Below are 89,202 nucleotides of genomic sequence, written 5' to 3' on the forward strand. Positions count from 1 at the left end.
CATAATGGGGAATTTCATTTCGTTGAAATTGGGGAAATTTGAATCGTTGTTGACAGTTCGGCAAAAAATAGATTGTGGACGGCTAAAATCACTAAAAATTTGAGATTCTAAGACTACTCCTGTATACGGGTTAATCAATTGTTCAATAAAGAAAAATGGTTTTTCTTCAAAAGGATTTCTTACACGTCCAATAAGCCAGAAATCTTCTAACTGTGCTCTTTCCAATACGTATGCCTCTCTATTATCAGGCAATAATTTTGCGAATGCTTCTATTGTAATAGCTTCGATCACCGAAAAAACCTCCCCAAAAAACAGAATATATTTTATTGTATCATAATAGCAGTACTATTTTCCTAGACATACCAAGAAAACTGTTACAATGGAATTAAATAAGTAATGAAAGGAAGAGTGGGATAGTGTGAAGCAAGGAAAGGTAGCGATTATTAAAAATGGAAAGGATATTGGTAGGATAATTCCATTTAATATAGACTTACAGGAAAGTGACTTTAAAATTAGTTTTTCAAAGAACGACTACAACGTTTTTATGTATTCTTTTCTTTCAGAAACGCCTGAAAAAGTTGAATTGGAAAATATGACTGAATGGGAAATTTCATATCATAGAAGTACTGCACTTAAGCCTCCGATAATCCATCTAAAAGAGAAGAAACAAGAACCGAAATATTTAGTGCTCCCATTAAAAAGACTAATTGATCCTAATGTATATAATGAATTTCCTATCCCGTTTATGAGAATTCAAATTCCTATTAATTTTCAAGCAAAGGAATATAAGGAGAAAAAATCAAATAAACCTATTGTATTTGATATGGGCGAAGCAAATGTTGCGGAATTTTATTTGACCAATACAAGTTTTGATTATGAAGCATTCTCAATGAAGTGGCCGGCAATCAGTTTACGACTTTTAACTTCTTCTTTTGAGTATTTCGCAACAAACAACATGACTACTGATGAAAACAAATACAAATACTTCATGCCATCGGGAGACGATATACGCACAGCAGCAATGGAGGTTAATCTCAACGAATATATGAAATTTTTCATTAATATGTATTACAATCCAGAACTTGTAGATCGAGACGGGGATATTAAAGTTACATTTATTGAAAATGAGTTTGCTACTTCACTACTTGGTTTATCACCCATTGGTTATGAAAATGAACAAGGTAAAGTTGAAATGAGGCCAGGATTTGAAGAAGATTTGAATAGGAAGACTATGCCAGTTGAAGAAAGACAAAAATGGAGATATAGGTTTAAAAGGATGCAGGATAAGCTTGAGCGGGAAATGAAAAAAATAAAGAAGTCTAAGTATTGATTGCTATCTTACGATTCTATTTCAGAAGCTATGAAACTCACAAGGAAAAATGTTGAATTTTAGGCGAATACAATGTAAGGAGATAAAAAATGATTAAGCTTACTAATGAGCAGATAAAGCTTGCTGAACAACTTTTAATTACAGTGATGGAAAAGGAACCTATTGTGGAATATAAGGAATTAGGAGACAGAATTTCACCACCAATCCACCATCGTCAGGTTCCGAGGCATATTGGGGTTATTTCAGAATTATGCTTTCAGCTAGGATTGCCGTTCCTTTCTGCAAAGGTTGTAACTAAAGGAGTAAATGTGGCAGGGGAAGGGTTTTATAAACTTTACACACAGTATTTTCCCGATGCAAAGAAACTTACTTCTAAAGAAGTATTTAGTGAGGAATTGAAAAAAATTAGAGAATGTACAGAATGGTATAAGCTCGCAGATTATTTACATATTAATCTTGATTTACCAAGGCCTACTGCGAAAAGTTATGTAACACCATCCATAAGAATATTGCCAATGAGTAGTAAAGAAGAATTTCCTGGAATGAGCATAGAAGACGTGCAAGAGTATTTCTTTTTGGGTGAACTTAAAAAGCGAAATGGCATCTTTTACTTTAGAAGAGTTGGAATGAATGCTCCCGAAGGTTCTCTAGTACTCTTTCAATTTGATAATTTGATTATTGCCTCAGCTAACCTTCATAGTATTGAAAAGTTTGATACCCCGGAAAAGGAGCAATATTATGGAGCCTATCAATTCGATATAAAAACGATCGAAGTCTTTCAACCCGTTACAGTAGCCGAAATAAATAAAATTGATGGTAATATTACTCGATTTTCACAATCAAAGCAGGAAATTAATTCTTCTTTTATTTCCGAGATTGAAGAACTAATTAAGAGAAAGCAAATGGCACTTTTAGCAGATGAATTGCCTGTGCAAGAATCTCCTAAACTTAAAGAAGGAGCAAAGAAACAGGTTTTGGTTAATTCCTATGAAAGAAATTACAAAGCAAGACAACAATGTATAGACTATTATGGATGTCACTGTTCAGTTTGCGATTTTGAGTTTGCAAAGTTTTATGGGGATGAATTTGAGGGGAAAATTCATGTTCATCATCTTAAAGCTCTTTCTGAAATAAATGAAGAATATGAAGTGGATCCAATTAATGATTTACGCCCAGTTTGTCCAAATTGCCATCTAGCCTTACACTCCAAAGTTGGTGGTAAACCGTATAGCATTGAAGAACTGAAAGAAAAAATCAACCGAACAAAGTCTTTAGTGTAGATAAGAAAGTGATGGGTATTTATGGCGATCAATTATAAACAGTGTCCAAAATGCGGATCCAAAAATACAATGAAAATTTTATATGGTATGCCAACTTATGAATCTTTTCGAAAAGCAGAAGCGGGAGAAATTAAACTTGGCGGATACTGCATAATAGTTGATGGGCCAGAATACTCCTGCAAAGATTGCGAACATGAGTGGAATAAAGAGGAAGCTCTTGAAGCTGCTTATGATAAAATTAAGGGACTTAAGGCTTCATTTGGGGGCTACTTCGAAGGCTATTACAATGTTGAAATTAATTTAACTACCTACCAAGTTTTATGGAGTCGTTGGGGTGGCGGAGAAGAAGAAACGATCCAAAAAATAATTCGACCAGCCACGGCTAAGAAGTTTATAGAAGAATTAAAGTTGATTGACTTGCTGGATTGGAAGGCCAAATATATAGAACCTGGTATTCTTGATGGCACTCATTGGAGTGTTGAGATTATTAGAGATGGACGAAATATAAACAAGCACGGGGATAATAAATTTCCAGATGAATGGGATGCTTTTTGCAAACTGATCAGGAAAATTAGCGGAAAGAACTTTTCATGAATTTTAAGATTGAATAAAGACGACATGTTAAAGGGAGTTTTAAAAATGAAGGTCATTATTCCAACTAGAAAACTTACTTATACTAAAGATGAACTTAATAGTTGGATTGAAGGAAATAGAGAGTACTGCTTTGATCAATATTGCAGAAGCTTGCCAGGTTCCAAGGAATTTGGAGAATACATAGCTGGAAAATATTGTTAAACTTTAGGTTGCGAATGGATACACCATGATTATAATTTATTTGGAGGAAACAAACTAGGCAAATATCCAAAGGCTGAAGCGATATTTCGAAAGCATTTTGGTGATGAAAGATATGAAACAGGAAGAGGATATTTCCCATCATTTTATCCCTTTATCAAAGTAGAAGAACCTGATTTAATGGTTTACAAACCAGACTGTTCCGAAATTCGTTTCCTTGAATGTAAAAGGCAGGATACTAACGATAAACTTAGGAATGAGCAAGTTAAAGGACTTGCACTTCTAAAATTACTATTCGAGTGTCATGTTGAAGTTGTTGAAATTATCGAAGCAGGACAGGGGCAAATTGGTGTTGGAGAATCCTTAATATGGGAGTTTTAAATAGAGGCTGTTGATTATTGAATTCATAAAAAAGATTAGCATCAGCAGTACTTTTGAGTGCAAACACTTATAACCAACAACTCCTTGACAAACAGCTTGTTCCGAGTGATTACTAGGCTACCATTTACTAAGGAGTTGTTGTGAATATGAATGATGAACAAAGAAACCAAATTAGGATATTGAGGTACCAAGGTGTCGGCTATATGAAGATAGGAAAAACGCTGGGGTTATCTCGTGATATCATTAGAAATTATTGCAAAAGGCATGGACTTGATGGCCGTGCAACTGAGTTAGTGATTATTCAGGTCGTCCCTGTGACGGAAACGGAGGTTTTCTTATAAAAGTTATTTTAATCCATGGATTTAATAAAAATGCGAAAGATATGAAACGATTACATCAACATTTAGAATCGTTAGGATATGAGTGTTTCTCACCAAATTTGTCACTTACATATAAAGAACTTGAATTCGCATCGTTGACGTTAGAGGGTATTTTAGAAGAGGTGACTGCGTCCAATTTGAGGAAAGACGAACAAATTCACTTGGTGGGTCATAGTACAGGTGGTTTAGTGATTAGGAAACTACTTTCAGATACAAAGCATGCTAATCGAATCGGGAGATGTGTACTGATCGCAACACCTAATCAAGGTAGTAAGTTAGCTGAAATCGCAGGAAGTGTTACGTTTTATGTGGAAGTGTATAAAACGTTGAAATCACTAACGTATCACGCTGTTCGACAATTAAAGATAGAGAATGAATCGAACATCGAGATCGCTGCGATTGCGGGGACGAAAAATAATCTTTTATTGGGAAAGTTAATTGGTCGTGAAAATGATGGCAGAGTGGAAGTGGACTCCGTCTATTTGCCGAGTTTAAACGATTTTATGACCTTGCCATACGGACATAAAGAAATCCATCATCAGCTTGAAACTGCAAAATGGGTCGATGCTTTTTTACGAACAGGGAAGTTCAACGAATAAGGAAGGCAATATGATCATAAAAAAGGACTTCCAACTAAAGAGGCGAATAGGTGTGTTACATACCACACATCAGGAGGTCACCACATTGTTACTTTATTTTTGATCAAAATCAATCTACCTAAACAAAACGAACTAAATTAGGAGTTGATCAATGATGAGATATACATACTCGCTTGACGGAACGTACTGGAGTGTCCGTATTGAATACGAAACACATTGTGAAATCAAACGAAGGAATAACCACTATCCACCGAAATGGACGAAGTTTTGTCACACGATTTCGACATTAAGTGGGGAGTATGCTTAATCCGTCATTGTTTTGTAGACGGTTGTGAGTGCGTGATCCAACCGTCTAACTGCTTCTAGTATAAGGATACGTAACGAAACGAAAAGCTCGTTTTTAGTTTGTACCACCAAATGCCGTTCCGTCTATAATGTCCTCTAAACGATGCGCATCAAGCTTAAACATGTCGCCTCCATCAGATGCTTCACCGTCCCACGTTAAGACGTATACTTCTGCATCAGAAAGATACTCTTCCATGTTTCTTACAAGTAAAGCGTTGTACTCACCAAACAACTTCATTTTACAAACGGCAATCGCATCTTTCGTTTTGATCTCATCTGTGTCGAAATCATCATTTTTTAATGCGTTGATTAAACTTGTCGCCAACGCTAATTCATCTAAACACTCAATTGTTTGCTCAATATCGTCTACATTCCATTCAATTAGTTGCATCATTCTTTCTCCTTTTCATGATGTATATTTAGCATCTAGGCAGTTATCATCTTCTCTATCATTATACCTGTATTTGTTAGTTTTGGAATTCACTTATGTTTCCATTTTGGAGAGTACGTATCTTCTTGATCTTTTATACCTAGTGAATCTCCTTGTCATATGTATGGTAAAATCTTTATTCATCAAGATTTGGTTCCTCACTGTGACTTATCTTTTGTAGTACCAAATAATAGAATTAAATGGTACGATAGTAATAGTTTTTTAGATTCTTTTTAGTAGAATCGGATGAACAAATGGATGGAGAAGAGAGGGACTGATCGTGGAAAAAGTGACAAAACCCCGTTTACTCATGGTAGTTTTTACATTACTTATTGCGTTATTTTCACCCACCTTGCATACCACACAAGCAGCAAGCACGTTTAAAGATGTACCAAGTAATCATTCAGCGAAGAAAGAGATTGATTACCTTGTGAGTCAAGGGATTATTAAAGGGTACAATGATGGTACGTTTCGACCTTATAATCATGTAACCAATGCGCAAGTCGCAACGATGTTAGTAAGGGCTTTGAAGTTAAACACCAACGGAAGACCAAACCCTTCGTTTACAGATGTGTTCTCTACAAATCCTGCATTTAAAGAGATTGCGACAGCCGTTGACGTGGGCATTTTTCCAAAAGGCAAAACCTTTTACCCTAACGCATCGATTTCAAGGGAAGCGATGGCAAGAGCATTAGTGAACGCATTTAAACTTCAAGGAAGCGAAGGCATCTATTTTACCGATGTGTCGGATTCGTATTGGGCTTATCCGTACATTTCAACCTTAGCTGCGAATCAAATTACGACAGGTTATCCAGATGGATCGTTCAAACCAAAGAATGTGGTGACACGCTCGCAGTTTTCAGCTTTTGTGGCACGCTCATTAAGTGAATCGTTTAAGCCCCGTATGAATCAAAGAGTCGTAGCCGGAGGATTAAAACGTAATCCAGATAAGACGTACGTTTATAACCTTTACGACCACGGAGCAGGTTATGAAACCGTATCTTGGTACTATGAATGGACAAACGACTACGGTTGGGATAACTGGACTGCTTACTATGAAGATGATTATGATATTGAGCCTGTCTATTATAGCCAAAGAGAAGACAAAGGCGGAATGTACATTGGCTGGCAAGACTCAGAAATCTCGATGGGTATTCCATATCCGTTAACGTTAAATAAAATGTTTAATAGTGAACGATATACCTATGAAGGAGATAAAATCGACTATTACGTGGTCACCAACATGACTAAAACCATCAAAACGCCTGCTGGTACGTTCCAAAACGTCATCGAAATTAAGGATTATGATGGCTACTACATGTACTACGCACAAGGAGTCGGTCATATCTTAACCGTTGATGCCACTCGCCAACCTGCTAGAAAGACAATGGAATTGGTTGACTTGTATTAAAACGAGAAAAAACAGGCCTCCAGTTTGAAGAGCCTGTTTTTCTTCGCTTTAGGAAGCTAAATGGATAAATCGTTTATTTACTTACCTTTAAACTCTAAAATGTTTAACCCCTCGGATGCTTCTGGTGCTTCAAAAAATTGAGTCACATGAAGAAAGACTTCTTCCGTGTCAAAAGCTGCTCTTTCAGGTTGTTCGATACGCCTTTTTTGAATGTGACGCAAGCATTGCTCGTTGTCTAGATTAAGGTAAATGAGTTGATGGTTAGCATGGACCTCGGACGCCATCTCCAACAACCATTTTCTTGATTTTTTCGTGTTCGCTGGAAAATCCATCACGACATCGGTACCGACACGTAAGATGTTTTGAACATGTTTTTTCACCAACGGCTTAATCTGTGCGGAGAATGTTAAATAGTCTTCAAATGATTGAATTTGGTTCGGATAAAGAGATGAAAGCCATTCATCTTCAGACAACAGTACTGCCCGTTCATCTTTCGCCAATTGAGCGGATTGAGTTGATTTTCCTGCCCCCATCTTTCCGCAGAAAATGTACAAAGTTCCTACTGTTTTCATCCTTCTGACCTCCACAAATGATTCTAGTCATTCTTATCTTCTAAGACGAGTATGTTGTTTATCTCATTATGAATCGTATACTTATTTAAGTTTACCATTAAATCTAAGTGATTTAAAAAACTTGGGAGTGACATGTGTCGTTCCTCGTTTCATACGAAACAAAGCTCTCTGAAGGAAGGATCAAAGCGGTCTCCGTCAACTTGCTACAGCGAAAATGGAGCTTGTTGGCAGCACGTTGCTAGAAATATAGGCAGAGTGCGGTGCTTTTTTATTTGATTGAGATAGGTATTTTTTAGTATAAGTTGTCAAAATAAACAATCTATCGAAAAAGCAAGATGTGTTTCGTGGTAAAATAAGTAAGAAAATTCACTGGTGAGGTAATGAATGTGATGAATCAATCCAAACTTCCAACAAAGCAAATCACGCTCTATGCGACTGTTTGTTTTCTTTTTGGTGCGCTGTTAGGTGTACTTGCCAAATTTAGTGATACAATTCCGTCAAATGGTGTGACGGGCCTATTTTTTAGCTATATCAGTGAGATAACCACTAATCTAGGAATCTGGGTAGCGCTGGCCACGCTCCTTGCCGTTTGGAGTAGGCGTCCGCTTTATGCCTCTTTAAACGTTCTGACTTTCTTTTTAGGAATGTTGATTGCTTACTATGTGTATTCTAAAGCGTTATTTGGCTTTTTCCCAACATACTATTTTGTAAGATGGATGCTAATTGCGTTAGCTTCTCCGCTTGCGGCTTACATCGTCTGGTTCGGTAAAGGAAAAGGTTGGATTGCCGCGTTTTGTGCTGCCTTGCCAATTGGCGTATTAGTGGTGCAAGGATTTCCATTCTTTTATGTCTTTTCCATCGTGTATGCACTCGACCTCTTACTTGCAATCGTTCTACTAGTGCAATTAGCAAAACCAAAAGCACAGTATGTAAAAGTGGTTTCATTGTCTATATTGGTCTTTCTTATCGTTCGGAATTCAAATCTTTTAACATATCTCTTTGGTGGTTTGTGAGTGTATGATGGCGGATGTCTGTTATTTTCTGAAAAGTATCAAGAGAAGTGGATGATACATGAGGAATGGTCGACACTTTATAAGTAGGGGTGAGTATCAGTTGGGATGTCTTGGTTCTATTTTTCGGTTTATTGTCTTTTTTGTTTGTGCAATGATTATGTCCATAGGCGCTGTGATCATGAGCATGACCTTTGTTGATGCTTTGTCTTCTAGAGGAGATTGGTTTGATTTCTTCTTTGCCTTTACAGTTTGGTTTGTCGGAAGCTACGTCATGGGGTGGCTCATTGAGGCGAGGAATTACGATGTAGGTGGAGGAAGTGAAGTCGGGATAGAGTACTTCGTCATGCTTGTGCTTTTTCTATTAACGGTCTGTGTCTACCACGGAACGAACTGGCTCGTTCGCTTGCCGTTTCGGAGGAAGTCAAAATCACGATGAAACAGGAGATCCTCTTTTGTCTTGAAAGGGAGTCTCTTTGTAGATGTCGGTTATGATCTCTAGTTTATTTATGGTTTGTAATTTAATGGATTTTTCTTATGCAATTGCTACAATGAAGAGTAGCAATTGCATAAAGTGGATAGGCGGTTGACCATCTCCTTGTAGAAGGGAGGTGGGAATATGACGACATATGAAGCAATGATCATTGCATTGACATTATAAGTTTAATTCTTATTAACGGACTAGCTAGCATTGGTCGTTCAGAGCGTCAAAGATTCGGGTCGTCACTGTGACAACTCAATTAATAAAAAACGTTGTAAAAAACTTTCCGGTATCTTTCAATGTAAATTCGCTTTCTTTTTTAAAAGTATCTACATTGTAGATTTGTATTTTAACACCATCAGATGTAATGAATTTATGATCTTTTACATAGGATGCATCATTCTTAAGTTCTGTTTTGAATTCTTGTATTTCATTTGTTTTTAGATTATATTTCGCTACTTTATTGTCTAGTTGATCTCTTTGATTATTATCTTGAACAATATAAAGGAAATCACCTTCATGGTGGATATAAAACAAGTCCTCAAAAGGCATGATTATTTTTTCGACTTTTTTACTTGTTACATTTAGTTTTAATAGTTCATTAGATGCACTATCTGATCCATTAGATGATTTAAGAAAATAGAGATCCTCATTAATGAGTTTCATATCATTCGAATAAGAAATATCATCCACTACTATTTTGTCTTTTATCGATAAATCTTCTTTATCCATGATATAGACGTATCCAACAGTAGATTCTGGCTTATCAAAATTACTACTAAACAAATATAAATGATTTTGATCGTGAGTGATATGATCGGTTGCTCCTTCAAACTCGATATAATTTATTTCTTCATTTGTTTCAAGATCAATCTTCACTAATGCCGTACCTTCAGGACCGCTATCAGCCATATAAGCAAATCCTTCATCTACTGTAAAAGCAGTGGGGCCAACATCTCGATTATTTTTAACTTCTTTAAATTTCATTGTATGTTTATCTAATTCTAGAATATGTTCATTCGCAAAATTTCCATTAGTTGGATCCGTTACGTATACTTTATCACCAACCGTTATTGGATGTTCCATAAAAGATCCAAGTATTACACCGTTATAGTTTGTTTTGTGTTTTGAGATATAAGTTCCATTTTCATCATATAAGACAACTTCGGATGGTTTATCATCATATTCAGTATTTATAATTCCATATTTAAAAGAATCTACTTTGCCGTCTGTTGAAGCAGAACAACCTTGTATAAACATAAGCGAAGATAACAAACAGGGGATTAAGCGCATCGTTGGTTTTAATCGTTTTTTCATCATTAAATTCCTTTACTATAAATAGTAGCAGTCTTTTTAAATATTGGTGAAGTGAATCATCTAGCTTAGTATAAATGGTAACTTGTTATGAATTTGCTTTCTTGAATTGTTTTTTCATATCAACTATCGCTTTGCATGCAGATTAATTGTAAATGGAAAAATTTTAAATAACAATATTAACTTGGATTAAAATACAAATATAGTAAAATATTACCTATCTTTCAGGTTGAGATTAAAACTAGATTTGAGTCATTTTCCGCACTAAATCAAGGTTAATCGACCATATTTAAGCGCTCACTGTGCTCGTAGTTGTACCTAGATCTTTCAACTTACTTGTTTATCAAAATAGTATCGATTCGTGCTTGTATGACTCTAAAAAATACTAACTTTCTCAATACCATGTTCGTCTTTCGTTTGAGATAATGATTAGATTGAGCTAAATAAGCGGAAGTGCTTGATTCGGGTCGTCACTGTGACAACCCACTCAATCCTCGATTCACAAATCCAAATAAAAACTCCGCCATTTCCTTCGGTGTTTTCTTTCTTCCTGTTTCGAGCCAATTTTTAATAACGTACATACAGCCACTGACGAGAAAGAGATTGAGATAGTCATAGGTTTCTTTATCGAGCTTTTTATCAAGTACCCAGTTATCAAATACATACTCTTGGGTAATTTTCATCCCTGTGTGTTGAAAATGAGCGTCGTTGTTTTCGCTAAAGAGAATGAGGCAGATGTCGCTTTTTTCGGCCATAAATTCAAAGAGCTTGACCATCATTTGTAGCGCTTCTTCTTCCTCAGAGAAATTGTATTGGTTGAGTGTTTGGACCAATTCATCCATAAACTCTTCTTCAATCGCATACAGTAGTTCATACGGGCTTGTGTAGTGGGCATAGTAAGTGGAGCGGTTAATGTCTGCGCGCTCGCACAGCTCTTTCACCGTAATGTTAGCCATTGGTTTTTCTTTAATGAGTGTGAGTAGACTTTCTTTCAGTACCATTTGTGTATATTTCTTGCGACGATCCATACAGTCACTCCTCTTCCGTTCGTTTCTCGACATATCAACTGAAAGTGTAGGTTATTAAACAGTTCGTAATCAACTGTTTGTTGTATGTCCAACACCGTGTTTATTATAATGATAGAGGAGTTACGAAGAAGAAACAAGAGAGGATGAATCACGATATCACTTGCATCTCGCATTCTTAAACATAAAAAAGCAGTCGTATTGGTCTTTTTCGTTTTCACCGTGCTGTCAGCCGTCGCCTCGTCATTCGTGTCGGTCAACTACAACATGGTGGATTATTTACCAGAAGAAGCTCAATCGGTAAAAGGCATTCAGATCATGGAAGATGAGTTTTCAGGAGCGGTTCCTAACACCCGGGTCATGGTCACAGATGTCACTGTCCCAGAGGCACTAGAGTACAAAGAAAAGCTTGCGAACATTGAAGGTGTGACCGACGTTCTTTGGCTCGATGATGTGATGGACGTGAAAACACCGCTAGAGCTCGCCGACTCATCGTTAGTCGAAACGTATTATAAAGACAATATTGCGCTTTTTTCAATTGGTGTGGAAAGCGGCAAAGAAGTCGCTGCGACCGATGACATTTACAAGCTCATTGGTGAAGAAGGCGCAATTGCGGGTGAAGCTAGTAATACCGCAAGCTCACAAAAGATGGCAGGATCAGAATCGATGTACGCAGCTCTTCTATTAGTACCGATCATTATCTTCATTTTAGTCATCTCTACCACCTCATGGATCGAACCAGTATTTTTCTTAACCGCCATCGGTGTATCAGTTTTAATCAACCTTGGTACGAACATTTTTATCGGAGAAGTGTCGTTTGTGACACAGTCAGTTGCCCCGATTTTACAGCTAGCGGTTTCGCTTGATTATGCGGTGTTTCTGTTACATAGCTTTTCAGATTACCGAAAAACAACAGAAAATCCTGAGGAAGCGATGAAGTTAGCGATGAAAAAGTCGTTCCCAGCGATTACCGCAAGTGCAGCGACCACGTTCTTTGGCTTTATCGCCTTGATGTTTATGAACTTTGAGATTGGATCAGATCTTGGCTTAAATCTCGTTAAAGGAATTCTCCTAAGCTTCATTAGTGTCATGGTGTTCTTGCCAGCCCTTACCCTTTACTTCTACAAATGGATGGACAAAACAAAGCACAGAAGCTTTGTGCCTGATTTTAAAGGGATTGGAAACAAGTTTGTGAAGTTGAAAGTGCCAATTTTACTACTGATCGCGCTTATCATTGTTCCTGCGTTTTTAGCGCAAAGCAATACTTCGTTTATTTACGGTTTAGGTGAACAGCCCGAGAACACGAGAAACGGAAGAGATCTTGTAAAAGTACAAGAAGCCTTTGGGGATATGACGCCGATTGTCGTGTTAGTGCCTCGAGGAGATGTCGCGAAAGAAGAAGAAATGGTTGAAGATTTAGAGAAGCTTGACTATGTGACAGGTGTCATTGCGTATACAAACAGTGTGGGCACGGTTATTCCACCTGAGTATTTAGATAAATCCGTTCGCGATGAATTTTACTCTGAAAACTATAGTCGTATTATTATCAACACGAACCAAACCACAGAAGGAGACGTTCCGTTTTCAATTGTTGAAAAGGTAGAGAACATCGCCACAGACTACTATGGAGACAACGCTCTTAGTCTAGGAGAAAGTGTAACACTGTATGATATTAAAAATACGGTCACAAAAGATAATCTCGTTGTGAACACATTAACGATTGCGACGATTGCACTCGTATTACTCATTAGCTTCCGTTCTGTGTCGATACCGGTTATTTTACTCATTACCATTCAAGCTGCGGTATGGATTAACTTATCAATCCCATACTTTTCGAACGTATCACTCGTATTCGTCGGCTATCTCATCATTAGTACGGTACAGCTTGCGGCGACGGTTGATTATGCGATTTTATTAACGGAAGCGTACAATCATAATCGAAAAGAAATGTCTGCGAAAAAAGCGATCATTAAAACGTTAGATGAAAAGACATTTTCAATTTCCATTTCTGCGGCGATTTTATCGAGTGTCGGATTTATTTTATGGATTACGTCATCGAATCCGATTGTCCAATCGATTGGTCTATTACTCGGTCGAGGCGCATTACTCGCGTTTATTATGGTCGTTCTGCTTTTACCAGCATTGTTAATTGTGTTAGATAAAGTCATTAAAAAAACAACGTATCAATCAAACTATTACGAGGAGAAGTGAGGATGAAGAAAAAACGATACATGTCCGCAGCCGTTGTGACAATGCTTATTGCGCCAACCGTTCTCGCTCATCCTGCTGATGCAGCGACGGGGGAAGTAGCATCGAAAGAAGAAGTCGTCTATGCCACGCTTACGGCAGGTGGAGACGTTGAGCGCGTGTATGTAGTCAATACGCTGGATGTCGAGCAAGCAGGTACGGTCACCGATTACGGAAGGTACAAAACGATTAAAAATTTAACGACTGTTGAAAAAATCAACCAAGAAGGTCAATCGATTTCTGTCGAAGCACCTGAAGGAAAGTTTTATTATCAAGGCAACTTAGACAGTTCTACTGAGCTTCCTTGGGATGTGAATGTTTCTTATAAGCTAGATGGTCAAAGCGTCGAGTCATCTGAACTTGCGGGAGCTTCAGAAAAAGTGGAAATGACGATTACGACGAAGAAAAATCCCAACGTGGACCCAACGTTTTATGAAAACTACTTATTACAAGTGTCTGTTACGTTGCTAAACACGTATCAAAACATTGAATCAACAGGCGGAATGGTCGCAAACGTTGGAAAGAATAAGCAGATTACGTTCACCGTGTTACCCGGAAAAGAAGAAGCGTTAAAAGTCGAAGCAGATGTGAAAGACTTTGAATTTCAAGGTGTTGAAATTGCCGCTGTACCATCGAGTTTTCCAATTGATATGGGCGATACCGATCAGTTAACCGACGACATGGGGAAACTATCAGATGGCATTAGCGACATCAACAAGGGTGTAACAGAGCTAGAAGACGGTGTCACGCAGCTAAACAGTGGAGCTGCGAAGTTAAAAAAAGGTTCATCACAAGTGAAGACCGGCATCAACCAACTAAACGCTCCATCAAGCGAGATTGTTTCAGGATCAACGGAGATTAAAAATGCACTCCAAACATTGAACAAGGCGTTGTCTGGTAACACAAGCAACATAGACCTTGGCGAGTTAACTCAACTACCAGCTGGCTTGAATGAATTAGCGAAGGGACTTGATCAAACAAGTGCAGGTTTAACAACCCTTCAGCAAAACTACCAAAAGTCGTACACAGCACTTGATGGTGCGATTCGTGCCATTCCAGCGACACAAGTAACAGAAGAAGAAATCAACGCTTTATACGCAAGTGGTGGCGACAAACGAGTGATCGACACCTTGGTTGCTTCTTACCGGTCAGCCCAAAAAGTAAGAGGCACATACGAGTCGGTGCAAGCTGCTTTTGCGGCCGTGGACCCCACATTAACGCAAGTAAAGGGCTCACTTGGCACGATTAGCGGGCAATTAAAAGACATCTCAGCCAACATTTCCACCGCCCTAAAAAGCATGGACACAGGTGGATTAACAGAGCTCCAAAAAGGCATTGAACAACTAGCGACGAACTACAACACGTTCCATACAGGCATTGTTCAGTACACGCAAGGAGTCGGTCAGCTCGCGAATTCGTACAATCAACTGCACAACGGGATTGCCGAGCTTTCAAGTGGAACGAATGAGCTTAAAAAGGGTGTCGGAGAGTTACAAAACGGCACAGAGGAGCTCAACAACGAAACAAAAGACTTACCAGAACGTCTACAAGCGGAAATCAACGACATGATTGCACAGTTTGATAAGTCTGATTTCAAACCTGTTTCGTTTGTTTCACCACAAAACGAAAACGTTCAATCGGTTCAATTCGTCTTAAAAACAGAAAGCATTGAAAAAGAAGAACCGAAAGAAAAGAAAGTCGTAAAAGAAGAGAAAAAGGGCTTTTGGGAGCTATTTAAAGACCTTTTTAACTAAATATACGAGCCTGTCATCTTAAAAGTGGTGACAGGCTTTTTCTGTTATTTAAAGATACGATCAATCTGTTCACGGTCGTAATCCAAAATCCACTCATTACGCTGTTCATACAACGAACGTAAATCTTCCTTATTCGATGCGATGACGTCACAGCCTCTGTCATCATACAAGTGATAAATCATCTTCTTCGTCACATTCACAAAATAGATGTCAATTCCGTTTCGTGGAAAACCCTTTAAGATTCGTGACGGATGTGGAAAGTCTTCATAACTAATTGCCGTTAACAGTGGTTGGAAGCGAATGTCACGTGTTTTACAAAGCAACGAAAATCGATGTGTCACCATCACTTCATAGTCTTCATCGTCTAAGAAAACACATGGTAATAAGGTGTACTGAAGCCTTTTTCGTATGTCTTTGCTTTTCATATACTTTTGATACACCTTGGTTGGCCGCTTCTGCAAGAAACGATCGTCTTTTTCACTATGAAGGTCAGTCACGAGAAATACATCATCTTCTGCATCAAACACGTCATGAAAAATTCGGTTTGTGCGTTCTTCAATTTGTTTCAAGTTTTCTTTGTTTTCATGTTCGACCCACGGCATCGAAATTTCAAAGCGTAGACCGTATGCCCATGAATAGAAAAGAGGGGGTGCGAGTGTTAAGTTTTGAAAATGGTCGTTTAAAAAAGTAGCTACATTTCTTTTCATTATTCCTCCAAGTATCACTAATAAATTTTATATAGTAGAAAGAAAAGTCCTTCTTATGAAAGGAGATAAGGTTCATGTCCAATCCAAAGTTATTTACAGCGATTTATATCCCAGACACGCCGTTTACGAACGAAGTGTTACAGCCATCCACCTTCACGATCAAAAAGAGTTCTGTGACTTTTTGTGGCATGTGTTTAGCTACGAAAAGAAGGAATGCTTACAAGAAAAAGAAGTCGATGCTGCTTTTAACGAAGAGGTAAAAGAATCGTGTTATGTGTTTTACTAGTTTGAAGAGGATGTGTTGCTTCTAGAACAAGCTTCCGCCATCACAGTTGACGATTTAAAGCATGAAGAAGACGTGTATATCGTCGATCAAGCATTTCGTTGGACGTACGTGCGAACACATGAAACAGGGATGTGTGGTCCGTATTTTAGTAGGTAAACGAAGAAATCCATCCTGCAACAACATTCAGTTCAATCCATAAATAGGTAACATGTTCTCTTCATTCCATACATCTCTTTCACAATACCCTTTAATTGCACATAGACGTACCTACCTCGTTCCTGTTATCTTAAATGACAGGAACTTTTTTATACAAGGCTAGGAGGCCATAAAATGGATAATAATGATGTACTCATTCGATTAAGATATGCAATGGAACTAAAAAATAGTGAAATGGCAGAGATTTTTAAACTAGGAGATATGGACGTATCAGTACCAGAAGTCGTGAAAATTCTTAAAAAGATCGACATGGATGAAGACTATGATGATCAACTACCGTGTGACAATCAAATGTTAGATGCCTTTTTAAACGGCTTTATCATCTACAAACGAGGCAAACAAGAGCCTAAACCCGGACAAGCTGCTCCACCACAGCCGCCGGTGCGAAATCATGGCAACATGAACAATACGTTGTTAAAGAAAGTAAAAATTGCATTGTCACTCACAACCGATGACATGCTTGAAATCTTTGAACTTGCAGACATCTTTGTCACAAAAGGAGAACTCGGCGCGTTGCTGCGAAAAGAAGGCCATAAAAACTACAAAGAGTGCGGAGATAAATTCGCTCGCAACTTTTTAAAAGGCTTAACGATTAAATATCGAGGGTAAGTGTCGTAAAAATCAAACAGGTGATCACATGAACCACACATATTTAGGCGAAACAATTCGCTTTGAAATAACCTATAAAAATCGGAAATCGATCGGCATCTCGATTGATAGCTACGGTGATGTTCACGTATCCGCACCGAAAAAAACATCGGATGAACAAGTCATAAACGTGCTAGAATCCAATTGGGATGCGATTTTGCAAAAAGTAAATGAAGTGAAAGCACGTTTTAATGGACCGGAAGAGAAAGTTTATGAAAACGATGAGCACTTTCTTTATTTAGGTAAGAGCTATCCAATCAACATCAGACAAGATTCTCATGCTAAACAAGATTACGTGAGTTTTGATGGTGCGGTGTTGCATATAACAGCTAAGCATCTTGACAATGAAGCGCTCAAACAATCGTTAAAGCGGTTTTATTATCAACAAACAAAAGCGCTAGTTGAAGAAAGCATTGCTTCTTATCAACATCACTTTAAAACGAAACCACGTTCAATCAAGATTACCGACAGCCCAACAACGTGGGGGACATGTGATTCAAATCTTCGGTTAACGTTTAACTGGAAGCTTGCCATGGCCCCACGTGATGTTCTTGATTATGTGGTCGTTCATGAAATGTGTCACATGGTCCATCTTAATCACGACCGCTCATTTTGGCGTCTCGTCGGGAAAATCATGCCTGACTACAAAGACAAAGAGCGCTGGCTTGCGTTATCGAACTGGAAGATGACTGTATAAAAAAGCACGCAATCCCTATTGAGGAGGGATTTGCGTGCTTTTTATAGGAGTTATTTTACATCAAAACGATCGGCATTCATCACTTTTACCCAAGCAGCGATAAAATCACGAACGAATTTTTCTTTGTTGTCTTCTTGTGCGTATACTTCAACAATCGCACGTAAAATCGAATTAGAACCGAACACAAGGTCCACGCGTGTAGCGGTGCGTAAGACTTCACCTGTTTGGCGATTGCGTCCTTCATAAACATTGGAACCAACTGGTGTCCACGCAACATTCATATCAAGTAAGTTCACAAAGAAGTCGTTTGTGAGAGTGCCAACACGGTCTGTGAACACACCATGTTTCGTGTTGCCGTAATTTGCGCCTAATACGCGTAACCCTCCAACAAGCGCCGTCATTTCTGGTGCTGTTAGATTTAATAATTGTGCTTTGTCGAGTAGTAATTCTTCTGGACTGACACTGTATTGTTTCTTTTGATAGTTACGGAATCCATCCGCAACCGGCTCTAGAACAGAGAAGCTTTCCACATCTGTTTGTTCTTGTGTTGCATCTCCGCGTCCTGGCGTAAATGGAACGTTTACGTCAAAGCCTGCATCTTGTGCGGCTTTTTCAATCGCTGCACTACCACCAAGGACGATTAAGTCAGCTAGACTCACATTTTTATCAAGGTGTTTTTGGATGCTTTTGAATACCTCAATCACGCGTGTTAGTTTTTCTGGCTCATTCGCTTCCCAGTCTTTTTGAGGAGCTAAACGGATACGCGCCCCATTTGCGCCACCGCGCATGTCAGAGCCACGGAATGTGCTAGCGGAAGCCCAAGCCGTTGTGACAAGTTCGCTAATCGTTAAACCTGAATCAAGAATCAGTACTTTGATTTTTTCAATTTCTTCATTTGTTAATTCATAGTCAACTGCTGGTACAGGGTCTTGCCAAATGAGCTCTTCGGTTGGCACTTCTGGGCCAAGATAACGGTCACGAGGTCCCATGTCGCGGTGTGTAAGTTTGAACCATGCCCGCGCAAATGCATCAGCGAATTCGTCTGGATTTTCATAGAAACGACGAGAAATCTTTTCATACGCAGGGTCCATACGTAGGGCCATATCCGCTGTTGTCATCATCGTTGGAACACGAACTGATGCATCTTCTGCGTCTGGCGCAAGGTGCTCATCAGCAGGGTCAACAGGTGCCCATTGATACGCACCAGCAGGGCTTTTTGTTAACTGCCACTCATAGCCGAATAACAGTTCAAAGAACCCGTTGTCCCATTGCGTTGGATTCGCTGTCCATGCACCTTCAATTCCACTTGTAATGGAGTCGCGGCCTTTTCCGCTACCGTGTGTACTTTGCCAACCTAATCCTTGTGCTTCAATTGGAGCCGCTTCTGGTTCTGGTCCAACGTGAGATGGATCTCCGGCACCGTGTGCTTTACCAAATGTATGACCACCCGCTACAAGTGCGACGGTTTCTTCGTCGTTCATTCCCATACGTGCAAATGTTTCACGGATATCGCGTGCACTTGCAAGTGGATCTGGTTTCCCGTTTGGACCTTCAGGGTTTACGTAGATAAGCCCCATCTGAACCGCCGCAAGTGGATTTTCAAGCTCACGACCACCGCTATAGCGCTTGTCACCTAACCATTCTGTTTCTGTACCCCAGTAAATGTCTTCTTCTGGATGCCAAACGTCTTCGCGTCCACCACCAAAGCCGAATGTTTTTCCACCCATTGACTCAATCGCAACATTACCCGCTAAAATCATTAAGTCAGCCCAAGAGATCTTGTTTCCATATTTTTGTTTAATTGGCCAAAGCAGGCGACGTGCTTTATCGAGGTTGCCGTTATCAGGCCAGCTGTTTAACGGTGCAAAACGTTGTGTACCTGTCACACTACCTCCGCGCCCGTCACCTGTACGGTATGTCCCAGCGGAGTGCCACGCCATACGAATGAATAGGGGACCATAATGGCCATAATCGGCCGGCCACCAATCTTGGCTATCTGTCATTAAGTTGTGTAAGTCTTGTTTTAATGCATCGTAGTCTAGTGAATTAAATGCTTCTTTATAGTTAAAATCTTCACCCATTGGATTTGATTTTCTGTCATGCTGATGCAAGATATTCAAGTTTAACTGATTCGGCCACCAGTCACGATTTGATGTTCCTGTTGTTTGTTGACTAGTCGCACCACCGTGATGAAATGGACATTTTCCAGTACTCATGTTTTCTTTTGATTCCATCTGCATATCCTCCCTAAGTAACCATGTATTTAAAAGAATCATAAATCAGTAAATTATAATAATTACTAATTTATAATTATAATAAATTAGTATATAGAGTGTGGAATAAAAAAGCAAGTTATAACCATTACTATTTTATAATAATGATAAAGTAATGAAAAATGATTTGTCTTCGTAACATTCGTGATGAGTTTTTCTTCAAGCTTTCTACAAATTCCTTCTCTAATCATGAATATCTGTTCTTCTTATAAAGAGTGTGTAAGTTGTCTTCCTATTCATCCTATGGGTGTACCACTTCATTTATTTTCATTTTTGATAAAGAAGTTGATTTTGTTTTAGAGGGAGGGGTGGGTGAGGCCTCGTATTCTATGTAAAGAAGAGAATAAGAAGGGGAATTCAGTAAGGTTTTTTCATTAGAGAAGAGGATTATCCAAGCGATGAGTTGGCATCATGGCATTTGTTGGGTGTCTAGGTGATGAATAATAGGAGATAAAACACAAAAGCGTCTGTCCCCACTTCACGATACGAAGGGACAAACGCTTTTTATAGGAATCTATTTGAAACGTTGATCTTTGCCATTAATCCGAATTGAAATGTCTTCGTTTTGACGACTAGGAGTAGGAGGACCAATCTCAACGGCTTCTTTAATGGGGCTGAGCGTATTGGCCATTTTGTTTGTATTGATTCCATAAGATAGTTGAAACACTTCTGGAGGAGTCAGACGTAACATATTGGAACCTAGCGCTGTTTCAAATTGGTCACGTTCTCATGAATGTTCCTCCTGTTATCGAGACATGTGTAAGTAGAATCTGTCATTTTATTCTTATATGTACGAACCAGAGAGAATATGAAAGCAAGATTACAGTAGCGGTGACAGAAAGACAAATGCATAGACGATGTCTTTCTGTAGGACATCTAGTGAAATTGATCTGTATTTTTGATTGCTCTACTAAAAATGGTCAGACTAATGAGCTATACTTCTAGTAAGAAATAAACAATGAAATGATACAAAAGAGATGGGGCGGGTGTTGGTGATGAAAAAAGAACAGTGGAAAAAGGTGTTTCAGTCGATACCGGATGAGCGGTTAGCGGAGTTATGTGAAGTATGGGACGTAAAGGTTAAAGGATTTCGTACATTAAACAAGCAAACGATGAAACGAGCAAGAAAGCGTGTCGTGACACAGTTAGTCGACTTTAACACGTTACGGCCAATCGTCGCCTTTTATGAGTTGGCGAATGCTTGGGGAGAAGAAAACAAGGAAGAACGAATGGTCAATGTGGATGTGAGAAGCGCAACGGTTTCAGAGCTCATTCAAGCGTATGAGGACGGAGAAGAGTTGCACTTTTTATTAGGAGGCTTATATACGAGTGAAGATGAAAGCCACCACGCGCTAGCAGACGAGTTTATCGATGCATTGCTGACACACCAAAAGGTTCAATCGATTGAACAGTTACGTGTCACCCCTCTTGAAGAGACGGACATGATGAACCAAGAAGAGGTTGATGATCAAGAAGCTAAAAAAGCTGATAAACAAACGGAAAAGAAAATCGAAAAAATCGAAGCGAAAAACCAAAAGCTGCAGCAACAAATTAATGAGTGGGAGCAGCAATACAGCAAGCTAAAGCAAGAATTTAAAGAAGAGAAGCAACAATGGATTAAAGAACGTGCGCAGTTGCATCAAGAGATGTCATATGAAAAGAAACAATTCGAACGTGTTCAGCAAGTCAACGATGGATTTGAACAGGAAAAGCAAGTGCTCAAGGATGAAATTACCGAGTTAAAAGCAAATATTGCGCATTTACATACTCAAATTCTCAAGGCAAAAAAACAAGTAGCTGTCACTGTAGAGGATGAAAAACAGGAAGAAAGCAAAGATTTTACCATCCTGCTTATAGGTGATCCTAAAAACAAAATCATTGAAGAATCCACAAACCCTGTGTTTAAAGTGGTCGATCCGCGCAATCATGACGTCATGGAAGAACTCGATGTTTCAACATTTGATGAGTTATGGATGTTAACGTACTTAGTACCGATGCAAATGAGAAAAAAATGGACGGTACCTTATAAAGAGAAATTAAAAAGCTTTGCTAACTTTAACGAAGTAAAATCGTACATGACGAAAGGAAGAAAGTAAATGAGTATAAAAGTGTGGGAAAATGATTTTATTGGCGTGATCGATGCACCGACAGAAGAAATTTGGCCGTATCGAGATTCTATTTTTGTGAACAACCAAAATAGCTTGCAGTTTGGTATTCGTCTTCTTTCAGCACCTCCTGAAAGCTATCCTAATAGTAAACCAATTACATGCTTTACGTCTGATTTAGAACAATGGGGCTTTGAAGATGACTATCGACAGTCAGAGTACGAGCGAAAAGAGAGATTAAAAGAATGGTTGTCAGATTGTTTACTTGTCTTCAAAGTCGAAAGGCGTATTCGTTACAATCATGAAGAAGTGTTTAACGCCAAAGACGTTCGTCTGTTGCCGAAGCTTTCAAGTTTTACAGAAGATTTGAAACTGATTCCAATGCCCATTTTTAGTAAGCAGACACATGGCATAGACGTAGGTGAATTTGCGCATCGCTTGTTACAGCGAAAATTTGTTGGAAGAATCGATACGATTTCTCATGAAGCAGCTGATACGCCGCCTATGATTGTTTGGAGAGAAGAGGATGGACATACGGATGAACTCACACTATTCGGAGAATTTGAAGGACATCAATACGCACACGGTGGTTTTAGCTTTGACGTACGTGGAGAGTTAAAAGAGTGTTCGTTTAGAGATGAATGGCTAGAAGAGTGCTATTTTTGCAGTGATGTAGACGAGGTTGTGTATGTACCGTTATCCATTTATGAGCAAATGGTAGAAGCGATGGAACAGTCGTCACCGCTTTCGTTGTCTCATTCAGCTGAACCAGCACCAATGAACGAAGAAGTGTTCAAACAAGCAGAAAAACCACTTGAAGCAGTCAGAAAAAGTGAAGCAGAAGTCGCAACGACATTAGAAGTGGTCCATTCAGTGACAAAAGGTGAGGATAAAAATAACGAAGAGGAGCTTTCGTTTTTAGAGCAACTTTATACGTATACGCAAGACGCGGGCTTGTCTTATCGTCGTGAAGATGTCATTAACTTCCATACATGTATGAAGTCGTCTCCACTTGTGATTTTGTCAGGGATGAGTGGTACAGGTAAAAGTAAGCTTGTGGATTTATACAGCTACTCACTTGGAGTAAAAAGTGATCAATTCACTGTCATTCCAGTTAACCCATCATGGACGTCTGATTCTGATCTAATCGGATACGCAGATACGATGAATATGGTGTATCGTCCAGGTGACTCAGGGTTAATTAATGCATTGAAAAAAGCAGCCGATTATCCAGAAAAACTGTTTGTGATTTGCTTTGATGAAATGAACTTAGCGCGCGTGGAACATTACTTCTCTCAATTTTTATCCATCCTTGAAAGGGAACAAGGAAAGCGTATCTTACGTTTGTATAATGATGACCTTGAAAGTCGTTTATACAATTCAGCGCAGTACCCACCGACGATTTCGATTCAAGATAACGTTCTGTTTGTCGGGACGGTGAATGTGGATGAATCGACGTATCATTTTTCAGATAAAGTGCTAGACCGTGCCAATGTATTAGCGTTAGAAGTGATGCCGTTTTCGACACTGAAGCAATTGCCTGAAAAGAAAAAAACAGTCGCAGGCCGAAAAGAAGAAGTGGATGTGGAAACGTACCGACGTTTTAAACATGACACACGTACGCTTTCATTAACAGATGATGAAATCGCGCTCCTATGGGATGTGCATGAAGCGCTTCAACAAACAACTCGTCAGCTAGGCGTTGGACCGAGAATTGTCAAACAAATTGATCGTTACGTAAACAATTTGCCCATACAGGCATTTGTGACGAGAGAACGTGGATTTGACCTTCAATTTGTGCAACGTGTGTTAACGAAAATAAGAGGTTCAGAAGAACAATTAAGAAGGCTACTAGGGACGTATCGCGATGGCGAAGTGGTGAATAGTCAATTGCTAACGATTTTAGATGAATACGAGCACGTGTCGAGCTTTGAAAAAAGTAGGCAAGTCATCGAACAAAAAGTGAAAGAGCTGAAGTTTAATGGCTACACATTCTAATGTAGGGTTTGACGTAGAGTTTACACAGATTTTCCAAGATGGAACAGAGGAGTCCATCTTGGTAACCGATTTTGTGGAAGATGTTCGGCAGTGGGATGACGATGTGCATACATGTACAGTTATTAGAGAAAACATTAACATTGCCCTCACATTTCGAAGTGATGATCGAGAAGCAACGTGTACGATGGACGGGTTTGACGTGCTGCCAAAAGGGCTTGTGAACTGCGATGAGCAAAATCGCTATTACATCGAACCATGTACGATTACATTATTTCAACATCATTCGAAACTAAAATACTATCCGTATATTCCAGGGGTTTATCGTCTAGTAGTAGATGTGAACGGCAAGACGTATTACTCATTTGTAAAAGTCATCGCAAACCGCTTGACCGAGCAGCAGTTAAAAGTGATGCAACAAGAAGTAGAAGAGAAGGTGACGGGACTTGCGTTAGATACTGTTCGCAAGCAAAGCGTGTATCAACAGATGGAAGGCGTAAACCTAGACTCTTCCTTGCTACAACGTTTTAAAAAATTAGACTGCCATTTTCACGATGTAACAGCGATTGTCGCAGATTTGTCTAAAAGAGTGCGCTCTTCGTTAAAAACAGACTATCAATTTCAATCGATTGAGACACCATCTCGTGTGGATGCTGTTTCAATCGATTACCGTTTGAGACATCCAGAATCGACGAATTCTCTTAAAATTAGAAAAAACAAAGTTGATTATGATTTGCCTGAAAACCGAGTGTTCAAGCAGATTATCAACAAGTGGGTTCAGTTGCTAGATGAGTTTATCGAGCAAGTGGAGCACAATCTCAATCATTTGTTTAGGTCAGAACATGAAACATTTTCTTCTTATACCGATTATGCAAGAAGAAACGTGCTGTTTATGGAGCTAGAACGATGCATGGCACGAGCAACGAAGATGAAAGGGATGTTGAACCATCTTCGTGCGAGTCATTGGTACAAAGAGATTGGCAACAAGCCTCCTGTGCAGATTCCGAGTACGATGTATGTCGATGTTCGCTACCGCAAGCTGTTACATGTGCACCAAACATTAACGAACCAACATCGCGGTGTCAGTTTGCATGAGTCGTGGAAGTTTCAATGGAAGCGTACGGATCAGTTATACGAAATATGGGCATTTTTAACGGTGTTGAACATGTTTCAATCCAATGGTTTTACGTTAAACGATGCATCGGCTTGGTTTTTTGATAAAGATGAACAAAAAAATCAAGAAATCTTTATTGTACCAACCATTCCAAAAGGAAAAGTATTTGAGATGAACAAAGGTGACGTCAAGTTAGTTCTTTTTTATGACCATCGTATCCCGACAGAACAAAGTGATACAGATGAGAGAAATGAACCGATTTATACAACGTGTACCCACAATACACCAGATATTCGTGTAGATGTTTTTATAAAAGATACGTTCATCGGCACGATTGTCATGGACGCGAAGTATCGAAGAAAAGATGTCATTATGGAGTCCAATCAGCAACTCATTAGCTATGTCGATCATGTGCGCTCTCCTTACATTTTTAAAAGGAAGCGCTGGGAGAAAATTCGCCCCGTTCACCGCGTTGTCGTGTTTTATCCAGACAAAAAGGGAGAAGAAGCGATTGAATATCTAGACGACCGAAGCATCAGCCTTGTACCGTTAACACCAGAGATTTCAACTGAACAAGTTGCAACGATGTTAGAGGTGATGATTGATGATTTGCTTGTTGAGGCAGCAGAAGAAGGAATTGTAATGAATGTCTGATAAGGGACGTCTATGCGAAAGTGTAAGTTGTTTCATCCTAGAACATAAGTAAGAAACACATGATGAGATATACTAAAGTAAACATGAACAAAGGAGTCATAAACGAGCATGGAACATTCACCGAAAGAAATCGAACGAAAAATGCAACAAACTGAAAAACATTACTCGGATGATAAGCTTTGGTCAAAGTTAAAGAAGTTCAGCAAGAAAGCAGGTTCTTCTGTGGTGTATGCAGTGTTGCTTTTGTATTACACGCTTCAAAAGCCAAACGTACCAAAAAAAGCGAAGATGACGATTATTGGAGCGCTCGGTTATTTTATTTTACCGCTTGATCTTATTCCAGATACCTTCATCGGTGTTGGGTATGTTGACGACCTTAGCGCATTAACAGTCGCTCTCATCCAAGTCGCGATGTACATTGACGACGAAGTGAAACAAAAAGCAAAAGTAAAACTAACCGACTGGTTCGGTGATGATGTGGATACGTCAGAGATTGATGGGAAGATTGGGTGAGAGAGAAGCTCTATTCCTGAAAAAAGTGATCGTGTAGGCTGTGTCAAAGAGAAGCGCTTTTTGCCTTCTCTGACGCGGCCTTTTTTAAACAATCGTTTGTTTTCATTCGTTTATTTGAAAAGAAACAACAAATTTTTAGATAGAGGAAAAAACAAGATCGGAAATTTGTTTTATAATAAATGGTACCAACATTAACCATTGAGGTGATCATCATAGGACATTCAGCATTAAGAAAAGAAGAAACAAACCAACATTCTGTACATAATGAACAAGCGAGTCGTATAGGAAGAAAGCAAGACAAAAAGCCATCGAAGCGAAAGAAGGTACCAACTGCAGCCCTTGTCGTAATCGGATTGTTTGGTATTTATGCCCTTTTTACAACACTCAAAACACCAAAAGAAACACTTGATTCTCCAACCATTGTGGCTAATGAAGAAGTGAAAAAACGAGCAATGGATGAGGTTGAAAAAGCAGATGATGAAAGTGGAAAAGTAAACGATGAAGTGGACACAGCGCCTAGTGAAGAAATAGAGGAAGAATACGTTTTTGAAGAGGTAGAAGAAGGAACACCTGAACTTGAAGTTGAACCTGAAGTGACACCAACATCAGAACTTGAAAGTCCTTCACAGAACGAATCACGAGAAGTAAACGCTCAAGCATCATCATAGTTGTACCGCGTTCAAGCAGGTGTATTCTCTTCAAAACAAAACGCAACCGCACTGATGGACAAGCTTCAAGAAAACGGATTTGAAGCCACCATCCGAAAAAGCGGAGAACGATACGTTGTCCAAGTTGGCGCATTTGGAAAGAAAGCAAATGCCGATCAACAAGTAATCAAACTGCAAGCTCAAGAGTTCGAGGCTGTTGTGAGTGGGGAGTAATAAAGCAACGACGTAGCGCACCCCAGAAAGTAGAGTGCAAGCTCTACTTTCTGGGGTGTTTTTTGTGTTCTCACGTATCGCGAAAAGCTTATTCACCATAAACGAAATGTCATGTCATTAGGTGAGACTATGAAGCAGATGCTTAAGATGCACAATATTGGGTAGTATATGAACATTGCTCACTTGTAATGGAAAACGGATGATGATGTCTAAGTTAGAATGAAAAGTTTGAGAAAGGATGAAGTAGATGGAAAGTAGGAATGAGCTTTCAAAAACGTTAAAGCCGCATTGGGTATGGGCTATCGCTTTTGGATCGGCAATTGGATGGGGAGCCTTTGTCTTACCGACAGATTGGATTGCTGAGTCGGGTCCTATTGGGGCGATTATTGGCTATATTGTTGGTGCGTTATTAATTATGGTGATTGCGTTCAGTTACGGGTTCCTCGTTGATAAATTTCCTGTTTCGGGTGGAGAGTTTGTTTATACTTATTTAAGCCTTGGAAGAATTCATGCTTATATATGTGGATGGTTTGTGACCTTATCTTACATTTGCTCGGTTGCCTTAAATGCCACTGCTTTAATTGTTTTATTTAAATTTTTAGCTCCGCGTGTGGTAGAACAAGGGTATATGTATACCATATCGGGTTGGGATGTGTACGTTAGCCAAATCGTGTTAGTAACCGTTGCGTTAATCTTGTTTAGTTATACAAACATTCGCGGTGCAAGCCTAGCAGGGAAGGCACAATTTATCTTTTCCGTAACGTTACTTTTAGGGGTTATTTTGATCGCACTAGGTATGACATTTCATCGAGGAACGTCTTTTTCAAATCTACAACCATCATTTAACCCTGAGATTACCCCATGTGCTTCTATCCTCATTATCGTTGCCACTGCTCCTTGGGCTTATTCTGGATTTAACAATATTGCTCAAGCATCAGAAGAATTTAAATTTTCTTCAAAAAAAGCGTTTAAATTAATGATTTTATCACTGATTAGTGGTGCAGGTGTCTATTCACTCATGGTTTATTCAACCGCCATGGGCACACCTTGGAGAGAACTCGTAAAAGGAAAACCAGCCTGGGGAACAGGAGATGTCGCCGTCGATTTATTTGGGAATGTTGGTTTAGTGGTGTTAAGTAGTGCCCTTTGTATGGGAATCTTTACAGGAATGAATGGTTTTCTTGTTTCGTCAAGTAGGATGTTACTTTCAATGGGACGAGCAGGGATTCTCCCCAAAATTTTTACAAATGTACATCCTACCTATAACACCCCATACGTCGGGATCATCGCCGCATCTCTTATGAGTTTTCTCGCTCCATGGTTTGGAAGAGAAGTGCTCCTTTGGATAGTCGATATGACCGCAACGGGTATTGCGATTGCTTATTTGTATACATGTATTTCGGCATATAAGTTTTACAAGTGGGACCAACAGTTTCAACAGACGTTTATCGCCTTACTCGGAGTGCTCATTAGCTTAGTCTTTTTGTGTCTCCTGTTTATCCCAGCGTCACCCGCTTTTCTTTCTTTACCATCTTGGATTGCTTTTATCGCATGGATCATTCTAGGCGCATTGTTTTATCTCATCAATGGTAAGAAGTATCGAGGAATACCGAAAGAGAAAATGAATTACTTAATTGTGGGTAAAACAAATCCAGAAGAAAATATAAAAGGTGACCAGTAATAACTGAATCTCCCTACTTTTTGAATATTAAATGAAGGGGGCAGTCACTTAAAAAAGAAACCATCTTAACAAAAGAAAAAAACAAAAGAGCAAATCTCGTGGTACATATCCAACCGTTAGAAGCAGAAATAAACGAGCTAGATATGTTGATGCAAGCAACCGCAATTGAATATGAAGAGCTCAATGCGTTATACGATCGAAAATTTGAATTGAATTTGGTGATGGGGTTGTGAGGGATAAGAAATTTGCATAGGGTGCCTATCCTTTCGTAAAATTACGCATGTACAACGTCTTATTTGTTTTACAATCAAAACAGCGATATACTGTTTCCAATAAGCGTGACAGCAAAGGAGTACGAAACGTGAAAGACATCAACTTTACAGAATTACACACAAACTTAAATCGATTTCGATTGTCGTATAAATTTGCATTAGAAGAAATGCATACGAAAATTAATATTTTACGAGAAGAGTTTCATGTAATCCATGAATACAACCCAATTGAGCACATTTCAACGCGTCTCAAATCACCTGAAAGCATTTTGAAAAAAGTGTCTAAAAAGGGTATTAAACTGTCGTTAGATGAGATGAGAGAAAATATTCGAGACATTGCGGGGTTACGCATTACATGTTCATTTATTGAAGACATTTACAAAGTATCGGATTTGATTCAATCACAAGATGATATTACCGTTGTAGAAGTAAAAGACTATATTACCAACCCAAAGCCAAATGGTTACCAAAGCCTTCATTTAGTCGTAAAGGTGCCAATTTTCTTATCAGATGGTGTGGAGTCCGTGTATGTCGAAATTCAAATTCGCACCATTGCGATGGATTTCTGGGCAAGCCTTGAGCACAAAATTTACTATAAATACAACAAAAACATTCCTGCTCATATTCAAGATGGACTAAAAGAAGCCGCTACGCAAGCAGCTATGTTAGACCGTAAAATGGAGCAGATTAATCACGAAGTTAACATTTTAAAACAGCAAGATGAAAAGCCAAAAGACTTTATGACACCAGAAGACGTATATCAATTTCTCAAAAAACTTTCTCAAACAGAAGGAAAAGTAACAGAATAAGAAGATGGTGAACGAACAGAAGTACGAAAGCCTTGGTAATGAGTCTATAGGTAAATATTAAGGGATAAGAAAATGGAGAAACAAGGCGGTGGCTTTGTTTCTTTTTATGAATTCAGGTATAAATCACATATACGATCGGCCTGAAATAAAATCATACGATAGTTTTTGTGGTTAATAATGGAACTTTAATTATCCAAATAAAGGATATAATAGGATCTTCTGTTATTAACATAATTTAAAAGGAGTAGTTGGAAATGGATGGTGGAGTGGTTTTAAATAACAGTGTTCATGCTGAACATCAAGCGCAGGGAGAATCAAGGTTTAGGCCTTGGTTCTCCCTGTTTATTTAGAGAAGAATATGATTGGTTAACCTTGTTCTTTTTCTCCTTATTTTATGATACACTTGTCGAAAAAAAGAGTGTTTACACATAGAATAACTTTCATCAAGACGACCTATGCGAATTCACTAATTTTTTATGACAATCTTCTCAGAAAGGTGAATGAGCATTGATTTGGTTGCTTATATCTCTATTATTACTTTTCGTTAGTTTACTAGTAGGTTCTGCTCTTATTCCACTTTTTACCTTAATTGTTTCTTTCCTTTTAACGAAAGAAATGTATGTAGATGATCCGAATTTAGATACATATTTATTCGTGATGATTATTAGTGGCATTCTCTTCTTTGATAATCTCTTTACGAAGGCATTTCACGGAGCTGTAGCAGCTTTAGTCCATTCTTTCTTCGGAAAGTCAAATGAATAACGTTGAGATACATACTGACTATGTAATGAAAGTCTAAAAAACTGAGCGACAAGAGGTGAAGAACATCACTATTTGGCTCGGACTGTAACAGCCCTTGCCTATCAAATCCATTGCTGGAGTGCATGGATAGATGGGTAAGGGCTGTTGTATGTGAATTTATCCTTTATTGTCTTCTCTTTTGTTATAGGAGACTAGACTCCTACCTTTTCATCAAATGACATATAAACATTAGCTTATTTCTTCTTCCTCCCCACCTGCAAATAAATACTTCCATCAACAGGAATATAAGAAGCTTTGACGGTTCTGCCGTTTGCCATGAATGTTTCAGGAATGTCGTTTTTGTTAAAATAGTTCCACACACGATCCACATCTTTTTCAAAGTAAAGCTTAAATAACTCTTTTGTAATAATCGGCACGCGATAAGATTGTTTTAATGACGAATCTTCCCATCCTAAAAACTTAAAATTGACTTCGATTGGATGATCTTTAGATTCCATCATGACGTGAATAATTTTAGGATATCCGTAGATATCATACGCACTTCCGTTATTTGAAAATCCAAGTTCTCGCTCCAAAATACCATAGTTGACGGCAGGATCAGGACTCCACGATGACTGCAGTTGTGGTGCGCGCCACCCATCAGGATATAAATTCCCGGTTGGTGGAATCATTGGTTGTTTATAAATTTTTAAGTGCGCTACTCCGTGAGAAAGATATGCTTCTACTTTGCGTCCGTTCGCCGTAAACGTTTCTGGGACAGTTAATGTGTTAAAAGATTGATAGACTTTGTCCGCATCTTTTTCAAAGAAATAGTGAAACAACTGCTTTCCGATAACACGAACGCGGTATGCATAAGGGCTTTTCTCGTTCCACCAATCATTGATTCGTACTTCGACCTCAACAGTAGATGGATCATATGGATTGCGGTATACATCGATTGCTCTTGGGTTATCAGGTGTTTTCCATGTCGATGTGCCGACAGAATTACCTGATAAACTCACAAATCCTAGTTCTTCTTCAATTATATTTTGTGTCGTGTAAGAGCCAGAATTCTTCCAAGCTGAACGCAATATAGGTGCTTTCCAGCCATCAGGATAAACCCCATTAACAGGTGTTGGCATAACAGGTGCAGGTGGTTTTGGCTTCACGACAGGAATGTCTCTAAATTTTTCGTTTAAAACTCTTGCTAGCATGACAGAGAACTGAACACGCGTGAGCTTATCATTGCCACCGAATCGACCATCTTCATAACCGGTTGTAATGTGGTGCTTCGCTAACGCTTGAATATAGGAATACGCCCAGTGACTAGAGGTAACATCTTTAAATGTTTTTGTTGATACGCCAGCTAATTTAAACGCATTTGCTAAAATCTTTGCCATTTGTGCTCGCGTTAAAGTACCATTCGGATCAAAAAATGGTTGTCCATTTTCATTCGTTTTTCCGCTAATAATTCCTAATTGTACCGCTGCGGCAACGTCTAAATAGCCATCATCATTTTCCGTTACATCAGGAAACAAAGGACCTGTTACTTCAATGGAATAGTCTCCTTCATAAGCATTCATAATCATTTGAACAGCTTCCATGCGCGTGATTGGTTTTCCTGGTTGAAACGTATCAGTGGATAAACCATCTAACACCCCGCTGTGATACAAAAATTCAATTTCATCGGATGCCCAATGAGTTTGGGTTACATCTGAATAGATTACTTGTGCATGAGTGGTGGGTGAAAGCGTCAAGTGACCCGTCACAAGAGACGCCGTCAACAAAATGGTTGGCCATTTCTTCATTTTTTCTCTCCTCTTAAAAGACAATTGAACGCTAGCTGTCTTTCTCTCGTGTTTTTGTGACTTATTTCCTATTAGAAGGTATCGTCTTCTTTTTCTTTTTGTTTAGCAACATTTTCCTTAAGGCAGTGTTCACTTAACACATGAGCCTTCCAAGCATATGATTGAAATGAAGAATGGTATGAAACCTTTATATGGTTCATCCGTAAAACATAGTAAATATAGAAGGAAAAAGGAGTTCATGTATGAACGTTGATCGAAAAAAGTATTTACTCATTATGCCACCATTTCTCATCATTGCCGTGTTGCTGTTTCTATTTCTTCCTACAGACAAGAAAGGGTTTTCTACCTTTGCAATTGTAGGAGCGTGGGTGATTTACTTCTTGTGGAAATACCTTGAAAATAAAAAGAAAGATGAATGACTGTAACGTAAGTTCTTTCACATCATACATAAACCAATAAAATAAGATAGGTGACAAAACGTGGAAACGAAAGACTATTTATTAACAGAGCTACAAGAGATTGAGAACTGGGAAAAAGATCAAAAAGGTGTGTGGTTTTGGGAGAAGATCACACGCTTGCCGTTTCGCATGCTCGATAAAGTGACACCGAAGTTTATTCAAAAGAAAATTGGTATGTTATTAGATGAGCTTGGAAATTACATTCAAAACGGTGGGCAGTATTTATCAAGTGAGAAATCTGTGCTGCAGTTTTTCGAAAAAAAGACAGGCATATCAACTCTTGATTTAGCAGATGTTCAGCAAGCCCCACTTGAAGACATGAAAAAAGCTTCCTTGGAATTAACGAAAAATCGTAAAAACGCCGCCACCGTTCAAGGAGCTAGCACCGGAATTGGTGGGATTTTCACGCTTGCGATTGATATTCCAGCAATTTTAGCCATTTCGTTAAAAACCCTTCAGGAGATTGCTATTCTTCACGGGTATGATCCGAAAGATAAAAATGAGCGTGTCTTTATCTTAAAATGTCTACAGTTCTCTACAGCGGATGTGGTTGGAAAAGAGGCGATTTTAAATGAAATTGCTGATTTTCATAATGAAGAACGAAAATCAACAGAAGTCATTTCACAATTGCAAGGTTGGAGAGAAGTCACGTTAACATTCACAGAATCATTCGGGTGGAAAAAGTTATTCCAAATGGTTCCTGTTGCGGGTATTCTGTTTGGTGCATTTGCGAACCGTTCGATGATTAATGATCTTGCAGAAACAGGAACGATGTTGTATCAAAAAAGACGGATTATGGAGAGATTAGTGATTGTATCTGACCCTCAAAGTAACAAGGAGCAAGGAATGTGATAGCCGATTTTCTCTATAGTATGGGAGTTCGAGGATTAGACGACCTTCCCATTACGATTGGACTCCTTATCATCGTTCCATGGAACTTCGTATTATGCATCATTCACTTCTTTAAAGAAGGAAACGAAGGCAATCTTTTCGTCCGATTACTCGCATTTCTTATGTTTGTGTTGATGTACGGAAAACAAGCTTTTATGTCACTATTAGGATTTTATCTCTTAGGTGTAGGTCTCTTCATCTTTTCAACTGAATCCATCATAAGTTGGATTTTCGCAGCTGCGTTCATGGCTTGTGGGGGTGGAGTCATTTATCAAAGTTATCCTCGATACATTGAGATAGGTAACGAGAAGAAGAAATCATCGAAAAAAGCACATAAGAAGAGAGTGAATTAAAGAGGGTGGGACATAACGAAATGATTCCTTCTCAAAAACGAACAATACCGTTTCTATCATCGTTATGTTACAACAACAAGTTCGTTCCATTTCGCTCCAGCCACTCGCTTTCCGCGGAGAGGACCCTGAGTCTCCTCGTTTCCTGCGGGGACTCAGTCTTTCCTCTATTTCCCGCAGGAGTCGAGTGTCCTACGCTCCATTCCACTATTCTTTTAAACTCGTCTTTCAAACTGGGGAATATCCGAACTATAAAGAGTATATAACTCAAAATTGTTCGAATATATTATCAACTGAAACACTTATGTCCCAACCTCTTTTGTTATAACTTGGACGCCAAACGGATGCCATATTTTCATTAAACTCTTCTTCTAGAAACCACATAGGCAAAAAAACCTACATAAATTTTAATCGAAAATAAATAGATTTCATCATTCTGACATTTTTTAACTATGTTATAGTTGAAAAGATTGATAATTTATTTTATTTATCAGTACGTTTCTTCCTTGAAAAAATGGGTTTTTATATAGTGATGAAGATCTAGTGAGAGGATAAGCGCATTTTATGTAGAAAAATAGTATAAATGATTTTTTGTAAAGATAAATAAGTCATAGATATAGAGAAGCGAACGTGTACAGAGGGGGATAGGGCGTTGTCTTTATTTCATTATTATGGACTCTTAAAAGAGAAACAAGAACAGCTTGATCGACTACAGAATTGTCACAATCAGCTTCAAGGAATCAAGCAAGAATTTTGGAGCTTTCGAAGGTCAATTACTACGCCAGAATTATCATCAGCTACGTGGCAAGGGTCGCTTGCGGAGCGGTTTCAAGATATTCGATCGGATGGGATTTTTCACTTCTATCAAGATCTTGAATCAAACCAACTTGCTCATATTTTATCAATTATTATTAATAAGGTGCAACGATTACAGAACGAAATTGAATCGATTCAGCAGATTATTCATTCACTCGAACTGCAATTGTTAGAAGAGTGAGCTGGTTATCAGATAACCTTTTCACATTTTTATCGAACATCAAATCCTTAGATTGTTGGTGTTTCCGTTTATAACATGTTTTGTAAAACGAAAAAACCTAATAGTAAAGTAGTGATGAGTATGAAAGAGATAAAATTAACATTTAATGACATTGAACAAGTTGTAAAGGGGATGGAGACTGCTTCATCTGCTTTTGAGCCCCAATTGCCAAAGGATGTCGTGAAAAATAATCAGTTAGATGTTGTCGAGGAAATGGAACAGATTAACGCGTTGCTTGAAAAGGTGATGGTAAGCTACAAAGCGATTTTGGCTCAAAATGAACGAATGCTTAGACATTCTGTAGAAGCAATGAAAACAGCGGATGAGTCCTTAAAAACCTCCATGTCGTTAAAAGGTGTTGCGGAGGTAGAGAAATGAAAGTATTAGATGTCTCAAGTCTGCATGCTTCGCTTGAAGAAACCATGCAGGCAATTGATGAAAAGGTTGAAAGTCTTGAAGTCATTGAAGCGTCAATCGTTGAGTTAATCAACTCAAATGATTCGTTTAACGGAAAAGGGGCAGAGGCGATTAAGCTTTTCTATCAATCTTGCCATCAGCCATTTTTATTAAAGCTTAAACAAGTGCTCACATCATATAAGTCAAAGTTATTCGTGTGTAAAAATGGGTTGAGTTCTCTTGAACCAGATGAAAGAGGATTTATTCGCCAGGAATTTCTTCAAGGGGAACTTATTAATAAACTAATTGAAATACAAAACTATACAAATGATGTCACAATGGATGCGAACCGGCTCATTTCAAGCATCCTAGATATCGTTCCACTTGAGCAGTTAGATGACACGATGTTTAATGAACAAGTTTTACAAGCGAAACATACGGTTAATGATACAGTGAGCCACTTAGACAGTTTTGATTTGCAGAATACGTCATCTTTCAATGAACTAACGGGAGATCTACAGCTTTTAAGTACTTACATAGAAGAGATGGGCTCGAAAGTTAGCACGAACCCAAGAGCGCTCGAACAGTTTAGTCCACTGCAAGTATTTATGAGTCCAGCTCATGCTTCATTACTAGCTAGTATCCGCTCAACACCTATGTATTTCTTCACAGATGGAACGATTCCAGCCAATAAGTCTACACAGTCGATTTATGCATTGAATTCGCATGCGACGTCTCCTTATCACTGGTTAGGCTTGGATTTTGCGCCAAGTGGTATATCGGCTGAGAAAAAAGTCGAGCCAGCGCCTACCTATCTTGCTGGGGAGACGGTGGAAAATGGTGATTTTACATTTTCAGCTGGAGCAGGTAAAGTAGAAAACGATTGGTCAGGTTTAGACGGAGACGGTCAACTTGGCGGAAGTAGTACGCTAACAGGAATTCACACAGGAGTGCAGCACGACACAGCCGTGATTGATAGCAGCTTTAGTCAAGACATTGGAAAAGCTGAAGCGCAAGCAAGCATTGGTGGAAAGAGTGTACTTCCATTAGTGAAAGCAGGAGGAACGGTATACGGTGCTGAAGTACGTTCTCAAGTGGACAAAGACGTGAACTATGTGGGCCGTACGGGAGTCGAAGCAAAAGGTGAGATTTTAAAAGCAGGTGCTTATGCAGGAGTCGATAATAGTTCAATTGGATTCGGTGCCAAAGCAGCTGTAGCAGAAGGAGAAATCTCAGGGATTATCCCAATACCGTTTACTGACTATAACATTAAAGGAACCGCTGGTGCTTCTGCATTTGGTGCAGGAGGGGAAGCGAAGATTGGAAAAGAAACGATGATTGATCTTCGTCTTTTAATCGGAGTGAAGCTAGGCATCAGTTTTGAAAAAGAGTAAGATAAAAGCCGCTTCTTTTCTCCTTAAGACTGATAGGGAAACCTCGTTTGAAAGGAGCAACTGGGATTATGGCAAATGAAATTAATTCTTTAGTCATTGACAAAGGAACCGATTTATTACCAATCGGGACAGTCGTCTTATTAGATATCATGGTACAACCTCTTATGATTTACGGAAGAATGCAGCAACAAGCAGATAAAGAAGGGGTATGGGATTATGTTGCGTGTCCTTATCCACAAGGACATATCTCGGAAGAAACGAACGTATTTTTTAACCATGTTCAAATTAAACAAGTGATTTTTAAAGGTTTTGAATCTGAAGGCGAACAGCTTATGAAAGAAAAACTAAAATCATTAAGCGCAAGGAACGATTCAGATGAAAAAAATCATTAATTGGTTGATTGAACCGTATGTGATTGTACGGTCAGAGTTTCAACTGTTCGCGCAGTTAAAAAACCAACAATCGACTCCGAAAGAAGAAAGAATGAGGATTTATCAACTTCAAGCCTTTAACATCATGCTGCTTTTAGTATATTCGCTATTTTTTATCTCATTTTTTGTATACATTGGCATGATTGTGGTGGTGGAATGGTATGCACTTTCAGGTGTATTAGTGGGCCTTCTAATGATGAGTGTCATCAAATTTCTTCAAAAGCATCGCTATTTAAAGCGTCGTAACGCGTTTATTAAAAACGACCCAACATTAATTGAATCTTAACAAGCAGAGAGGACAGGTTTCATTGAAAAAACTTAGTTTAATCATCGTTGCACTTCTACTCGTACTTGTCGGCTGTAGTAATGATTCTACTGAAAAAGAAACGAGTAACGAGCAGTCAAAATCTGCAAGCGAGTCAAAAAAGAGTGAATTATCTTATGAAGAAAAACAGCAAGAAATTGTGGATTTTATTAACGAAGATATGAATGAAATTGCGACACATGAAACAAAAGCAAATGAAGCATTAGCAACGGTTTCAGGTGAGAATTTTAAAAATGATACAGAGTTGCTTGCTGTGTTAACAAGTGACGTCATTCCAGAGTATGAAAAAGCGGTTGAAAAAGCGAAATCACTTGATGTAAAGGTTGACGAATTAAAACCAATCACCGCTCAAATTGAAGAAGCGACAAGCATTTACTATGAAGCGCTGTTGCTTGAAAAAGAAGCGTTAGAAAAGCAGGACAAAGGGCTAATTAATGAGTCAAATGCAAAAGGCGAAGAATACGCAAAAGCGATTAAAGAGTATCATGAAACGATGAAAAAAGTGACAAGTGAATACGGCATTAATTATCAACAAGACTAACAAGGTTGTTCTTACCAAAAGCTAACATCATAAAAAAGAAGTGAACACAATCGTTCACTTCTTTTTTGTCTTTAAGCTCCTGCCCATACATCTTTGGCGTAACGGCCTTCGGTTTCAAGTTGTTGTAACCAGTTTGTAGCTTCTTCTTCTGTTGTTTTATAGAGCTTGCTATATGCTTTAATGAGCGTCTTTTCAACATCAGGAGCCATTTTACTTCCATCACCGCAAATGTAAAGGCGGCCATGTTCTTTTAAAAGAGGAAGCACATCATTCCCTGTTTTAGCTAACTGGTGCTGTACATACATTTTTGGCTGTCCTTCACATCGTGAGAATGCAGTATGAAGCGTGATGAGTCCTTCTTGCTCTGCTTGCATTAGCTCTTCTTTGTATAAGTAATCATGCTCAGGGTTGCGACACCCAAAATAAAGATGAGCCGGTCCGAGCGCTTCTCCTTGTTTCATTAACATGCGACGAGCTTGAATGAAGCCTCGAAACGGTGCAATCCCTGTTCCTGGTCCAATGAGTACCATCGGTGTTTCAGGATCAGCTGGCAGTTGAAAGTGAGATTGTGGTGTTTGAATAAAACAAGCAATCGTCTCGCCAACAGAGCGATTAGCTAAGTAATTCGAAGCCGTTCCTTTGTATTCACCGTTTCCGCTCCACGCTTCTCCACGAACCACACCTACTGTGATACTTGCTTCACCCTCATGAACAAGAGGAGAGCTAGAGATTGAGTAGTACCGCGCTTTTAATGGTGGTAATAGAGATAAAAATTGTTCAAAAGGCATCTCGCATGCTCGGTATTGCTCGATAAGTTCAAGCATTGTGACACGCTTGCGCAGAATGTCTCGTTTATACACCTCATCTTCGAGTAACTGTTCAAGTTCCACAACATGCGGTGGACATACTGTTTGGGCAGCGATTGCACGAATCTGTGCTCGTGTTGCCGGCTCCTGCAATTCCACATAGTTTGCAAGCAATTCACCTAATCGAACGGGCTTCTCTATTGGAAGGTGAGTCGAGCTTCCATCATCTTCGAGCACTACATACTGCTGATGATCTAATCCAAAGCGAGAAAGCACGCGCTTCACAAGATCATCAGCATTTTGTGGAATCACACCGAGATGATCCCCTTCTTGATACATCGCGCCTTCTGGAAGTGTCAGCTCAATATGACGTGTGCTTCGCTCGCTATTGGCATGCTGTAGCTCACGGTTTTGCTTCACAACAGCAGTAAATGCGTCATGTGTATGAGCTAGTGGTGTGTCACTTACACCGCTCACAAGCTTCATGGACAACGAACTTGTAGACGTATCCCCATCATGGAATTCAAGGTTTAGCGCCTCCGCTAGGTTTGGCCAAAGCGCTTCCGTCCATTTTTCATAATCCCCTTCAAAATCTTCGCTTGCGTCACCATAGCCACTAGGAGAGATGCGAGTTGCACCTTTTTTCGTTAACTGATCATCAATGAATGTTGGCACTTTTTGATACGTTGTAGCCCAATTACGGTCGCCACAGCCGAACAGCGCATAACGAACGCCCTCAACTGAATCCACTTCTGATAGCCACTCGACGAATTGCTGCGCATTATCAGGTGGATGACCGTTATAAGAAGCTGACACCATCAGAACCGCACCTTCTGTTGGTAACGTATTAACGTAATCGTTTAACGGTGCGACAGTCGTTTCAAATCCTTGCTTTCTTCCGGTCTCTGCTAAGTCACGTGCCAAGCTTTCAGCTGTGCCAAGGTTGGAACCATACAAAACGAGTAATGGCGTACCGTGTGTCGGGATATCGGCTTGCTTTACTGATTCTTTCTTTGATTCGTTCTCATTTGAAAGAGGCGTTAAAAAAGAAGCCAATGAACGACGAGGACGTACTTTCATCGTGAGTCCTTCTGGTTTTAATGTTAATGCTTCTTTCACATCAAGCTCATACTTTTCGTTAGGAATAAATTCAAAGTGTTGAATCATCATCCCGAGAACGAGTGTCGCTTCATGCAAAGCAAACTGCTGTCCGATACAAGCACGTTGACCATTTCCAAATGGCTTATACGCATGATGTGGAATAGAAGAAGGGTCTTCAAAGCGTTCTGGAAGAAACGATTCCACATCTTCTCCCCATACCGATTCATCACGGTGAATTTCTGGGATTAATAACGTAAAGATGTCTTCTTTCTGCACTGCATACTCATTCTGTAGTGTTGTATCTTCTTTCGCATACACTGAAAAAGCAGGAGCTGTTGGCCAAAGGCGCAGCGTTTCATTTAAAATCATGCGAATGTATTTTAACTGCTTCACCGCTTTATAACCAGGCGTGGCGTCACCTAACACTTCATCGACTTCTTGTTGCGCTTTTTTCAATTTGTCAGGATGATTCATTAAAAAATAAAGCGCAAAGGAGAGAAGTCCACTTGTTGTTTCATGACCAGCAATTAAAAATGTAATAATCTGAAAGCGGATGTTTTCATCGTCAAGAGCTTCACCTGTTTCAGGATCAACGCCTTTTAACATATGAGAGAGAAGGTCATCTTCGCCCTGATCACCATTTCTCTTTCGCTCAGCAATCAAGTCGTCCACAAGTGAAAACATATAGGTAATGTCTTCATTAAATTGTTTTTTTGATTTAATCATCAATTTATCTTGAACACCAAGACGCTGTGTTTGGTTCATTGCTTCATCTAAGGCACGAACCATACTATGAACAAATGGGTGAGCATTTTCGCGATAAAAGCTATTAAATCGATAGTTAAACCCACATAATCCAATTGTATCTAACGTTAAACGAGTCATATCTTCAGGAACATCAACATCTTCATTTGAGTTTAAACGTGCCCACTTTTGAACAAGTTGAATAGCGATATCTACCATCTTGTCATGGTAGCCTTTCATTGCTTGTTGACTAAAACTAGGCAATAAAATATTGTGGGCTTTTTTCCAATTTGGCTCGGTCGTTTCACTTGTAAAAAGTCCATCTCCACCAAATGCACGCACTTTTTGAAGCGCAGGTCCTACTTTTTTATCAAAACGCGTTTCATCACATACTTCTGCAGCAAGAGAAGCGCTTGAAACAAAGTTACTTACACGTCCAGGAGATTGAAAGCGATAAAGAGGTCCAAGCTCTCTCGCAAGCTTCATAAACGATTGAACGGGCTTTTCTTTATCAATCACCGGAAGGCTTCCTAGTGGTCCATATGTTTTTGGCTGTGGTAATGATTGTAATGTTTTCATGAAAAAATCACCTCATTTTTTAGAGTGAAAAAACGGAATGAATATTCATTCCTAATGGAATAAAGAGAGAGATCTCTCTTATTGATGCAATCGAACAGCGTCCCAAAAGCTTTCTTCGACTTGTGTTAATAAATGACTTTCCGGTTCAATCTCACCTGATCGAACGAGACGCTGAAGCTCAAGAAATGCTCCATACATAATGGCCATTAAAACGGAAGAAGGCAAATCTTTTATTTTGCATTGCTTTTTTCCTTCATCAAAAAAGGTGATAAAGATCGTGAGTAACTGAGTGAAGCAGTCACGACTCTCTTTAGTTAAGAAATGAGCATCACTATGCATTCGAATAAAATAGAGTGCATGACTATTTTCAGTTGTAAACTGAATCATCGCATTAAAAATGTACTGAAACTGCTTTCGAATCTCTCCATCATATGGAAATTCGGCCTGGATCGTATGAGTAAAAGTTTCTACATATTGTTGAAACAGCTCATTCACCAGTACTTCTTTGTTTTCAAAATAACGATAAATCGTTCCTGCTCCTACACCTGCAGATGTCGCAATCATCGGAATTGTTGTCGCATCAAACCCACGCTCCGCAAATAAAAACAGGGCGCTCGATAAAATACTGTCGCGTTTTGACGGTGTTGTTCTCATCAATCTTCAGCCTTTCATTTAGGAATGAATGTTCATTCCTATCTAGTGTATCTCTTAACATTCCCTCCAACAATGACGCATTATACCTAAAAAATGTCACTTTTTTGTGAAGAGGTAGAAAGAAGGAGAGAGGTATTTTCCTTGTCAGCTATGAGAATATAAACGTTGAGTAGTAAAAAGACTTCATAAGAGACTAGATAAAAAGATACAAAACTTTTTTACTATTTTGTATAATTGATATAAAAACGATGAAATGATGAGGTTAACTATGAGGTTCATTGATGAATTTACGCCTACTTCTGAAGAAAAGAAGCTATTAGCGGATCATTTGTTTCAGGAGAATATTCAACGATCTAAATTATTTGCTACAATCGTCATTTTATTTGAAAGTATTTTAATTGTGATGAATGTAGCAAGCAGTTACAAATCAAACGGATATGTCGTGCTGAATGTGTATCTTTTTATGTATCTATTACTCCTTGGTATGAGTGGGTTCATGGTTATGTATGTCCGACGGTTTGAACAAAACCCTCGACCTACAGAAAAGGAATACGACCGGTTTCAAGTGGGCCTTTTTTTATTAGTAGTGTTCTTTTTAACATGGGGTTCTGTTGTGACACTTTTCGACCAGAAAACGTACGGACATGTGATGGCGTTTGCAATTAATTTTATGTGTGTGTCCATTTTGTTTCATGCATCAAATCGAACGATTCTTTATCTCTATATCTTTCCTGTCTCAGTATTATTGATTGGACTACCGTTCTTTCAAGCATCTAATGAGGTAATCTTTGGTCACTATGTGAACCTCTCCGTCTTTTTATTTTTCTGTTGGCTTGCTTCGCGCATGCTTTATAAAAGCTACTCTGCGAATTTTTACCACCAACTTTTATTAATGAAAACAAATGAAAAATTAGCATTTAAAATTACAGAAAATGAAAAAATGAATGCCAAGCTGACAAGTGTAAATGAGCAATTAAAAAAGCTGACATTCATTGACGAATTAACAGGGATTAGAAATCGTCGAGGCTTTCATGAAGGAGTCAGTCAGGAAATTCAACTCAACCCAGGGCCAAGCAACGTCTCTATTTTCATGATTGATATTGACGCGTTCAAGCAATTCAATGATTGTTATGGTCACTTAGCAGGAGATGATGTGATTAAACGTGTAGCGAAAACGATGAGAATTCAGGTGCAGCATCCAACTAGCATTCTTGCTCGATTTGGAGGCGAAGAGTTCGTGGTGGCCATGTTCCATCTAAGTGAACAAGAAGCCTACGAACTAGCAGAACGAATACGAGAAGAAATATGTAGGTTGAAGATTACTCATACGCAATCTACTGTTGCTCCTTACGTCACAATTAGTATCGGTATTGCAATCGGTCAAGTTACCACCAAATTTGACGTTGAAAAACTCATTGGACGTGCTGATCAAGCTTTATATCGAGCGAAGGAAAAGGGGCGAAATCGAGTGGAGATAGATAAGGAAATGGTACGTAGGTTTGTATCAAAAGAGGAGTTTGTTACCCTTTGACACAAACCTTTTCTCTTATAGTAGCTACTCTTTTGGTGTTTGAATACAAGAAAAACAAGTAATCCCTTCTTTTGCTACTACCCCATCTAAAAATCCATCACAACAATACACATCTTTTCCACATTGTTGGCACGTTCCGACCAGTTCTTTCATACTTATCTCCTCCTTACTTATCTCTTCTTTAAACGAAAAGAAAATCCTGTTTTTAGGCATAAAAAGAGAGCACGTCATCGTGTGCTCTATTGTTGCGTTCCATCCCATCTTGTGAGAAAGAGCGCCATGCCGATATACGTACTCAATAAAAGAATGAGAAAGACGGGTATAGATAATGTGTCTTGAATGACCATAGAATGTCACCTCTTATTCGAGTGTTTAAAGCTTGTAGTATGAAAAGTGTTTTTAAAAATCATTGAATGGAACAGTAGCCACAACTGTCCATAAGAGAGTTGTCATATCATCTATTCGAATAGCCTATTTTAACGAACTGATTGGAACCGGGAACACAAGAAAAAAGATACATGAAACGAGAATCGAAAGGGCAATCGCAATGACTGGCTTACGGTAATGAATTGTTAAAATGATAAATAATACAAGGTTAAACCAAACGTTATGCCAGCCGTTCCAGCCGTTGTCGTACACAAACATGCCTTTATGGGCAAATAAATACTCAAGAATTGAGAAGAACATGACCCAAATCGCGATATAGGCATATTTAATCCGACGATGATGAGGAAAACGTTGTAAGTAAATCGTTAAGGCAACAGGGCAAATGAAAAACGTAAATGCTAAGTTAATAATGGTATGGTTGAGCCAATCTATCGTCACACCTCGGAACGCCCAAAGCGTATGCTGGTAGTAAATCATGTTGTAAGTCATATTGACGACGATAAAAAATAAAATTGTTGGATACTGCAGTTTTACTTTTGACCAATCAACAAACTTGTATGCAAATAAAATCCAAACAATGATGACTAATAATAAGTACATGTTATTCACCTCACAACTAACAGAATCATACTTACCATTTTAGACAAGAAATAGGTGATTCAATCAAGAAAAGGATTTTAACGAGCTTATATGGATGGAATGTACAGGATGATATTCAAAACAAACACATCGGTTGTCAAGTGTTTTATAGGTAAGTCATGTTGACAGCTGAGTGGAATGGGATACTTTTACCTCTTTTCGCTCAGCTTTTTCTTTTTGTTACCATTTAATTCTAAAAAAGAAGGGAACATGTGCTGTAAATAACAGTTAGAAAGGAATGGGAGTATGGGAATAAACGATCAAACAAGCGTTGTGACTCATAAAGAGATGGGCCATTTCACTGGTGAGTTTATTCACGCCATTGTTGCACATCGTCACTGGAACCGTCAGCTTGTGTAACGTCTCGCCTTGACAAATACTCGCCACTGCAGAACAATAAACTGCAGTGGCTTTATTATGGAATGAAAGGAGAGAAGCTCGTGCTGTATGCGATTGGACTGTTTCTTGTTGCTGGACTTGCTGAAATTGGTGGTGGCTATTTAATTTGGTTATGGCTACGAGAAGGAAAGTCTGCGTATCTTGGACTGGCTGGAGGAGTAGCACTCGCTTTATATGGCGTTGTGGCAACATTTCAAGCGTTTCCGTCATTCGGACGTGTATATGCAGCGTACGGTGGCGTGTTTATTGTGCTTTCTGTTCTGTGGGGCTGGGGTATTGATAAAAAAGCACCCGATTTGTACGACTGGCTTGGCGCATGCATTTGTATCATCGGTGTGTCTGTCATGTTGTTTGCGCCACGCCAGTAAGCACGCATTCTAAACGAATGGGTGCTTACTTTGATTGAAAATGTAGCGGAATGCTTCGCTTCATTTCCTCTTTATGCTCTGCAACTTGTCGGTGACGATGACCGTTTCCACCGGATGGGTGTGGAAAGCCGTGAAGTACAGAACTCCCTTCCATTACTCCACGCTCTGCTAGAAATGTAAGTACTTTTAACACATTCACACGTAATGGGATTATTAGTGGACGGCCGAGTAAAAGTTCTTCTCTTTTTAAAGCTTCCTCTTCAAGCAGAGATGACAGAGAGTATATCAGTTCTTTATGAATCTTTTTACATAGTTCTTTCGTATAATAGTACATCACTTGAAATAAATAAAAAAATGTGCAAAATCTAAGGTTTTTTAAAATACGATAAGTAGACGTTAAATTAGGAGTGGAAACATGTACGCACCAACTAAACTGTTATCAAAGGACGCCGTTAAAGTATGGATGATTAGCGAAACCATTATGAATGGAATTTGGTTTGTCTTATTGGCTGTTTTACTTTATTTAGATAATCGATTTTCGTGGTACGACTGGATTGGTTGGGTGTTAATCGGTGTCACGATTCTATCCGTCATTATCTCAATTTGGTCGATTTTTATTCGTCCAGTTTTACTTTATAAAACGTGGCGTTATGAAGTAGATGAAGAATTTTTACGGTTAAAATCAGGTGTCATTCAGGAAAAACATGAGCTTATTCCAATGACAAAAGTTCAAGCTGTGTCAACGAAACAAGGACCCTTACTTCGAAAGTATAAGCTTTGTTCGATCTCTGTTTCAACGGTAGCAACCTCTCATGGCATTCCAGCTCTTCCTGAAGAAGTAGCAATTGAACTTCGGAATCAAATTGCGCAGTTCGCAAAAGTAAAGGAAATAGATGAGTGATGAGTATGAAGCGACATCATCCTGCTCTCTTACTATTTAATATGTGGTGGCTAGTTAAAAACCTCTTTTTCGTCGTATTGTATTTGTTTGTGATTAAGCACGAGTCACAATCGATGTTTATTCATTATGGTCGATATGTTGTAATGGGTGTTGTGGTTGTTTCAGTTGTATACATTGTGTTTAGGTGGTTGACTCAAACGTACATGCTCGATGAGACATCCTTTCATTTGCACGAAGGTTTGTTTACAAAATCAAAGCGGACGGTTCCATTTACGAAAATTCAAAATGTGAACCGCCATACATCCCTTTTTCATCGCTTGTTTCACGTGACATCCATTCGCTTTGAAACAGGTGTAGCGGGAGAGGATACGGAAGTTGAGTTTAAAGTGATTGGACGGTCAGAAGCAGATCGAATGGAAGAGATGGTAAGGGATCGTGATCGTCTTCGTGATAATGATGATGTCATGTTTGACACAAAAGAGGAAGAAACGGTTCAGTCCAATCGATTGATTCATTTTCAACCGACCAAAAAAGAACTGTTAAAGGCTTCCTTTACATCATTAAGTTTTTTAGCGATTATTCCATTAGTGGGTTCGCTGTATTCAAATGTGAATGATTTCTTTCACGTTGATGGACAAGTGGAAGGATTGCTTACTGAAATAATGAGTTCCTGGTTTATCTTAACAATCATTGTCATTTTACTTGTTATACTAGCAGTTGCTTTTGGTGTGATTCGAACGATTTTAACGTATGGAAGATACGAAATTTCATCTGATGAAGATCGTATTTACATTAAAAAAGGAATCATAGAGGAAACATCGTTTTCAATTTCGAAACAGAATGTACAAGCGATTCAAATTTTACAATCACCAATTAAAAAAATACTAGGGTTAGCAGAAGTAAAGCTTACGAGTGTTGGAATCGGGGTGGAAGAGGATGGGCAAGTCAACTCCCTTTATCCGTTTCTACCTGTACAGCGTGCTTATGACCTTGTTTCAGAGTTATTGCCTCATTACAAAGTCACACAAGAGATGAATTCTCTTCCGATAAAAGCATTATGGATACGTTTAATGCGCCCTCACTGGATTTGGATGATTGCCGCGGTTAGTTTAGCTTTTTTGCAACCGGCCATTTTAGGAATAGCAAAAGGATGGATTTGGTTGTTAGTGTTTTCATTACTTGTCCTTTCTTTACTAAGAGTACTTGATTTCTTCCGAACAAGGTATACATTACACGGTCCGTTTATCCAGTTTAAAACAGGTCGGTTTACGACCACTCTCTTTGTTTCAAATCGCGATAAAATCGTTGAAGTAGCCATTGAGAGAAGTATGTACCAAAAGCTATTTGGGCTCGCATCAATTAAGACAGTTAATCGTGAAAACCCTGTTCATTATAACAACCTGGATGATATTCCATCAGAAGTAGCAGAATCCTTCTATGAGTGGTACATGGAGCGTAGAAAAAACAGATAAGAGCAGTTGAAAAGAAGACGGATGTGATAGATAAGAACACTTATTATCCATGATAAAGGTAACAAAGAAAGCCGCACGAATGAACTGTGCAGCTTTTTTATTTACAAAAAAATCCTTCCTTGCATTTTTTAACGAGTTCAGACAATTGATGCTAGACGAAAACTTCTTTTATCCGATATAGTAAAAGAACAAAGTCGATTTTTGTCGATTTTGTTATTGAGCGAGAGTAGGTGAAAATGTGAATGATCAAGATAAGATTACCACGAGCGTGATGGCTATTTGTATATCTGTTTTATTGGTATCGGTTTCAGTCTTAATCCAAGACGCTTTGCTTCAGTTTGTGTTAATCACAGTTATGGTCATAGCACTCTTATGGCGGGTATTAACACAAATCAAAGCCTTACAATCTAAAATAAAAACATTACATAAAGAAAAAGAAAAGCTTGAGGATGAAAATCGTGTAGTGAATATGCAAAACGAAGACTATGAATTGCTTTTTCATTCACTAGATGGTGCGGTCTTTTCTATCGATATCACTCAAGATACGGTCACATTTTCAAAAGGAATGGATCAAATTTATGGTTATGAAGATAAATTATATCATCAGAATCGTCATATTTGGAAAGAAGTCATTCATGAAGATGACGTAAAAAAAGTGGAGAAACATGAGAAGAATATTGTGTCGGGTCAGTCTTCACGTGTCGAATATCGCATTATTCATGCTCAAACGAATGAGTTGAGATGGTTGAGCGAACTCGTGACACCGATGAAGACATCTAATGGCGTTCTTCTGCGCGTAAATGGACATGTGACCGATATTACAGAACGTAAACGAGCAGAATTTGAATTGAAGCAACTCGCATATTATGATGATTTAACCGATTTGCCAAATCGAAAAGCACTCGATCGCCATATTGAAAAAGCATTAGCACGTTCAAAACGTCATCACTATCATTTTATTATTATGTTTATTGATTTGGATGGTTTTAAAAAAGTCAATGATACATTAGGACATGAAGCTGGTGATCAGTTGTTAAAAGAGGTATCTGTCCGTATCAATGAGTGCATCCGAGAAGAAGACCTCGTCTCTCGAATTGGTGGAGATGAATTCGTTGTTGTGTTTGAGGAAACAACAAAAGAAGAAATCGAAATGATTGCCAAACGTCTTTTAAAATATGTCGGGCTTCCGTACACTATCAATGAACAAGAAGCGAGTATTTCGCTCAGCATCGGAATTAGTGTGTATCCAGATGATGGTGAAACAAAAGAAATACTTCTTGAACGTGCCGACCAAGCGATGTATTGTGCGAAGCATAATGGCAAAAATGACTATGTGATGTACAATCCAGCGTTAGGTGAGCTAGATTTTAAGAAAACAAGCATTTGGGAAAGATGGCTTGATTCCATTCAAAGTTTAGTTAAATAGATTGTTAAGAGTCCTAGTAACTGTTTAATGGTTGCTAGGACTTTTTTATTACAAGCATGTTACATGTAAAGAAACGACCTCTATATCTTTACATTGTCGTTATTGAACATTTACGTTCATACGTTACCGTTATATGTAGATAGCAAAACACAAAACAAAAAGGAGCGATTTTCAACATGAAGCCATCATTAAAAAAGAAGCTCTTACCATTTGCAGCAGTAGCAAGTCTTTCACTAGCAAGTTTAACAGGGTGTGGAGCCCTTGAAGATAAAGTAGGCGCAGCGGAACAACATACAGTAAAAGCAGCAAAAGAGAATCAAAGCATAACCCATGCAGAAGCAGTAGAGAAAATTAAAGCAGAAAATCCTGAAATTAAAAATGTTATCTTTTTAATTGGAGACGGTATGGGGCAATCGTACATGACAGCTCACCGTAACATGCAAGATGATCCTAAAACAAAAGAAAAAGAGTTAACAGCATTTGATAAACACTTTTTAGGCGTACAAACGACGCATTCAGATGATCATAAAGAGAATATTACGGATTCAGCTGCAGCGGCAACTGCCATGTCTGGTGGAGAAAAAACGTACAATAATGCAGTCGCTGTCAATCACGATCATCAACCTATTAAAACGGTACTCGAGCAAGCAAAAGACAATGGCATGTCAACAGGACTAGTGTCAACATCAGAAATCACACATGCCACACCTGCATCATTCGGTGCGCATGATAAACATCGTGACAACATGGCGGAGATTGCTGATGATTACTATGATGAAAAAGTAAACGACCAGCATAAAATTGATGTGTTACTAGGTGGAGGAAAAGACTATTTTGAACGTGAAGATCGTGACCTAACAAAAGAGTTCGAAAAAGATGGGTATAACTATGTTACAGATCGTAACGAGTTAAAGAAAAACAAAGATGAACAAGTACTAGGTCTGTTCGCTGATGAAGGATTAGATAAAGCGATCGATCGTGATAAACAGACACCTGGATTAGAGGAAATGACAGATTCAGCACTAACTCAATTAAGTAAAAATGACGATGGCTTCTTCTTAATGGTAGAAGGAAGTCAAATTGACTGGGCGGGTCACGACAATGATATCGTTGCAGCAATGAGTGAAATGGAAGAGTTTGAAAAAGCGTTTAACACAGCAGTGGACTTCGCGAAAAAGGACAAGCATACGTTAGTCGTTGCCACAGCTGACCATTCAACAGGTGGCTTCTCACTAGGTGCGAACGATGAAAAAGGAGAAGGTATCTATAATTGGTTAACAGAGCCAATTAAAGCAGCGAAGAAAACACCAGATTATATGGCCAAACAAATCGTCGAAGGTGCCGACGTTGAACAAACATTACGTCAAAACATTAAGCTTGATTTAAAACCAGAAGAAATTAAAGCGGTGAAAGAAGCAGCCAAAACAAACGATGAACTAAAAATTGATGATGCTATTGAAGACATCTTTAACAAACGTTCATACACTGGCTGGACGACATCAGGTCATACGGGTGAAGAAGTAGGTGTGTATGGATACGGACCAGGAAAAGAAATGTTCTCAGGATTTATGGATAACACAGAACAAGCTGAAAACATTTTCTATATTCTTGAGAAAATGAAAGAATCAAAAAAATAATAGAATAGGTAGATCAGTACGTGTACGAAAAGCCTCTTTAGATCAGCGGATTTGCTTTTGAAATCTTTGCGGTCTAAAGAGGTTTTTTATGTATATGTTTACATTGTTAGCAATCTTCTTTATGTATAGGGCTTTTAACTTTAACGTAACACAAACATCAGGTTGTAGTTTATTATTATATTTAAAGTAAAAAAGTAACAAGGGAGGAATATTTTATAATATGAACAGATGAAAAAAAGGGATGTACCTTATGTGTATATGTTTTCTAATTACTTTTTTTCAAAGTAATCAAGCCGTTAAAGCTGATGAGAGTCAAAGCAAAGTCGTTGAATATGATGTGATTTCTAATAGTGCGAATGCAAATAAAGTGACATCAGATCGAGAGTATTTATATTACGCAGATCGAGAAATGGAAGATGGCATTATCAAACAATCCATTACAAACTCAAAAGTTAAAAAGAAACTTGAGACGAACGGAAAAGTGTTTGAAGTCGTGTTAGTAGATGGATGGATTTATTATAACAATGCGAGTGAAAATGGTAGACTCTATCGAATGAGAACGGATGGAACTTCTAAAGAGTTACTTTCTGCAAAAAGAACGTACACCCTTTATGGATATAACGGAGAGTTGTACTATAATCAGTTGTCTAATGAAGACAGTGATAATTGGTATTTACAAAAGATGAATGTAAACACTAAAAAAACAACAAATCTAAAACAAATATCAATTCAGCAGCTACAAGTTTCGGATGGATGGGTGTACTTCACAGATACATCAGGTCTTTTATTTAAAATGGACACAAATGGAAAGCATGAAAAGCAAGTTGTCATTCCTCTTGAATACCCATACATTGGTCATTTTATAGTTGTTTTGCAAAAGCTATATTTTACTACATACCAAGGTGACCTTTATGAGTTTGATATGAATTTGAGCACAGTAGAGCACTTGCATGATGCATTCGCAAATGGAGGCTCGCATCGAGAAGATAAACTGTCTAATCCCGATACGGTTCCTTCTTTTTTAATTTACCATAATGAACTATACTATCCGTTATTATCGACAAGAGAGAGTGGGGAAGAGGTTACATCCATTTGGAAAATAAACATACAATCCAATGAGAAAAATCAAGTAGATAGTGGGGGAATATATAAAGGTGCTTTGCTGTTAGTGAATAATCTTATTTATTGCTTAAACGATGAGTTTGTTCATTATGAGAAAACGCTAGAAGCAAGTATACCTGATTGGTCTCCATGGAAATATGCTGATTTTGAGGCAAATCAGCATTGGTCAGAAAATATGCTTTGGGCAGTTAGAAATGGTCTTATCTCTGGATATCAAGATATTAAAAATCCAAAGACTGGACAGGTAGAAGATTTGTTGAGGCCTTATCATTCATTAACAGAAGCTCAATTCTTAACGGTTTTATTTCGTTATTTAAGGCCAGAAGAGTTACATTCAACAATTTCAAAAGATCCTAATTATTGGGCTTCTGTTCCCTATCAATTGGCCGAGAAATACCGTCTTCCAACGAATGGTACAATGACAGATAAAAAAGCCCATAATCAGTTTATTACCAGAGGGAAAGTAGCGCAAATAATAGCTAGTATTCATTTTAATAAAGTAGTAACAGAAAGAGAAGCTGTAGAGTTTATGTATTCAGCAAGCATTTCAAATGGCTTTTCTGACGCACAAGGACAATTTCTGAAGACGTATGAATCGTATCGAGCAACAAACTCTCTATCAAGAGGACACATTGTGACACTCATTCGAAATTATGACGTGTTCCTAAACAAACGATAAAGATTAGATAAAGAATGAAAGAAGAGGGTCGGACATCACTGTTTCAGTTGATAAGATGTCCCACCCTCTTTTATTACCTCCTAAACTTCACAGTAGTAATTATCTCTTTTTCCGCGGATCCAGCACCGGAACAACTTTTTTCACCACTTCTAATTCAACTTCCACATGAACGTGCCGATCATCTATCTCTTTTACTTGTATCACTTTTCCTTTGCGACCTTTAATTTTTACGTCGCTTCCTTCTGTCGGTACATCACGACATAGTTGATTTAATAACTCCACATTGTTTTGTATAAAGTGTACAACGACCAAGTTGTTCACTCCCCTTCATCCTTTTAAGAATAAAAGCGGTGTAGCTTTTTATAAGGTTATTGTGAAGGGGGAGAGTTCAGACCAAAAACTTTTATACACAACACTTATTAATGGGAAAAGGAAAGATTTTATCAGTTAGAGAGAAAAGAAGAGGAAGCAGGAGGAAAGAAGGAAGGGCAAAATTCTACACAATCTTTCACATTGCAACATAAATTTTTCGACTTTTTAGATATTAAAAATGTTATCCACATGTAAAAGCGTTTTCAAAACCTTATTTTTCTAAGATATACACAAAGTTATGCACATTATCCACATTTTAAAATGATTTCATCCACAAAAATTATTCACGGTTTGTAAATTGGATAGAAGTTGTTATATCAAGGATAAATAAAGTTATACACATTATTCACAGTTTTGTGGATAAACTGTGTGTATATATTTTATTTTTGAAAAAGTTTTGAATATAATGAGAGGTCCAAAACGAGTGAGAATACATAAAACGTGACGTAAGCATGATGAAACCTGCAGAAAAGCATCGTAAGCTTTCCCACAGGTTGATACATTACTTCTTACTATTCATATCTGACTGACGAATACCTGCTGCTTGCGCACGTGCTTGTGCCTCTAAGTCCTCACCATCAGCGAATGCGCGTGAGTACTCCACATCATATCCATCAGACTTCATATTTTTCGGCACTTGTGGTAAACGCGCTTTATTTTTACCGCGCGAATGATTTCCTCGTGATCTTCCCATTGTTATTCCTCCTCAAGAACTCGTTTATGAACGGTTCCTTTTTAGGTTGTACAAAGAGGGAAGACCTATGTATGTGTGTATTTACTACTGTTGCCAATTAGTGTCTTGCTTTTTTTGCAGTATACCCACCAGCTTGGTCGGCCATCTTAAAATCACGTGCGTAGTTAACTTCTTGTGAACTGCTTAATGTGCTTTTTGCTTTTTCATGACGTTTTTTTTCAGCCATTGTTAATCCCTCCAAAAGATAGTGTAAAATAAACTACATCTTCTAGTGTGACCAACATTTTCTTTTTTTAAAACAGAGTAAAGAGTAAATGCTTGATTCTGCTTCCACAGTCTCAATTGAGTCAAAACCTTGAAAGAAATTTCCTGAAAACACCAACCTTTTAAAAAGAACATAAAAAAAGGAGTTGTTCACAATGTTCGAACAACTCTCTACGCTTCTTTTAACTGATGATCTTCGTGTACTTCTTGCTCGTGTCGTAAATAGTGTAATGTGTATAAGTCTTTCGAGATTTCATATAAGTTATACACATCGCCACCTTGATTGATTTCCTCGTACAAACTTTGTCTCGTTTCGTTTGCGAGTGTCACATACGGTAGCTTTTCAGCCGCTTTCATTGAACGAACGTTTACTTTGCGAATACGCATAAAAATGCGTTCAATTCCTAACTCATAAAAAAGTTCGTTGAAAAACACTTCTTTTGCAATTTTATTATAGCCTTTTCCGTGATAGGGTTTTCCTAACCACGTACCAAGGAATCCAGCGTTATCTTGTACATCGAATAAGTTAATCGTGCCGATTGGGTTACCCCATTCGTCTAAAATTGTACGTGAAATAAGTTCTCCATGCTCTTCTGCTTCCATCGTTTGTTTTGTCACAAACAGAAATTCTTCGTATGAATTTGCTTTATGACGCACAAAAGGGAAGACATCCGGGTGCACCATGAGATCGTATAAACCTTGACAATCGTGTAGGTCTCGCTTTTTCAGCATAATAATCCCTCCGCCTTGAGGGCAGACCACACGTGTTGTAGGAACCACCCTCGAAATTTTTTAGTATTAAAAAAAATTTCGGGGTGGGAATCGAACCCACTAGAACCAGTTACCTGGTGGCGCACCATTTGCCTTCCCATTACTAGTCAACAAAAGAAATGTTAACAAGTGAATGTTTTATCTATATGATTGTTACATTTTTTCGTCCTTACCTTACGTATCATACTAAAAATATTTTAAAAAAGAAATAGGTAAATGTTAATTTTTTTTGAATAATATTTTTCCATCAATCATTGTCAGTAAAGGCTTCGCCATATAGTGAAAAGGGTGATGATTCCATAGCACTAAGTCTGCATCTTTGCCGATTTCAATACTGCCTACACGGTCGGAAATACGTAAGTTACGAGCGGCTGCAATGGTGATACCTTCAAGTGCTCGTTGTTCGTTTAATCCTTCACGAACCGCAATCGATGCACAGAGATTTAAATATTGAATGGGTGTGTACGGATGATCCGTTGTAATCGATACTTCAACGCCATTTTCCCAAAGTGCTTGATACGTTTCCCAACTTTTATTTTTAAGTTCAATTTTTGAACGACGTGTGAGCGTAGGGCCGACTGATACTTTTAAATTCCGTCCTTGTAGCTCTTCAGCAATTAAGTGTCCTTCTGTACAGTGTTCAATGCGAACATCGAGGTTGAATTCTTCTGCAAAGCGAACCGCTGATAAAATATCATCTGCACGATGAGCATGAATACGAACAGGAATTTCTCGGCGCAACGCACGAACGATTGGTTTTACCCGTAAATCCTCAATGTTGTCACAATTCATCGCATGATAAAATGCTTCACGAAGCATTCCCATAATCCCCATTCGTGTAATGGAATCTTTGTTTCCGTGACTATGAATCCGTTTTGGGTTTTCACCGAGTGCAATTTTTAACCCGGCTGTTTCTTGGAGGAGCATGTGTGAGATGTTTTTACCTGTTGTTTTAATGACAGAGGTCGTACCTCCAATGACATTCGCGCTTCCCGGCATAATGTGAGCAGTAGTAATTCCGTATTGAACCGCATCTTTAAATGCTGGATCGAGCGGATGTACACTATCGAGCGCTCGGATGTGAGGTGTGAGTGGCTCAATCGTTTCATTCGCATCATTTCCAGCCCATCCCGTTCCTTCATCATACAAGCCAATATGGGTATGAACATCGATAAAGCCAGGAAACAAGAGGTGATTTTGGCAATGAATCACATGCGTTCCATGAGCCGGCTGTAAATTGTAGCCGATTTCTTTAATTTTTCCGTTTTCTACTAATAAATCACAGTTGGAGAGTGGATTAGATGTAACGGGATAAATGGTTGCGTGTTTAAATAAAGTATTGTTCATGACTAACTAAACTCCTATCTACGTACAAGCCTTCTTTCATAGTAAATCTTGTAATGCACGTTCTAGTTTATTATATGTAAACTTATAGTGATGTTCACCTAGTTTTTGCGGAATTACGTGTTGTCCATCTAAAATTAATGTGCTCATCTCGCCAAGAAGCAATTTTAAGCCAAAGCTAGGAACAGGTAGCCAGTGAGGACGACTTAATACACGAGCAATTGTTTGACCAAATTCTTTCATTCGAACCGGATGAGGGGCTGTAATGTTAACAGGTCCACGCACGTGTTCATGTTCAATGACAAATGCAATACTTCTAACAACATCATCAATATGTACCCAAGATACCCATTGTTCACCTGTGCCCACCGTTCCGCCTACGAACAATTGATAAGGCAGAAGCATTTTTGGTAACGCACCTTCTTTTTCACCTAAAATAATCCCAAATCGCGTGAGTACGGTACGAATGTTCAATTGCTCTGCTTGTGCCGCTTCTTTTTCCCAAACTTTTACCGTGTGAGCTAAAAAGTCATTCTCATCACTAATAGACGGAGAATGTTCGACAAATGTTTCAGTTGTAGACGTACCGTAATAACCAACTGCACTTGCGTTTACATAAACAGCTGGCTTCGTGTGTAAGACGGACATGATACGCACTATTTCTTTTGTTGAAGACACACGGCTCTCAATAATTGCTTTTTTGCGCTCATCTGTCCAGCGGCCGCTGTTTAATGACACACCAGCTAAATTAATGAACACATCTGCCCCTTCAAGTTCATGTTCCGGTGCACTGCCGTTTGTTAACCACTCTACATAATGAAGCTTTGGATCGTGAGCAGGCTTATTGGTGTTTCTCGTTAAAATGTACACGTCATGTTTGTTAGCTAAAAAGTAGTTCGTTAACGCAGAACCCACAAATCCAGTTCCTCCAGCAATGACAATCTTCATCAGTAAAAAACCTCCTTTAAATTGTGTATAATGTGAACCAATAAGACAAAAAACGGGGTGTGAAAGTATGGCTGTTATTACAAAAATAACAACCCAAAAGAACAATACTGAGCGTTATAACATCTTTTTAGATGAAGGTAAGGGAGAGCAATATGCATTTAGTGTTGACGCAAGTGTTCTGATTCAACACGATCTTCGAAAAGGAAAAGAACTTGATGAATTTGATATAACAGAAATTCAATTTGTTGATGATACAAAAAAAGCATACAACCTCGCTGTTTCCTACTTATCGCATCGAATGCGTTCAACAAAAGAAGTGGGCGATTATTTGCGTAAAAAAGACGTTGATGATGTTATCTGTAAGCAAGTTCTTTTAAAACTAACCGATCAGCGCTACTTAAATGACTTAGAATTTGCCAAAGCATACGTGCTCACCCAAATGAATACAACCGTAAAAGGTCCTACGCTTATTCGAAAAGAATTAATGGAAAAAGGCATTTTAGAACAAGAGATTACTCTTAGTTTATGTGAATACTCGAAAGAACAACAAATTCAAACTGCAAGTAAACTAATCGAAAAATTAAAAGGAAAGTACAAAAAGTTATCGGAAACAATGATGAAGCAAAAAATTGAACAAACACTACTCACAAAAGGCCATGTGTTATCGGTTATTCAACTCGCTTTTGAAGAAGTAGACGTTCAAAAAGAGAGCGATGAAGAATGGGAAGCTCTTCACTATCAAGGAATGAAAGCGCACCGTCGCTATGAACGCTACGATGGATGGGAATATGAACGTCGCATGAAGCAAAGCTTATATCGAAAAGGATTTTCAATTGAACAAATTGATGCATTTTTACAATCTATTCGTCATGAGGAATAAACATCACCCCGCTTGTACCAACAGGAGGTAAAAGCGGGAATTTTTTATAACAAAATGTCTTCACCTAACGTGGCTTTTTCATAAATCATGTCTGCAATATATGAAGCAGGCTTTAACCTTGACTTGTCTTTAATATGATTAGACTCGTTCCAAAACGGTGTGTCCATACCACCCATATACGCGCCAATAATAGTAAGGTTTGTATCAGCATATTCCGCTTTTAAACTTTCTGTAAATCCTCGTACAGCAAATTTACTTGCGACATATGCACTTTCATTTACTTTTCCACGTAAGCCAGCAGTTGAAACAACATTGATAATATAAGCAGATGAACGAGTAAGTAAATGTTGAATAAGAGCTTGGGTCACAAAAATGGTTCCCTTCACATTCGTGTCAATCATCGCGTGAATGTCTTCTGTCGATAAAGAAGGAAGAGGCCCAAAGTGACCGACCCCTGCATTGTTCACAACTACATCTACTTTATGATGTTGTAAAAGATGAGTGATGGCCGCTTTTACACGTTGTTCGTTGCGAATATCAAAGCAACACGTTGTCACATAACCGTTTTCTGCTTGTAACGTTTCTTTTGCCATCTGTAATCGTTCTTCGTTTCTTCCTGTTATGACAACATGATAACCATCATGTGCATAGTTCTTTGCTAATTCATAACCAAGGCCGGTACTGCCACCTGTAATTAGAACTGTTTTCATGATGAAATGACCTTCTTTCTGTTCTTTAAAAACGTTTACAATTATCATATACTAAAAGAAGAGTGGACAAAAGGGGGAGTCATCGGTGCAAGAAAAACGGTATAGTCAAATGAGTGAATATGAATTAAAGCAAGAGATTGCCCATCTCCAAGAGAAAGCAAGGAAAGCGGAACAATTAGGGATTGTAAATGAATTTGCAGTTCTAGAGCGTAAAATGATTCTAGCAAAAGCATACTTACTTGATCCGAATCAGTTTAAACCGGGAGAAGTATATGAAATTCAAGGAGATCCTGGCACATATTTTAAAATTGATTACATGAACGGTGTATTTGCATGGGGCTTTCGATTAGGAAACCCGGAGCAAAATGAGGAAGCTCTTCCGATTTCAATGTTGCGTACAGCTCAATAGAAAAAGGCGTAAATGCGCATTTTCATAAAAAACGTGTCACTTCTCAATTAGAAGTGACACGTTTTTAACTAGGAACGCTTACGTGTTTGGGCTTCGAGAATAATTAAATCTTGCGTTTGTTGCGTTTCACCATTTACTTGTGCATGAGCATGTTTCGGGTTTGCCCATGGTGTTGAAAATGGGTTTTGATGACGGTTTGAAAAAAAGTTTTTTTGTTTTTTGTGTCCCAAAATAAACACCTCCATAATGATAGTGAAAAAATCAGAACAATTATTGATCTGTACGCTGGTTCGAAGCGTGCATTCTTTCTTGTGGATGAGTGTTAATGGTACCGTCTGCACGTTTAGAAGCAAACTCTGCTTTTGCTCTTGGTTCGCCTTCTAATTTATTGTTGTTTTGGTTCGGGAAACCACGCTCTTTATTACGCATGACATTCCTCTCCTTCTTTTGAATGCTTTTGTGATATAGTAATGTACAACAGGGAAATGTATGTCCCTTGTTTATAGTGTGAGTTAAATCAAACGCTTTACTCATAAACAATATTGGTAACAGAGGTGAACACGATGAACGACATTTTTGAACGTTTAACCAACGAATTATTAAGTAAAAACGATACATTGTCTTACGCTCAAGCCCGCACGTGGGTGGAGTTGTTTTGGGAAGATTTTGAAGCCTCGTATTCAAAAGCAGGATACGAATACAAAGGGAAAGAAGCGGCAGAGCAAGCCGTTCGAACGTATATTAACCATTACGGCCATCGTCTTCACGATGTGAAAATTCGAAATCCAAAATTTAAGCATTTATTAAATCAAGATAACCATCTAAAGCATTAAAAAAGAGCAGTGATGACTGCTCTTTTTTAATTAGGTACATAATCCAGTTTTTTACGAAGCTTTTTTTCACTAAAGATCCAGCCTGTGTAGGAACAAATAATGTTTAAATCATAATCTAATTGTACGACTGCAACAAACGGATAATAATCCTTGCTTCGATAACGAAGATCAATAAAACGAACCTCGATATGATCGTTATACTCATCAATTTCCCAACGATACACAGGTGAAAACGATAAGAAAGCTGACAAATTTTTATCCTTTTTCGCTGCAGCAATGACATCTGAATCTGGTACCGGCAAGCGATTAAATGAATCAAATGTCACCACTTGTTTATTAATGGCTCTTCCAACATGAAATTGCTTGTTTGTTGTAATGGCTAAATGCCAATGATGAAGGCGCATAGTCGGTGAAATAATGAGTTTCTCCACATCGGGATACTTTTTACGAACGGCTCTTGCCACTTGCCGTTGCTCGTAATAACGCCATATATAGTAAAGAGCAACAATGATATACAGTGTAATAAATGTGGGACCAGGTGTTGTTCCGAATGCCCAACAAGTTATAGCAATGACATGAGCGACAAAGATAAAAGGATCGAATGTGTTAATAACGCCAAGCGCAACCCACTTTTTTGAAAATGGCCGTAATGCTTGTGTTCCATAAGCATTGAATACATCCACAAATACGTGAATAATGACACCTAAAAATGTCCATAACCATACATGAAACAAATCCGCTCCTGGAAATAGAAACGACAAAATAAAAAGAATCGGGAGAGGCCAAAGGATCACGGCAGGTATTGAATGTGTAATGCCGCGATGGTTACGAATATATTGAGCGTTATTTTTAAGCTTCAAAATCGTATCAAGATCTGGAGCTAAAGAACCAGCAATGACTCCCGCCATCACAGCGGTCGCTGTTTCGGAACTTGACGCCACGACCGGATCAAGCGTTGCAAGGCCACCAATGGCAATACCCATCGCAATGTGTGTACCCGTATCCATAACATCCTCCTTTTTATCAGCTATTTATCTAACTAGCGTATCATATAAGTTCATTTCTTCTAAATAAATGAATGGTTACAACGATTTGACACATCGAAAATCAAGTATAAACAATTACTTACCTACCCATATTCGATTTTCTACGTGGATTCATATACACTGTATATGTATAGTAATACCTCGGAGGCTATAACGTGAAACAAAGTAAAATTCTTGTAAATGACTTTAAGATTGAACAATTTCAACATGATTTAATAACATGGTTTGAACGTGAACAACGCATTTTGCCGTGGAGACAAGATCAAGATCCATATAAAGTGTGGGTATCTGAAATTATGCTTCAGCAAACACGTGTTGATACGGTTATTCCTTATTTTAATCGTTTTGTGGAACATTTTCCAACTGTTGAAAGCTTAGCAAATGCCGAAGAAGACAAAGTCCTCAAAGCGTGGGAAGGACTTGGCTATTACTCTCGAGCACGAAACTTGCAAGCGGCAGTGAGAGAAGTTCACGAGCAGTACGGCGGAAAAGTGCCTAATACACCAGAAGAAATTTCAAAATTAAAAGGTGTTGGACCTTATACAACAGGTGCTATTTTAAGTATTGCCTACGGTGTGCCAGAACCGGCTGTTGATGGAAACGTGATGCGTGTGATGTCGAGAATTTTATCCATCTGGGATGACATCGCAAAACCTAAAACAAGAAAGCTGTTTGAAGATATCATTCGTCTTATTATTTCCAAAGAGAATCCATCTTACTTCAACCAAGGATTAATGGAATTAGGGGCAACGGTCTGTACACCAACTTCTCCGTCTTGTTTATTATGTCCGGTTCGTGAACATTGCCGTGCATTTGAGCAAGGCGTTCAAGCAGAGCTACCGGTTAAATCGAAGAAAAAGCCACCAAAACCGAAGCAAATGGCTGCGGTCGTGTTAACGAATGAACATGGAGAAGTACTCATTCATAAACGCCCAAATAAAGGACTACTTGCAAATCTGTGGGAATTTCCGAATGTAGAAGTCGATTTAAGCGTTGGCTCTGACAAAAATCAGCTTAACGTCTTTTTATGGAATGATTATCGTGCAGAGGCAACCATCAATCAACAATTTGCAACCATCCAACATGTTTTTTCGCACATTGTTTGGAACATCGCAGTTTATGAAGGTCACATCACAAATGAAATGAGTGAAAGTGACACATTAAAACTCGTACGCATAGAGGATTTGGACGACTATGCATTTCCTGTGTCACATCAAAACATTTTAAAAGAATATCGACTACACACGTTAAATGTGTAAAAAAGACCCGTCGGTGAACGGGTCTTTTTTTAGTCATACGTAATGTGTGTACCATGTGTATAATCAGCTTCTTGTCGTTTTAATCCGCCTCGTCCTTCAATTTCTTTCATAATTTCACGATGAATTGTCTGACCTTCTGTATTTAGATAAGGCATAATTTGCTGTAAAGAATGATGAAAATACGCAAGCTCACTATCTTTCCAATCGTGCTTCGACATCATCGTCAGTTCTGTCATATCTCGTCCTACATACATCCATAACTCCCCCATCTGTTACATTTTCAAAAAACGAATGGAATGTTGTCGTGTGCCTTAAAGTAGGTGCTTTTTATGAAATAGTACCGTACTTTATTTTATTTTTAGAAGAAAGCTTGCCAGCTATACTAGAAAATCAGTACAATAAACATGAGAGTAATTATTAGTATCAGGTACTATTTTGTGTTGTATAAATGAAGACAATCTGTATGTAATCGTGTTTAACAACAGCTAATTGTGGCTAAATCGTTAAATCAAGCAACTTAAAATGGAAATCAATTATCGTCAACATCATTGATTTTTGATTTATAAAACAATCCATTAATAAATCTTTTATATAAAGGGAGATGAACATATGGCACAAAAAGTAGCGCTTGTAACAGGAAGTAGTCGAGGAATTGGAAAAGAAATTGCCCTTCGTTTAGCAAAAGAAGGATATAACATTGTCCTAAATTATGCGCGCAGTAAAACGGCCGCGTTAGAAGTAGCAGAACAAATTAAAGAAATTGGTCGCGAAGTGCTTGTTGTAAAAGCAAATGTTGGGAAGATGGATAAGATTTCTGACATGTTCACTCAAATTGACGAGCGCTTCGGTCGCCTTGATGTGTTTATTAGTAATGCTGCATCGGGTGTATTGCGCCCAATTATGGAGTTAGAGGAAACGCATTGGGACTGGACGATGGATATTAACAGTAAAGGTTATTTATTTTGTGCACAGGAAGCAGCAAAGCGCATGGAGAAAGTAGGAGGGGGGAAAATCGTCACGATTAGCTCACTCGGTTCCATTCGTTACTTAGAAAACTACACAACCGTAGGAGTATCAAAAGCAGCGGTTGAAGCATTAACGAGATATCTTGCTGTTGAGCTCGCACCTAAAAACATTGTCGTAAACGCTGTATCTGGTGGAGCAATCGACACAGATGCGTTAAAGCACTTCCCGAATCGAGAAGAATTACTAGAAGATGCAAGACGTCAAACACCTGCTGGTCGCATGGTAGAACCAGAAGATATGGTCAATACGGTCATGTTTTTAGTGTCTGAAGAAGCAAGCATGATTCGCGGTCAAACATTAATTGTAGATGGTGGTCGTTCGTTGTTAATGTAAAAAGTTTGAAAAAAAGTTGAAGAAAGTTTGGATATTTTTTTCGCCTCCGGGACAGATTATATTTCGTGGAGGTGATTACAATGGCAAACAAAAACCAACCGAACCAACAAAAAACTGCATCTGGAACTAGTGTTCAGCATGTAAAACAACAAAACGCTCAAGCTAACCAACAACAATATGGCGCTGAGTTCGCGAGCGAAACAAACGCACAACACGTGAAACAACAAAACGCTCAAGCAGCGGCTAAGAAAAACCAAAACAACCAATAATGGTTGAAGAGCTTTGTCACGGGGAAGTATAACCACTTTCTTTGTTAAAGCTCACAAAATCCCTTGCCTACGTCATCCTATCAAATGGATAAATAGGCAAGGGATTTTGTTTTACATATGCAAGATAACGACTAAAATGGTTCTTGCACGAACGACACGACAAAACTTCCCGTCAGTCTACAGATGTCGTCAAAGGAATCACCCTACATAAAGCGAATGATAACAAAGAGATGATGAAAAGAAGGATATAACTAAAACTAAATTCATTTTAGTACGAGGAGGTTTACAAGTGATGAAAGAATTTGATGAGCTCGTCAGTGAACAAGTGAAAACAATGGATCAGTTGCTATTTTTACAATCTGAAATTGAACGTTGTCAACAAATCGAAATAGAGCTTGTGACACTACAAAATGAAACACCTCTCACGTCATTAAGAGAAGAAATTATGATGATGAAAAAACAATTAAAAGAAATTCAACAAACGTTTGAACAACAAACAGAAGCGATTATTCAATCTTATAAAAGCGAAACGAAACTTGCCTCATCATAACTTCTACTAATTAAGACTTACGTTAACTCAACACGTATTTTCGTCTAGAAAGAATAGGCGAATTTTTTTTATCCAACGCTTAGGTAGAAGAAGGATAGAAAGACAAACTGCAAAAAAATTACAGAGAGAAACGGGTGCTTTTGTTTTAAATTACCTTATAAACCGTTATAATAAGAAAAAGTGAAACATGATTGTTCGAAAGTGAGAATGTTAAAAAGAAGGCAAAACAGATTTTGTCTTCATGTATGTGAATGTGAGCGGAAGTAAGTGTTTACAAAACGTCTATTTATAAGTAGTAGTCATCAAACAATCAATTGAGTAGCGTGAATACAAAGAACATCGAGATATCAAATACGTAAATGTCGACGTGTTAAATGAAGGTAGGGGAGTTAAAATGGGTGTTCCCATTGAAGGAGAGACAATCCAAATACATAGCTATAAACATGACGGTCATATCCATCGCATTTGGGATAGCACAACGATTCTAAAAGCAACAAACAGTTTAGTAATTGGCGGAAATGATCGAACCATCGTAACGGAATCGGACGGACGCACGTGGTTAACAAGAGAACCAGCGATTTGTTATTTTCATTCGCAATACTGGTTCAACATCATTGGCATGCTTCGTGAAGATGGCATTTATTATTACTGCAACATTAGTTCACCATTTATTTACGATGATGAAGCATTAAAATATATTGATTATGACTTGGATATTAAAGTATTTCCAGACATGACGTATATCTTGCTAGACGAAGACGAATATGAAAAGCACCGTCAACAGATGAATTATCCTACAGTGATTGATCGGATTTTACATAATCACGTAGAACATCTGAAAAACTGGATACGTCAACGAAAAGGGCCGTTTGCACCGGATTTTATTGATATGTGGTATGAACGATATTTAACATATCGTCACCTCGGATAAAAAACCTGTTACCTAACAGGTTTTTTGCTGTTTAATAGAAGAGGAGAAATTCGTCAATCATAATAAAACCCTTAGAAAAAGAAAGGGGGAGATTCTTTGGGTGTCATTAAACGTTATTTGCAATTTGTGAAGCCATATAGGTGGCAAATTGCTGGAACCATTTCAATTGGATTGATTAAATTTGGGATTCCATTACTTATTCCATTGCTTTTAAAATACGTGGTAGACGATATTATTGGAGCTACCATGTTATCCGTTGATGAGAAAACAAATCAACTTTTTACAATTATGGGTGTTATGTTATTTGTGTTTATTGTGTTGCGTCCACCAATTGAGTATTACCGACAATATTACGCCCAGTGGGTGGGAAGCCGAGTGTTATACGATATTCGAAATCATTTATTTGATCATATTCAACGCCTTGGCTTAAAGTACTATGCGAACACACGAGCAGGAGAAATCATCTCTCGCGTTATTAACGATGTTGAGCAAACGAAAAACTTTGTCATTACAGGCTTAATGAACGTTTGGCTCGATATGGCGACCATTGTCATTGCCGCAATTATTATGTTTACAATGGACGTGCCACTGACAATTGTTTCACTCATTCTTTTTCCGCTTTATGCGCTTTCAGTCAAACACTTTTACGGAAAACTCCGTCATCTAACAAGGGTGCGCTCACAAGCTCTTGCGGAAGTGCAGGGACATTTGCACGAGCGCGTGCAAGGTATTTCGGTGATTCGAAGTTTTGCCATTGAAGATCACGAGCAAGTTCGGTTTGATCAACAAAATCGCAACTTTTTACAAAAAGCGATTGAGCACACAAGTTGGAACGCGAAAACGTTTGCAGTTGTGAATACCATTACTGATATTGCCCCACTGCTTGTAATTTTATATGCAGGCTATCAAGTGGTACAAGGGAATTTAACGGTCGGAACAATGGTGGCATTTGTCGGATATATTGAACGACTTTACAATCCGCTCCGTCGTCTTATTAACTCATCGACAACGCTTACGCAATCCATTGCCTCGATGGACCGTATGTTTGAATTTATGGACGAAGAGTATGACATTGTGGACCGAAAGGACTCTATCGAGTGTAAGGAAGTACACGGTGACATTTCATTTGATGGTGTCTCATTCGCGTATGATGAAGGTGAAAAACCAGTGTTAAAAGACGTAAACCTTCATATTAAAAAGGGACAATCAGTTGCATTCGTTGGAATGAGTGGAGGAGGTAAGTCGACACTTATTAGTTTAATTCCTCGCTTTTACGATGTAACGAAAGGAACATTACGCATTGATGGTGTTGACATCAAAGACTATCAAGTGAGAAGTTTGCGAAATCAGATTGGGATCGTTTTACAAGATACCGTGCTATTTAGTGATTCCATTCTTGAAAATATCTTATTAGGAAAACCAGGAGCGACGAAAGAAGAAGTCATTGAAGCTGCAAAAGCGGCTAATGCTCACGATTTTATTATGAATTTTCCTGAAGGATACGACACAAAAGTGGGCGAACGAGGAGTCAAATTGTCGGGTGGACAAAAACAACGTATATCCATTGCGCGTGTATTTTTGAAAAATCCACCGATATTAATCTTTGATGAAGCGACGTCTGCCTTAGACTTAGAAAGTGAACATTACATTCAAGAAGCGCTTGAAAAGCTTGCAAAAGATCGTACAACCTTCATCGTTGCACATCGATTATCAACCATTACACATGTCGATACGATTGTGCATATTGAACACGGAGAAGTTGTTGAAGTTGGTTCGCATGAAGAACTAATGAAGCAAAAAGGGCATTATTATGATTTATTCAGTGTTCAACAATTATCGACATAAATATGAAGCCATGACCAATTAGCGGTCATGGTTTTTTGTCATGTTAAAAAGGTCTGACGTTTAACCTTCTATATTTCGTCAAATTTATTCTTTTCTTTTTAAGAGATTGAATGTATAATCATAAAATGTAAAATATTCTAAAAATTTAAAAATATACAGCTGATAGGAAGTGAAGACGTGACAAGAAAAAAAGTACTAGACGTAGTAGGGTTGAAAACTTCTTTTTTCACAGATGATGGAGAAGTACCAGCTGTAGATCATGTTGATTTTCATATTTATGAAGGTGAAGTGGTCGGAATTGTAGGAGAATCGGGCTGTGGAAAAAGTGTCACTTCACTGTCCATTATGAAGCTTATTCCGTCACCCCCAGGGAAAATTACATCAGGTCACATTTATTTTAACGATGAAGACTTAGTACAAGCATCCGAAAAAAGGATGCGAGAAGTTCGAGGAAACGAAGTAGCGATGATTTTCCAAGAGCCGATGACATCATTGAATCCACTCTTTACGATCGGCAACCAGCTCATGGAAGCAGTGCGCATACATAGAAAATGGAGTAAAAAAGAAGCAAAAGAGCACGTTATCAAAATGCTGAAGCTCGTTGGATTACCCCGTGCTGAAGAGCTCATTCACGACTATCCTCACCAACTTTCTGGAGGAATGAGGCAGCGTGTCATGATTGCGATGGCGCTTTTATGTGATCCGAAACTATTAATTGCTGATGAACCAACAACTGCCCTAGACGTAACAATCCAAGCACAAATTCTACAACTAATGAAAGAATTAAATGAAAAATTAAATACAGCCATTATGCTTATTACACATGACTTAGGAGTCGTTGCAGAAGTGTGTGACCGTATCGTTGTCATGTATGCAGGAAAAGTCGTTGAAGAAACAGATGTCAAAACCCTCTTTAAAAGTCCAAAACATCCTTATACGATGGGGCTTATTAAGTCGGTTCCAGATAAACGTGAAAAAAAAGATCGACTGTACTCGATTCCAGGCAACGTGCCTAAACCAGGGTCTATCAAAACAGGCTGTCGATTCGCGGCAAGATGTGAGTTTGTGACTGAGCGATGTTTGAAAGAAGACCCTCAACTCTATCATGTAAACGACAAGCATAAAGTGCGCTGTTTTCTACATGAAGAAGGGGAGGTAAGCATCCATGACCGAGTTGTTACTACAAGTTGAAGGCCTAAAAAAGCACTTTCCAATTAAAGGTGGTCTTTTAGGTAAGCAGGTTGGAGAAGTAAAAGCTGTTGATGGCATTTCGTTTCACGTCAAAAAAGGTGAAACATTAGGAATTGTAGGAGAGAGTGGATGCGGGAAATCAACGACAGGACGCCTTCTTCTTCAACTCATTGAACCAACAGAAGGGAAAGTCGTTTTCGAAGAGAAGGAGGTAACAAACTTATCAAAAAACGAAATTCGTAAATTACGAAGGGAAATGCAGATGGTGTTTCAAGATCCATTTGCCTCTTTAAATCCACGTCATACCGTGGAGAAAATTTTAGAAGAACCGCTTATCGTACATGGCATTGGTACGAAAGAGGAACGAAAGAAAAAAGTAAAAGAGATTTTAGAAGTTGTTGGATTAAGTAGTTATCACGCCAAGCGTTATCCTCACCAATTCAGTGGAGGACAACGTCAACGAATTGGAATTGCTCGTGCACTGATGACAAAGCCAAAGCTCATTATTGCAGACGAGCCGGTGTCAGCACTGGATGTATCTATTCAATCGCAGGTGCTTAACTTACTAGAAGATTTACAAAATGAATTTCAATTAACCTATATTTTTATCTCTCATGATTTAGGGGTCGTTCGGCATATAAGTGATAGAGTGGGAGTCATGTACTTAGGTCATATGGTAGAGTTGGCGGATAGTGAAACACTGTATCAAAAACCATTGCATCCTTATACGGAAGCACTTTTATCAGCTGTGCCTGTCCCAGACCCTGATTTCAAACGAGAGCAAATCGTTTTACAAGGAGATCTTCCGAGTCCATCTAACCCTCCAACAGGGTGTCCATTTCACTCTCGTTGTGGAAAATGTATGGATATTTGTAAAACAACAAGACCTGTATTTAAAGAAGTTGAAGATGGTCATTATGTTGCTTGTCATCTCTATGAATAAAAGACAGAATTTTTAGATGATAAGGAATATTTATGATATAGATAAAAATTAGAGGGGGTAATACAGATGAAGAAAAAGTGGTTAGTTTCAATGCTTGCGCTTGTTTTAGCCGTTTCCTTAGCTCTAGCTGGATGCGGAAAGTCATCTGAAGAAACAGGCACAAAAGACTCTGGTGGTAGTGGCGGAGGAAGTAGTGATAAAGAAACAACCTTGATCTTCGGTCGTGGTGGAGATGCAGTATCATTAGACCCTGCAACCGCAACAGATGGAGAATCATTTAAAGTGACACAAAACATTTTTGATACGCTCATTTCATTTGGTGAGCAAAGCACAGATTTAGAGCCTGGCTTAGCAACAGAGTGGAATGCGTCTGAAGATGGATTAACGTATACATTAAAGCTTCGTGAAGGTATCAAGTTTCACGACGGAACAGACTTTAACGCAGAGGCAGTTGTCGCAAACTTTAAACGTTGGCAAAGTGGAGACAAAGAGCAATATTACTACTACAACTCTCAATTTGGCGACATTATTACAGAAGTAAAAGCGGAAGATCCAACAACGGTTGTGTTCACATTAAGCCGTCCGTTAGCTCCGTTCTTTAAAAACTTAGCAATGTCACCATTTGCAATTTCATCTCCAGCTGCATTTCAGCAATACGGAGATAAATACAATGAAAACCCAGTAGGTACAGGTCCATTCAAATTCAAAGAGTGGAAACGTAATGATCGTATTACAATCGAAAAGAACGCAGAATATTGGGTAGAAAATGAACCGAAATTAGAACAAGTTATTTTCACAGTTATTCCTGAAAACTCAGCTCGTTTAAATGCACTTCAAACAGGTGAAGTAGATTTAATCGACGGTGTAAACTTCAGTGACGTACCGTCAATTGATGGAAACGACAGCTTACAAACGTTCTTCCGTCCGTCACTAAACATTGCATACTTAGGATTAACAGCAACGAGAGGTCCATTAAAAGAAAAACTTGTTCGCCAAGCGTTAAACCATGCAGTTGATAAGCAGGCATTATTAGATGCATTCTACGCAGGTGAAGGTACACCAGCGAAAAACCCAATGCCAGAAGTGGTAGAAGGGTATAACGATGCAATTGAAGACTATCGGTTTGACTTAGAAAAAGCAAAAGCATTATTAGCTGAAGCAGGATATGCAGATGGATTTGAAATGGAATTATGGGCAATGCCGGTAGCACGTCCGTACATGCCAGACGGTCAAAAAGTAGCAGAAGCACTTCAAGCAAACTTTGAGAAAATTGGTGTGAAAGCAAAAATTGTCACATATGAGTGGGCAACATATTTAGATAAAGCAAGAGCAGGGGAAGCTGATTCATTCTTACTTGGTTGGACAGGTGATAATGGAGATGCTGACAACTTCTTATATGTATTACTAGATAAAGACTCAATTGGAAGCAACAACTACTCTTACTACTCAAATGATGAGGTTCATGATCTTTTAATTGAAGCTCAATCAACAGTGGATCAAGCGAAGCGTAACGAACTTTATGCTCGTGCACAAGAAATTATTAAAGATGATGCACCTTGGATCCCACTTGTACACTCAACACCAGCATTAGCAGGGAAATCAAACTTAAAAGGATTCAAGCCACATCCAACTGGTTCTGACCGATTAACAGGCGTTGAATTTGAATAAGAATAAATAGTGAAGCGGTCGTCTTTAATTGACCTCTCCCATTTGAAGTCGCCCAATGCCCATATACATGGTGATCAGCCATCTATGTCGTGGCAGAGGGCGATTTCGCATATTGAATGGTGGAATGAAGTAAAGTGTAAAAGTCATGGATGAAATAGTGAATTTGAATGAATCGTACTAAAATATGAAAGAAGTGATGATTATGGGTTCTTACATCATACGTCGTATCCTTATGCTTGTACCAGTTTTACTAGGTTTGTCACTCGTTGTCTTTTTTATGATTCGTGCTATCCCTGGTAATCCAGCTCAAGTTATTTTAGGACAACTTGCGACTAAAGATGCGATCGAAGCATTAACAAAAGAACTAGGGTTAGATCAGCCGTGGTACATTCAATATTTTAATTACTTAAGTGGATTACTAACAGGTGATTTAGGTGATTCTTTACGTACAAGAACACCAATCAGTGAAGAAATTTGGCCGTATTTAGCAGCGACGATTGAATTGTCACTTGTCGCATTACTAATTGCCGTTGTCATTGGGGTTAATGCCGGTATCATTAGCGCATGGTTTCAAAACTCATGGTTTGATTACATTGCGATGTTACTTGCATTAATCGGGGTGTCAATGCCAATCTTCTGGTTGGGTTTAATGGAACAATGGATTTTTGCCATTCAGCTAGACCTTCTTCCAACGGCAGGACGAGAAGAAGTTCGAAATCCAGTTGAAGCGATCACCCATCTTTATATTGTGGATACCATTCTTCAAGGCAGGATGGATCAGCTTGGTGAAGTGCTGCAACATCTCGTGTTACCGAGCCTTGCGCTAGCAACAATCCCAATGGCTATTATCGCACGTATTACACGTTCAAGTATGCTAGAAGTAATGCGTTCAGATTACATTCGTACAGCTCGTGCGAAAGGATTACGTATGTTTTGGGTTGTGTACAAGCATTCATTAAAAAATGCTGTGATACCGATTATTACAATCATTGGTCTTCAGTTAGGGTTACTACTTGGAGGCGCTATTTTAACCGAAACGATCTTTAGTTGGCCTGGAATTGGTCGTTACATTTATGAAGCAATTGGGTTCCGTGATTACCCTGTTATCCAATCCGGCATTTTACTCATTGCAGTCATCTTTGTACTTATTAACTTAATCGTTGATCTTTTATATGCGGTAATCGATCCGCGCATTAAGTATAACTAGAAAGACGGAGGGGAACATTCATGGCAGAATTAGCAAGAACGAATCTAGATGTCAAACCACCAGCAAACGAAGAAATAGCCATTTCTCCTTGGAAAGAAGCATGGAGGGGGTTTCGTAAAAATAAACTAGCTCTTGTCGGCGCAGGAATTGTACTACTTTTTATTGTGTTAGCCATTTGTGCACCGATCATTGCACCCCAAGGAATCAATGAACAAGATCTTTCTAAAAGACTGCAAGCACCATCAAGTGAACATTGGTTTGGAACAGATGACTTTGGTCGTGACATCTTTTCACGTATCCTTTACGGAGCAAGAATTTCATTATGGGTTGGGTTTTTCGCTGTACTAGGTTCAGTCGCAGTAGGAAGTGTGTTAGGGATTGTCGCAGGTTATTACGGGCGTTGGGTAGATACACTTATCTCGCGTGTATTTGATATTATGCTTGCTTTCCCTAGTATTTTACTAGCAATCGGAATCGTGGCCGTATTAGGTCCTTCCCTACAAAATGCGTTAATTGCCATCGCAGTCATTAACATCCCAAACTTCGGTCGTCTCATTCGCTCTAAAGTATTGAGTGTAAAAGAAGAAGAGTACATTATGGCAGCAAAAGCAGTTGGAATGAAGGATGTTCGTATCTTATTTCATCACATTCTACCAAACAGTATGACGCCAATTATCGTACAAGGAACACTGGCGATTGCAACAGCCATCATTGAAGCAGCAGCCCTAGGCTTCCTAGGATTAGGCGCTCAAGCACCGAACCCTGAATGGGGGAAAATGCTTGCTGACTCAAAAGCATTCTTAATTCAAGCACCATGGACGATGATCTTCCCAGGCCTTGCTATTATGCTAACAGTATTAGGGTTCAACTTAATGGGAGACGGATTACGAGATGCACTTGATCCTCGAATGAAAAGTTAAACAAATAAAAGTCACCCCTTCCTGTACAGGAAGGGGTGACTTTTTATTCGATCTCACGCTGTTCTTGAATATCAAACTCGTTGTCTTCTTTGTGATAGTTATGGAAGCTATCAATTAATTTGTCAAGATGCTCTAACTCTTCACTGTACTCAATGATAGAAGAGACAAGCGGGAACAGGTGATAAACCATTTTATTTTGTTTGTCATCTTCGTATAATTTATAATTCATAAAAGCATCAATAAGTGCCCGTCTTCCTGAACATACTTCATTTGTAATCATGGTAGCTGGATTGGATTTGATTTTACCAACAAACTTCAACATGACTTGTTCATGATAAGATAGTAAGCATTCAAGTTCAGCATTTAATAATTCTTGAAACGATTCCTTTGTATGATGGATGTCATTCTCAAGTCGATGTAACAACTTAAGTGTGACTAACGCACGGCTTGTTGTTAAAATTAACTGTCTAAATAACACAAGTTTACGTGATTTTACATATCGTTTCTTTTTTGAATGCGTACGCTCTTCTTTATAAAAGCTAAACAAAAGCTCCATCCTTGATACTTTTTCTTTAATTTTTTCAATATCATCCTTTAAAAGCGTATGCTCGGATGCATGGCGAATACTCATACGGATCCACTTAATAATCTCTTCCGTTGTCCCAACGACTTTGTAGTACAGTTTTGTTTCATATTTCGGTGGTAGAAAAATTAAATTCACAATAAATGCTGAAAGAACACCAAGAATGATTGTACCAAAGCGAATGAGTGCAAATTGAATAAAGTCCGCTCCAGGGTTTTCCATAATAGCGATAACCGTTACGAGAGCTAACCCAATTGTATTCCCAATTCCTAACTTTAGATTAATCGCAATGACAATGACTGCCGTAAGACCGATAATAAACGGATGATTTCCAAACGCAAGGCCAAACACAACGGCTAAAAATGCACCGATCACATTTGCTTGAATTTGCTCTAAAATAGATAAATAAGACCTGTAAATCGACGGTTGAATCGCAAATACAGCGGCAATGGCAGCAAAGATTGGAGACGGTAACTGTAAAAGCTCCGCTAACAACAGTGAAAGTGTAATGGCAATTCCCGTTTTTAAAATGCGGGCACCAAGTTTCATGCTCTTTTTTAATTCCTTTCTTTAAATAGAGTTTAGTTAATTATTATCCTATTTGAAATAAAGTAAACAATAACATACTATACAAGGTTTAGTGACTGATATCAAGCCTATAAAAAAGAAAAATCCCGTGTGAAATCGGGATTTTTCGACAGTGCTTTTCTCACATTTTGTTGATAAAATTACTCGGTTGAAACAGACGGATCTGCTTGTTCTTTACTTGGGTTCACTTGTAGAAAGTGTTGCGCAGGATCTTGTAACAATCCTTCTATTTTAGTTGCTTCTTCATATTGTCCGTCTTTTGTTAATGCTTCTACATAAAAAGACAATAACTCTTTTACATCCGATAGACCTGTTTCTGTTAAAGGTTGGATAGTGACTTTTGCCCCTTTTGCAATCCGACGTTGTAAAGCTCGTTTTGTTAACCCCATTTCTGGTTGATGACGTAAATAAATGACACCGCCTGTCATACCAGCGCAAATCCAAGGACCAGGGTCTCCTAACACAAGTCCACGGCCATTTGTCATGTATTCAAATGCAAAACCTTTAATGTTGGCATTTGTTCCGATGTTTCCGTGCTCTTGTTCTGGAATTGGCGCTGTGACTGTTCCACCGATAATCATATCGGCGCCTGATAAACGAATACCAGCACGTGCATCGGCATTTCCTTGGGCAAGTAAAATGCCTTTTTGTGCTCCGTATCCAAACCCTTTTCCAACTGATCCGTTATAATAACGTCCATCTTTTCCTTTGGATTTTAACACTAAAATATGACCACCAAACGATGTTTTTCCTGTGCCATCTTGAGCTCCACCACTAACTTTAATTTGAATGCCTGAGCTGTTATAAGCACCTAAACCATTTCCAACAATAGAACCATCCTTATACGTTAATTGCACACTTGGTAGCTGTTTATACGACCCATCTAAACGGTTGCGAACTCGATGACAAGAAACACGGCTCCCTAAAATACGTTGCTCAGATGTCACCTGCTCATATTCTCTCGATTTTGTTAAGTGATCAACGTGAGCATCGAGGTACTCGCTACCTGCAGCGAGATTGAACGCTGGTTCTTCCACACTAGCTGCCACTTCAAGCTGAGAGAGAGATTGAATATCAGCAACATTTAATAAAGGCGTTAAATCTAATGAATCTTTACCACGGACTTGCACGAGTAAATCAGAACGTCCAACAATGTCTTGAAGACGTTCAAAGCCTAAACTTGCGGTTAACACTTTTAATTCGTTGCCAAATGCAGTAAAGAGATTCATAAGTCCTTGAACAGCTGGATTCAATTCCCGTGGTACAAAGCGTCGCAATCCATGTTCCTTCGCTTGTGCTTCTGATTCAATTTGTGTCGCAATCCCAACATGACATGTATCAAGGTGACAACCACGACAGGTTGTGCAGCCAATTGCGACCATCGAAAGAGTGCCAAAGCCAACCCGATTCGCACCTAGAAGCATCACTTTCATGACATCAAGCGCACTTTTAATCCCGCCATCTGCCCAAATTTCTACTTTATGTCGTAACCCCGCCTCAAGCAGGGCTTGATGAGCAGCTTTCACGCCAATTTCAACAGGAAGACCAACATGTTGCAAAGCATGAATACGGGCTGCTCCGGTTCCACCGTCAAAGCCACTTAGTGTAATCATATCAGCTCCCGCTTTTGCAATCCCAACTGCAATGGTCCCGATATTTGGTACAACAGGTACTTTCACAATGACTTTTGCTTGATCATTCGCTGTTTTTAATTCCGCAATCATTTGAGCTAAATCTTCAATGGAATAAATATCATGGTTGTTCGATGGGGAAATTAAATCCGATCCAATCGTCGCATTACGAGACTCTGCAATTTTTGCCGTTACCTTTGAAGCAGGAAGGTGACCACCTTCACCAGGCTTTGCGCCTTGCCCAATTTTAATCTCAAGTAAATTTGAAGAGTTTAACAGCTCTGCATTCACTCCGAAACGACCAGATGCCACTTGTTGTCCCCGTGTACGAGGATATCTACCAAGCATATCTTTAATTTCGCCACCTTCACCGTTTAAGCTCACCATATTTAAACGATCAGCCGCTTCTGCATAGGCCCGAAAAGCTGTTTCATTTTGCGAACCAAACGACATGGAGGCGATGACAAATGGCAGATCGTGCTCAGCTACTCCAATATGGACGGATTCAGGAGAGACCCCATCTTCTTTTGTACGCAAATCCGTTAAATGACGAATCGTTGTTGGATTTAACGTTTCTTGCTCGGTTAACTTTTCCCGGTATGCGTCATACGTTCCGGTCTTCGCGACATCCCCAATCGCTTTCCAAATACGAGGAAATAGGTGAAAGCTTTTCCCAGCTCGTGCTTTTTCATCTGAAAAATCTTTTGCGCGAGCAACTGCGTCTTCTTTTAACGCTGAAAAATTATGCTGTAGTTGATCAGATCCAAAGAAATTAACGATGGATAAAACATCAGCTATCTCGCTATGAAGACCGATGGACGAAAAGAGTCGGCCGTATCCTCGTAGTTCGTGAATACCAATCGTAGAAATGACCTTTTCAAGTCCTTTAATAAGTGCACTATAAAGGTTGGCAACAGGTTGTGAATCTTCTTCACTAACTGTTGCAAATAAAAGGTATGGACTAATCACATCAGCACCTAATCCAAATGCCACAATTACATCATGAAGTGAGCGAATGGCGCCTGAACGAAGCAACAACGAACAATCACGACGAAGATGGTGCTTGACGAGCGCTTGATCAATTGCAGAGAGCGTTAGGTGCGGATCAATAAACAACTGTCCGTCTTGATGTGCGTGTGAATCGTCAATAATCAATAGAGTTCTTCCATCCTTTATACTGTCAATCGCTTCAAGAGAGAGGCGTTGTAACGCTTCGTCAATTGTTTCTTGTTCAGTGAATGTTGCTGATAAGTAGTGCACAAGCTGTCTTTGTTCAAACGCATGTAAAAGTTGATGATAAGAAGGTTGTTGAATGGTTGTGCTGCATTTTAAGCCCATCTCACCTTCAATTAAAATAGGAGAAAGCAATTCAACAACATAATGAATCTCTTCATCTCCCGTAAGAGAGGGGCGTTTACCAATGATGGTTCGTGTTGAAAAATGTTCTGTTTCACGATCACGATCAATGGCTGGATTGGTTACAACAGCCACGCTTTCTTTTATATAATCCGCGATGTTTTTACGACCAGGATGAAGTGCAGCTAGCGGTGCATCATGACCGAGTGAGCGAATGGGCTCTGCTCCTTTTTCCGCCATTTGTTCAAGAAGCTGAATATGCTCACGGTCCCAACCGAATGCAGCGTATTGACCGTTTGTCACTTTTGTCACAGCTTTATCTGTTATTTCATCTTCATAAATTGGAGGAGTTAGTCGTTCGTAATCACTTTCTAGCGATATGCGACGCGAAAAACGCTCATATACTTCTTCTTGAAATGAAAAGTGATCGTAAAGTTCCATGTCACCGTCATCATTCCATTTCAATCCGACTTTTTCACCTGGTGCAAATGGTTTTGGCTCGGCCACATATTCACCATTGGGAAGAATACCAGGTTCTGAAGAAAAGAAATACGAGCTCTCTGTTTCGAGTAGCCAAACGGGTCTTAATCCAAGCGCATCCACACTAAAAACTGCTTCATCTTCATAGCGTGAAATAATACCTGCTGGTCCTTGCGCAAAATGTCCCCATGCTTCGCGCATGTACGTATACATGTTTTGTAAATGAAGAGGATAGGCTTTTATTTCATTGATAATTGGTGGGAAAAGTAGATCAACCGCTTCAAAAAGCGAATACCCGTCGCGAACAATCAATGTTTCAATCATTCGATTTAAATCTTGTGAGTCACTGCCTCCATTTGAGAGTGGAACGTTCATCATTCGCGCTTCATCTCGCAATTTAGCAACGGTATTAATTTCACCGTTATGTCCTAATAAACTAAAAGGTTGTACACGGAAAAAGCTTGTTAAGGTATTGGTTGAATAGCGGTTATGTCCTAATGTCATGGCTGAGGCAATCAAAGGGTGTTTTAAATCAGAATAATAGTTTCGTAATGTTTCACCGGCACCCATTACTTTGTAGACAACGTAGGAGTGACTAAGTGAAGCAACGTGAAGTGTATCATCTTCTTCAATTTCAACATTTAACTGAAAGATCGTAGAGGAGATTGACTGTAAGTCAGTTGCAACAAGTGCAATTTGCCAAAAGTAGGGTTCTTCATTTGTTGCAAGTGGACCTAAAGCATCAGAGCGGACAACTGAATCATCCGCTTCAAACACAATATGTAGTCCATACTTTGTAAATAGCTGTGTCATCTTGGCTTTCTTTTCAGAGAGATCAGCGTGTTTCGCGATAAAAATATGACCGACAATAAACGAAGGGGAGTCCACAAGGTTGTCATCTTTTCCCGCGCTTTTTAGCTTTTCTTTCCATAAAGCACGAGGTAAATCAATATGAATACCAATGCCATCACCTTCATCATTAATAAACCCAGCACGGTGATTCATAGTGTTTAATGCATCGATACATTGTTCAATGTTTTTTTTCGTTGGATGGTTTTTCTTTTCAATAACTGAGACAATTCCACAAGCGTCATGTTCATGAAGATGATAATCTTTAAATAAACTCGGAGTCCATTTTGTTTTCATATGAGCGGCATTCAGAGCGTGTAAGATCACACGTTTCCTGCCTTCACCTCCATTTAAATTAATCTCTCTATGTGTAAAAGCTGGGAGATAGTTAGATCACACCAAAAAGGATTTAAATTTTCAGAATTGTATATAAAATAGTACCACGAAAGTAAAAAAAATACAATTATCTATTCATTGAATTTAAAGACAAGAGAAGAGAAAAAGGAAAAGAGAAAAGTTAATTTGTGAGCGTTTTCATTGGTGTTCAACTCACTTAAATAGGAGAAAAGGTCTTCTCCTATTTAAGTATATTGATGCATATTTATACGGTTTGCAGTTGTTTGAATGTCGTTTCAACAGCTTGTAATGTTTGAGCGATGTCTTCTTCAGTATGAGCAATGGTTAAGAACCATGCCTCATATTTAGATGGTGCAAGGTTAATTCCTTGATGTAACATTAATTTAAAGAACTTCGCAAACATTTCACCATCTGTGTTTTCAGCTTGTTCATAGTTTTTCACTTTTTCAGTCGTAAAGTAAAGCGTAAGTGCTCCTTTTAAACGGTTTGTTGTAATCGGCATGTTATATGTTTTGGCAAGAGATAAAATGCCATCTTCTAAAAGGGCACCAAGACGATCTAACTGTTCGTACACCCCATCTTGTTTTAGCACTTCTAAACACGCAATTCCTGATAAAATGGAAGCTGGATTTCCTGCCATTGTTCCCGCTTGATAAGCAGGTCCTAGAGGTGCTACTGTTTCCATAATCTCTTTACGACCGCCGTATGCACCAATCGGCAATCCTCCACCGATAATCTTCCCAAGTGCTGTTAAGTCAGGTTTCACACCTAATAAATCTTGTGCGCCCCCGTACATAAAACGAAACGCTGTAATAACTTCATCGTAAATAACAAGCGCTCCAGCTTCATGAGTGAGATCATTTACGGCTTGTAAAAAGCCAGGCTCAGGTTCAACAATACCAAAGTTCCCAACAATCGGTTCCACTAAAACAGCTGCAATCTCATCTCCCCATTTTTCAAGTGCTTCCTTAAATGGCTCGATATCGTTAAACGGAACTGTAATGACTTCTTTTGCAATACTTTTTGGAACACCAGCTGAATCAGGTGTGCCAAGTGTTGAAGGGCCAGAGCCTGCAGCAACAAGCACTAAGTCAGAATGACCGTGGTAACAACCCGCAAATTTAATAATTTTATCGCGACCTGTATACGCGCGCGCAACACGAATCGTGGTCATCACCGCTTCTGTCCCTGAATTTACAAAACGCACTTTATCAAGAGCTGGCATCGCTTCTTTTAACATTTTCGCAAATGTAATTTCGTGTGGCGTTGGTGTACCGTATAACACGCCTGTTTGTGCCGCTGTCGTAATGGCTTCTGTAATATGAGGGTGAGCATGTCCTGTAATAATGGGACCGTATGCAGCTAAATAGTCGATGTATTTGTTTCCATCAACATCCCAAAAATAAGCACCTTCTGCTTTTTCCATCACAACAGGTGCGCCTCCGCCTACTGCTTTATATGAACGTGATGGACTATTCACACCACCAACAATATGTTCAAGAGCTTCACTATGTAACTGTTCGGATTTTGTAAATTGCATGTTTTGCCTCCTAGCTATAAAAATACTAACTCTTTTATTTTAACAAAGATTTGTCTTATATCCATCTAAATCATTTCATATAACGGAAGAGATGTTATATGAAATGATTCAGGCCTAAATGACTGTCTAGTGTCATCCACTTAAGTAAACCTTTGAAGGTGGTAGTGATACTAGGCTAATTTCAACACATACATTTATATGATTGTCGAACAAACTAGAAGAGATGAAGCAAAAGAGTTGTTCTCTTTGTTGTTATTCGATAAAGTATAAGATTGGTTAGATGACTGAAAGCATTAAATTGCTAAAGATAAATGGAGGAAACAACATGCGACATGCAATTGAAGTAGAAATGCTGCGAAAAGAGTTTAAGTCATATTCAAGTCGTTCAGGATTAGGCGGGGCTTTTCGTGATTTATTTACACGTAATTATAAGATTATGCAAGCTGTTAACGATATTTCATTTAGCGTCAAACAAGGAGAAATGGTCGGATATATAGGTGAAAACGGGGCAGGTAAGTCAACTACGATTAAAATGTTAACCGGCATTTTAACGCCTACTTCCGGTAAGGTAATTGTAAATGGAATGAACCCACATAAAGAGCGTGAAAAGTTTGCTCAAACGATAGGTGTCGTGTTCGGACAACGATCTCAGCTGTGGTGGGACATTGCCGTTCAAGAATCGTTTCGCTTATTGAAAAAAGTGTACAAAGTATCAGATGAGGACTACAACAACCATATGAGTCATGTGATTGAAACATTGGATATTGGCCCACTTCTTGATAAGCCGGTTCGTAAGTTATCACTTGGTCAACGAATGCGTTGTGAATTAGCAGCAGCACTTATTCATAACCCGCCGCTGTTGTTTTTAGACGAACCAACAATTGGGTTAGATGTGCTTGTGAAACTTAAAATCCGTCAGTTTCTAAAAGAAATTAATGAAAAATACAACACAACCATTTTACTAACAACGCATGACCTATCTGATATTGAAGCATTGTGTGAACGTGTAGTTATGCTTGATGAAGGCAACATCATTTATGATGGTTCGCTTCAAAAGCTTCGCTCGACGTGGGGAGATGGAAAGCAAATTGTCTTTGAATTTGCGACAACTCCGAATCGTGAACATATTAAGATGCTGACACAAGGTCTACCTGTAACATGGACACAAGGTGAACGTGAAAACATCTGGGTATCTCATTTAGTCAATGAAGGCGATACAATGTCCCAACTCATTGGCCGTGTTGTGGGGAAATATGAAATTAGCGACATTAGTATTCATGAGATTTCAACAGAAGAGATCATTCGCAACATTTATGAAGAAGGTGTCGTGAATGGCTAAGTATATCGAAATGATCCGAATCCGCTTTTTAATGATGTTGGCGTATCGGACGAATTATTATAGCGGTATTTTAATTTACGCGATTAACATCGGGGCTTACTATTTCTTATGGTCTGCCATTTATGGAGGCAAAGAAAACATTCAAGGCCTCTCCATGGTTCAGATGACGACATATGTAGCTGTTTCATGGATGGCGCGTGCTTTTTACTTTAATAACATTGACCGTGAAATGGCGATGGAGATTAAAGATGGAAAAGTAGCGGTGGAGCTTATTAAGCCGTATAGCTATCTTGGAATGAAAACGATGCAAGGGCTAGGGGAAGGAATTTTCCGTTTATTCTTCTTTTCTGTCCCTGGTATGGTGATTGTCTATTTCTTGTTTCCGATTCAGTTTTCAGCAAGTGTGACGACATGGCTCTATTTCGGTTTATCTCTTGTGTTTAGTTTTATTGTAAACACCCAAATTAACTTGCTAACGGGCATTACTACTTTCTTCTTATTTAATAACGATGGACTAATTCGTGCGAAGCGAGTCGTTATTGACTTGTTTTCAGGTCTGCTGTTACCAATTAGCTTTTACCCACTTTGGGCGCAAGAAGTAATGGGGTACTTTCCATTTCAAGCGATTAGCTACATCCCGAGCATGATCTTTACAGAAGGGTTTAAGGGAAATGAGATTATTCAAGCACTCATGACTCAAGCTGTCTGGTCCACTGTATTACTTATTCCAATCGCTATCCTTTGGAATCTTGCGAAAAAAAGAATGGTTATTCAAGGAGGATAAGCGATGTTTTACGTATCAATGTTTTTTCAATATATCGGACAATATATGAAAACAAGGCTTCAATACCGAGCTGATTTACTGGTAGAAATGATGTCTGATTTATTATTTCAAGCCGTGAACTTAATCTTTATTTTAGTCGTGTTTGGCCATACGCAGTTTTTAAATGGCTGGTCAAGAGAGGAAATTATCTTTATTTATGGTTTTTTCTTAGTGCCGTTTGCCCTCTTTTCATCGTTTTTTAATATTTGGGATTTTAACGAGCGTTATATAGTAAAAGGAGAGATGGATCGAATTTTAACCCGTCCTATTCATAGCTTATTTCAAGTTATTTTAGAACGAATGGAATTAGAGTCGTTATTTGGTGCGCTTACAGGAATTACTGTAATGATTTATGCAGGAATGAAGCTCGACTTGACCTTTCACTGGTATGATCCATTTATTTTTATTATGTTTGTACTTGGTGGGGCACTCGTGTATGCAGGGATCTTTATTGCATTAGCTAGTATTGGATTCTGGTCGGATGCTCGCACGTCCATTATGCCAACAATGTATAACATCGGAAACTATGGACGTTATCCTGTAGATATCTACAATAATGTCATTCGTTATGTCCTAACATGGATTCTTCCGTTTGCATTTGTAGGAGTATACCCCGCTGCTTATTTTCTAGGACGAGAAGAGTGGTATGGCTATGCATTTTTAACACCATTTATGGGCGTTTTATTTTTTACCATCTCTATCTTCTTATGGAATACCGGTGTCAAACGATACAGAGGAGCAGGCAATTAAATGCCTGCTTTTTTGTATTCAATTACGCATGTTCGGACAAGACTTCACGTATATTGGTTACAAACAACTCAATAAAGGAGGGAGGTTTGTGATCGTCCTCCTTATAAGTATGATTTGTGTACTGATGATTGGAAGCTTGCAATTTTTATTTAAACGAGAGGTCAGTGACTTTCATGTATTTTCGTTCAGCAGTTTTATTGCACTTTTATATGCCTATGTAACAGTCCTCGTTGGATTTGGCCTCATTTACACCGTGCTAGAAATGCATCATTATTCCGTTTTAGCTGGACAATACGAGCCTTATCAAAGTTATCTTTTAACCTTGTACAATAGTTTGTATTTTAGTGCTGTTACGCTTTTTTCAGTTGGATATGGTGATATGTATCCTGTCGGAATTGGCAAAGGTATCGTCATTGTTGAATCATTAGTAGGGTATATCATGCCTGCTTTATTTGTCTTACGAACTGTAAATCGAACATAAAAGTTGTATCTCTGTTTTATTTTGGTTACCCTATGTGTACATCATCTATATTAAGGGGTTGTATACATATGGCAGTAGAAGTAGGGGTAAAAGCACCGAGTTTTACATTAAAAGCGAACGATGGAAGTGAAGTGGCGTTAGCTGACTTCAAAGGAAAGAATGTCGTTCTTTATTTTTATCCAAAAGATATGACACCAGGTTGTACAACAGAAGCATGTGATTTCCGTGATCAACATGAAAACTTTTCAGAATTAAACGCGGTCATTTTAGGGGTGAGCCCAGATCCAATTGAGCGACACCAAAAGTTCATTGACAAACACGGTCTGCCGTTCTTACTGTTAGCTGATGAAGATCATAAAGTGGCAGAAGAATACGGAGTATGGACACTAAAGAAGAACTTTGGAAAAGAGTACATGGGTATTGAACGTTCGACCTTTATTATTGATAAAGAAGGAAAAGTAGCAAAAGAGTGGCGTAAAGTCCGTGTGAAAGGGCATGTAGAAGAAGCGCTTCAATTTATTCGTGAAAATCTATCGTAAAAATAGGTATTTAACTAGAGCACTTTTCATGCTCTTGCGTACAATAGAAGTGTAGGGCATACCTCCTCAGATGTTAGCACATAGAAAAGTGTGGATTTCAAATCCACACTTCTTTTTATGTGCGTAAATATTAGTAACATTGTTAAAATTTCGTATTTTTTTGAAAGACTTTAAACTTTGATTATTGTTTATTATACTAAAAGTCATGTCTTTTACAGAACAAAATATAGAGGAGGGTATCTTATGACAACATCAGCCAAAAATAAAGGCTTTTTCATGCGTGTGTTGGACGGTATTGAGCGTGTCGGAAATCGGTTACCTCACCCGGTCACATTATTCGCAATATTTTGTTTGCTAATTATGGTTGCATCCGCAATCTTTGCAAACTTAGGTGTCCAAGTTGACGACCCAGTCAACGAAGGAGAAGTGTTACAAGTTAAAAACTTGTTAAGTGCAGAAGGCATTAAGTACATGTTTGAATCAGCTGTTTCAAACTTTACAGGGTTTGCTCCGTTAGGAACGGTACTCGTTACGATGCTAGGAATTGGACTAGCTGAGCGTTCAGGATTGATTAGTGCTGGATTACGTGCATTAGTTATGTCGGTACCTAAGCAACTAATGACTGCTGCATTAGTATTTGGAGGAATCATGTCAAGTATGGCTGCCGATGCAGGTTACGTGGTATTAACGCCACTTGGAGCGGTTTTATTCGCAGGAATGGGACGTCATCCACTTGCAGGTTTAGCTGCAGCTTTTGCAGGGGTATCAGGTGGTTTTAGTGCAAACTTATTACTTACATCACTTGATCCTCTTCTTGGTTCATTAACACAAGAAGCCGCTGCAACGTTAGATCCTGCTTATGCAGGTCAAATTAACTTTGCGATGAACTACTATTTCATGATTGCTTCTGTTATTTTAATTACACTGATCGGTACGTTTGTAACAGAAAAGATTGTTGAGCCAAGACTTGGTAAATACAAAGGTGAAGTAGAAGAAACAGCAGAAGGATTAAAGCCAGAAGAGAAAAAAGGCTTATGGGCTGCTTTTGCTGCATTTATCGTAACAGGCTTCATTGTATCTTTACTTGTTGTACCAGAGTGGGGGCCGTTACGTGGAGAAGGTAGCATTATTGATTCACCGTTCTTCCACTCACTTGTTCCTGTTATTTTAATTATGTTTTTCGTTCCAGGTCTTGTGTATGGAATGATTACAAAAACGATTAAAAACGACAAAGACGTAGCAAATCAAATGTCAGATACAATGGCGACAATGGGTTCTTATGTTGTACTAGCGTTCATTGCGGGTCAATTTGTTGCATACTTTAAAGAAACGAACTTAGGGATTGTACTAGCGATTAATGGAGCAGAATTTTTAGAGTCTACAGGATTTAAAGGAATTCCATTAATTTTAACATTCATCTTAATTTCAGGGATTATCAACCTATTCATTGGTAGTGCATCTGCGAAGTGGGCAATTATGGCGCCAGTCTTTGTACCAATCATGATGGGTCTTGGTTATTCTCCTGAATTGACACAAGCGGTATATCGTATTTCGGATTCAACGACAAACATTATTTCACCATTACTTCCATACTTTGCAATCATTATTGCATTTGCACAAAAGTATGATAAACGCGTTGGAATTGGAACACTGATTTCAACGATGTTACCTTACTCAATCTTCTTTACGATTGGTTGGGTATTGATGTTAATCGTGTGGATGTTTACAGGTCTAGATTTAGGACCAGGTTCACCAATCTATTATGAAAAATAAACATGTGTACAAACATCCTCGTTACCTAGTGTGACGGGGATGTTTTTTTGAAAGTGAAAAATAGGAAACGTTAAACGGAATGACATAAATAGGGAGACGTGTATACTATAATATAGTAGGGTGAAGGTGTAGTTTCTTTTTGATGAAGGGGAATCTATGGCTGTTTTTACGTAAGTGAAAAGTTGACAAAAGTAGGGTATAACATGTAGACTAATTATAAAAATTACAAAGTAAGAATTTATATAGAAGAGAGGTGCATGACGTGTCAGCACACTTGAAAGAAGCGCTTGAAACGTTAAAAGGTACGGGGGTTCGTATCACACCGCAACGTCATGCGATTTTAGAGTATTTAATTAATTCAATGACTCACCCAACCGCAGACGATATTTACAAAGCTCTAGAAGGTAAGTTTCCTAATATGAGCGTTGCGACTGTATACAACAATTTAAGAGTGTTTCGTGAAGTGGGTATTGTAAAAGAGTTAACATATGGAGACTCATCTAGTCGCTTTGATTATGTGACAACGGATCATTATCACGTTATTTGTGAAAACTGTGGCAAGATTGTTGACTTCCATTATCCTGGTTTGGATGAAGTAGAAGCATTAGCTGCACACATTACAGGATTTGAAGTGAGTCATCATCGGATGGAAATCTACGGAACATGTACAGATTGTAAAAGTAAACAAAAGCATTAAAAAGCTGATAACTCTCAGATGTTATCAGCTTTCTTTTTGTTTGCGATTATATTTCTCATCAAAATCTTTTCCTTCAAGAGAAGGATCAAGCGTTAATGGTTCGTTACAGTACATACACATATCTACACGACCGAGCATCTTTGTATATCTTTGACACGAAGGACAGACAACTTGTACAGCTTTGGTGGAAAGCATGCCAATCCAAAAGTATACAACTGTGCTCGCAACAATACAAAGCAGTCCAAGAAGCATAAAAATGGTCATCAGCCACATGGATGATTTAAAAAAGATTCCTACGTACATAACAATAAAACCAATAAAAATTAAGCTTAATGCAAAGGTACGAATTTTATTAATTTTGTTTGAGTATTTCAATGCCATAGCTAGCCCCTCCTACTGTTTAACTATACCATATATAGAAGAAGAGAGGGGTACTTTCTATGAGTGAGTACATAAAAAGGAAACAAGGAATTTTTTGTTGTTCGTAGAATGTACTTACTTTGAAGCTAAATGGTATAGAAAATGTAGGATGACTCATATAGAATGATTCTTGTAGAAACAATAGACTTTTCTTTTTTATAAGAATACGAATGGTGAAATTGCTAATTATCAATGGTGGAGGAGCTCAAACATGGAAGATATCTTACGTCCTATCTATCAAGAAAGAGCCAGCAAAGAAGAAACATTGGGGATTTTATTGATTGAAAAAAGAAATTCTGAATCAGCGGTTACAGACAATTTAGATGCAATGTTGTTTATTATTGTGAAGCACGCAGAATGTCCGCTTTTTATTAAGCATTATGAATATATGAATGAAAAAGCAGGGCTATATGTCGCACCTGAAAGCCAAATTACGGACTGGATGATTAACGGGACAAATCGCCGTGTGGTCGATTGGCTGTTGAATGGAAAAGTCATCTTTGATCGTAATGAGTATGTCGAGACATTGCGAAAGCGATTAATTCAATTTCCGCAAGAAGAGAGAACGAAAAAAATTGGAATTGAATTTGCTAAATTAATAAGAAGGTTTATTGAGGGTAAAAACTTTTACGAGTCGAGACATTATTTAGATGCATTTAACCATGTTATCCACGCTCTACATCACTTAGCTCGTTTATCTGTTTTAGAAAACGGATTTCATCCAGAAGTCACAGTGTGGAATCAAGTGAAAAAGATTGAGCCAGAAATTCATAAGTTATATGAAGAGTTGATCGTAAGTGATGAAGATATTAGTAAGCGATTAGAGCTATTATTTTTAGCGAGTGAATTGCTAGTAAATAAGAAGATGGGCATTGGCTCAAAACATTTAGTCTCTTTAATGGATGAACGTGAAGAATGGACATTTAATGAGTTGATGACTCATGAAGAAGTGAAGCCTTATGCAATCGATCTAGGTGTATTGATGGAGTTCTTAGTTGATAAAGGACTCGTTGATGTAAAAAGAGTCGAGACAAAAGGTAAGCATATTTATCATAGGCATTATTCTACGAAACCTCTATAGAAGCGATGTGGAAAATGTGAAAGATGAAAGAGACTTTTTAGTTGCGTTACCTTTGCCTTTTAAAAAGACAAAGGTAACGCGTTAGTTTCTCTGCTTTTGCTAACAGAGAAGTTGATTTTCATGATTTGTGTCCAGAAGCTCATTGTTAGCATAAGGTAGAAACATATTGACGATTATATACTCCGATAAAAGTAAGTAATCTAGAGTAAAGATAAACGTTGTTTGTATAGTGATTAAATAGGACCAAAATAGATAAAAAAGCTTTTTTAAAAAAAGAAAAAAGTTTTTTTGGAAAAACTATTGACCAATGAATTGAATCTGTGATAAATTAATTCTTGTCGTTACGATGCAGTAGCGATTAAGAAAAAGAAACAAAAAATAAACCAAAAAAGTTGTTGACAAAAACTTAACAACTTGATATGATTAAAAAGTCGCTTCTGAGCGACGGTTGAACTTTGAAAACTGAACAAAGCGACAAACGTCA

At 38.6% G+C, this 89,202-nt stretch carries 90 protein-coding genes and 2 pseudogenes; 63 read left to right on the forward strand and 29 right to left on the reverse strand.

Going from position 1 to position 89,202, the window contains the following annotated elements; all coding sequences use genetic code 11:
- Window positions 1-291 (reverse strand): hypothetical protein (locus DIS06_RS16035; RefSeq protein WP_162595993.1); only part of this gene is annotated, 291 nt, incomplete at its 3' end.
- 127 nt (window positions 292-418) lie between these two features.
- On the opposite strand from DIS06_RS16035, the gene DIS06_RS16040 reads away from it, so the two are divergent.
- The 7 genes from DIS06_RS16040 to DIS06_RS20200 all read left to right on the forward strand — a co-directional run bounded on the left by DIS06_RS16040 (window position 419) and on the right by DIS06_RS20200 (window position 5,069).
- Window positions 419-1,330, forward strand: a complete 912-nt coding sequence (locus tag DIS06_RS16040; RefSeq protein WP_110114242.1) for a hypothetical protein — start codon at window positions 419-421, stop codon at window positions 1,328-1,330.
- Window positions 1,331-1,419: 89 nt separating this feature from the next.
- Window positions 1,420-2,610, forward strand: coding sequence for an HNH endonuclease (locus DIS06_RS20635; protein WP_239422097.1), 1,191 nt, complete (start codon window positions 1,420-1,422; stop codon window positions 2,608-2,610).
- Between the two features lie 21 nt (window positions 2,611-2,631).
- A complete protein-coding gene (locus DIS06_RS16050; protein WP_110114243.1) occupies window positions 2,632-3,204 on the forward strand; it encodes a hypothetical protein in 573 nt (190 codons plus the stop codon).
- Between the two features lie 45 nt (window positions 3,205-3,249).
- A complete protein-coding gene (locus DIS06_RS20425; protein ID WP_204166811.1) occupies window positions 3,250-3,405 on the forward strand; it encodes a hypothetical protein in 156 nt (51 codons plus the stop codon).
- 524 nt (window positions 3,406-3,929) lie between these two features.
- The gene (locus tag DIS06_RS16060; RefSeq protein WP_110114244.1) at window positions 3,930-4,124 is read left to right on the forward strand and encodes a helix-turn-helix domain-containing protein; all 195 of its coding nucleotides are present in this window, start codon (window positions 3,930-3,932) and stop codon (window positions 4,122-4,124) included.
- Between the two features lie 11 nt (window positions 4,125-4,135).
- Window positions 4,136-4,762, forward strand: a complete 627-nt coding sequence (locus tag DIS06_RS16065) for a DUF7379 domain-containing protein (RefSeq protein ID WP_275425437.1) — start codon at window positions 4,136-4,138, stop codon at window positions 4,760-4,762.
- 151 nt (window positions 4,763-4,913) lie between these two features.
- On the forward strand, window positions 4,914-5,069 hold the full coding sequence (locus tag DIS06_RS20200; protein WP_162595994.1) for a hypothetical protein: 156 nt from the start codon (window positions 4,914-4,916) through the stop codon (window positions 5,067-5,069).
- A gap of 93 nt (window positions 5,070-5,162) precedes the next feature.
- On the opposite strand, the gene DIS06_RS16070 is transcribed toward DIS06_RS20200, so the two are convergent.
- Window positions 5,163-5,498: a hypothetical protein gene (locus DIS06_RS16070; RefSeq protein WP_110114246.1), complete on the reverse strand. Its 336-nt coding sequence runs from the start codon at window positions 5,496-5,498 to the stop codon at window positions 5,163-5,165.
- 319 nt (window positions 5,499-5,817) lie between these two features.
- Between DIS06_RS16070 and DIS06_RS16075 the strand changes: the two genes are divergently transcribed.
- Window positions 5,818-6,948 carry an S-layer homology domain-containing protein gene (locus DIS06_RS16075; RefSeq protein WP_110114247.1) on the forward strand — a complete coding sequence of 377 codons (1,131 nt, stop codon included), beginning with the start codon at window positions 5,818-5,820 and terminating at the stop codon, window positions 6,946-6,948.
- 77 nt (window positions 6,949-7,025) lie between these two features.
- On the opposite strand, the gene DIS06_RS16080 is transcribed toward DIS06_RS16075, so the two are convergent.
- A complete protein-coding gene (locus tag DIS06_RS16080) occupies window positions 7,026-7,520 on the reverse strand; it encodes a P-loop nucleotide/nucleoside kinase family protein (protein WP_110114248.1) in 495 nt (164 codons plus the stop codon).
- 389 nt (window positions 7,521-7,909) lie between these two features.
- Here DIS06_RS16080 and DIS06_RS16085 point away from each other — a divergent pair, with 389 nt between their 5' ends.
- Both DIS06_RS16085 and DIS06_RS16090 read left to right on the forward strand, forming a co-directional pair.
- Entirely contained in the window at window positions 7,910-8,533 is a 624-nt protein-coding gene (locus DIS06_RS16085) for a DUF6518 family protein (protein WP_239422099.1), read from the forward strand.
- 178 nt (window positions 8,534-8,711) lie between these two features.
- Window positions 8,712-8,969, forward strand: coding sequence for a hypothetical protein (locus DIS06_RS16090; RefSeq protein WP_162595995.1), 258 nt, complete (start codon window positions 8,712-8,714; stop codon window positions 8,967-8,969).
- 297 nt (window positions 8,970-9,266) lie between these two features.
- Here DIS06_RS16090 and DIS06_RS16095 read toward each other — a convergent pair whose 3' ends face one another.
- Together DIS06_RS16095 and DIS06_RS16100 are read right to left on the reverse strand one after the other, a co-directional pair.
- A complete protein-coding gene (locus DIS06_RS16095) occupies window positions 9,267-10,328 on the reverse strand; it encodes a YncE family protein (protein ID WP_110114251.1) in 1,062 nt (353 codons plus the stop codon).
- A 467-nt stretch (window positions 10,329-10,795) separates the two neighbouring features.
- The gene (locus DIS06_RS16100) at window positions 10,796-11,353 is read right to left on the reverse strand and encodes a TetR/AcrR family transcriptional regulator (protein ID WP_239422101.1); all 558 of its coding nucleotides are present in this window, start codon (window positions 11,351-11,353) and stop codon (window positions 10,796-10,798) included.
- 264 nt (window positions 11,354-11,617) lie between these two features.
- On the opposite strand from DIS06_RS16100, the gene DIS06_RS16105 reads away from it, so the two are divergent.
- Both DIS06_RS16105 and DIS06_RS16110 read left to right on the forward strand, forming a co-directional pair.
- Entirely contained in the window at window positions 11,618-13,561 is a 1,944-nt protein-coding gene (locus tag DIS06_RS16105) for an efflux RND transporter permease subunit (RefSeq protein ID WP_239422103.1), read from the forward strand.
- A gap of 2 nt (window positions 13,562-13,563) precedes the next feature.
- Window positions 13,564-15,351, forward strand: coding sequence for a coiled-coil domain-containing protein (locus DIS06_RS16110; RefSeq protein ID WP_110114254.1), 1,788 nt, complete (start codon window positions 13,564-13,566; stop codon window positions 15,349-15,351).
- 44 nt (window positions 15,352-15,395) lie between these two features.
- On the opposite strand, the gene DIS06_RS16115 is transcribed toward DIS06_RS16110, so the two are convergent.
- The gene (locus DIS06_RS16115) at window positions 15,396-16,058 is read right to left on the reverse strand and encodes a DUF3885 domain-containing protein (protein ID WP_110114255.1); all 663 of its coding nucleotides are present in this window, start codon (window positions 16,056-16,058) and stop codon (window positions 15,396-15,398) included.
- A 55-nt stretch (window positions 16,059-16,113) separates the two neighbouring features.
- Here DIS06_RS16115 and DIS06_RS20640 point away from each other — a divergent pair.
- The 3 genes and pseudogenes from DIS06_RS20640 to DIS06_RS16135 all read left to right on the forward strand — a co-directional run bounded on the left by DIS06_RS20640 (window position 16,114) and on the right by DIS06_RS16135 (window position 17,905).
- A pseudogene (locus DIS06_RS20640) lies at window positions 16,114-16,500 on the forward strand (DUF4275 family protein).
- A 174-nt stretch (window positions 16,501-16,674) separates the two neighbouring features.
- Window positions 16,675-17,169, forward strand: coding sequence for a YehS family protein (locus tag DIS06_RS16130; protein WP_110114258.1), 495 nt, complete (start codon window positions 16,675-16,677; stop codon window positions 17,167-17,169).
- Window positions 17,170-17,197: 28 nt separating this feature from the next.
- Window positions 17,198-17,905: a M48 family metallopeptidase gene (locus DIS06_RS16135; protein ID WP_110114259.1), complete on the forward strand. Its 708-nt coding sequence runs from the start codon at window positions 17,198-17,200 to the stop codon at window positions 17,903-17,905.
- A gap of 50 nt (window positions 17,906-17,955) precedes the next feature.
- Here the strand turns inward: DIS06_RS16135 and katG are convergent, their stop codons facing one another.
- Together katG and DIS06_RS20205 are read right to left on the reverse strand one after the other, a co-directional pair.
- Entirely contained in the window at window positions 17,956-20,139 is a 2,184-nt protein-coding gene (katG, locus tag DIS06_RS16140) for a catalase/peroxidase HPI (RefSeq protein ID WP_110114260.1), read from the reverse strand.
- Window positions 20,140-20,692: 553 nt separating this feature from the next.
- Window positions 20,693-20,869, reverse strand: a complete 177-nt coding sequence (locus DIS06_RS20205; RefSeq protein WP_162595997.1) for a hypothetical protein — start codon at window positions 20,867-20,869, stop codon at window positions 20,693-20,695.
- A gap of 304 nt (window positions 20,870-21,173) precedes the next feature.
- Between DIS06_RS20205 and DIS06_RS16145 the strand changes: the two genes are divergently transcribed.
- From DIS06_RS16145 to DIS06_RS16185, 10 genes are all read left to right on the forward strand, one after another.
- Window positions 21,174-22,274: a hypothetical protein gene (locus tag DIS06_RS16145; protein ID WP_162595998.1), complete on the forward strand. Its 1,101-nt coding sequence runs from the start codon at window positions 21,174-21,176 to the stop codon at window positions 22,272-22,274.
- The gene (locus DIS06_RS16150) at window positions 22,275-24,281 is read left to right on the forward strand and encodes an McrB family protein (protein WP_110114262.1); all 2,007 of its coding nucleotides are present in this window, start codon (window positions 22,275-22,277) and stop codon (window positions 24,279-24,281) included.
- Complete coding sequence (locus tag DIS06_RS16155) at window positions 24,265-26,046, forward strand: DUF2357 domain-containing protein (protein ID WP_110114263.1); 1,782 nt, start codon at window positions 24,265-24,267, stop codon at window positions 26,044-26,046. Before DIS06_RS16150 ends, DIS06_RS16155 begins: the two co-directional genes overlap by 17 nt.
- A gap of 108 nt (window positions 26,047-26,154) precedes the next feature.
- A complete protein-coding gene (locus tag DIS06_RS16160; protein WP_110114264.1) occupies window positions 26,155-26,559 on the forward strand; it encodes a YkvA family protein in 405 nt (134 codons plus the stop codon).
- Window positions 26,560-26,738: 179 nt separating this feature from the next.
- A complete protein-coding gene (locus DIS06_RS16165; RefSeq protein ID WP_110114265.1) occupies window positions 26,739-27,227 on the forward strand; it encodes a hypothetical protein in 489 nt (162 codons plus the stop codon).
- Window positions 27,228-27,440: an SPOR domain-containing protein gene (locus tag DIS06_RS16170; protein WP_110114266.1), complete on the forward strand. Its 213-nt coding sequence runs from the start codon at window positions 27,228-27,230 to the stop codon at window positions 27,438-27,440.
- 247 nt (window positions 27,441-27,687) lie between these two features.
- Window positions 27,688-29,121, forward strand: coding sequence for an APC family permease (locus DIS06_RS16175; RefSeq protein ID WP_110114267.1), 1,434 nt, complete (start codon window positions 27,688-27,690; stop codon window positions 29,119-29,121).
- 98 nt (window positions 29,122-29,219) lie between these two features.
- A complete protein-coding gene (locus tag DIS06_RS20775; RefSeq protein ID WP_275425435.1) occupies window positions 29,220-29,354 on the forward strand; it encodes a hypothetical protein in 135 nt (44 codons plus the stop codon).
- Window positions 29,355-29,482: 128 nt separating this feature from the next.
- A complete protein-coding gene (locus DIS06_RS16180) occupies window positions 29,483-30,202 on the forward strand; it encodes a GTP pyrophosphokinase (RefSeq protein WP_239422105.1) in 720 nt (239 codons plus the stop codon).
- Window positions 30,203-30,709: 507 nt separating this feature from the next.
- A complete protein-coding gene (locus DIS06_RS16185) occupies window positions 30,710-30,964 on the forward strand; it encodes a hypothetical protein (protein ID WP_110114269.1) in 255 nt (84 codons plus the stop codon).
- A 233-nt stretch (window positions 30,965-31,197) separates the two neighbouring features.
- Here DIS06_RS16185 and DIS06_RS16190 read toward each other — a convergent pair whose 3' ends face one another.
- Window positions 31,198-32,751 carry an S-layer homology domain-containing protein gene (locus DIS06_RS16190; protein WP_110114270.1) on the reverse strand — a complete coding sequence of 518 codons (1,554 nt, stop codon included), beginning with the start codon at window positions 32,749-32,751 and terminating at the stop codon, window positions 31,198-31,200.
- A 242-nt stretch (window positions 32,752-32,993) separates the two neighbouring features.
- Here DIS06_RS16190 and DIS06_RS20210 point away from each other — a divergent pair, with 242 nt between their 5' ends.
- From DIS06_RS20210 to DIS06_RS16230, 9 genes are all read left to right on the forward strand, one after another.
- On the forward strand, window positions 32,994-33,170 hold the full coding sequence (locus tag DIS06_RS20210) for a hypothetical protein (protein WP_162595999.1): 177 nt from the start codon (window positions 32,994-32,996) through the stop codon (window positions 33,168-33,170).
- Window positions 33,171-33,230: 60 nt separating this feature from the next.
- The gene (locus DIS06_RS16195; protein WP_110114271.1) at window positions 33,231-34,061 is read left to right on the forward strand and encodes an EcsC family protein; all 831 of its coding nucleotides are present in this window, start codon (window positions 33,231-33,233) and stop codon (window positions 34,059-34,061) included.
- Complete coding sequence (locus tag DIS06_RS16200; RefSeq protein ID WP_110114272.1) at window positions 34,058-34,453, forward strand: hypothetical protein; 396 nt, start codon at window positions 34,058-34,060, stop codon at window positions 34,451-34,453. Before DIS06_RS16195 ends, DIS06_RS16200 begins: the two co-directional genes overlap by 4 nt.
- A gap of 649 nt (window positions 34,454-35,102) precedes the next feature.
- The gene (locus tag DIS06_RS16205) at window positions 35,103-35,447 is read left to right on the forward strand and encodes a YwqH-like family protein (RefSeq protein ID WP_110114273.1); all 345 of its coding nucleotides are present in this window, start codon (window positions 35,103-35,105) and stop codon (window positions 35,445-35,447) included.
- Between the two features lie 120 nt (window positions 35,448-35,567).
- Window positions 35,568-35,864 carry a DUF5344 family protein gene (locus tag DIS06_RS16210; protein WP_162596000.1) on the forward strand — a complete coding sequence of 99 codons (297 nt, stop codon included), beginning with the start codon at window positions 35,568-35,570 and terminating at the stop codon, window positions 35,862-35,864.
- On the forward strand, window positions 35,861-37,276 hold the full coding sequence (locus DIS06_RS16215) for an LXG domain-containing protein (RefSeq protein WP_110114275.1): 1,416 nt from the start codon (window positions 35,861-35,863) through the stop codon (window positions 37,274-37,276). The genes DIS06_RS16210 and DIS06_RS16215 overlap by 4 nt, the downstream gene beginning before the upstream one ends.
- Before the next feature lie 68 nt (window positions 37,277-37,344).
- A complete protein-coding gene (locus DIS06_RS16220) occupies window positions 37,345-37,668 on the forward strand; it encodes a DUF4176 domain-containing protein (RefSeq protein WP_110114276.1) in 324 nt (107 codons plus the stop codon).
- A complete protein-coding gene (locus tag DIS06_RS16225) occupies window positions 37,652-37,993 on the forward strand; it encodes a hypothetical protein (RefSeq protein ID WP_110114277.1) in 342 nt (113 codons plus the stop codon). Before DIS06_RS16220 ends, DIS06_RS16225 begins: the two co-directional genes overlap by 17 nt.
- Window positions 37,994-38,015: 22 nt before the next feature.
- Entirely contained in the window at window positions 38,016-38,573 is a 558-nt protein-coding gene (locus DIS06_RS16230) for a hypothetical protein (protein WP_110114278.1), read from the forward strand.
- Between the two features lie 71 nt (window positions 38,574-38,644).
- Here the strand turns inward: DIS06_RS16230 and DIS06_RS16235 are convergent, their stop codons facing one another.
- Window positions 38,645-41,803 carry a bifunctional cytochrome P450/NADPH--P450 reductase gene (locus tag DIS06_RS16235; RefSeq protein ID WP_110114279.1) on the reverse strand — a complete coding sequence of 1,053 codons (3,159 nt, stop codon included), beginning with the start codon at window positions 41,801-41,803 and terminating at the stop codon, window positions 38,645-38,647.
- 78 nt (window positions 41,804-41,881) lie between these two features.
- Complete coding sequence (locus tag DIS06_RS16240; protein WP_110114280.1) at window positions 41,882-42,457, reverse strand: TetR/AcrR family transcriptional regulator; 576 nt, start codon at window positions 42,455-42,457, stop codon at window positions 41,882-41,884.
- Between the two features lie 268 nt (window positions 42,458-42,725).
- On the opposite strand from DIS06_RS16240, the gene DIS06_RS16245 reads away from it, so the two are divergent.
- Window positions 42,726-43,988: a GGDEF domain-containing protein gene (locus DIS06_RS16245; protein WP_162596001.1), complete on the forward strand. Its 1,263-nt coding sequence runs from the start codon at window positions 42,726-42,728 to the stop codon at window positions 43,986-43,988.
- 24 nt (window positions 43,989-44,012) lie between these two features.
- Here DIS06_RS16245 and DIS06_RS20780 read toward each other — a convergent pair whose 3' ends face one another.
- Complete coding sequence (locus tag DIS06_RS20780; RefSeq protein ID WP_275425436.1) at window positions 44,013-44,141, reverse strand: hypothetical protein; 129 nt, start codon at window positions 44,139-44,141, stop codon at window positions 44,013-44,015.
- 318 nt (window positions 44,142-44,459) lie between these two features.
- A complete protein-coding gene (locus DIS06_RS16250; protein WP_110114282.1) occupies window positions 44,460-44,975 on the reverse strand; it encodes a CBO0543 family protein in 516 nt (171 codons plus the stop codon).
- Window positions 44,976-45,436: 461 nt separating this feature from the next.
- Here DIS06_RS16250 and DIS06_RS16255 point away from each other — a divergent pair, with 461 nt between their 5' ends.
- Window positions 45,437-45,781 carry a YnfA family protein gene (locus DIS06_RS16255; protein ID WP_481746876.1) on the forward strand — a complete coding sequence of 115 codons (345 nt, stop codon included), beginning with the start codon at window positions 45,437-45,439 and terminating at the stop codon, window positions 45,779-45,781.
- A 25-nt stretch (window positions 45,782-45,806) separates the two neighbouring features.
- Here the strand turns inward: DIS06_RS16255 and DIS06_RS20215 are convergent, their stop codons facing one another.
- Window positions 45,807-45,974: a hypothetical protein gene (locus tag DIS06_RS20215; RefSeq protein ID WP_162596002.1), complete on the reverse strand. Its 168-nt coding sequence runs from the start codon at window positions 45,972-45,974 to the stop codon at window positions 45,807-45,809.
- Window positions 45,975-46,196: 222 nt separating this feature from the next.
- On the opposite strand from DIS06_RS20215, the gene DIS06_RS16265 reads away from it, so the two are divergent.
- The 5 genes from DIS06_RS16265 (at window position 46,197) to DIS06_RS16285 (ending at window position 53,018) form a co-directional block, all read left to right on the forward strand.
- Complete coding sequence (locus DIS06_RS16265) at window positions 46,197-46,682, forward strand: PH domain-containing protein (protein WP_110114285.1); 486 nt, start codon at window positions 46,197-46,199, stop codon at window positions 46,680-46,682.
- Entirely contained in the window at window positions 46,682-48,154 is a 1,473-nt protein-coding gene (locus DIS06_RS16270) for a PH domain-containing protein (protein ID WP_343287508.1), read from the forward strand. The genes DIS06_RS16265 and DIS06_RS16270 overlap by 1 nt, the downstream gene beginning before the upstream one ends.
- Before the next feature lie 238 nt (window positions 48,155-48,392).
- Window positions 48,393-49,580 carry a sensor domain-containing diguanylate cyclase gene (locus DIS06_RS16275; protein WP_110114287.1) on the forward strand — a complete coding sequence of 396 codons (1,188 nt, stop codon included), beginning with the start codon at window positions 48,393-48,395 and terminating at the stop codon, window positions 49,578-49,580.
- A 176-nt stretch (window positions 49,581-49,756) separates the two neighbouring features.
- Window positions 49,757-51,217, forward strand: coding sequence for an alkaline phosphatase (locus tag DIS06_RS16280; protein WP_110114288.1), 1,461 nt, complete (start codon window positions 49,757-49,759; stop codon window positions 51,215-51,217).
- Window positions 51,218-51,467: 250 nt separating this feature from the next.
- Window positions 51,468-53,018, forward strand: a complete 1,551-nt coding sequence (locus DIS06_RS16285) for a DUF5050 domain-containing protein (RefSeq protein ID WP_162596003.1) — start codon at window positions 51,468-51,470, stop codon at window positions 53,016-53,018.
- A 99-nt stretch (window positions 53,019-53,117) separates the two neighbouring features.
- On the opposite strand, the gene DIS06_RS16290 is transcribed toward DIS06_RS16285, so the two are convergent.
- The 6 genes from DIS06_RS16290 to DIS06_RS16315 all read right to left on the reverse strand — a co-directional run bounded on the left by DIS06_RS16290 (window position 53,118) and on the right by DIS06_RS16315 (window position 57,411).
- Window positions 53,118-53,339 (reverse strand): hypothetical protein, encoded by a 222-nt coding sequence (locus DIS06_RS16290; RefSeq protein WP_343287509.1) that lies wholly within the window; start codon window positions 53,337-53,339, stop codon window positions 53,118-53,120.
- A 553-nt stretch (window positions 53,340-53,892) separates the two neighbouring features.
- Window positions 53,893-54,084, reverse strand: coding sequence for a YfhD family protein (locus tag DIS06_RS16295; protein WP_110114291.1), 192 nt, complete (start codon window positions 54,082-54,084; stop codon window positions 53,893-53,895).
- Window positions 54,085-54,181: 97 nt separating this feature from the next.
- On the reverse strand, window positions 54,182-54,310 hold the full coding sequence (locus DIS06_RS16300) for a YfhE family protein (protein WP_110114292.1): 129 nt from the start codon (window positions 54,308-54,310) through the stop codon (window positions 54,182-54,184).
- A 209-nt stretch (window positions 54,311-54,519) separates the two neighbouring features.
- Window positions 54,520-55,080 (reverse strand): GNAT family N-acetyltransferase, encoded by a 561-nt coding sequence (locus DIS06_RS16305; RefSeq protein ID WP_110114293.1) that lies wholly within the window; start codon window positions 55,078-55,080, stop codon window positions 54,520-54,522.
- A gap of 258 nt (window positions 55,081-55,338) precedes the next feature.
- A complete protein-coding gene (locus DIS06_RS16310; RefSeq protein WP_110114294.1) occupies window positions 55,339-56,466 on the reverse strand; it encodes an amidohydrolase in 1,128 nt (375 codons plus the stop codon).
- Window positions 56,467-56,502: 36 nt separating this feature from the next.
- Complete coding sequence (locus DIS06_RS16315; RefSeq protein ID WP_110114295.1) at window positions 56,503-57,411, reverse strand: TIGR01777 family oxidoreductase; 909 nt, start codon at window positions 57,409-57,411, stop codon at window positions 56,503-56,505.
- Between the two features lie 67 nt (window positions 57,412-57,478).
- On the opposite strand from DIS06_RS16315, the gene recX reads away from it, so the two are divergent.
- The gene (gene recX / locus DIS06_RS16320; RefSeq protein WP_110114296.1) at window positions 57,479-58,291 is read left to right on the forward strand and encodes a recombination regulator RecX; all 813 of its coding nucleotides are present in this window, start codon (window positions 57,479-57,481) and stop codon (window positions 58,289-58,291) included.
- Between the two features lie 44 nt (window positions 58,292-58,335).
- Here the strand turns inward: recX and DIS06_RS16325 are convergent, their stop codons facing one another.
- Window positions 58,336-59,001, reverse strand: coding sequence for an SDR family NAD(P)-dependent oxidoreductase (locus tag DIS06_RS16325; RefSeq protein WP_110114297.1), 666 nt, complete (start codon window positions 58,999-59,001; stop codon window positions 58,336-58,338).
- A gap of 85 nt (window positions 59,002-59,086) precedes the next feature.
- On the opposite strand from DIS06_RS16325, the gene DIS06_RS16330 reads away from it, so the two are divergent.
- A complete protein-coding gene (locus DIS06_RS16330; protein ID WP_110114298.1) occupies window positions 59,087-59,410 on the forward strand; it encodes a YfhH family protein in 324 nt (107 codons plus the stop codon).
- A 68-nt stretch (window positions 59,411-59,478) separates the two neighbouring features.
- Here the strand turns inward: DIS06_RS16330 and DIS06_RS16335 are convergent, their stop codons facing one another.
- Window positions 59,479-59,640 carry a YpzG family protein gene (locus DIS06_RS16335; protein WP_110114299.1) on the reverse strand — a complete coding sequence of 54 codons (162 nt, stop codon included), beginning with the start codon at window positions 59,638-59,640 and terminating at the stop codon, window positions 59,479-59,481.
- 40 nt (window positions 59,641-59,680) lie between these two features.
- Window positions 59,681-59,839 (reverse strand): small, acid-soluble spore protein K, encoded by a 159-nt coding sequence (locus tag DIS06_RS16340; RefSeq protein ID WP_110114300.1) that lies wholly within the window; start codon window positions 59,837-59,839, stop codon window positions 59,681-59,683.
- Window positions 59,840-59,973: 134 nt separating this feature from the next.
- On the opposite strand from DIS06_RS16340, the gene DIS06_RS16345 reads away from it, so the two are divergent.
- The gene (locus DIS06_RS16345) at window positions 59,974-60,243 is read left to right on the forward strand and encodes a YfhJ family protein (RefSeq protein ID WP_110114301.1); all 270 of its coding nucleotides are present in this window, start codon (window positions 59,974-59,976) and stop codon (window positions 60,241-60,243) included.
- A gap of 26 nt (window positions 60,244-60,269) precedes the next feature.
- Here the strand turns inward: DIS06_RS16345 and DIS06_RS16350 are convergent, their stop codons facing one another.
- A complete protein-coding gene (locus tag DIS06_RS16350) occupies window positions 60,270-61,250 on the reverse strand; it encodes a metal-dependent hydrolase (protein WP_110114302.1) in 981 nt (326 codons plus the stop codon).
- A gap of 194 nt (window positions 61,251-61,444) precedes the next feature.
- Here DIS06_RS16350 and mutY point away from each other — a divergent pair, with 194 nt between their 5' ends.
- Window positions 61,445-62,548, forward strand: coding sequence for an A/G-specific adenine glycosylase (gene mutY / locus DIS06_RS16355; RefSeq protein WP_110114303.1), 1,104 nt, complete (start codon window positions 61,445-61,447; stop codon window positions 62,546-62,548).
- Between the two features lie 29 nt (window positions 62,549-62,577).
- Here mutY and DIS06_RS16360 read toward each other — a convergent pair whose 3' ends face one another.
- Complete coding sequence (locus DIS06_RS16360; RefSeq protein ID WP_110114304.1) at window positions 62,578-62,802, reverse strand: hypothetical protein; 225 nt, start codon at window positions 62,800-62,802, stop codon at window positions 62,578-62,580.
- Window positions 62,803-63,157: 355 nt separating this feature from the next.
- Between DIS06_RS16360 and fabL the strand changes: the two genes are divergently transcribed.
- The 10 genes and pseudogenes from fabL (at window position 63,158) to nikC (ending at window position 73,431) form a co-directional block, all read left to right on the forward strand.
- Window positions 63,158-63,907, forward strand: a complete 750-nt coding sequence (gene fabL, locus DIS06_RS16365; RefSeq protein ID WP_110114305.1) for an enoyl-[acyl-carrier-protein] reductase FabL — start codon at window positions 63,158-63,160, stop codon at window positions 63,905-63,907.
- An 80-nt stretch (window positions 63,908-63,987) separates the two neighbouring features.
- A pseudogene (locus DIS06_RS16370) lies at window positions 63,988-64,173 on the forward strand (gamma-type small acid-soluble spore protein); the annotation flags it as partial.
- 295 nt (window positions 64,174-64,468) lie between these two features.
- Window positions 64,469-64,726: a YgaB family protein gene (locus DIS06_RS16375; protein ID WP_110114326.1), complete on the forward strand. Its 258-nt coding sequence runs from the start codon at window positions 64,469-64,471 to the stop codon at window positions 64,724-64,726.
- Window positions 64,727-65,120: 394 nt separating this feature from the next.
- A complete protein-coding gene (gene ntdP, locus DIS06_RS16380) occupies window positions 65,121-65,657 on the forward strand; it encodes a nucleoside tri-diphosphate phosphatase (RefSeq protein WP_110114307.1) in 537 nt (178 codons plus the stop codon).
- A 96-nt stretch (window positions 65,658-65,753) separates the two neighbouring features.
- The gene (locus DIS06_RS16385; RefSeq protein ID WP_110114308.1) at window positions 65,754-67,502 is read left to right on the forward strand and encodes an ABC transporter ATP-binding protein; all 1,749 of its coding nucleotides are present in this window, start codon (window positions 65,754-65,756) and stop codon (window positions 67,500-67,502) included.
- Window positions 67,503-67,679: 177 nt separating this feature from the next.
- Complete coding sequence (locus DIS06_RS16390; protein WP_110114309.1) at window positions 67,680-68,693, forward strand: ABC transporter ATP-binding protein; 1,014 nt, start codon at window positions 67,680-67,682, stop codon at window positions 68,691-68,693.
- Window positions 68,668-69,636 carry an ABC transporter ATP-binding protein gene (locus DIS06_RS16395; RefSeq protein WP_110114310.1) on the forward strand — a complete coding sequence of 323 codons (969 nt, stop codon included), beginning with the start codon at window positions 68,668-68,670 and terminating at the stop codon, window positions 69,634-69,636. The genes DIS06_RS16390 and DIS06_RS16395 overlap by 26 nt, the downstream gene beginning before the upstream one ends.
- Window positions 69,637-69,702: 66 nt before the next feature.
- Window positions 69,703-71,304: an ABC transporter substrate-binding protein gene (locus tag DIS06_RS16400; protein ID WP_110114311.1), complete on the forward strand. Its 1,602-nt coding sequence runs from the start codon at window positions 69,703-69,705 to the stop codon at window positions 71,302-71,304.
- 202 nt (window positions 71,305-71,506) lie between these two features.
- Window positions 71,507-72,511: an ABC transporter permease gene (locus DIS06_RS16405; protein WP_110114312.1), complete on the forward strand. Its 1,005-nt coding sequence runs from the start codon at window positions 71,507-71,509 to the stop codon at window positions 72,509-72,511.
- A 20-nt stretch (window positions 72,512-72,531) separates the two neighbouring features.
- A complete protein-coding gene (gene nikC, locus DIS06_RS16410; protein ID WP_110114313.1) occupies window positions 72,532-73,431 on the forward strand; it encodes a nickel transporter permease in 900 nt (299 codons plus the stop codon).
- Window positions 73,432-73,474: 43 nt separating this feature from the next.
- Here nikC and DIS06_RS16415 read toward each other — a convergent pair whose 3' ends face one another.
- The 3 genes from DIS06_RS16415 to DIS06_RS16425 all read right to left on the reverse strand — a co-directional run bounded on the left by DIS06_RS16415 (window position 73,475) and on the right by DIS06_RS16425 (window position 80,815).
- Complete coding sequence (locus DIS06_RS16415) at window positions 73,475-74,563, reverse strand: FUSC family protein (RefSeq protein WP_110114314.1); 1,089 nt, start codon at window positions 74,561-74,563, stop codon at window positions 73,475-73,477.
- 179 nt (window positions 74,564-74,742) lie between these two features.
- Window positions 74,743-79,215, reverse strand: coding sequence for a glutamate synthase-related protein (locus DIS06_RS16420; RefSeq protein ID WP_110114327.1), 4,473 nt, complete (start codon window positions 79,213-79,215; stop codon window positions 74,743-74,745).
- Window positions 79,216-79,519: 304 nt separating this feature from the next.
- Window positions 79,520-80,815 (reverse strand): glutamate-1-semialdehyde 2,1-aminomutase, encoded by a 1,296-nt coding sequence (locus tag DIS06_RS16425; protein ID WP_110114315.1) that lies wholly within the window; start codon window positions 80,813-80,815, stop codon window positions 79,520-79,522.
- A 325-nt stretch (window positions 80,816-81,140) separates the two neighbouring features.
- On the opposite strand from DIS06_RS16425, the gene DIS06_RS16430 reads away from it, so the two are divergent.
- From DIS06_RS16430 to perR, 7 genes are all read left to right on the forward strand, one after another.
- Window positions 81,141-82,154: an ABC transporter ATP-binding protein gene (locus DIS06_RS16430; protein ID WP_110114316.1), complete on the forward strand. Its 1,014-nt coding sequence runs from the start codon at window positions 81,141-81,143 to the stop codon at window positions 82,152-82,154.
- Window positions 82,147-82,938 carry an ABC transporter permease gene (locus tag DIS06_RS16435; protein WP_110114317.1) on the forward strand — a complete coding sequence of 264 codons (792 nt, stop codon included), beginning with the start codon at window positions 82,147-82,149 and terminating at the stop codon, window positions 82,936-82,938. Before DIS06_RS16430 ends, DIS06_RS16435 begins: the two co-directional genes overlap by 8 nt.
- Before the next feature lie 3 nt (window positions 82,939-82,941).
- Window positions 82,942-83,727 carry an ABC transporter permease gene (locus DIS06_RS16440; protein ID WP_110114318.1) on the forward strand — a complete coding sequence of 262 codons (786 nt, stop codon included), beginning with the start codon at window positions 82,942-82,944 and terminating at the stop codon, window positions 83,725-83,727.
- 88 nt (window positions 83,728-83,815) lie between these two features.
- The gene (locus DIS06_RS16445) at window positions 83,816-84,208 is read left to right on the forward strand and encodes an ion channel (protein WP_110114319.1); all 393 of its coding nucleotides are present in this window, start codon (window positions 83,816-83,818) and stop codon (window positions 84,206-84,208) included.
- Window positions 84,209-84,276: 68 nt separating this feature from the next.
- Window positions 84,277-84,747, forward strand: a complete 471-nt coding sequence (gene bcp, locus DIS06_RS16450; RefSeq protein WP_110114320.1) for a thioredoxin-dependent thiol peroxidase — start codon at window positions 84,277-84,279, stop codon at window positions 84,745-84,747.
- 243 nt (window positions 84,748-84,990) lie between these two features.
- Complete coding sequence (locus tag DIS06_RS16455; RefSeq protein ID WP_110114321.1) at window positions 84,991-86,520, forward strand: AbgT family transporter; 1,530 nt, start codon at window positions 84,991-84,993, stop codon at window positions 86,518-86,520.
- 262 nt (window positions 86,521-86,782) lie between these two features.
- Window positions 86,783-87,217 (forward strand): peroxide-responsive transcriptional repressor PerR, encoded by a 435-nt coding sequence (gene perR, locus DIS06_RS16460; protein WP_110114322.1) that lies wholly within the window; start codon window positions 86,783-86,785, stop codon window positions 87,215-87,217.
- 24 nt (window positions 87,218-87,241) lie between these two features.
- Here the strand turns inward: perR and DIS06_RS16465 are convergent, their stop codons facing one another.
- Complete coding sequence (locus tag DIS06_RS16465; protein ID WP_110114323.1) at window positions 87,242-87,598, reverse strand: YgzB family protein; 357 nt, start codon at window positions 87,596-87,598, stop codon at window positions 87,242-87,244.
- Window positions 87,599-87,848: 250 nt separating this feature from the next.
- Between DIS06_RS16465 and DIS06_RS16470 the strand changes: the two genes are divergently transcribed.
- On the forward strand, window positions 87,849-88,718 hold the full coding sequence (locus DIS06_RS16470; protein ID WP_110114324.1) for a nucleotidyltransferase-like protein: 870 nt from the start codon (window positions 87,849-87,851) through the stop codon (window positions 88,716-88,718).
- Window positions 88,719-89,202: the final 484 nt, after the last annotated feature.

Origin of the sequence: Bacillus sp. CGMCC 1.16541, assembly GCF_003184905.1 — a bacterium.
GTDB lineage: Bacteria > Bacillota > Bacilli > Bacillales > Bacillaceae_H > Priestia.

What these genes read in the sequence shown, in the direction of transcription:
- DIS06_RS20635 (WP_239422097.1), top strand. Translation starts at nt 1,420, where the DNA reads ATGATTAAGCTTACTAATGAGCAGATAAAGCTTGCTGAACAACTTTTA.
- DIS06_RS16050 (WP_110114243.1), top strand. Translation starts at nt 2,632, where the DNA reads ATGGCGATCAATTATAAACAGTGTCCAAAATGCGGATCCAAAAATACA.
- DIS06_RS20425 (WP_204166811.1), top strand. Translation starts at nt 3,250, where the DNA reads ATGAAGGTCATTATTCCAACTAGAAAACTTACTTATACTAAAGATGAA.
- DIS06_RS16060 (WP_110114244.1), top strand. Translation starts at nt 3,930, where the DNA reads ATGAATGATGAACAAAGAAACCAAATTAGGATATTGAGGTACCAAGGT.
- DIS06_RS20200 (WP_162595994.1), top strand. Translation starts at nt 4,914, where the DNA reads ATGATGAGATATACATACTCGCTTGACGGAACGTACTGGAGTGTCCGT.
- DIS06_RS16070 (WP_110114246.1), bottom strand. Translation starts at nt 5,498, where the DNA reads ATGCAACTAATTGAATGGAATGTAGACGATATTGAGCAAACAATTGAG.
- DIS06_RS16080 (WP_110114248.1), bottom strand. Translation starts at nt 7,520, where the DNA reads ATGAAAACAGTAGGAACTTTGTACATTTTCTGCGGAAAGATGGGGGCA.
- DIS06_RS16085 (WP_239422099.1), top strand. Translation starts at nt 7,910, where the DNA reads ATGAATCAATCCAAACTTCCAACAAAGCAAATCACGCTCTATGCGACT.
- DIS06_RS16090 (WP_162595995.1), top strand. Translation starts at nt 8,712, where the DNA reads ATGAGCATGACCTTTGTTGATGCTTTGTCTTCTAGAGGAGATTGGTTT.
- DIS06_RS16095 (WP_110114251.1), bottom strand. Translation starts at nt 10,328, where the DNA reads ATGAAAAAACGATTAAAACCAACGATGCGCTTAATCCCCTGTTTGTTA.
- DIS06_RS16100 (WP_239422101.1), bottom strand. Translation starts at nt 11,353, where the DNA reads ATGGATCGTCGCAAGAAATATACACAAATGGTACTGAAAGAAAGTCTA.
- DIS06_RS16105 (WP_239422103.1), top strand. Translation starts at nt 11,618, where the DNA reads ATGGTGGATTATTTACCAGAAGAAGCTCAATCGGTAAAAGGCATTCAG.
- DIS06_RS16110 (WP_110114254.1), top strand. Translation starts at nt 13,564, where the DNA reads ATGAAGAAAAAACGATACATGTCCGCAGCCGTTGTGACAATGCTTATT.
- DIS06_RS16115 (WP_110114255.1), bottom strand. Translation starts at nt 16,058, where the DNA reads ATGAAAAGAAATGTAGCTACTTTTTTAAACGACCATTTTCAAAACTTA.
- DIS06_RS16130 (WP_110114258.1), top strand. Translation starts at nt 16,675, where the DNA reads ATGGATAATAATGATGTACTCATTCGATTAAGATATGCAATGGAACTA.
- DIS06_RS16135 (WP_110114259.1), top strand. Translation starts at nt 17,198, where the DNA reads ATGAACCACACATATTTAGGCGAAACAATTCGCTTTGAAATAACCTAT.
- katG (WP_110114260.1), bottom strand. Translation starts at nt 20,139, where the DNA reads ATGGAATCAAAAGAAAACATGAGTACTGGAAAATGTCCATTTCATCAC.
- DIS06_RS20205 (WP_162595997.1), bottom strand. Translation starts at nt 20,869, where the DNA reads ATGTTACGTCTGACTCCTCCAGAAGTGTTTCAACTATCTTATGGAATC.
- DIS06_RS16145 (WP_162595998.1), top strand. Translation starts at nt 21,174, where the DNA reads ATGAAAAAAGAACAGTGGAAAAAGGTGTTTCAGTCGATACCGGATGAG.
- DIS06_RS16150 (WP_110114262.1), top strand. Translation starts at nt 22,275, where the DNA reads ATGAGTATAAAAGTGTGGGAAAATGATTTTATTGGCGTGATCGATGCA.
- DIS06_RS16155 (WP_110114263.1), top strand. Translation starts at nt 24,265, where the DNA reads ATGGCTACACATTCTAATGTAGGGTTTGACGTAGAGTTTACACAGATT.
- DIS06_RS16160 (WP_110114264.1), top strand. Translation starts at nt 26,155, where the DNA reads ATGGAACATTCACCGAAAGAAATCGAACGAAAAATGCAACAAACTGAA.
- DIS06_RS16165 (WP_110114265.1), top strand. Translation starts at nt 26,739, where the DNA reads ATGGTACCAACATTAACCATTGAGGTGATCATCATAGGACATTCAGCA.
- DIS06_RS16175 (WP_110114267.1), top strand. Translation starts at nt 27,688, where the DNA reads ATGGAAAGTAGGAATGAGCTTTCAAAAACGTTAAAGCCGCATTGGGTA.
- DIS06_RS16190 (WP_110114270.1), bottom strand. Translation starts at nt 32,751, where the DNA reads ATGAAGAAATGGCCAACCATTTTGTTGACGGCGTCTCTTGTGACGGGT.
- DIS06_RS20210 (WP_162595999.1), top strand. Translation starts at nt 32,994, where the DNA reads ATGAACGTTGATCGAAAAAAGTATTTACTCATTATGCCACCATTTCTC.
- DIS06_RS16210 (WP_162596000.1), top strand. Translation starts at nt 35,568, where the DNA reads ATGAAAGAGATAAAATTAACATTTAATGACATTGAACAAGTTGTAAAG.
- DIS06_RS16215 (WP_110114275.1), top strand. Translation starts at nt 35,861, where the DNA reads ATGAAAGTATTAGATGTCTCAAGTCTGCATGCTTCGCTTGAAGAAACC.
- DIS06_RS16220 (WP_110114276.1), top strand. Translation starts at nt 37,345, where the DNA reads ATGGCAAATGAAATTAATTCTTTAGTCATTGACAAAGGAACCGATTTA.
- DIS06_RS16225 (WP_110114277.1), top strand. Translation starts at nt 37,652, where the DNA reads ATGAAAAAAATCATTAATTGGTTGATTGAACCGTATGTGATTGTACGG.
- DIS06_RS16235 (WP_110114279.1), bottom strand. Translation starts at nt 41,803, where the DNA reads ATGAAAACATTACAATCATTACCACAGCCAAAAACATATGGACCACTA.
- DIS06_RS16240 (WP_110114280.1), bottom strand. Translation starts at nt 42,457, where the DNA reads ATGAGAACAACACCGTCAAAACGCGACAGTATTTTATCGAGCGCCCTG.
- DIS06_RS16245 (WP_162596001.1), top strand. Translation starts at nt 42,726, where the DNA reads ATGAGGTTCATTGATGAATTTACGCCTACTTCTGAAGAAAAGAAGCTA.
- DIS06_RS20780 (WP_275425436.1), bottom strand. Translation starts at nt 44,141, where the DNA reads ATGAAAGAACTGGTCGGAACGTGCCAACAATGTGGAAAAGATGTGTAT.
- DIS06_RS16250 (WP_110114282.1), bottom strand. Translation starts at nt 44,975, where the DNA reads ATGTACTTATTATTAGTCATCATTGTTTGGATTTTATTTGCATACAAG.
- DIS06_RS16255 (WP_481746876.1), top strand. Translation starts at nt 45,437, where the DNA reads ATGAAAGGAGAGAAGCTCGTGCTGTATGCGATTGGACTGTTTCTTGTT.
- DIS06_RS16265 (WP_110114285.1), top strand. Translation starts at nt 46,197, where the DNA reads ATGTACGCACCAACTAAACTGTTATCAAAGGACGCCGTTAAAGTATGG.
- DIS06_RS16270 (WP_343287508.1), top strand. Translation starts at nt 46,682, where the DNA reads ATGAGTATGAAGCGACATCATCCTGCTCTCTTACTATTTAATATGTGG.
- DIS06_RS16280 (WP_110114288.1), top strand. Translation starts at nt 49,757, where the DNA reads ATGAAGCCATCATTAAAAAAGAAGCTCTTACCATTTGCAGCAGTAGCA.
- DIS06_RS16285 (WP_162596003.1), top strand. Translation starts at nt 51,468, where the DNA reads ATGTGTATATGTTTTCTAATTACTTTTTTTCAAAGTAATCAAGCCGTT.
- DIS06_RS16295 (WP_110114291.1), bottom strand. Translation starts at nt 54,084, where the DNA reads ATGGGAAGATCACGAGGAAATCATTCGCGCGGTAAAAATAAAGCGCGT.
- DIS06_RS16300 (WP_110114292.1), bottom strand. Translation starts at nt 54,310, where the DNA reads ATGGCTGAAAAAAAACGTCATGAAAAAGCAAAAAGCACATTAAGCAGT.
- DIS06_RS16305 (WP_110114293.1), bottom strand. Translation starts at nt 55,080, where the DNA reads ATGCTGAAAAAGCGAGACCTACACGATTGTCAAGGTTTATACGATCTC.
- DIS06_RS16310 (WP_110114294.1), bottom strand. Translation starts at nt 56,466, where the DNA reads ATGAACAATACTTTATTTAAACACGCAACCATTTATCCCGTTACATCT.
- DIS06_RS16315 (WP_110114295.1), bottom strand. Translation starts at nt 57,411, where the DNA reads ATGAAGATTGTCATTGCTGGAGGAACTGGATTTGTGGGTTCTGCGTTA.
- recX (WP_110114296.1), top strand. Translation starts at nt 57,479, where the DNA reads ATGGCTGTTATTACAAAAATAACAACCCAAAAGAACAATACTGAGCGT.
- DIS06_RS16325 (WP_110114297.1), bottom strand. Translation starts at nt 59,001, where the DNA reads ATGAAAACAGTTCTAATTACAGGTGGCAGTACCGGCCTTGGTTATGAA.
- DIS06_RS16340 (WP_110114300.1), bottom strand. Translation starts at nt 59,839, where the DNA reads ATGCGTAATAAAGAGCGTGGTTTCCCGAACCAAAACAACAATAAATTA.
- DIS06_RS16345 (WP_110114301.1), top strand. Translation starts at nt 59,974, where the DNA reads ATGAACGACATTTTTGAACGTTTAACCAACGAATTATTAAGTAAAAAC.
- DIS06_RS16350 (WP_110114302.1), bottom strand. Translation starts at nt 61,250, where the DNA reads ATGGATACGGGTACACACATTGCGATGGGTATTGCCATTGGTGGCCTT.
- DIS06_RS16360 (WP_110114304.1), bottom strand. Translation starts at nt 62,802, where the DNA reads ATGTATGTAGGACGAGATATGACAGAACTGACGATGATGTCGAAGCAC.
- fabL (WP_110114305.1), top strand. Translation starts at nt 63,158, where the DNA reads ATGGCACAAAAAGTAGCGCTTGTAACAGGAAGTAGTCGAGGAATTGGA.
- DIS06_RS16375 (WP_110114326.1), top strand. Translation starts at nt 64,469, where the DNA reads ATGAAAGAATTTGATGAGCTCGTCAGTGAACAAGTGAAAACAATGGAT.
- ntdP (WP_110114307.1), top strand. Translation starts at nt 65,121, where the DNA reads ATGGGTGTTCCCATTGAAGGAGAGACAATCCAAATACATAGCTATAAA.
- DIS06_RS16395 (WP_110114310.1), top strand. Translation starts at nt 68,668, where the DNA reads ATGACCGAGTTGTTACTACAAGTTGAAGGCCTAAAAAAGCACTTTCCA.
- DIS06_RS16400 (WP_110114311.1), top strand. Translation starts at nt 69,703, where the DNA reads ATGAAGAAAAAGTGGTTAGTTTCAATGCTTGCGCTTGTTTTAGCCGTT.
- DIS06_RS16405 (WP_110114312.1), top strand. Translation starts at nt 71,507, where the DNA reads ATGGGTTCTTACATCATACGTCGTATCCTTATGCTTGTACCAGTTTTA.
- nikC (WP_110114313.1), top strand. Translation starts at nt 72,532, where the DNA reads ATGGCAGAATTAGCAAGAACGAATCTAGATGTCAAACCACCAGCAAAC.
- DIS06_RS16415 (WP_110114314.1), bottom strand. Translation starts at nt 74,563, where the DNA reads ATGAAACTTGGTGCCCGCATTTTAAAAACGGGAATTGCCATTACACTT.
- DIS06_RS16420 (WP_110114327.1), bottom strand. Translation starts at nt 79,215, where the DNA reads ATGAAAACAAAATGGACTCCGAGTTTATTTAAAGATTATCATCTTCAT.
- DIS06_RS16425 (WP_110114315.1), bottom strand. Translation starts at nt 80,815, where the DNA reads ATGCAATTTACAAAATCCGAACAGTTACATAGTGAAGCTCTTGAACAT.
- DIS06_RS16430 (WP_110114316.1), top strand. Translation starts at nt 81,141, where the DNA reads ATGCGACATGCAATTGAAGTAGAAATGCTGCGAAAAGAGTTTAAGTCA.
- DIS06_RS16435 (WP_110114317.1), top strand. Translation starts at nt 82,147, where the DNA reads ATGGCTAAGTATATCGAAATGATCCGAATCCGCTTTTTAATGATGTTG.
- DIS06_RS16440 (WP_110114318.1), top strand. Translation starts at nt 82,942, where the DNA reads ATGTTTTACGTATCAATGTTTTTTCAATATATCGGACAATATATGAAA.
- bcp (WP_110114320.1), top strand. Translation starts at nt 84,277, where the DNA reads ATGGCAGTAGAAGTAGGGGTAAAAGCACCGAGTTTTACATTAAAAGCG.
- DIS06_RS16455 (WP_110114321.1), top strand. Translation starts at nt 84,991, where the DNA reads ATGACAACATCAGCCAAAAATAAAGGCTTTTTCATGCGTGTGTTGGAC.
- DIS06_RS16465 (WP_110114323.1), bottom strand. Translation starts at nt 87,598, where the DNA reads ATGGCATTGAAATACTCAAACAAAATTAATAAAATTCGTACCTTTGCA.
- DIS06_RS16470 (WP_110114324.1), top strand. Translation starts at nt 87,849, where the DNA reads ATGGAAGATATCTTACGTCCTATCTATCAAGAAAGAGCCAGCAAAGAA.